This is a genomic window from Propionigenium maris DSM 9537 (assembly GCF_027925155.1).
Classification (GTDB): domain Bacteria; phylum Fusobacteriota; class Fusobacteriia; order Fusobacteriales; family Fusobacteriaceae; genus Propionigenium; species Propionigenium maris.
The window spans coordinates 57,672-173,014 of sequence record NZ_BSDY01000008.1 but is presented as its reverse complement, the minus strand read 5'-3'; the positions used below and the strand labels follow the sequence as shown (position 1 = coordinate 173,014).

The 115,343-nt window shown below is 41.8% G+C and carries 109 protein-coding genes, 4 tRNA genes and 1 pseudogene (2 of these 114 cut by a window edge); 12 read left to right on the top strand and 102 right to left on the bottom strand.

Annotated features, from left to right (window positions below; all coding sequences use genetic code 11):
* From QMG11_RS10305 to QMG11_RS10220, 18 genes are all read right to left on the bottom strand, one after another.
* On the bottom strand, window positions 1–48 hold the 5' end (the start) of the coding sequence (locus QMG11_RS10305) for an L-threonylcarbamoyladenylate synthase (RefSeq protein WP_281835739.1). 585 nt of this gene lie to the left of the window's left edge; 48 of the gene's 633 nt are visible here — the first part of the coding sequence; it begins with the start codon at window positions 46–48; the stop codon falls past the left edge of the window.
* A 98-nt stretch (window positions 49–146) separates the two neighbouring features.
* Window positions 147–1,106 (bottom strand): ribose-phosphate diphosphokinase, encoded by a 960-nt coding sequence (locus tag QMG11_RS10300; protein WP_373877224.1) that lies wholly within the window; start codon window positions 1,104–1,106, stop codon window positions 147–149.
* On the bottom strand, window positions 1,106–2,455 hold the full coding sequence (gene glmU / locus QMG11_RS10295; RefSeq protein WP_281835738.1) for a bifunctional UDP-N-acetylglucosamine diphosphorylase/glucosamine-1-phosphate N-acetyltransferase GlmU: 1,350 nt from the start codon (window positions 2,453–2,455) through the stop codon (window positions 1,106–1,108). The genes QMG11_RS10300 and glmU overlap by 1 nt, the downstream gene beginning before the upstream one ends.
* A 682-nt stretch (window positions 2,456–3,137) precedes the next feature.
* Complete coding sequence (locus QMG11_RS10290; protein ID WP_281835737.1) at window positions 3,138–3,548, bottom strand: DUF2721 domain-containing protein; 411 nt, start codon at window positions 3,546–3,548, stop codon at window positions 3,138–3,140.
* A 123-nt stretch (window positions 3,549–3,671) separates the two neighbouring features.
* Window positions 3,672–4,217, bottom strand: coding sequence for a J domain-containing protein (locus QMG11_RS10285; RefSeq protein ID WP_281835735.1), 546 nt, complete (start codon window positions 4,215–4,217; stop codon window positions 3,672–3,674).
* A 196-nt stretch (window positions 4,218–4,413) separates the two neighbouring features.
* Window positions 4,414–4,968: a tetratricopeptide repeat protein gene (locus QMG11_RS10280; protein WP_281835733.1), complete on the bottom strand. Its 555-nt coding sequence runs from the start codon at window positions 4,966–4,968 to the stop codon at window positions 4,414–4,416.
* A gap of 539 nt (window positions 4,969–5,507) precedes the next feature.
* On the bottom strand, window positions 5,508–5,861 hold the full coding sequence (rplT, locus tag QMG11_RS10275; RefSeq protein ID WP_281835732.1) for a 50S ribosomal protein L20: 354 nt from the start codon (window positions 5,859–5,861) through the stop codon (window positions 5,508–5,510).
* Between the two features lie 60 nt (window positions 5,862–5,921).
* Window positions 5,922–6,128, bottom strand: a complete 207-nt coding sequence (gene rpmI / locus QMG11_RS10270; RefSeq protein WP_281835731.1) for a 50S ribosomal protein L35 — start codon at window positions 6,126–6,128, stop codon at window positions 5,922–5,924.
* Between the two features lie 22 nt (window positions 6,129–6,150).
* Window positions 6,151–6,669 (bottom strand): translation initiation factor IF-3, encoded by a 519-nt coding sequence (infC, locus tag QMG11_RS10265; protein ID WP_281835729.1) that lies wholly within the window; start codon window positions 6,667–6,669, stop codon window positions 6,151–6,153.
* A 254-nt stretch (window positions 6,670–6,923) separates the two neighbouring features.
* Window positions 6,924–7,013, bottom strand: a tRNA-Ser gene (locus QMG11_RS10260).
* Window positions 7,014–7,056: 43 nt separating this feature from the next.
* Window positions 7,057–7,133 (bottom strand) — tRNA-Arg (locus tag QMG11_RS10255).
* Between the two features lie 35 nt (window positions 7,134–7,168).
* Window positions 7,169–7,258, bottom strand: a tRNA-Ser gene (locus QMG11_RS10250).
* Window positions 7,259–7,264: 6 nt separating this feature from the next.
* Window positions 7,265–7,352: transfer RNA gene (locus QMG11_RS10245), tRNA-Ser, on the bottom strand.
* Window positions 7,353–7,608: 256 nt separating this feature from the next.
* Window positions 7,609–7,809, bottom strand: coding sequence for a DUF1858 domain-containing protein (locus tag QMG11_RS10240; protein WP_281835727.1), 201 nt, complete (start codon window positions 7,807–7,809; stop codon window positions 7,609–7,611).
* Window positions 7,810–7,912: 103 nt separating this feature from the next.
* Complete coding sequence (locus tag QMG11_RS10235) at window positions 7,913–8,770, bottom strand: KpsF/GutQ family sugar-phosphate isomerase (RefSeq protein ID WP_373877227.1); 858 nt, start codon at window positions 8,768–8,770, stop codon at window positions 7,913–7,915.
* A 315-nt stretch (window positions 8,771–9,085) separates the two neighbouring features.
* Window positions 9,086–10,210 carry a pyridoxal-phosphate-dependent aminotransferase family protein gene (locus QMG11_RS10230; RefSeq protein WP_281835719.1) on the bottom strand — a complete coding sequence of 375 codons (1,125 nt, stop codon included), beginning with the start codon at window positions 10,208–10,210 and terminating at the stop codon, window positions 9,086–9,088.
* 25 nt (window positions 10,211–10,235) lie between these two features.
* Window positions 10,236–11,078 (bottom strand): 3-deoxy-8-phosphooctulonate synthase, encoded by an 843-nt coding sequence (gene kdsA, locus QMG11_RS10225; protein ID WP_281835718.1) that lies wholly within the window; start codon window positions 11,076–11,078, stop codon window positions 10,236–10,238.
* A 250-nt stretch (window positions 11,079–11,328) separates the two neighbouring features.
* Entirely contained in the window at window positions 11,329–12,792 is a 1,464-nt protein-coding gene (locus tag QMG11_RS10220; protein WP_281835717.1) for a UDP-N-acetylmuramoyl-L-alanyl-D-glutamate--2,6-diaminopimelate ligase, read from the bottom strand.
* A gap of 248 nt (window positions 12,793–13,040) precedes the next feature.
* On the opposite strand from QMG11_RS10220, the gene QMG11_RS10215 reads away from it, so the two are divergent.
* On the top strand, window positions 13,041–14,060 hold the full coding sequence (locus tag QMG11_RS10215) for a TonB-dependent receptor (RefSeq protein ID WP_281835716.1): 1,020 nt from the start codon (window positions 13,041–13,043) through the stop codon (window positions 14,058–14,060).
* A 120-nt stretch (window positions 14,061–14,180) separates the two neighbouring features.
* Here QMG11_RS10215 and QMG11_RS10210 read toward each other — a convergent pair whose 3' ends face one another.
* The 3 genes from QMG11_RS10210 to QMG11_RS10200 all read right to left on the bottom strand — a co-directional run bounded on the left by QMG11_RS10210 (window position 14,181) and on the right by QMG11_RS10200 (window position 16,940).
* Window positions 14,181–14,348, bottom strand: a complete 168-nt coding sequence (locus QMG11_RS10210) for a hypothetical protein (RefSeq protein ID WP_281835715.1) — start codon at window positions 14,346–14,348, stop codon at window positions 14,181–14,183.
* A 142-nt stretch (window positions 14,349–14,490) separates the two neighbouring features.
* Window positions 14,491–15,429 (bottom strand): ROK family protein, encoded by a 939-nt coding sequence (locus QMG11_RS10205; RefSeq protein WP_281835713.1) that lies wholly within the window; start codon window positions 15,427–15,429, stop codon window positions 14,491–14,493.
* A 20-nt stretch (window positions 15,430–15,449) separates the two neighbouring features.
* Window positions 15,450–16,940, bottom strand: coding sequence for a carboxypeptidase M32 (locus QMG11_RS10200; protein ID WP_281835757.1), 1,491 nt, complete (start codon window positions 16,938–16,940; stop codon window positions 15,450–15,452).
* 397 nt (window positions 16,941–17,337) lie between these two features.
* Between QMG11_RS10200 and trpS the strand changes: the two genes are divergently transcribed.
* Window positions 17,338–18,315, top strand: coding sequence for a tryptophan--tRNA ligase (gene trpS / locus QMG11_RS10195; RefSeq protein WP_281835708.1), 978 nt, complete (start codon window positions 17,338–17,340; stop codon window positions 18,313–18,315).
* 24 nt (window positions 18,316–18,339) lie between these two features.
* On the opposite strand, the gene QMG11_RS10190 is transcribed toward trpS, so the two are convergent.
* The 14 genes from QMG11_RS10190 to QMG11_RS10125 form a co-directional block, all read right to left on the bottom strand.
* Window positions 18,340–19,224, bottom strand: a complete 885-nt coding sequence (locus QMG11_RS10190; protein WP_281835706.1) for a substrate-binding domain-containing protein — start codon at window positions 19,222–19,224, stop codon at window positions 18,340–18,342.
* Window positions 19,221–19,652: a hypothetical protein gene (locus QMG11_RS10185; RefSeq protein ID WP_281835703.1), complete on the bottom strand. Its 432-nt coding sequence runs from the start codon at window positions 19,650–19,652 to the stop codon at window positions 19,221–19,223. The genes QMG11_RS10190 and QMG11_RS10185 overlap by 4 nt, the downstream gene beginning before the upstream one ends.
* A gap of 9 nt (window positions 19,653–19,661) precedes the next feature.
* Window positions 19,662–20,231: a C40 family peptidase gene (locus tag QMG11_RS10180; RefSeq protein ID WP_281835701.1), complete on the bottom strand. Its 570-nt coding sequence runs from the start codon at window positions 20,229–20,231 to the stop codon at window positions 19,662–19,664.
* The gene (pgeF, locus tag QMG11_RS10175; protein ID WP_281835699.1) at window positions 20,203–20,946 is read right to left on the bottom strand and encodes a peptidoglycan editing factor PgeF; all 744 of its coding nucleotides are present in this window, start codon (window positions 20,944–20,946) and stop codon (window positions 20,203–20,205) included. Before pgeF ends, QMG11_RS10180 begins: the two co-directional genes overlap by 29 nt.
* A 124-nt stretch (window positions 20,947–21,070) precedes the next feature.
* Window positions 21,071–22,072, bottom strand: coding sequence for a 3-deoxy-7-phosphoheptulonate synthase (gene aroF, locus QMG11_RS10170; RefSeq protein ID WP_281835698.1), 1,002 nt, complete (start codon window positions 22,070–22,072; stop codon window positions 21,071–21,073).
* Between the two features lie 323 nt (window positions 22,073–22,395).
* A complete protein-coding gene (locus QMG11_RS10165) occupies window positions 22,396–24,165 on the bottom strand; it encodes a TIGR03960 family B12-binding radical SAM protein (RefSeq protein ID WP_281835697.1) in 1,770 nt (589 codons plus the stop codon).
* Window positions 24,166–24,183: 18 nt separating this feature from the next.
* Window positions 24,184–24,606, bottom strand: a complete 423-nt coding sequence (locus QMG11_RS10160; protein ID WP_281835695.1) for an HD domain-containing protein — start codon at window positions 24,604–24,606, stop codon at window positions 24,184–24,186.
* Complete coding sequence (locus tag QMG11_RS10155; protein ID WP_281835694.1) at window positions 24,603–25,460, bottom strand: pseudouridylate synthase; 858 nt, start codon at window positions 25,458–25,460, stop codon at window positions 24,603–24,605. The genes QMG11_RS10160 and QMG11_RS10155 overlap by 4 nt, the downstream gene beginning before the upstream one ends.
* A gap of 4 nt (window positions 25,461–25,464) precedes the next feature.
* Window positions 25,465–26,697 (bottom strand): thymidine kinase, encoded by a 1,233-nt coding sequence (locus tag QMG11_RS10150; RefSeq protein ID WP_281835692.1) that lies wholly within the window; start codon window positions 26,695–26,697, stop codon window positions 25,465–25,467.
* Window positions 26,698–26,989: 292 nt separating this feature from the next.
* Entirely contained in the window at window positions 26,990–27,223 is a 234-nt protein-coding gene (locus tag QMG11_RS10145; RefSeq protein WP_281835691.1) for a hypothetical protein, read from the bottom strand.
* Window positions 27,224–27,519: 296 nt separating this feature from the next.
* Window positions 27,520–28,266 carry a class I SAM-dependent methyltransferase gene (locus QMG11_RS10140; protein ID WP_281835690.1) on the bottom strand — a complete coding sequence of 249 codons (747 nt, stop codon included), beginning with the start codon at window positions 28,264–28,266 and terminating at the stop codon, window positions 27,520–27,522.
* 61 nt (window positions 28,267–28,327) lie between these two features.
* The gene (locus QMG11_RS10135) at window positions 28,328–28,846 is read right to left on the bottom strand and encodes a GNAT family N-acetyltransferase (RefSeq protein ID WP_281835689.1); all 519 of its coding nucleotides are present in this window, start codon (window positions 28,844–28,846) and stop codon (window positions 28,328–28,330) included.
* A 15-nt stretch (window positions 28,847–28,861) separates the two neighbouring features.
* On the bottom strand, window positions 28,862–29,824 hold the full coding sequence (rsgA, locus tag QMG11_RS10130) for a ribosome small subunit-dependent GTPase A (RefSeq protein WP_281835688.1): 963 nt from the start codon (window positions 29,822–29,824) through the stop codon (window positions 28,862–28,864).
* Window positions 29,825–29,974: 150 nt separating this feature from the next.
* The gene (locus tag QMG11_RS10125; RefSeq protein ID WP_281835687.1) at window positions 29,975–30,793 is read right to left on the bottom strand and encodes a helix-turn-helix transcriptional regulator; all 819 of its coding nucleotides are present in this window, start codon (window positions 30,791–30,793) and stop codon (window positions 29,975–29,977) included.
* 596 nt (window positions 30,794–31,389) lie between these two features.
* Between QMG11_RS10125 and QMG11_RS10120 the strand changes: the two genes are divergently transcribed.
* On the top strand, window positions 31,390–32,247 hold the full coding sequence (locus QMG11_RS10120) for a patatin-like phospholipase family protein (RefSeq protein ID WP_281835686.1): 858 nt from the start codon (window positions 31,390–31,392) through the stop codon (window positions 32,245–32,247).
* A gap of 113 nt (window positions 32,248–32,360) precedes the next feature.
* Here the strand turns inward: QMG11_RS10120 and QMG11_RS10115 are convergent, their stop codons facing one another.
* The 10 genes from QMG11_RS10115 to QMG11_RS10070 all read right to left on the bottom strand — a co-directional run bounded on the left by QMG11_RS10115 (window position 32,361) and on the right by QMG11_RS10070 (window position 41,656).
* Window positions 32,361–32,900 (bottom strand): helix-hairpin-helix domain-containing protein, encoded by a 540-nt coding sequence (locus tag QMG11_RS10115; protein WP_281835685.1) that lies wholly within the window; start codon window positions 32,898–32,900, stop codon window positions 32,361–32,363.
* A gap of 18 nt (window positions 32,901–32,918) precedes the next feature.
* A complete protein-coding gene (locus tag QMG11_RS10110; RefSeq protein ID WP_281835684.1) occupies window positions 32,919–34,313 on the bottom strand; it encodes a coproporphyrinogen III oxidase in 1,395 nt (464 codons plus the stop codon).
* Between the two features lie 22 nt (window positions 34,314–34,335).
* Window positions 34,336–35,544, bottom strand: a complete 1,209-nt coding sequence (locus QMG11_RS10105; RefSeq protein WP_281835683.1) for a type II secretion system F family protein — start codon at window positions 35,542–35,544, stop codon at window positions 34,336–34,338.
* Window positions 35,545–35,558: 14 nt separating this feature from the next.
* On the bottom strand, window positions 35,559–36,596 hold the full coding sequence (locus QMG11_RS10100; RefSeq protein WP_281835682.1) for a type IV pilus twitching motility protein PilT: 1,038 nt from the start codon (window positions 36,594–36,596) through the stop codon (window positions 35,559–35,561).
* A gap of 79 nt (window positions 36,597–36,675) precedes the next feature.
* Window positions 36,676–37,482 (bottom strand): undecaprenyl-diphosphate phosphatase, encoded by an 807-nt coding sequence (locus tag QMG11_RS10095; protein ID WP_281835681.1) that lies wholly within the window; start codon window positions 37,480–37,482, stop codon window positions 36,676–36,678.
* 11 nt (window positions 37,483–37,493) lie between these two features.
* Window positions 37,494–38,492, bottom strand: a complete 999-nt coding sequence (gene rfaD, locus QMG11_RS10090; RefSeq protein ID WP_281835680.1) for an ADP-glyceromanno-heptose 6-epimerase — start codon at window positions 38,490–38,492, stop codon at window positions 37,494–37,496.
* Between the two features lie 76 nt (window positions 38,493–38,568).
* The gene (locus QMG11_RS10085) at window positions 38,569–39,402 is read right to left on the bottom strand and encodes a PHP domain-containing protein (protein WP_281835679.1); all 834 of its coding nucleotides are present in this window, start codon (window positions 39,400–39,402) and stop codon (window positions 38,569–38,571) included.
* Window positions 39,399–39,602 carry a cysteine-rich CWC family protein gene (locus QMG11_RS10080; RefSeq protein ID WP_281835678.1) on the bottom strand — a complete coding sequence of 68 codons (204 nt, stop codon included), beginning with the start codon at window positions 39,600–39,602 and terminating at the stop codon, window positions 39,399–39,401. The genes QMG11_RS10085 and QMG11_RS10080 overlap by 4 nt, the downstream gene beginning before the upstream one ends.
* A 64-nt stretch (window positions 39,603–39,666) precedes the next feature.
* Window positions 39,667–41,007 (bottom strand): sensor histidine kinase, encoded by a 1,341-nt coding sequence (locus QMG11_RS10075; protein WP_281835677.1) that lies wholly within the window; start codon window positions 41,005–41,007, stop codon window positions 39,667–39,669.
* The gene (locus QMG11_RS10070; RefSeq protein WP_281835676.1) at window positions 40,976–41,656 is read right to left on the bottom strand and encodes a response regulator transcription factor; all 681 of its coding nucleotides are present in this window, start codon (window positions 41,654–41,656) and stop codon (window positions 40,976–40,978) included. The genes QMG11_RS10075 and QMG11_RS10070 overlap by 32 nt, the downstream gene beginning before the upstream one ends.
* A 113-nt stretch (window positions 41,657–41,769) precedes the next feature.
* On the opposite strand from QMG11_RS10070, the gene QMG11_RS10065 reads away from it, so the two are divergent.
* Complete coding sequence (locus QMG11_RS10065) at window positions 41,770–42,735, top strand: glycosyltransferase family 9 protein (RefSeq protein WP_281835675.1); 966 nt, start codon at window positions 41,770–41,772, stop codon at window positions 42,733–42,735.
* Window positions 42,736–42,784: 49 nt separating this feature from the next.
* Here QMG11_RS10065 and QMG11_RS10060 read toward each other — a convergent pair whose 3' ends face one another.
* The 3 genes and pseudogenes from QMG11_RS10060 to ligA all read right to left on the bottom strand — a co-directional run.
* On the bottom strand, window positions 42,785–43,519 hold the full coding sequence (locus tag QMG11_RS10060; RefSeq protein ID WP_281835674.1) for a hypothetical protein: 735 nt from the start codon (window positions 43,517–43,519) through the stop codon (window positions 42,785–42,787).
* Window positions 43,520–43,546: 27 nt separating this feature from the next.
* Window positions 43,547–46,240, bottom strand: coding sequence for a preprotein translocase subunit SecA (secA, locus tag QMG11_RS10055; RefSeq protein ID WP_281835673.1), 2,694 nt, complete (start codon window positions 46,238–46,240; stop codon window positions 43,547–43,549).
* Window positions 46,241–46,517: 277 nt separating this feature from the next.
* Window positions 46,518–48,839 (bottom strand): annotated as a pseudogene (gene ligA, locus QMG11_RS10050) (NAD-dependent DNA ligase LigA); the annotation flags it as partial.
* Window positions 48,840–49,150: 311 nt separating this feature from the next.
* Here ligA and QMG11_RS10045 point away from each other — a divergent pair.
* Both QMG11_RS10045 and brnQ read left to right on the top strand, forming a co-directional pair.
* Window positions 49,151–50,761, top strand: a complete 1,611-nt coding sequence (locus QMG11_RS10045) for a putative manganese-dependent inorganic diphosphatase (protein ID WP_281835671.1) — start codon at window positions 49,151–49,153, stop codon at window positions 50,759–50,761.
* A gap of 301 nt (window positions 50,762–51,062) precedes the next feature.
* Window positions 51,063–52,340 carry a branched-chain amino acid transport system II carrier protein gene (gene brnQ / locus QMG11_RS10040; RefSeq protein ID WP_281835670.1) on the top strand — a complete coding sequence of 426 codons (1,278 nt, stop codon included), beginning with the start codon at window positions 51,063–51,065 and terminating at the stop codon, window positions 52,338–52,340.
* 77 nt (window positions 52,341–52,417) lie between these two features.
* Here brnQ and QMG11_RS10035 read toward each other — a convergent pair whose 3' ends face one another.
* From QMG11_RS10035 to lipB, 27 genes are all read right to left on the bottom strand, one after another.
* Window positions 52,418–53,224: a M55 family metallopeptidase gene (locus QMG11_RS10035; protein WP_281835669.1), complete on the bottom strand. Its 807-nt coding sequence runs from the start codon at window positions 53,222–53,224 to the stop codon at window positions 52,418–52,420.
* Between the two features lie 110 nt (window positions 53,225–53,334).
* Complete coding sequence (tyrS, locus tag QMG11_RS10030) at window positions 53,335–54,573, bottom strand: tyrosine--tRNA ligase (protein ID WP_281835668.1); 1,239 nt, start codon at window positions 54,571–54,573, stop codon at window positions 53,335–53,337.
* Window positions 54,574–54,946: 373 nt separating this feature from the next.
* Window positions 54,947–55,423: a GNAT family N-acetyltransferase gene (locus QMG11_RS10025; RefSeq protein ID WP_281835667.1), complete on the bottom strand. Its 477-nt coding sequence runs from the start codon at window positions 55,421–55,423 to the stop codon at window positions 54,947–54,949.
* Between the two features lie 106 nt (window positions 55,424–55,529).
* Window positions 55,530–56,369: a WYL domain-containing protein gene (locus tag QMG11_RS10020; protein ID WP_281835666.1), complete on the bottom strand. Its 840-nt coding sequence runs from the start codon at window positions 56,367–56,369 to the stop codon at window positions 55,530–55,532.
* A 306-nt stretch (window positions 56,370–56,675) separates the two neighbouring features.
* Window positions 56,676–56,822 carry a hypothetical protein gene (locus QMG11_RS10015; RefSeq protein WP_281835665.1) on the bottom strand — a complete coding sequence of 49 codons (147 nt, stop codon included), beginning with the start codon at window positions 56,820–56,822 and terminating at the stop codon, window positions 56,676–56,678.
* A 172-nt stretch (window positions 56,823–56,994) separates the two neighbouring features.
* Complete coding sequence (locus QMG11_RS10010) at window positions 56,995–60,177, bottom strand: efflux RND transporter permease subunit (protein ID WP_281835664.1); 3,183 nt, start codon at window positions 60,175–60,177, stop codon at window positions 56,995–56,997.
* 2 nt (window positions 60,178–60,179) lie between these two features.
* On the bottom strand, window positions 60,180–61,274 hold the full coding sequence (locus QMG11_RS10005) for an efflux RND transporter periplasmic adaptor subunit (RefSeq protein WP_281835663.1): 1,095 nt from the start codon (window positions 61,272–61,274) through the stop codon (window positions 60,180–60,182).
* 4 nt (window positions 61,275–61,278) lie between these two features.
* Window positions 61,279–63,570 (bottom strand): TolC family protein, encoded by a 2,292-nt coding sequence (locus tag QMG11_RS10000; RefSeq protein WP_281835662.1) that lies wholly within the window; start codon window positions 63,568–63,570, stop codon window positions 61,279–61,281.
* A 446-nt stretch (window positions 63,571–64,016) separates the two neighbouring features.
* Window positions 64,017–64,562 (bottom strand): ferritin family protein, encoded by a 546-nt coding sequence (locus QMG11_RS09995; protein WP_281835661.1) that lies wholly within the window; start codon window positions 64,560–64,562, stop codon window positions 64,017–64,019.
* A gap of 159 nt (window positions 64,563–64,721) precedes the next feature.
* The gene (locus QMG11_RS09990; RefSeq protein WP_281835660.1) at window positions 64,722–65,159 is read right to left on the bottom strand and encodes a hypothetical protein; all 438 of its coding nucleotides are present in this window, start codon (window positions 65,157–65,159) and stop codon (window positions 64,722–64,724) included.
* Window positions 65,159–65,299: a hypothetical protein gene (locus QMG11_RS09985; protein ID WP_281835659.1), complete on the bottom strand. Its 141-nt coding sequence runs from the start codon at window positions 65,297–65,299 to the stop codon at window positions 65,159–65,161. The genes QMG11_RS09990 and QMG11_RS09985 overlap by 1 nt, the downstream gene beginning before the upstream one ends.
* A 179-nt stretch (window positions 65,300–65,478) precedes the next feature.
* Entirely contained in the window at window positions 65,479–66,786 is a 1,308-nt protein-coding gene (gene eno / locus QMG11_RS09980; RefSeq protein WP_281835658.1) for a phosphopyruvate hydratase, read from the bottom strand.
* Window positions 66,787–66,903: 117 nt separating this feature from the next.
* A complete protein-coding gene (gene pykF / locus QMG11_RS09975; protein ID WP_281835657.1) occupies window positions 66,904–68,316 on the bottom strand; it encodes a pyruvate kinase PykF in 1,413 nt (470 codons plus the stop codon).
* A gap of 387 nt (window positions 68,317–68,703) precedes the next feature.
* The gene (locus QMG11_RS09970; protein WP_281835656.1) at window positions 68,704–69,855 is read right to left on the bottom strand and encodes a glycerate kinase family protein; all 1,152 of its coding nucleotides are present in this window, start codon (window positions 69,853–69,855) and stop codon (window positions 68,704–68,706) included.
* 172 nt (window positions 69,856–70,027) lie between these two features.
* Entirely contained in the window at window positions 70,028–70,702 is a 675-nt protein-coding gene (locus QMG11_RS09965; RefSeq protein WP_281835655.1) for a FadR/GntR family transcriptional regulator, read from the bottom strand.
* A gap of 86 nt (window positions 70,703–70,788) precedes the next feature.
* Window positions 70,789–71,571 (bottom strand): TIGR00266 family protein, encoded by a 783-nt coding sequence (locus QMG11_RS09960; RefSeq protein ID WP_281835654.1) that lies wholly within the window; start codon window positions 71,569–71,571, stop codon window positions 70,789–70,791.
* A 114-nt stretch (window positions 71,572–71,685) separates the two neighbouring features.
* Complete coding sequence (locus QMG11_RS09955) at window positions 71,686–73,407, bottom strand: peptidylprolyl isomerase (RefSeq protein WP_281835653.1); 1,722 nt, start codon at window positions 73,405–73,407, stop codon at window positions 71,686–71,688.
* Between the two features lie 112 nt (window positions 73,408–73,519).
* Complete coding sequence (locus QMG11_RS09950) at window positions 73,520–74,908, bottom strand: sigma-54 dependent transcriptional regulator (protein ID WP_281835652.1); 1,389 nt, start codon at window positions 74,906–74,908, stop codon at window positions 73,520–73,522.
* Window positions 74,909–75,103: 195 nt separating this feature from the next.
* On the bottom strand, window positions 75,104–75,409 hold the full coding sequence (locus QMG11_RS09945) for a PG0541 family transporter-associated protein (RefSeq protein WP_281835651.1): 306 nt from the start codon (window positions 75,407–75,409) through the stop codon (window positions 75,104–75,106).
* A 127-nt stretch (window positions 75,410–75,536) separates the two neighbouring features.
* Window positions 75,537–78,620, bottom strand: a complete 3,084-nt coding sequence (locus QMG11_RS09940; protein ID WP_281835649.1) for an efflux RND transporter permease subunit — start codon at window positions 78,618–78,620, stop codon at window positions 75,537–75,539.
* A gap of 10 nt (window positions 78,621–78,630) precedes the next feature.
* Complete coding sequence (locus QMG11_RS09935) at window positions 78,631–79,710, bottom strand: efflux RND transporter periplasmic adaptor subunit (RefSeq protein WP_281835647.1); 1,080 nt, start codon at window positions 79,708–79,710, stop codon at window positions 78,631–78,633.
* Between the two features lie 12 nt (window positions 79,711–79,722).
* Window positions 79,723–80,988, bottom strand: coding sequence for a TolC family protein (locus QMG11_RS09930; RefSeq protein ID WP_281835646.1), 1,266 nt, complete (start codon window positions 80,986–80,988; stop codon window positions 79,723–79,725).
* Complete coding sequence (locus QMG11_RS09925) at window positions 80,989–81,621, bottom strand: TetR/AcrR family transcriptional regulator (protein ID WP_281835643.1); 633 nt, start codon at window positions 81,619–81,621, stop codon at window positions 80,989–80,991.
* 511 nt (window positions 81,622–82,132) lie between these two features.
* Window positions 82,133–83,407: an adenosylmethionine--8-amino-7-oxononanoate transaminase gene (bioA, locus tag QMG11_RS09920; RefSeq protein WP_281835640.1), complete on the bottom strand. Its 1,275-nt coding sequence runs from the start codon at window positions 83,405–83,407 to the stop codon at window positions 82,133–82,135.
* A 46-nt stretch (window positions 83,408–83,453) separates the two neighbouring features.
* On the bottom strand, window positions 83,454–84,485 hold the full coding sequence (locus QMG11_RS09915; RefSeq protein ID WP_281835638.1) for a M50 family metallopeptidase: 1,032 nt from the start codon (window positions 84,483–84,485) through the stop codon (window positions 83,454–83,456).
* 69 nt (window positions 84,486–84,554) lie between these two features.
* Complete coding sequence (locus QMG11_RS09910; RefSeq protein ID WP_281835637.1) at window positions 84,555–85,226, bottom strand: dTMP kinase; 672 nt, start codon at window positions 85,224–85,226, stop codon at window positions 84,555–84,557.
* Between the two features lie 62 nt (window positions 85,227–85,288).
* Window positions 85,289–85,954, bottom strand: a complete 666-nt coding sequence (lipB, locus tag QMG11_RS09905; RefSeq protein WP_281835636.1) for a lipoyl(octanoyl) transferase LipB — start codon at window positions 85,952–85,954, stop codon at window positions 85,289–85,291.
* Between the two features lie 411 nt (window positions 85,955–86,365).
* Between lipB and QMG11_RS09900 the strand changes: the two genes are divergently transcribed.
* Complete coding sequence (locus tag QMG11_RS09900; RefSeq protein WP_281835633.1) at window positions 86,366–87,835, top strand: Na+/H+ antiporter NhaC family protein; 1,470 nt, start codon at window positions 86,366–86,368, stop codon at window positions 87,833–87,835.
* 419 nt (window positions 87,836–88,254) lie between these two features.
* On the opposite strand, the gene dxr is transcribed toward QMG11_RS09900, so the two are convergent.
* From dxr to rpsB, 11 genes are all read right to left on the bottom strand, one after another.
* Entirely contained in the window at window positions 88,255–89,397 is a 1,143-nt protein-coding gene (dxr, locus tag QMG11_RS09895) for a 1-deoxy-D-xylulose-5-phosphate reductoisomerase (RefSeq protein ID WP_281835632.1), read from the bottom strand.
* A 91-nt stretch (window positions 89,398–89,488) separates the two neighbouring features.
* On the bottom strand, window positions 89,489–90,310 hold the full coding sequence (locus QMG11_RS09890; RefSeq protein WP_281835631.1) for a phosphatidate cytidylyltransferase: 822 nt from the start codon (window positions 90,308–90,310) through the stop codon (window positions 89,489–89,491).
* Window positions 90,300–91,067 carry an undecaprenyl pyrophosphate synthase gene (gene uppS / locus QMG11_RS09885; protein WP_281835629.1) on the bottom strand — a complete coding sequence of 256 codons (768 nt, stop codon included), beginning with the start codon at window positions 91,065–91,067 and terminating at the stop codon, window positions 90,300–90,302. The genes QMG11_RS09890 and uppS overlap by 11 nt, the downstream gene beginning before the upstream one ends.
* Before the next feature lie 21 nt (window positions 91,068–91,088).
* Complete coding sequence (locus tag QMG11_RS09880; RefSeq protein WP_281835627.1) at window positions 91,089–91,880, bottom strand: HoxN/HupN/NixA family nickel/cobalt transporter; 792 nt, start codon at window positions 91,878–91,880, stop codon at window positions 91,089–91,091.
* The gene (locus tag QMG11_RS09875; protein WP_281835626.1) at window positions 91,880–92,437 is read right to left on the bottom strand and encodes a DUF1007 family protein; all 558 of its coding nucleotides are present in this window, start codon (window positions 92,435–92,437) and stop codon (window positions 91,880–91,882) included. Before QMG11_RS09875 ends, QMG11_RS09880 begins: the two co-directional genes overlap by 1 nt.
* Before the next feature lie 86 nt (window positions 92,438–92,523).
* Window positions 92,524–93,222: a lipopolysaccharide core heptose(II) kinase RfaY gene (locus QMG11_RS09870; protein ID WP_281835625.1), complete on the bottom strand. Its 699-nt coding sequence runs from the start codon at window positions 93,220–93,222 to the stop codon at window positions 92,524–92,526.
* 264 nt (window positions 93,223–93,486) lie between these two features.
* Window positions 93,487–93,849, bottom strand: coding sequence for a hypothetical protein (locus tag QMG11_RS09865; protein WP_281835624.1), 363 nt, complete (start codon window positions 93,847–93,849; stop codon window positions 93,487–93,489).
* A gap of 106 nt (window positions 93,850–93,955) precedes the next feature.
* Window positions 93,956–94,516: a ribosome recycling factor gene (gene frr / locus QMG11_RS09860; protein WP_281835623.1), complete on the bottom strand. Its 561-nt coding sequence runs from the start codon at window positions 94,514–94,516 to the stop codon at window positions 93,956–93,958.
* A 105-nt stretch (window positions 94,517–94,621) separates the two neighbouring features.
* A complete protein-coding gene (gene pyrH, locus QMG11_RS09855) occupies window positions 94,622–95,338 on the bottom strand; it encodes a UMP kinase (RefSeq protein ID WP_281835621.1) in 717 nt (238 codons plus the stop codon).
* A gap of 56 nt (window positions 95,339–95,394) precedes the next feature.
* The gene (gene tsf / locus QMG11_RS09850) at window positions 95,395–96,285 is read right to left on the bottom strand and encodes a translation elongation factor Ts (protein WP_281835619.1); all 891 of its coding nucleotides are present in this window, start codon (window positions 96,283–96,285) and stop codon (window positions 95,395–95,397) included.
* A 171-nt stretch (window positions 96,286–96,456) separates the two neighbouring features.
* Window positions 96,457–97,200 carry a 30S ribosomal protein S2 gene (rpsB, locus tag QMG11_RS09845; protein ID WP_281835617.1) on the bottom strand — a complete coding sequence of 248 codons (744 nt, stop codon included), beginning with the start codon at window positions 97,198–97,200 and terminating at the stop codon, window positions 96,457–96,459.
* A 278-nt stretch (window positions 97,201–97,478) separates the two neighbouring features.
* Here rpsB and QMG11_RS09840 point away from each other — a divergent pair, with 278 nt between their 5' ends.
* A complete protein-coding gene (locus QMG11_RS09840) occupies window positions 97,479–98,294 on the top strand; it encodes a histidinol-phosphatase HisJ family protein (protein WP_281835615.1) in 816 nt (271 codons plus the stop codon).
* A gap of 487 nt (window positions 98,295–98,781) precedes the next feature.
* Here the strand turns inward: QMG11_RS09840 and QMG11_RS09835 are convergent, their stop codons facing one another.
* From QMG11_RS09835 to QMG11_RS09825, 3 genes are all read right to left on the bottom strand, one after another.
* Window positions 98,782–99,171: a tetratricopeptide repeat protein gene (locus QMG11_RS09835; protein ID WP_281835613.1), complete on the bottom strand. Its 390-nt coding sequence runs from the start codon at window positions 99,169–99,171 to the stop codon at window positions 98,782–98,784.
* 10 nt (window positions 99,172–99,181) lie between these two features.
* Window positions 99,182–99,745, bottom strand: a complete 564-nt coding sequence (locus QMG11_RS09830; protein ID WP_281835611.1) for a pentapeptide repeat-containing protein — start codon at window positions 99,743–99,745, stop codon at window positions 99,182–99,184.
* Window positions 99,746–99,879: 134 nt separating this feature from the next.
* Window positions 99,880–100,503, bottom strand: coding sequence for a porin family protein (locus tag QMG11_RS09825; protein WP_281835610.1), 624 nt, complete (start codon window positions 100,501–100,503; stop codon window positions 99,880–99,882).
* Between the two features lie 219 nt (window positions 100,504–100,722).
* Between QMG11_RS09825 and QMG11_RS09820 the strand changes: the two genes are divergently transcribed.
* Window positions 100,723–101,175, top strand: coding sequence for a MarR family transcriptional regulator (locus QMG11_RS09820; protein WP_281835609.1), 453 nt, complete (start codon window positions 100,723–100,725; stop codon window positions 101,173–101,175).
* A complete protein-coding gene (locus tag QMG11_RS09815) occupies window positions 101,159–101,572 on the top strand; it encodes a MarR family winged helix-turn-helix transcriptional regulator (protein WP_281835608.1) in 414 nt (137 codons plus the stop codon). The genes QMG11_RS09820 and QMG11_RS09815 overlap by 17 nt, the downstream gene beginning before the upstream one ends.
* A 124-nt stretch (window positions 101,573–101,696) precedes the next feature.
* Here QMG11_RS09815 and QMG11_RS09810 read toward each other — a convergent pair whose 3' ends face one another.
* Window positions 101,697–102,158 (bottom strand): hypothetical protein, encoded by a 462-nt coding sequence (locus QMG11_RS09810; protein WP_281835606.1) that lies wholly within the window; start codon window positions 102,156–102,158, stop codon window positions 101,697–101,699.
* Window positions 102,159–102,584: 426 nt separating this feature from the next.
* Here QMG11_RS09810 and QMG11_RS09805 point away from each other — a divergent pair, with 426 nt between their 5' ends.
* The gene (locus QMG11_RS09805) at window positions 102,585–103,223 is read left to right on the top strand and encodes a YitT family protein (RefSeq protein ID WP_281835605.1); all 639 of its coding nucleotides are present in this window, start codon (window positions 102,585–102,587) and stop codon (window positions 103,221–103,223) included.
* Window positions 103,224–103,388: 165 nt separating this feature from the next.
* Entirely contained in the window at window positions 103,389–103,535 is a 147-nt protein-coding gene (locus QMG11_RS09800) for a hypothetical protein (RefSeq protein ID WP_281835604.1), read from the top strand.
* 31 nt (window positions 103,536–103,566) lie between these two features.
* Here QMG11_RS09800 and hflX read toward each other — a convergent pair whose 3' ends face one another.
* The 12 genes from hflX to QMG11_RS09740 form a co-directional block, all read right to left on the bottom strand.
* Window positions 103,567–104,880, bottom strand: a complete 1,314-nt coding sequence (gene hflX, locus QMG11_RS09795; protein ID WP_281835603.1) for a GTPase HflX — start codon at window positions 104,878–104,880, stop codon at window positions 103,567–103,569.
* Window positions 104,881–105,009: 129 nt separating this feature from the next.
* Window positions 105,010–105,141 carry a hypothetical protein gene (locus QMG11_RS09790; protein WP_281835602.1) on the bottom strand — a complete coding sequence of 44 codons (132 nt, stop codon included), beginning with the start codon at window positions 105,139–105,141 and terminating at the stop codon, window positions 105,010–105,012.
* Window positions 105,142–105,395: 254 nt separating this feature from the next.
* Window positions 105,396–105,923 (bottom strand): cob(I)yrinic acid a,c-diamide adenosyltransferase, encoded by a 528-nt coding sequence (locus QMG11_RS09785; protein ID WP_281835600.1) that lies wholly within the window; start codon window positions 105,921–105,923, stop codon window positions 105,396–105,398.
* 140 nt (window positions 105,924–106,063) lie between these two features.
* Window positions 106,064–106,231, bottom strand: a complete 168-nt coding sequence (locus QMG11_RS09780; RefSeq protein WP_281835598.1) for a hypothetical protein — start codon at window positions 106,229–106,231, stop codon at window positions 106,064–106,066.
* A gap of 445 nt (window positions 106,232–106,676) precedes the next feature.
* Window positions 106,677–107,198 carry a hypothetical protein gene (locus tag QMG11_RS09775; RefSeq protein WP_281835596.1) on the bottom strand — a complete coding sequence of 174 codons (522 nt, stop codon included), beginning with the start codon at window positions 107,196–107,198 and terminating at the stop codon, window positions 106,677–106,679.
* Between the two features lie 109 nt (window positions 107,199–107,307).
* The gene (gene sstT, locus QMG11_RS09770; RefSeq protein WP_281835594.1) at window positions 107,308–108,546 is read right to left on the bottom strand and encodes a serine/threonine transporter SstT; all 1,239 of its coding nucleotides are present in this window, start codon (window positions 108,544–108,546) and stop codon (window positions 107,308–107,310) included.
* Between the two features lie 943 nt (window positions 108,547–109,489).
* On the bottom strand, window positions 109,490–111,043 hold the full coding sequence (locus QMG11_RS09765) for an ABC-F family ATP-binding cassette domain-containing protein (RefSeq protein ID WP_281835592.1): 1,554 nt from the start codon (window positions 111,041–111,043) through the stop codon (window positions 109,490–109,492).
* Window positions 111,044–111,214: 171 nt separating this feature from the next.
* Window positions 111,215–111,778, bottom strand: a complete 564-nt coding sequence (locus tag QMG11_RS09760) for an NUDIX hydrolase (protein ID WP_281835591.1) — start codon at window positions 111,776–111,778, stop codon at window positions 111,215–111,217.
* A gap of 548 nt (window positions 111,779–112,326) precedes the next feature.
* Window positions 112,327–112,548 (bottom strand): zinc ribbon domain-containing protein, encoded by a 222-nt coding sequence (locus QMG11_RS09755; RefSeq protein WP_281835590.1) that lies wholly within the window; start codon window positions 112,546–112,548, stop codon window positions 112,327–112,329.
* Window positions 112,549–112,671: 123 nt separating this feature from the next.
* Window positions 112,672–113,361 carry a DUF554 domain-containing protein gene (locus QMG11_RS09750; protein ID WP_281835589.1) on the bottom strand — a complete coding sequence of 230 codons (690 nt, stop codon included), beginning with the start codon at window positions 113,359–113,361 and terminating at the stop codon, window positions 112,672–112,674.
* Window positions 113,362–113,898: 537 nt separating this feature from the next.
* Complete coding sequence (locus QMG11_RS09745) at window positions 113,899–114,504, bottom strand: hypothetical protein (protein WP_281835588.1); 606 nt, start codon at window positions 114,502–114,504, stop codon at window positions 113,899–113,901.
* Between the two features lie 242 nt (window positions 114,505–114,746).
* Window positions 114,747–115,343 carry the 3' portion of an SEC-C domain-containing protein gene (locus tag QMG11_RS09740; protein ID WP_281835586.1) on the bottom strand. 1,602 nt of this gene lie beyond the right edge of the window, so only the last 597 of its 2,199 coding nucleotides appear in the window; its start codon lies beyond the right edge, outside the window; its stop codon occupies window positions 114,747–114,749.

The following is a 115,343-nucleotide window of genomic DNA, read 5'->3' as shown; positions in this document are numbered from 1 at the left end:
AATTTTATCCAGGTCTATATCAATCAGATTAAATACACTTTGTCTCATTTTTCATACCTCGGCCTTCATTCTATGTCATAAACATTATCTATTTTATCATATTAAAATAAAAAAAGCTAGTAGAGGCTACTAGCTTTTAATAGGATCTATCTCTTCTCAAATAGTCCTGAGATAGACTCATTCTTAACTATTCTCTTGATTGTCTCAGCAAATAGTGTATCTACAGAAAGGATCTCTACCTTGTCGATAGCCTTGTCATCTGCAAGATTTATTGAATCTGTAATGAATATTTTCTTAAATGGAGATGCTTCCAGTCTTTCCATAGCTGGTCCGCTGAATACTGCGTGAGTACAGCAAGCATAAGTTTCCTTAGCTCCAAGCTTCATGATAGCGTCTGCTCCAACTGTGATAGTTCCTGCCGTATCGATCATATCGTCGATGAAGATAGCAGTTTTACCCTCTACCTCACCGATAAGGTTCATTACCTCAGCCATGTTGTGCTTAGGTCTTCTCTTGTCGATGATAGCGATCTTACAGTCAAGCCATTCAGCTAGCTTTCTAGCTCTCTTTACTCCACCTACGTCTGGAGATACAACAACTACGCCGTCTCCCTGTAGTCCCATGTTAAGGAAGTTCTTAGCCAGGATAGGTAATCCCTCTAGGTGATCTACTGGGATATCAAAGAATCCCTGGATCTGGTTTGCGTGAAGATCCATAGTAAGTACTCTTGTTGCCCCTGCTGTTGTAAGTAAGTTTGCCACTAACTTAGATGTGATCGGCTCTCTCGGGCTCGCCTTTCTGTCCTGTCTAGCGTAACCGTAGTAAGGGATTACTACGTTGATTGTCTTAGCTGATGCTCTCTTAAGGGCATCGATGAAGATTAGTAGTTCCATGATGTTTTCATTTACCGGCTCAGAAGTTGACTGAATTACAAATACCTCTGATCCTCTTACTGTTTCATCAACCTTAGCGTATACCTCTCCGTCCTTGAATCTTACGATCTGTGACTTACCAAGAGGTAGTCCTAATTTGTCAGCTATCTTGGTAGCTAGCTTGTAGTTCGACGTTCCTGCAAAAACCTTTACATCCTTCGCATCTCTAATCATTACTTCTTTTTCCACTCCTTTTTAATTATCTGCTTTCCACGGGCTACAGCCAGAGCTCTAGCTGGTACATCCTTAGTGATAACAGACCCTGCCCCAATAAGAGCATGGTCACCTATTTCTACCGGTGCCACAAGCATAGTGTCACTTCCGATGAAGGCTTCCTCTCCTATTGTAGTATTAAATTTATTTTTACCATCGTAGTTACAGGTGATAGTACCTGCACCTATGTTGGTCTTTTTACCAATGTGAGCATTCCCCAGATAAGCCAGGTGGCCAGCCTTTACTCCAGGCTCCAGGGTCGATTTCTTGGTTTCCACAAAGTTTCCAATGTGTACTCCCTCTTTAAGGTGTGATTGCGGTCTGATGTGGGCATATGGTCCCATAGTTACCTTGGCATCTATGATACTCTCCTCCACAACAGATCTTTCTATAATGACATCGTCTCCGATCTTACTATCTACTATTCTTGTGTCTCCAAGGATCTCACAGTTGCTTCCGATAACTGTCTCCCCCTGAAGGTGTACTCCAGGATAAAGGGTAGTGTCCTGACCTACCACTACACTCTCCTCTACATAGGTGTTTGCAGGGTCTATAAGGATTACTCCCTCCTCCATTAGCTTCAGATTCTTTCTCTCTCTCAGTACTCTTGCTGCTGTGGCAAGCTCTACCTTGGAGTTTACTCCCAGAATCTCCACATTATCTTCAAGGATATAGCTCTCTACCTTCTCTCCCTCTCTTACGTGGATTCCGATTACATCGGTAAGGTAGTATTCACCATTCTTGTTCTTGTTGTCTATCTTTCCTAGGGCATCAAATAGCTTCTTTGAATCGAAGCAGTATACCCCTGCATTTACTTCCTTTATAGCTGCCTGCTCAGGTGTTGCATCTTTTTGCTCCACGATGGCCTTTACCAGACCGTTCTCCTTAACTATCCTTCCATATCCAAATGGATCTTCATAGATAGATGTAAGAACTGTAGTGGCTGCTCCGCTCTCCCTGTGCTTCTCCCACAGCTTGTCCAGAGTCTCCTCTCTCAGCAGTGGAGTATCTCCGCAGACTACCATTACGTCTCCGTCGTAGTCCTTTAGTACATCCTCAGCCATCATAATAGCATGACCTGTCCCCAGCTGCTCCTCCTGTACAACGTATTTTACGTCTCCAAGAGTCTCAGTGACAAGTTCCTTCTTGTGTCCTAAGATTAATATATTTTCCTCTGATTTCAGGCTCTCCAGGATATTCATTATCTTCTTTACCATAGGTATCCCATTTACCTTATGAAGCACCTTTGGTAGCTCGGACTTCATCCTTGTACCCTTTCCCGCTGCTAATATCAGTGTCTTTAGTTTCATAATCGATTTCCCCCAAACGTTAAAATCCTAATTCCAAACTCTAGGAATTATACCACAGAATAATATCTATTTCAATATATGGTCACAAGATAGGGGAAAAAATTCACTCTAATTTAACAAAGGTAGATTTTCTTTATCTTTAACCTATTGCTATCCCTTTCTTTTGGCATTCATTATATTCTTTCAGGCTTCACATTGCTAGTTTTCTTTATTTTTTTGTTCCCATAAGTAGCTACTTTTCTCTTTCTAAAAAGTTCATTTCTTGTTTTGATATCATCCGTAGAGAGTCTCCCCAGATTTATAAAGTTTATTTCATAAACTGAGAGGAGAGGACCCATACTAATTAATTAAACTTCTAAATTAAAATAAGTGTCTGGAGGCAGTCGTCATACCTCACATCAATATCCTGCTTCATTGCGTTTAACTCCTTTAGGCTCTGTAGAGAGCCCAGGAGAGCAATGAAAACTTTGTTTAGCTCATAAAGACAATTGCCGGAAGACTTGATTTTTGGGCTACCTTTGTATCAAGGCAAAGGTAGCGAATTTTCTTTAGGTACTTTCTTTCGCAGAGTTCTTGATTTATGAAATAAATCTTAGAAGTCTGGTGATACTCCTTGCGGGTAACATCCTGGCAAGGAAGTAACATACCCACACTAAAAAAAGCTCCCTGGGGGGAGCTTCTTCTATACCTTACACTTGCAGCCTCTACACTCATCCAGCTGTACTTCCAGAGCCTTTACTGAATCATAGATCTCTATTACCGAGAGGATCAGGGATCCCAGCAGCAGCAATAGGCTTATCATAAATGCCACCTCTCCCAGGATAAGCTTCTCAAAGAAGAGAAAAGCTATGGATGTTATGGAGAGTATGAGAGCCATAACCCCCAGGATCTGCATATTCTTTATGAGCTGCACCCTTCGTCTCAGGAGCTCCAGCTGAAGCTGGAGGTTTTTGTCTCCAGGCTCGGATTCCTTCTTCCTCTCATGGAGAACCCTTATAAGGCCTGCCAGCCCCATAAACCTTGTGGTATAGGCCACCATAAGAAGGGATACCGTGGAAAAGAGCAGGGCCGGTGTAGTCAGTGTCAACTTCATCTAAACTTCCTCCTTCAGACAGAACTGAATCATAGTTATTACAAGTGTTATCTTTCACAGAAAGACCCTCCCTGATAAGGGAGGGTTCCTTTATTCCATTATCAAAGGTTAATAAAGTAGAGACTACTTCTTGGACAGCTTGTCGTAGGCTTCATTTATCTCCTTGAACTTCTTCTCGTGGTAGGCCTTTACATCATCATCAGCTGTTGCATACCTGTCTGGATGGTGTTTTCTCGCCAAGTTCCTGTAGGCCTTCTTAATCTCATCCTGGTCTGCCTCGGTTTGAACCCCAAGGGTTGTATAGTACTTGGTCTTATCCTCAAAGGCACCGTAGGGACTCCCCTGGCCTCCTCCAAAGTTTCCGTAGTTCTGGTTCCCTCCAGCCTGTCTGAAAAACTCCTCAAAATCCTTGGCATTGCTGGAGCTGTAGTAGTAGGTTCTGGTCCTTGCTCCTCCGCTGCTCCTCTTGGGATTATTCTTATTCTTCAGATAGTTATAGATAATAAATATCACTATAAGAGGAAAGAACGCCCCTATAAACCATATGGAGATGGAAAAGATAAAGCTCAGCATCACCAGAAACGGTATGGATTTAAGGGCTCCATTGGGACCAAAAAATAATATAGCCACTATAAATAAAAATATAAATATAGGAAAAAATATCGTCATCAATACACCTCTGTTTTTTATTTAGTTATATATAAAAAATATCTATGTGAGGAGCTCTGCCCCACATTCAAGCCAAGATTCTACCCTATAATACTAGTTATCATTATAACCTCACTGCCCTAAAAAGTCAAATAACCTAATTATTGGACGATAACTTTCCCATAAAAGTTAAAAACCTCTCACATGAGAGGTTTTTTTATGCAGTTTCCTGCTTGAGTTTATTTATCTTCAATTCAATATCCTTGTCTCTTGGATCGATCTCGTAGGCAGTTATATACTCCTGAAGTGCCCTCTTCTTTCTTCCCATATCCTCATACTTCTTGGCAAAGTCAAGGTGTGCTGTGTATATATCCAGGTCCAGGAAGATAGCAAAATCATAACTTCTTATGGCCTCCATGATATTTCCAGATCTAGAGTGTGCATTTCCTAGCAGAAAGTAGATAAACGGCGAATCAGGTGCTACATCAAGTGCCCTATTAAAGTAGTTGACTGCCACTGAGTGCTCCTCCAGCTCATAGTGAAGGTATCCCAGGAATGCCATGAAGTTATGGTTCTCCGAATCAAGCTTTAAAAGCTTTTCATAGATGGTTATAGCTTCCTCATCCCTCTTACTGTAGTAAAGAATTGCCCCCAATTCCCTTAACAGTTCTACATTTTGAGAGTCCTCTAAGAGCTCCATTCTTACTTCCTCTTCCCTGTCTCTTAGATCCTTGTCCTTGCAGTAATCATTAAAAATCCTTGTTCTTAACATAGTGATCGCTATTAAGTAGCTTCCCCCCCTCTCATTCTTACCACTGTTAATATATAAGGTGATTATAGCATAAAACCCTATAAATTTAAATTTTTTATTCTTAAAAAAACACCCCTTCCTCTTAAATTTATCTCCCAGGGAAGGATATACGGTTATTTTTTAATTAAGAAATTTATAATTTTTTTTAATATAAATCATTGATCTCTTGCATTTTAATTGTTATAATCATATATTTGGTATATTTTTTCACGCGGATTGTCCATATTACAATATAATAGAATTTTTTATTCTGCTTTCCTTTAATCTTTCTATAATAAAAAATTTATTTTTTATTAACCTCTAATTTCCGGTGAAGGTGGGACAGAAATCAAAGGCTAAATAAAAACAGAACTTTCACCCTTCAATACCTTCCCTCTATCATTCTCCCCAGCTTTACTTCTATAAAGTTTATAAAGAAAGATCCTCCTTAAGAGCTATATTATATAGATGAGTAGATAACAAAAAAACTCTGCTTAAAAAGCAGAGTTTTAATTCATTAATTATAGTGCAGCCTTTGCAGCAGCTGTTAGAGTTGTGAACTCAGCAGCGTTGTTTACTGCGATGTCAGCAAGTACTTTTCTGTCAAGCTCGATTCCAGCCTTCTTAAGACCGCTCATAAGCTGAGAGTAAGTCATTCCGTTCATTCTTGCAGCAGCGTTGATTCTGATGATCCAAAGCTGTCTCATCTTTCTCTTTCTTACTTTTCTATCTCTTGTAGAGAATGCAGCTGCTCTCATTACAGCCTGGTTAGCTTGCTTGAATACGTCACCAGACGCTCCTCTAAATCCTTTAGCAGCTTTTAATATTTTCTTGTGTCTTTTTCTTCTAATAACACCTGTTTTTACTCTTGCCATTATCAGTTCCTCCTGTTAACAAAAATTAGATTTTAACTTATTTAATATACTATATTGAGATTATCTTCCAGAACCTGTAGGAAGTAGTACTCTGAATCTTCTTGCAGTTCCTTCAGAAATTACGAAGTCCTTCTTAAGCTTGTTCTTTCTCTTTCTCTTCTTCTTAGTTAAGATGTGGCTTGTTCCTGAGTGCTTTACTACGAACTTCCCTTTAGCAGTTACCTTAACTCTCTTCTGTGTTCCTTTATGCGTTTTCATCTTTGGCATAATGTAATCCTCCTCTCAAATACTAAACGTTTTTCTTCGGTGTAAGCATTATATGTTTTTGCTTTTCACCATATTTTTTATCGACATCTGCTGTTTCAGAAAATCTCTCTGCTACCTGCTCAAGGATTTTCACTCCTAAATCAGCATGCATTCTTTCTCTTCCAAATAGCATCAGACTTACTTTTACTTTGTTCTCCTTAGCTAAGAACTTTTCAATCTTTCCAATCTTAGTTTCAAAATCATGCTTATCGATTCTAGCCTTGAACTTTACTTCCTTTACAACTACAAGCTTCTGCTTCTTCTTAGCTTCCTTAGCCTTTCTTGCAAGCTCATACTTGTACTTTCCGTAGTCCATTATCTTACATACAGGCGGCTTCGCGTTAGGCGACACCTCTACAAGATCAAGCTCAGCTTCTCTTGCCTTGCTAAGTGCTTCTCTTGAGGACATTACTCCTAGCTGCTCTCCGTCAGCTGAGATTACTCTTACTTCTCTAGCTCTAATTCTTTCGTTGATTCTAGTCTTGTCCGAAATATTAGACACCTCCTAAAATATGTTTTACAATAAAAAACGGGATGTAAACATCCCGTATATAACATATATCACAAAGTTTCAATCTGAGATCTCAGATTAAACACAAATAGACAAATACCTTTACCCTATGAAAGCGTCGTGGCCCACAAGGTGAGAAACGGGAATGTTTCTTCTTGGAAGAATCTCTAATGATTCCTCGGTTTAATTATTTAATTTACACATCAGTATAACTTTTTGTATGTAAATTGTCAACAAGTTTTTTATGGCGGAGACAGAGGGATTTGAACCCTCGATACCATCACTGGTATACACCCTTAGCAGGGGTGCGCATTCAGCCGCTCTGCCATGTCTCCATATTAACTTTAAAAACTTGTTTCGGGTTACTCTCTTTGTAGATGGCGCACCTAAGAGGAGTCGAACCCCTAACCCCCTGGTCCGTAGCCAAGTGCTCTATCCAATTGAGCTATAGGTGCACAATTGTAGATTTCCATATCTGCCAATCTTTAAATGGCGGAGACAGAGGGATTTGAACCCTCGATACCATCACTGGTATACACCCTTAGCAGGGGTGCGCATTCAGCCACTCTGCCATGTCTCCATATTCTGGCGATGGGACTGGGACTCGAACCCAGACAGCTTGCGCCTTAACCGGTTTTCAAGACCGGCTCCTTAGCCAATTCGGACATCCCACCTGACAAGGTTAAATATACCATAGATACTGAGGGGGTGTCAACTGTTTTTTAAGTTTTGGGGCTATTTTTCTGGGTTTTCAAAAGCTTCCCACCATATACCCGCTAAATTTTTATTTTTTTCCTCTAAACCACTCCCAGGACCCTGGGCTGTAACCGATATTTATCAGAGTAGGGAGCATATCTAGATAACCCCTACTTGAATTCTTTCTTCCCCCTAGAATTATAAAAACCCCATCCATGGATGGGGTTGAGTTGATTACTTGTTCTCTTCGATCAGCTTGTTCATCTCAGCTATAAGTGCATCTGCATCAAGTCCGTGTGACGCGATCCCTTCTCCAAGAGTCTCTCCAGCTGCTACCATACATCCTACACATCCAAGTCCGTACTTCTGGAAAACCTGAACGATTACAGGGAATTGCTGAACTGCTTCTAAGATATTCATGTCTTTAGTTACCATTGATTGATCCCTCCTAAAAATGTCATATTTGAGCTAATTATAGTACATAGTTAGCCCTTTGTCAATTCTTTATTTCATAGATAAGGAATTCTGCCTCCTATCCCTAACCTACCACATGTAGAAGATCGTGGATTCTAACCAGTCCCTTGAGTCTTCCCTCTCCAACCACTGGAAGGACTGAGATCTGATTCTCCCTGTTTTCCATAAGCTCCAGGGCATCTATAGCCATCTTCTCCTCATCTATAGAGGTAAAGGCAGATGTCATTATATCCACAGCCTTATACCCGAAGAAAGCCTCTCTCTTCTGAAGGGCTCTCCTTATATCCCCCTCGGTAATAAGCCCCACTATCCTTTCACCATCTACAACACACACAGCACCCAGCCTCTTGGCTGTCATATTCATAAGTACCTCATCCACACTATCCGATTCTCTGCAGATAGCCAGGGCTTCTCCCGAGTGCATTACATCCTTTACCCTCATAAGGAGTCTTCTTCCCAGACTTCCTCCTGGGTGGTATACAGCAAAGTTTTCCGGCTTAAACTGTCTCAGCTCTATGAGCACTGTGGAGAGAGCATCTCCCATTACCAGGGTAGATGTAGTTGACGAGGTGGGAGCCAGATTCAGCGGACAGGCTTCCCTCTCTACCCCTATATCCAGCACACAGTCTGCTGCTCTTCCCAGAACAGAGTTGGCGTTTCCAGTCATTGCTATAAGTCTGGCCCCTATCTTCTTTATAGATGGAAGGATGGAAGCCACCTCATCACTGTTTCCGCTATTGGAGATAGCTATCACCACATCATCTGGGTGGATCATCCCCAGGTCCCCGTGGAGACCCTCAGCCGAGTTCATAAATACAGCATAGGTTCCCGTAGAAGCCATTGTAGCAGCTATCTTCTTTCCGATAAGTCCCGATTTACCTATCCCTGTGATTACTACCTTTCCCTTGGATCTGAGTATCATATGAGCTGCCTCTATTATCTCCTCAGATATCCTGTCCCTAACCTTCTTCAGTTCCTCTATCTCCGTATCAAATATACCCTTTGCATACTTTATAATGTCCATCTTCTTCTCCTAAGATCATTAAATTTTATCGATTATCTCCCCAATTATAACATACTTTTTTCCCATCTTCACTCCCTAAATTAAAGAAGAAGATAGTAAGGTGTTCCCTCCTTAAGATAGCCTCTATAGCTATCTAGAAACCTCTGCTCCTCTAAGGTCATGAAAGAAAGGTTATCTATACAAAAAAGCCCTGTATCTACAGGGCTTTAGTTGCTACTTATTCATCTCAGCTTTCATCTCATCTATTACTATCTTCATCTTAGAGATAAGGAAGTCGATATCGCTCTTCTCATACTTTCCGATATTTCCTACTCTCAGCATATGTGGCTGAAGGTGTCCATATCCCCCTGCAATTGTGATGTTGTGCTCCTCTGAAAGCTTCTTTCTCAGGTCGTTACAAGGGATTCCCTCGATTCCCCATACTGGTACTACTGTGTTGGATCTCTTATCCTCATCCTCAACAAATAGTCTGAATCCTAGCTTCATTAGCTCAGACTCTATATACTCTCTCAGCATCTTGTGGTGAGCTGTCATTCCTTCTATAGTCTTTCCTAGTAGGTAGTCACATGCATAGTCTGTAGCTACTACAAGGTTAACTGCTGGTGTCTGTGGATGTCTTCCCTGCTCTAGGAAATCAAAGTATCTCTGGAAGTCAAAGTAGAACTTAGGAAGATCAGATGTCTCCATAGCCTTCTTAGCCTTCTCAGACAGGGCAAAGTAGATAAGTCCAGGAGGAAGTAGGAATCCCTTCTGGCTGGCAGCTACTGCACAGTCGATTCCCCACTCATCAAACTTAAACTCATTTACAATAAGGCCACTTATTGCATCTACAATAAGAAGCATATCTGTATTCTTTGTTAACTCTCCCAGAGGTCTTACATCGTTAAGTACCCCGGTAGATGTTTCCGAGTGGTTTACGATAATTCCCTTTACATCAGGATTTTCAGCCAGAGCCTTCTTTACATCCTCTAAGTTGTAGGCCTGTCCCCACTCATACTTTAAGTCTATTGCCTTTAATCCATATGCATTACAAATCTCTAAATATCTATTTCCAAAGTTTCCAGTATTAAGTACTATTACCTTATCTCCCTTGGAGAAAAAGTTTACTACAGATGCTTCCATCCCTGCGCTTCCCGTTGCAGTAGTTGAAAGTACATACTTTTCTGTCTTGAATATCTTCTTTAACTTATCAGTTACTCTCCACAGGAGCTCAGCGTACTCAGGAGTTACGTGGTGGATAAGATCTCTCGCTACCTCTCTTCTGATATCCTCAGGTACATTTGTTGGTCCTGGGGCAAAAAGGTGTTTTTCACTTTTAGGTATTGTTAATTCAGACATATTTGGAATCCTCCGTTTTTTAGTTTTAAGATTTTTTTACAATGTCATCTATCTCAATTGCTTTTAATAATATCTCTTCAAGATCCTCAAGCTTCAGCATATTAGGTCCGTCGCAAGGAGCGTTGTCTGGATCCTCGTGCACCTCTGCAAATATTGCGTCCACTCCCACAGCTAGTGCTGCTCTCATTAGAGGGAATACATACTCTCTGTTTCCTCCAGTGGATGTCCCCTGTCCCCCTGGAATCTGCACCGAGTGAGTTGCATCAAATACTATTGGGTATCCAAACTCTCTCATCTCTAGGAAGGATCTCATATCTACAACAAAGTTGTTGTAACCAAATGTTGTTCCTCTTTCACAAAGAAGAAGGTTGTCATTCCCCATCTCCTTAAACTTGGTAACTATATTCTTAGCATCCCAAGGAGCCAGGAACTGTCCCTTCTTTACATTTACAGGAAGTCCTGTCTTAGCTGCTGCTACAATAAGGTCGGTCTGTCTGCACAGGAATGCTGGAATTTGAAGCATGTCTACAAATTTAGCTGCTTCCTCTGCCTGCCATGGTTCGTGAATATCTGTGATTACAGGTACTCCTACCTCTTCCCTTACCTTCTTCAGAATTTTCAGACCCTTCTCCATTCCTACTCCCCTTGCAGAGAATACCGATGATCTGTTGGCTTTATCGTAGGACGACTTAAAGATATAGTTGATTCCCAGTCTTTCACACATCTCCTTTATCTTTTTCGCTACCCTTAAACTCATCTCCTCGCTCTCTATGGCACAAGGACCGGCAATCAGGGTAAATCTGTCCCTTCCTCCAATGGTAAACCTATCTGAAACCTTTACTTTTCTTACCTCTTTTACAAGACTCATCTTATCTACCTCACTTTAGTTACTTTTAATTAACTGTATTATAACATAAGAGGATGGTCCTATAAACAAACTGCAATCCAGATTGAAAATACCACACCAAAGTGTTTCATAAGTGTCTAATTAATCTTTTTTGCAGACACATTATAGCACATTATCCTGTTTTTTCAATAATCAATTCATTCTTTGAAGATTATAGAAATTCAGTATATCTCCCATGAATATCACTTTTTTATATTCCTTTTCCCCTCTACTAGCTATCTGTTCCCATTAGCTCCTTGAGGTATCTACGAGCTTCCTCTCTGTCATCAAACTTAAAGGTATCCTTCCCCACAGTCTGGGTTGTCTCGTGGCCCTTTCCTGCAATTAGGATAATATCTCCCTTTTCAGCCATGGAGATGGCCCTCTTTATAGCCTCTCCCCTGTCTGCTATCTTCTCATACTTCTCCGTTTCCAGCCTTCCCTCACCGTCTCTAAAGGCTGTCTCTATATCTCCCATTATGCTTTCCAGAGGTTCAGTCCTCGGGTTGTCTGAGGATAGAATGGTGTAGTCGCTGAGAGCTTTAGAGGCTGCTCCCATGCCAAACCTTTTATCCCTTCCCTTGTTTCCACCGCAGCCGAATATAGTTATTATCCTTCCCTGCTTAAGTTCGTTTAAGGCTCCAAGGATATTCTTCAGCCCGTCTCCAGTATGGGCATAGTCCACTATGACACTGAAGTCCTGACCGCAGTCTATGGCCTCAAACCTTCCTGGTACTCCCTCTATCTCCTCTATCCTTTCCACTGCCTCTCCAAGATCCAGCCCCAGCTGGATACAGATCCCTAAAGCTCCCAGGATATTCATCATATTGAACCTTCCCAGAAGTTTGCTCTCCACATCATATCTCCTATTTTCATAGGTAATGAAGATCTCCTGGCTGGAGCTTGTGAAGTTAAGGGTTTCTCCCCTGAGGTCTCCCTCCTTCTCACCAAATCCCACTCCGCCAAATTCTTCATAGAGCTTTCTTCCATACTCATCCTCTACATTGTAGACTCCCTTACTTCTGTCCTTGAGCTTTAGGAACAACTTTCTCTTGGCCTCAAAGTAACCCTCCACCGTTTTGTGGAAATCCAGGTGATCCAGGGTGAGGTTGGTGAAGGCAGCCACATCAAACTCTACCATCTCCACCCTTCCCATCTCAAGGGCGTGGGAACTTACCTCCATTATGAGGTACTCTATCCCCTTCTCCACAGCTTCCCTGCATATCTTTATTAGGTCCAGGGATTCTGGAGTTGTGTTGGGAGCAGGTATAACCCTTTTCCCCACCTTATACTCCACAGTACCTATTCTGGCTATCCTGTCCTCTCCTATGAGTTTCTCCAGGATATAGGTTGTAGTTGTCTTTCCATTTGTTCCCGTTATCCCCACTATCTTCAGCTGCTTTTGAGGCCACTTGTAGAAGTTGGAAGCTATAACCCCCAGATGCTGTCTGAGATCCTCTACTATTACAAGGCCCACTTCCTCTGGCACCTCTACCTCCCTGGAGGCTATTATAAGCTTAGCCCCCTTCTGGATAGCCTTTTCTATATAGTCGTGGCCGTCCACTGTGGCACCTGTTAGGGCTGCAAAGATGTAGCCCTCCTCCACCTTTCTGGAGTCATACTCCATCCCTCTGTACTCAGTGGTTTTTCCCGCCTGAACTACTCTATACTCTAAACCTTTAAATATTCTTTCCATAATCTATCACTCCAAAATCTCTTCTTTCATTTCTTGATACTACTGCTCCATACTATGTTACCACAAGGCATTTCCTTTTTCATACCAATTTTTAAACCTTGTTGTTTGTTCTGTTTTTTTTACCCTTCATTAAAGGAAATATCCCTCTATTATTGTAGTAAACTTAAAATGTTTTTTGTTAATTTTTAGAAAAAAGTATGATAAAACGGGGACTGAAAATGATTCTGAGATAAAAGGGGAGATCAACTATGAAAAAGAGTATTATTCTAGCAGCTCTGCTCATTGCAGGAGCCACCTCCTATACAACCCTGGGGGCCGAGGAGAAGAAGTGGAACCTTGATGCGGGGATCAACCACACTGAAAGACAGCAGGGAAGGATAACTAGCAGAGTTTATGATGAGGGCTACCCTGGGGCAGACGACCTCATAGAGGATGGAGATGTAACCTCGGTCTTCACCACCATCGGATACAAGTTTAACGACAGGTGGGCTGTGGACTACAAGTATGCCTATGATTACATAGACAACAACGACCAGTTTGGTAGGGGCAACGACAAGGACAGCGGTCAGTATATCACCCACACTGCCAGACTTATAAGAACCTTTGAACCCTTTATGCTCTGGAATAAAGACTGGGATTCAAGCCTTTGGATAGCAGGAAGAAACTACAGGGAGTCAAGTATACAAGGGAACGGGGAGTATCAATACCGAGGATATACCTCTAACAGATTCCTTGCCAACGCCAATATGAACACCGAGCTGGCTGAGCAGACCCACCTGGATCTAAACTACCAGTACCAGTTCAGAGACTACGACTATGACGACGGAGTTCAGAGCAGCAACCAGCACAGACACTACATAACCGCCACTGTAAACCATGCCTTTACCGAATCATGGTATATCTCCATAGGAAATACCCTCTATCTGAGACAGGAGGTCAGTGAGTCCAAGAACTACGGAGAGTGGGACTACGAGTATACTCTGGGACACAACTATCCCCTTTCTGGAGGTTATACCCTCAATACCGAGTTAACAGCCTGGGGAGAACTGGGACTCTGGGAGAAGGGATACAGACAGGTTCAGGATCACGACCAAGCGGAGCTGGTATTTATGCCAAAGATCAAGAAGACCTATGATCTTGCAGATGACATGACCCTCTCAGCCTATGCAGGGGCGGGGTATGTATATGGTTACGATACCAGAACAAACAGGAAGATGTATTCTGGATTTGAGGGAAGATTCGGAGCTGTTTACAGCTATAACTTCTAAAATAAAAGCAACGTAACGTTGCATCCTAATAATCAATTAAAACACCGATTGTATCAAATAGCTTTTTTATAAACTATATACTTTCTTAATAAAAAAAGATCGACATATGTCGGTCTTTTTTTAATCCCTCTCACTGTAGTCCCTCTCAAAGTTATCAAATGGGCTCTCTGTACGATAAAAGTTTACATTTCCTCTGGACATCCTTTCGCTTGTGTCTTCAGTAGTTCCAGTGCTTGTACAGGCTCCTAGGAACAATACTGCTATAATTAATAGGATAATTTTTTTCATCCTCTTCACCTCCAGCTACACAAACCTCCATAAGATCTTATTTTATCTATATATACAATACTATTATTAAAATTTATGAAAAGAAAATTAACAAAAGCTTCATTGAAAAAGCCCTGCTTAGCAGGGCTTAAAACCTTTAAAATTAAAGTACCAGGGCAGAAGCTCCCACTACTCCCCCCTCATTCCCCAGTTCGGCCTGGAGGATCTCCAGACCATCAAGGGTGGCTCCCATGGCATACTTCTTCAGCTTTTCCCTCAGAGGTTTCAGCAAAATATCTCCCGCAAGGGCTACTCCCCCTCCCAGGATAATAGCCTTAGGATTTATGATGTTCAGTATATTCCCTATCCCCATTGCCAGATATTCAGCTTCATACTCCACTATATCCAGGGAAAACTCATCCCCCTCCCTGGCTGCATCAAAGATATCCTTTGCTTCCAGCACCGAGAGATCTCCCCCTATCCTCTCATAGAGGGCATTTGTCTTATTCACCAGAAGCCTCGAGGTTGCTTCCCTTATAATCCCCGTAGCAGATGTATAAGCTTCAAAGCACCCCCTTTGGCCGCAGCCACAAAGCTTTCCGTCCTTTACAAGCTTCATATGTCCTATCTCTCCCCCGGCACCGGTCATTCCAGAGATGAGTTTTCCATCTACATATATTCCTCCTCCCACTCCTGTTCCCAGGGCTATGGTGACACTGCTTCTATACCCTCTTCCTGCTCCAAACCTGGCTTCTCCCAGGGCAATTACATTTACATCATTGTCCAGCTTAGTGGGAATCCCGGATATCCTCTCCATGAGCTGGCTACAGTCTGTTCCGGCCTCCCAAGGAAAGTTGGCAAAGAAGGTAACCACAGACTGGTCCACAACGGGACCGGGAATCCCCATTCCTATTCCCTCTACCCTCACACTATTTTTTTTTGCCAGATCCTCTATACTCCTCCATATCCTTGTAAAGGTATCCTCTATCCCCCTCATAGAATCTGTCTTAATAGAGGTACTCTCCACTATATGCCCCTCGGTGTCCACTATCCCTATCTTGGTGTTAGTTCCCCCTAGGTCTACTCCTGCTACATACTTCACTCCGATTCCTCCTCTGCTCTCTACAGGTAAATCCTGCTGTACTTCTCCTTTAGGTACTCTATAAAATACCTTGCACTCAGCTCCTCACCGCTTATATCTTCAATGATCTCCGCCGGCTTCTTTCCCTTACCCCACCTATGGATATTCTCTCCCAGCCACTCCTTTATAACTGACAGGTTTCTCTCCTCCAGGCTTTTCTCTATATCTATCTCCTTCACCATTGTGTTGTAGATCTGGGCTGCATAGGCATTTCCCAGAGCATAGGATGGGAAGTAACCAAATAGTCCGCAGGACCAGTGAACATCCTGAAGCACTCCCTCACCGTCGGTCTCAGGTCTTATTCCCAGGTACTCCTCCATCTTATCATTCCAGATCCTTGGGAGATCCTCTACCTCTATACTTCCCTCTATGAGCATCTTCTCTATCTCATACCTCACCATTATGTGAAGGGAGTAGGTGAGCTCATCTGCCTCCACCCTTATAAGGCTGGCCTCGCTTTTATTTATCCCCCTGTAGAACTCATCCAGCTCTACATCTTTTAAGGCGTCAAATCTACTTTTTACCCCTTCATAGAGTGGTTTCCAGAAGGACTTGCTCCTTCCAAGCATATTCTCATAGAACCTCGACTGGGATTCATGGATACCCATGGATGTCCCCGTCCCAAGAACTGTAGAGGCTATCTCCTCTCCTATCCCCTGCTCATAGAGGCCATGCCCCCCCTCGTGGATGGTTCCAAATACCGAGGAGGAGAAGCACCTCTCCTCATATCTGGTAGTGAGTCTCACATCGTTCCTGTCATAGTTCAGAGTAAAGGGGTGAGCACTCTCAGAGATTATTCCCCTGTCAAAATCAAAGCCTATGTACTCAGCCAGCTCCCTGGAGAGCTCCCTCTGCTCGGTAACTGGGTAGCTTCTCTCGAGGAAGTCTCCCCTGAGCTCTCTTCCCTCTGTAGCTATCCTCTTAAGAAAGGGAACCAGTTCACCTCTAAGGTATCCAAAAAACTCATCCAGCTTCTCCACAGTCATTCCAGGTTCATAGTCATCTAAGAGGGTATTGTAGGGGTGTCCCTCCCATCCTCTGTATCCCACAAACTTCCTCTGAAACTCCACTATCTCCCTGAGGGCTTCCTCAAAGATCTTAAAATCCGATTTTTCCCTGGCTTCAGCCCATATGCTCTGAGCTCTGGCTGTAAGCTCATTGTATCTACTGTACTCCACAGCGGGAATCTTCTTTATCTTATCTATCTCCCTCTCCACTTCCTCCAGCATCTTTACCCTTACTGGTTCAAGGTCATTCTTACAATCATTTAAGGTATCCACTGCCTCTATAAGGGCAGTTCCCGTTGCCAGCTCATAACTCTTTGAACTTAGGTATCCCACAACTCCAGACAGAAGTTCCATTCCCTTCTTAGGTGCCTGGGTTTCCAGATCCCAGTGTAGCGAGGTGATTGCTGTATCTACCATCCTCTTCTCCTCTATTATCTTCTCAAACTTTTCCATAGCCAGTTTCATCTCCATCCTTAGTCCCTCCTCTGTTCATTCTTCCTTAAATATTAGCACCTAAATCCCTCTCTTTCAACATTCTCCTCCCATTTAATCCTAACTTTTTCCAAATGCCCAGTTGAAAATTATCCCTCTATATGCTAACATTTAAATAATTATAATTTTAGGTGGATTACTATGTTAATGACTATTAAAAACAACTGGATACACTGGTGGTGCTAGAGAGGGACTCTATTGTTTAGATACAGTCCTTGTTTTAACGTGCAACTTCAGGGTGTATCTATGGATAATTTGAAACTTTACCGTAGATATAAGTATCTACGGTTTTTTTTATACAGAGGTAACAGGAATTCTAAGATCTATCAAATATAATTTTAATGAGAAATATCTAGCGGAGGAGAGAAATATGAAAAGAAGTTTATCTGGAATACAGCCCAGCGGTATTCTGCATATTGGAAATTACTTTGGAGCTATTAAGCAGTTTGTTGAAAATCAGGATAAGTATGAGGGATTCTACTTTGTTGTAGATTACCATGCCCTTACAAGTTTAAAGGATCCAAAAGCATTGAGAGAAAACACCTACAATGCTATCCTTGACTTCCTGGCACTTGGTTTGGACCCTGAAAAGTCCACAATCTTTGTTCAGTCAGATGTTCCTGAGCACACAGAGCTTATGTGGCTTCTTCTAAACGTTACTCCAGTAGGGCTTTTAGAGAGAGGAGTTAGTTATAAGGATAAGGTTGCTAAGGGAATTAGTGCCAATGCCGGACTGCTTACCTATCCTGTTCTTCAGGCTGCTGACATCCTGCTATATGATACAAATATCGTCCCTGTTGGAAAGGACCAGAAGCAGCATATTGAATTTGCCAGAGATATCGCTGTTAAATTCAATGAAACTTACGGAGAGGTATTCACCCTTCCTGAGCCTCAAATCTTAGAAAGTGTTGCTGTTATCCCAGGTACAGATGGACAGAAGATGAGTAAGTCATACAACAATACTATTCAGATGTTTGCCAGCAAGGGACAGCTGAAGAAGCAGATCATGTCTATAGTTACAGATTCCACTCCTCTAGAGGAGCCTAAGAATCCGGAAAACAACGTTACTAAGATCTACGAGCTCTTCGCATCTGAGGAGGAGTTAGCTGCTATGAAGGAAAAGTTCGCTGCAGGGGGATACGGATATGGGCACGCCAAAAAGGAGCTTCTAAACAAGGTCCTTGAATACTTCGGTGAAGCAAGAACCAGAAGAGAGGAACTTGCTAAAAATCCTGAGTATGTAGAAGAAGTTCTGAGAAAGGGTGCTGAAAAGGCAAGAACCCTTGCCATAGCAAAGATCAAAGAGGTTAAGAAGGCTGCAGGTCTTCTAGGAGATGTATATAAGTAGAGTTAAACATAAAAAACCCTCACCTTACTTGGTGAGGGTTTTCTTGTCTATTAAGTATACACCTACATCTATCTTCCTGTTTACCCACTGTTTTTTGGTAAGCTTTATAGCTGACTCCACTCCCATATACCCCATCTCATAGGGATTCTGCTTTACTGTGGCATCTAGCCTTCCCTGGATTATAGCTTCCTCAGCTTCATCAGTTCCGTCGAAACCAACTACCACTACATCTCTTCCGCTCTCCTCTACAGCCCTTAAAGCGCCTAGAGCAGACTCATCGTTGTGAGCAAAGACTCCGTCCACATCGATCTCCTCTCTGAGGACCCTCTTCATTATCTCATAGCTGTGCTCCCTCTTGAAGTCAGCATTCTCCCGGAGGATAATTCTCAGCTCCCCCAGAGACCCCTGCTCAAATCCCCTGCTTCTGTTTAAAGAAGCTGTGGTTTCAGTATTCCCCTGGAGCTCCACTATCTTAGCCCCCCTATCAAGGTTCTCCTTGAGGTATCCAGCAGCCAGGTTGCCTCCCAGAAGGTTGTTTGATCCTATATGGCTGGCCACATCCCCCCTCACCGCTTCCCGGTCAAGGGTTATCACCGGTATCCCTGCTTCATTTGCAAGGATTACCCCCCTGGACACTGCATGGGAGTTGGTGGGGTTTACTATGAGGACATCTACCTTTTCATCTATAAACCTTCTTATCTCCTGAAGCTCCCTCACTGGAGAATCTTCAGCAGAGACAACTTCCACAGACACATTGTCCCTTCTTGCCCTCTCCAGGGCTCCATCCTCCATCTCCTTAAAGAAGGGATTTTCCAGGTTGGAAAGAACCATCCCTATCCTTACCTTGGGGGTTTCCCTCCCAAAGGCCATCACATTAACTATCATTAATAATAAGATTATCTTCTTCAACTTTTCTCCCTCACTCTTTTAGATACCACTCTGCTGATCTCTATCTCCATCCTTTTTGCCTCATCATACTTAACTCCAAGGGTATAGTAGCGACCCTTTCCGGGAAAAAACTTCTCCCTTCCGCTATTTATCTTCTCAGAGGAACCCTTCATAAGGGAGATCTCCTCCACCCAGACTCCGTCCTTCTTCCAAACCCATATCTTTATTACAGCCTCATCTATGGCTGAACTGCTTAAATTATGTACTCTGATATTTACATCTATCATATCCCTCGGAGACCTCTTAAGATCATAGACCTCCACCACTACACCACTCTTTATCTGTGAGGGAAGTCCCCTCTCCCTCCACTCCTGAAGCTCGGTATAGGTTCTGCTATAGCTTGAAACAGAACTCAAAAGAAGAATTAAAAATAAAAGATATCTTTTCATTGCCTCCTCCTATCTGGGTCCAAAGGGAACCTGTATGAGATCATCACTTCTCAAGAAGTCATAGGGAAATACCAGAGGTCCTCCGTCGGTATCCAGATCCAGTTCATATCCCAGGTCCTGAGCCGTTTTCCAGTAGAGGTACCACACAAACTGAGAGCAGTAGAACCTCTTTGAATTCTTTTTATCAAAGCCTATCCAGTACCCCCTGTCCTTATAGATCTCTATATTTTCCAGAAGCTTCCTCTTAAACCTCTCATCAAAATTTTTATACCTGAGAACTACCACCTTTCGCTTCTCATAGAGCCAAGAGTAGGCGTCTACCTCATAGTAACCTATCCCCACCTTAGGGTAGTCCCCTATATTCACATCATCCACCATTATTGCAGCATGTCCATACCAGGAGATGGGGTTGGGTTTCTTATTCTTTACCAGTATATCCCCCACCTGAAGCTCAAAGGTATCCAGCCTAACCTCCTCAGCTGTATTCCACTGCCTGTTCTCCGGGAGGCTGCTGCAGCTGGTAAAGGTGAATATAAATATTATCAGGATACTAATCTTTAAAATAGATAAATGCCCCATTCCTTCCTGAGACCTTGCCTTCTCTTCTATATGAATGAAATCTTTCATCACAATAAGTACACCTCGAATCCCTATAGATTTTTTTTACCCCTGCTCTTAGGAGAAGCTTGTAGTTAAACTCTGTATTGTCAAAATACCACCTGTCATCCCTTCTCTGGAAGACCCCCTCTAAAAGCTCCTCACCATACTTTAACCTGAACTTCTCGTAGAAGTCATCCCCCACCTCATAACAGCATATTCCTATACCTATTCCCAAGGCCACTATAACTTCCTCTACGTCACACCCGTAGTTTTCTGTCATCTTCTTCAGAGCCTCTACTCCAATTTCCAGGTAGCTTCCCTGCCACCCGCTGTGACAGAGGCCTATTACCTCCTTCTCCTTACTGTAGAAGTAGATAGGCAGACAGTCGGCGTACTGGGTAAATATCACCACATCCCTTCTGGCTGTTATAAAACCGTCGGTCTCTGGGTATGGGAGGTTTTCAATAGTTTCCCCTATATCTGCTACATTGGCTGAGTGAACCTGGCTTCCATAGATTAACTTTCTTCCCTCCAGTCCAAACCTCTTCAGAAACTTCTCCTGATTTTCAAGCCTGTCCGAGGAGAGGAAGAGCTCCTCCTTTACCTCCCCGTAGTTTTTATCTGTAAATATAGTTCCCACTCCAAGTTCTTCAAACTCCTCTATAACAAGGTATTCTCCTCTATCCTTAAACATCCTGCCCTCTCCTCACCTTCAAATCTATCACTCTATTGAAATCCAGCCTTAGGGCCGACACTTCCACTCTAATTTTTATATAGAAAAAGACTGTATTAAACTACAGTCCTCTCTATAATAAATTTTATAATATTTCTCTTATCTTTTCCACCTTTTTCATCAGGGTATCGAACTCATCAAACCTCAGCGACTGAGGTCCGTCGGAAAAAGCTTCCTCTGGTCTGGGATGGATCTCCACCATAGCACCATCTGCTCCTGCCACTACCCCTGCAAGGGTTACCGGCTCCACAAGGGTCCTCATCCCAGTTCCGTGGCTGGCATCTATTATAATCGGCAGGTGGGACAGCTCCTTCACCATAGGTATGGCATTTATATCCAGGGTATTCCTGGTCATAGTTTCAAAGGTTCTTATTCCCCTCTCACAGAATACCACCCTCATATTTCCAAAGGCCACTATATACTCAGCTGCCATTAGAAGATCCTTTATAGTTGCCGACATTCCCCTTTTAAGAAGGATGGGCTTATCTACCCTTCCCAGCTCCTTTAAAAGGCTGAAGTTCTGCATATTTCTTGCTCCTACCTGAAGCATATCAGCGTACTTGGCCACAAGCTCGATATCACTTGCATCCATTACCTCAGTTACCACTAGAAGACCATACTTGTCTGCAGCTTCCCTCATATACTGAAGGCCCTGCTCTCCCAGTCCCTGGAAGTCATAGGGAGATGTTCTGGGTTTAAAAGCTCCCCCTCTCAGGAAGTGCCCACCGCTCCTCTTAACGGCTTCAGCTATCTCCATTATCATCTCTCTGTTTTCAATGGAGCAAGGCCCTGCCATCACAGCAAAGTTCCCTCCTCCGATCTTCACATCTCCGAAATCTATCACTGTATCGTCGTGTTTAAACTCACGGCTTACAAACTTATATGGAACCTCTATCTCATAGATCCCCTCTATACACTCAAGTTCCTCTAAGGTCTGGGTATCTACCCTGCTTTTATCTCCTATTATTCCCAGCTTATAGTTGGTACAATCCATTACCTCTACTACACCTAAGCCAAGAGCTTCTATTATGTCTCTAACTTTCCTAACTTCACTAGGTGCAGCTGTTTCCTTAAATTTTATATGCACCTCTACACCTCCCGACTTTTTTTATCCTAAAGCTTCTACCTTAAATATACCTTGCTCATATTTATTTCCCTTCTATAGTTTATCTCTTAATAAATAGCTAAATGAATAAACTTGTCGTGATATGAATTATGGACAAGAAAAATTCTAATAATTCATTCAATGACTATAAAAGGAGAAAACCCCTGAAGCATATGCTAAAGGGGAGCATAGTTTCAAGGGTTTTCAGCGAGAGTTTATGTTTCGTCAATTAGTTACATTGTTATTATAGAGAATTTAAATTCTATTTTAAACGTCAACTGTCGTAAACCAAACTCTTTTCAAATTTATTTTAAATTATCTGCTATCAGTGTCCCGCACTCTGCTATTCTTGTCTTCATACCACAGGCTGCACAGTTCTCTCTGCAGTCTGGAGTAAGAGCCAGCTCCTCTGCCTTCTTTAACTCTCTCAGAAGGAATTCCTTACTAAATCCTGTGTCCACTACATCCCAAGGAAGCTCATCATCAAAACTTCTCTCTCCCAGATACTTCTTCTCATCCAGTCCAAGCTCCTCTATAGCTGACAGCCACATCTCAGAAGTGTTTCTGTGGTCATCTAGCTTTGCTCCGTTTCTGAAAGCCTTCTCCACAAGGTCCCCGGTTCTCTCATCTCCACGGGAAAGGAATCCTTCCAGGTAGGATGTATTCATCCTGTGGATCTTAAGTCCCAGGTGCCTCTTTCTGTCGAAGAGCTCTCTCAGAAGCTTGTGCTTTCTCTCCATCTCAGAAAAGTCCATCTGCTCAGCCCACTGGAATGGTGTATGAGGCTTAGGTACAAAGTTGGATACACTTACAGTTATCTGAAGTCTCTTGGAGATAGGTCTGCACAGATCCACCACCTTTTGAGCCAGTTCATAGATCCCCGCCACATCCTCATCTGTTTCATATGGAAGTCCTATCATAAAGTAGAACTTAAGGGTATGCCATCCAGCCTTTACTGCTGCTTCTGCTGTATCCAGGATCTCCTTTTCATCTACACCCTTGTTTATTACATCCCTCATCCTCTGAGATCCAGCTTCTGGAGCAAAGGTAAATCCAGTCTTCTTTCCGCTGGTTATCTTCTCTGCTACCTCTACCGAGCTGGGGTTCATTCTAAGGGATGGAAGGGCAATTCCTAAGTTATCCTTTCCATACTTAGTCTGAAGGGTTTCCAGAAGTGGTCCTATCTTAGTATAGTCGCTGCTGCTCAGAGATGAAAGGGATACCTCTGAGTATCCAGTTGCATCCAGGGTCTTCCCTATAAGATCCAGGTTATTTTCAAGGGTTCTCTCCCTTACAGGTCTGTAAACCATCCCTGCCTGGCAGAATCTGCATCCCCTTGTACATCCTCTCTGGATCTCCACAGCTGCTCTGTCATGAACTATATTTATATATGGCACTATCTGCTTGTCGTAGTACTCTGCTTTATTCAGATCCATTACAATGGCTCTCTTTATCCTCTTCTTCCCTCTGTGGATCTTAGGAATATATACTCCGTCCAGTCCGTCCAGGGCCATTAACTTTTCCTCTCTGCTCCTCCCTGCATTGGCTACCATACGTCTTGCGATCTCAGGCATTACATCCTCACCATCACCTATTACGATGAAGTCCATAAACTTCTCCACTGGTGCAGGGTTCATCATACATGTTCCACCTGCCATTACAAGGGGATCATCCTCTGTTCTCTCTGCACTGTGAAGGGGAATCCCAGCAAGATCTAAGGCATTCAGGGCATTGGTATAGCTCATCTCATAGGAGAAGGAGAACCCAAGGACATCAAACTCCTTTAATGGTGTCTTGCTCTCAATGGAAAATGCTGGAAGGTTATTGGCTCTCATTACCTCTTCCATATCTGCCATGGGAGAGAATCCTCTTTCCAGAGAGAACCCCTCTACATTATTCATTATAGAGTAGAGGATCCTTATCCCTACATTGGACATCCCCACCTCATATATATCTGGGAAGTAAAGACACATATTTGCCTTAAACTCCTTCTTATGTACACTGTTTACCTCATTACCCAGATACTGAGCAGGCTTTTCCACAGATAACAAATACTTCTTTATATCTACTGACATCTTATCTACCTCACTTAATTAACAATGGTCGTCTATATCCTGAAACCTCTTTAAATCCTTGGGAACATCCTTCCTGTGGTGAGCTCTTGAGAGCTTAGCCACCTTTGGATTTATCTCCTTGAGAAGCTCATAGGATCTCTCAGGGTGATCTTCCAGCCTTCTGTCTCCCACGATCACCTTCTTCATCCTCTTAAGAAGTCCAGCTCCCTCCTTTCCACAATCGTGAAGGAGGGCAAGTTTTATATATTCCTTCTTGTAGCACAGCTTATCATCCTCTAGAAGCATCTTTAATACCTCTATGGAATGCACCTTATCATAGTTACTCATACCTATGAATATCTCATACTCCTTGGCACTTAGATACTTCCTTGCTAGTTCATCATCTCTCTCATTGTAGACTCCATACATATAGTTGAGTCCCTGCCTAATTCTATCTATCATAGTTCTATCTCTCTTACTACAATACTCCCATATTTTTTTCTCAGCTTCTTTATATTCCTACCCCTGCTTCCGATGAACTCTCCCTTTTTCTTCCTGTCCACATAGAAGATATAGATATCCCCCATCCTTTCAGCTCTCACAAGGTTTTCCTCTACCACCTCTGGAGCTTCCTCTATGATAAGGTTATTCATCTCCTCTGTGAGAACTATCTCCTCCAATGTAAGGAACTTTCCAGGAAGGGGTTCCATGGAATCTGTAAGTATATAAGCAGACATTATCCTTACCTGCTTAGGCATAAAGGAGCTTCCTCTGAAGTAGAGCTTCCCATCCCTATAGGAAACCTCCACCCTTCTCACCTTCTCCTTTAACCTCTTTCCCTTATAGTCTGTAAACCTGCTTACATCATAGGTTCCGCTGAGCTCCTCACAGAGTTTTTCTATCTCCTCTGGAGTTCTGGTTATCTTGCTTGCTTTATACTTGTAGCAGTAAGCCCTCTCCTCTACCATCTCTGGGAAAACGAGGTTGGGAAGGGTTTTTTTATAGGCTTTTATCCTTATCTTTACAGTTTTTCCGGCTTTTGAATTAAACTTCTCTATGAGCTTATCCACATCTCCGCTGTAGTTGCTGCTCATATAGAGGATGTTTTCCGAGGCACTTACCTTGGCATCTGTTCTTCCAGCCTGCTGTATTCCCTTGGCCCAGGTAAAGCCAAGTTCATTCATAAGCTTCCCGAACTCCTCCTTAACACTTCTCTTCCCCTTGAGTTCATCAAAGGTATCGAAGGCTTTTCCGTCGTAGGAGATATAATACATATATCCAAACTTACTCCCCTTCTCCAGACTTCTAAGATCCATAATTTTATTCTCCATATCCATAGTCAGCTATAACGTCTACCTTTCCTATCTTTGAGATCGTCTCAATATTATTTCTTAAAAGCTTCTCATCCTGTACATTATCCTTGTTGTTAAATACAAGGCCCTTTATCATTATATCATTTCTCTTAAGTACATCTATCGTCAGAAGAGTGTGGTTAATTGTTCCCAGGGTATTTGCCGATACCAGGATTACCTCTGATTTCTTTCTGTAGTCCACCAGAAGATCCAGGAAGGTATAGTTGTCCTTTAACGGCACCAGAAGTCCCCCTGCGCCCTCTACAAAGAGAACGTCGTTTTCCTGAAGACCTGCATCTATCCTGTCCTTTATGGTCTTCAGACACACCTTCTCCCCATCCAGCTCAGAGGCTACATGAGGTGACATTGGTTTAGTGTAGAAGAAGATATTTACATCCTCTATCTCCTTGTTTAGCAGCTTTGCATAGGCATAGGAATCGGACCCCTCTAGGTTTTCCGGGAAGGTCTCCCTTCCAGTTTCCACAGGTTTTAGTGCTCCTACCTTCTTGCCAGACTTCATCTCCTCCCTCATAAGATTAAGGGTAGCATAGGTCTTTCCTATCTCGGTATTTGTCCCAACTATAAAGTAGAGCTTCCCCTCATTGGCGCTTCTGTCCCTTACAATATGACACTTACGGCATCTTGGCTCATAGGCCTCGCTTGCACCCACAAGAACGATGGGATCATCGTAATATGCAGGCTCTCCGTTAACAAGTCTCTGGGATCTCGATGCAGGGTTCCCACACACTGCACACACTGCATTGAACTTATCCACATACTCTGCCTTGGCCATAAGGGCATCCATAGGTTTAAATGGCTCCCCTCTAAAGTCCTGGTCAAGTCCTGCTACAATAACCCTCTTTCCCATATTGGCAAGCTTCTCACAAAACTCTACCACAGGCTCTCCAAAGAACTGAACCTCATCTATTCCTATTATCTCTGCATCGCTGTATCTTTCAAAGAAGAGCCTCTCCATCTCCTCCACTGAAACGGCAGGAACCCCCTCTATAGTCAGCTGGCTGTGAGATGCCACCTTGGTGTCATCATACCTCTTGTCACTGGAGTGCTTAAAAGCTACTACCTTCTGATTTCCATATCTGGCTCTTCTCAGCCTTCTGATGAGCTCCTCGCTCTTACCAGAAAACATACTTCCAGTTACTACTTCTATCCAACCCATTCCTTCTGTCAATAAAAAGTGCACCAAACCACCTCTAATCTATATTTTGTTACTTTCTCTGCATCTTTAATTATATTTTCGTACCTAAAATTATATCATATAAGACAGGTTATTACAAAAGTTTCTGCTGTCCACTTCCTCCCAGGAGGAAAGCCATTAAATACAGGACTTTATAGATTGCACCGGCTCCATCCACTGCAATAAAAAAAGCCCCTGAAAGGGGCTTCTATAAATATACTTTTATAAAAAGAGCTTTTAGTTGTAGATATAGAGAAGCCTTATCCACAAAATTCAAAATTAAATAATTCCTTCCCCACTAAGAGGTGGAATATATATCTTTAATCATAAACTTCTCCTCCCCCTCTACAACAAGGTCAAAAAAGTACTCCCCCTCCTCTACAGTTAAAAGGTACCCCCTTCTTGTTTTAAGACCGCTCAGCTTCATCCCCCCATGCCCCCTAACCTTTAATATCCTTTTTAACTCTGAGATAGAAAGAGCAACTCCCCTATTCATAACCTCCTGCAGATCTCCCCTCATTTTAGAACCCATACTTCCTCTCCTTATAGATGTAATTTGGTTACCTCTTCTTTACTTAAAGTATATGGTTCAAAAGTAAAAGTTTAGTAAGAATTTTTATTTTTCTCTATATTAAATAAAATTTTATCAGAAGCTCTGTACTTTTTTGCCTCTAGCCCTAAGGCATCTCTCTGCTTCACCGGGAAACTTTTCCTATTGGACGGTCTGGAAAAATATCAAAGTACAAAGTGCCATCCACTTGAAAGAGGGATTCTCTAGAGAAAAAAAGAGCCTTCAATTAAGGCTCCCTTTAATATGATAGATCATATCTAGTTGGACTTTTTCATCACATAGAAAACATAGTTATAGGAGGAGCTGTACTTTTTAAATAACTCCATCTCCAACTCCGTTTCCTTAATAAACTCCATTAAATCTGAGTTGGTGGGTTCCTCCCTCTTAAAAAACTCACACCTCTCCTTCAAAGGATTATAGTAGTTCTCCCACCAGGAGTTCTCAGGCAATATGAAGGTATCTATAACTTCATACCCGTTTTCAATAGCTATATCCTCATTTGATTTAACCGTTCCCATCTGTGGGTAGTTAGTATCCCAAAACTCCCTTATCTCCTTGGGGGGATTGTCCTCCAACCAGGTAATCTCGGTAACAGCAAGGTAGCCACCGGACTTCAAAAAGGGTTTAACATCCTTCAATCCCCTTTCAAACCCCATTATATAAATAGCCCCCTCACTCCAGATAAGGTCAAACTCTTCTCTCTTGAAGTATTTCTCCAGCTCAAACATGGAACCTTCCAGAGTTTCTATCCTTTCTCCAATTCCCTCCCTTTCAGCTGATCCAGATAGCTCCTCCAGGTATTTCTTGTGAAAATCCAAAGCTGTAATCCTTCCCTCTATACTTTTTGCCAGCTCCACCGTCTGCATTCCAGGTCCGCACCCTATATCCAGAACTTTTAATGATTTCCCGGATAATCCTGTTAAGTCCAAAGCTCTTCTGGTAGACTCATTGTCCCCCGGACCCTGTCTCGGCATATCCCTGTGTACCTTAAAAATATTCTCCATCCTCTCTCCTTAATATCATCAGTGGTTTAAGAAATCATAGTTCGCCTGTTCTTCTTCCCCCTTAGATTCCAAATTCCTCAGGGAACTCCAACATCCCCTCTACACCTTTTAATGAACCCTCCTCTAACTCTACAGCCATAAAGAACTCCTCTGGTACCTCAAAGGGACTTTTTATCCCATAGGTCACCGAAGGTAGATAGCCAAACTTAGAGTAATATGCCGGATACCCCAGGAGTACAATACCTCTATAACCAAGTTCTCTGGCTATCCTGTGCCCCTCCTCTATAAGCCTTCCTCCGACTCCCTTCCCCTGATACTCAGGAAGTACCGATACCGGAGCCAGTACCAAAAGGGTATCCTTTCCTATCCTTGCCTCGGTAAACAATATGTGCCCGGCAACCTCCTTCTCCACCTCTGCCACAAGGGAAAGCTCCGGTACAAATGCCCTCCCCCTTCTAAGAGCTTCCACAAGATTTTGCTCATTTCCATCTGTGTGTTCAGCCTCCTTAAAGGCTTTTTCTACAAGGTTATAGACTACTTTATGGTCTTCTATCCCTTCCTGTCTTATTACTATATTCATATTTTCCCCTTTAAACTACCTCTTATTTATCTTCCTTCTCATATCCAGAGAGCCCATCATATTTTTTATCTTTTCCCTTTCAGCAAACTTGTGGCCCAGATTCTGCTTGTTTTCCATATTAGCCACCTCTCTCTTTAACTTAAAGTAGTTGTTCAGCCTCTCCTCGGTGAGTTCCTTTCTCTCAATGGCTCTTCTCACTGCACACCCCGGTTCACTTCTATGGGTGCAGTCTGAAAACTTACATGTCAGGGCCATCTCCTCGATATCGTAAAATGTTTCAGCAGTATCTCCACTCCATATCTGAAGCTCCCTCATCCCAGGGGTATCTATTATATATCCTCCCCCTACACGAAACATCTCTCTTCTTGTGGTAGTATGCTTTCCCTTATCGTCCCCTGCTCGAACCTCCCTGGTTTTTATTATCTCTTCTCCCATAAGCTTATTGATCAGAGTTGATTTCCCTACCCCAGAGGATCCTATAAGACCTATTGTTGCCTCATCCTTTAAGTAGCCCCTGACCTCATCTACTCCTATATCCTCATATGAAGATACTACGTGGATAGGCACTCCGAAAGCTATCTCCTCTAACCTAGCTGCCTTTTCATCTGCTTCATCGTCAAGATCTGCCTTAGTCAGAATAAAGCAGGGGTTAGCTCCTGATTCATATACCATGGTCAGATATCTTTCCAGCCTTGCAATATTAAAATCCTTATTCAGGGAGGTAACTATAAAGATAAAATCCACATTGCTTACTATGGGCTGCTCCTTTATCTTTTTTCCTGCCACCTTCCTGGATAGTAGAGTTTTTCTGGGATATATTTCAGTTATCTGCCCCTCATCACTTACCTCTACATAGTCTCCAACCACTGGAAATTCATTGTTTTTTATCATCTTCCCTGTTATGGGAGCATTGACCTCACTACTTCCAACTGACACTCTATATAAATCTTTAAATACCGATATAACTCTGCCTCTCATTATTTCCTCCTCTTTTTTTACTTTTTACGGAGGACCTTTTCTACTTTAGGTTTCCTCCAAAATCTGCTGCTATCATAACTCATCTCCTTTCTCAATTTTTTAATAGATATATACTATCAGAATTTATATCTGTCTTCTTGTAAAAATACGTCACTCCACCTCAAATATATCTCCCAGCAGATCCCTTACCTCCAGATACTCTCCAGGGGCCATTCCCAGGTACTCCTTCAGCATCTTTATCATATGAGCCTGATCAAAGAACCCATGCTTTACAGCCAGCTCCCCCCAGTTTATCTCTTCCGTCATATAGATATCCTCTAAAAGGGCATTTAACCTCAAAATAGTCTGATATTTCTTCAGAGTAAGTCCCGTATTCCTCTTAAATTTTCTCTCTAAGGTCCTTACGCTAAATCCAAGCCTTTCAGTCACTTCCCTTATGAGGATCTGCTCTCTGTCTACATACCCTGTCACCTCATCTATGATACGAGCATCCCCATCTTCAAAATATTTTTGAAACTCCTTTCTGAGATACCCCTTAAGTCCCTCTAATCTATGTTTTCTAAGGTTTTCTCTCTCCCTCTGGATAAACCTCCAGAGCCCCGGTAAAGCCTCCCTTAGGGGCTCTATCTTATCTACCTTTTTTGAAACATCCTCTCCAGAAAGATAGTAGTAGCCCTGGGGAGAGAGCTCTATCCCTATTATATGAGTATTTCTTCCATAGTATATACTCCACATGTGGGTGGTGGGATGAAATACCATATCTCCATCAATTTGCCTTCTTTCCCCCTTACTTTCAAAGGAGCAGTCATCCTCTAAACTTATAATTATATGGGCACTGGGTATTGGAAAGAGTTTGGGGATCTTTTCATCCTCCCCTGATTTTTTAAGTATCCAGTAGCTTTTTATAAATTTTTTTATATCCTTATCCTCAACCATGTATTGCTTTAAAAGATAATCTTTTTTTTCCATCCCTTATCTTCCTTTCATCTATCTGAAGGTTTTCCAGTACCTTCCATCCCTTGAAGTATATATACTTTTTTTGCCTAAATCAATTTTTCTTTACTTGATATTTTGTGAAAAATAAATGATTTTTTAATCATTATATTTTTCCACAACGTTAATTGTTTTTAACGTTGCTTCCTTTAGTAATTATGTACTTTCTTTGCTTGTACCCCAAGGGCATTTCCTCGCTATGCTCACAGCATCCAAAGAAAGTACCCAAGTAACGCTAAGCCTTATAACTAAAATATAGTCGTTATCAAGATAACTTCTTATTTTAGAAAAAAAGACACCTCTTCCAAAGTGTCTCCTGAGCATGTTATTACTCTACGCCCTTGGTAAGCTACAGTCCTCGCTTTGCTGCGGAACTTATCCTGCTGGACGGCCTGGAAAGATATAAAAGTACAAAGTGCCGTCGACTTAGGAGAGGATAAACTAATAAATCTTAAAAAGATATTCTGTTGAACCAAATCATTTAAGCAACTATAAGATTTCTCAATAAGATCCTTCTTACTCGTGGGAATATGTTAGAATAAAGAAAAAAACTTAATTATAGAGGTGATTATATGAAGAACTTAGGTTTAGTTTGCGAGGGGGGAGGCCTTAGAGGAATGTATACCACTGGGATTCTGGATTACTTTCTGGATATGGGTCTTGAGCTTCCCTATCTCGTAGGGGTTTCTGCAGGAGCAATATACCCTGCCTCCTTTATCTCCAAGCAGAGGGAGAGAAGCCTGAATATCCAGAGAAGGTATATCACCGATCCCAGGTATATGAGTTTTCGAAACCTCATTAAAACCGGATATATATTTGACCCTGATTTTGCTTACTTCAGGATGACCAAGGAGCTCATTCCATTGGATTATGAAACCTTTAGATCCTCTAAAACAGATTTCAAGATAGGGACCTTCAACTGCCTCACTGGAATAACAGACTATCACTCCAAGGATGATTTTTCCTCTGTGGATGAGGCTGTCACAGCTATCATGGCTTCTGGGAGCCTTCCCTTCCTTTCTAAGCCCGTTGTCATAGGGGGGACTCCCTACCTGGACGGAGGAATTGTCTCCCCCATTCCCATAGATAAATCCATAGAGGACGGGAATAAAAAGCATATAGTCATTCTCACCCAGGGAAGGGAATATAGGAAGGAACCCTTTAAATATAAGAAGGCAGCCAAGGCCTTCTATAGAAGATACCCCCATGTGGCAGATGCCCTCATCAACAGACATACCGTCTACAACTCTACCCTGGAAAAGCTTAATGACTTGGAGAAAAGAGGAGATATTTTCATCCTTCGTCCCAGTAAGTCCTTAGAGGTAAAGAGGTTGGAGAAGGACGTCTCAAAGATCGAGGCCCTCTACAGATTAGGGTATGAAGACGCCAAGAGAGAGTACTCCCGTCTTCTTCAGTGGCTCAGCCTCTGATTCATATTAGTTTTAATTGATCCTTTTTAACAAATTTTAAAAAAAGGTCTGAGAAAAAAATCTCAGACCTTTTTTGCTATTAAAATAAAAATAGAGGCCTTCAGGCCTCTATTTTAGTATTCTATCTTTCTTCCCAACTTCTCGTAGCGCTCTCCTCCCAGAATATCCATAAGGACCACATTGTCAAATATCTTCCCCTCTGCCTTCTGGTGCTCCCTTACCTTCCCTATCTCCTTCTTGGTAAAACCAGTATAGAGGAGCTCAATATCCTCTGCTTCATTTATATTTATCTTCCTCTCAGCTGGGGGAGTTTTCACTACAAACTTACCCTTGAGCTTATCATAGGTTTTCTTCCCTATCCCAGAGATCCTTGTCAGCTCCTGAAGCTCCTCAAATCCTCCGGTAATCTCCCTGTACTCCACTATCTTCCTTCCATAGCTCATACTTACCTTATGAGCAAGCATCTCCTCCAGGGTGGCTCTGTTGATGTCCAGAAGAGCTTTCCTATCCTCATAGGTGTGCCTCTCCATAACAACCACATAATTTTTTTCAGGGATTTCAGTTCTTCTCCTGAAGCTCCTCCACACCCTTTCACCGCCAAAGATTACAAGTATAATAGTTAAAACCAGAACAAACTTCTTATTTTCGCTCAAGGGAATCACCTGCTTTTTCTAGTTTTTGAAAAGCTCAAACTTCTTCTCCAGCCTCTCCTTCATCTCTCTTATATAAAGAGCTGGATCCTTGGGATTTATTACCTTGTCTATCCTATCTATTACTTCGTTTTCCGCCACTATCCTCTTGGTTATAGCTCCTCCACCCATTCCCAGGGTAGATTGATTTTCCTCTATCATCTCTATATTAAAGATAGATTCCGTACCGGGAACAGCATATCCAAGGTTCTCTCCCCACTCGATACTGTTTTTCTGACGATACATGTAGTACGGCTCCAGATTCTTCTTCTCAAGGAGTTCCTTAAGCTTCAGCTCAAACTCCTCCTTGTTAAGCTCCTCCTTCTCATACCCCTCCTGGTAGAGCTTGGAAGCTCTCTTCAGGGCAAGTACATGGATTGTAAGGTTTTCCATATCATACTTCTCTATCTCATTTAAGGTATGGTAGATCTCCTTTGCTCCCTCTCCAGGCAGTCCAAGGATAAGGTCCATATTTATTATGAATCCCAGCTCACGGGCTATTCCATACATCTCATCAAACTTAGCCCTGTCAAAAGATCTGTTCAGTTCCTTCAGGATATGCTCATTGAAGGTCTGAGGATTCAGACTGATCCTGTCCACTCCATACTTTTTCATTATCTCCAGCTTTCTTCTGTTTAATGTATCCACCCTTCCAGCTTCAAAGGTAAACTCCTTGATGTGGGTAAAATCTATATGCTTTCTCACAGCTTCAAGGACCTTCACAAGATCCTCTTCAGTGAGGACGCTAGGTGTCCCCCCTCCAAAGTAAAGAGATTCTATAGTGTGAGTGGTCCCCCTTAAAAAATCCCCTGTGAGCTCTATCTCATCTAGCAGGGTATCCACTACTCCCCTGTAAAACTTACCTACAGGTCCTCCTATCTCATAGGAAGCAAAGGAACAGTATCTGCACTTAGTAGGGCAGAATGGTATCCCTATATACATATTTATATGATCCCTGTTAAGATACTTCATCTCCTTTTTCACTACATCTGAAAGAAGCCTCGCCTTTACTGGAGTAACCATATAGAGTCCCATAAGGATCTCCTCTATCTCCTCATAGGTATACTTCAGAGCCAGCATCCTTCTCACAAGCTTTGTAGGTCTTACCCCGATAAGTCCTCCCCATGGGTAGCTCTTGCCATATATATTCAGAAGAGCCATCTTTATCATAATTATCTTCTGGTCATCTATCCTCTCCATGTGGTTTGGGTAGGTAAAGATTTCCTTCCTCCCGTCACACACTACCTCTATGGAGATCTCCTCCCCCTCGCTGAGGGTTCTTACCTCCATCTCCTTCTCCCTTGCCTCTGGTATCAGTACTCTTACAAACTCTATAATACTACCAGGACTCATCTCAAAATCTGCTTTAATTGTCAAAACTTCCTCCTACTACTTTCTACTACTTTACCAGCTTTATCATATCAAACATCGGAAGCATTACAGCCAGTACTATTGCTCCTATTACTATTCCCATTCCCACGGTAATTATCGGTTCTATTACCGAGGTCAAACCCTTTATCTCTGCTTCCAGCTCCTTGTCGTAGTAATCTGCTACCTTTAGAAGCATGGTATCCAGAGCTCCTGTATCCTCTCCAACTGCTACCATACGGGCCACCATTACAGGGATATACTCACTTTTTTCAAGCTCGGTGGAGATCCTCTCCCCCTCGCTTACATCCAGCTTTATCCTGTCCACTAGGTGTTCCATCCTGGCGTTCCCAGCTCCCTCCTTGAGTATCTCCAGTGCCTGAAGCATGGGAACGGAACTCTTTACCAGGGCACCAAAGGTTCTGGTAAACCTGGAAACTATGGACTTGGTCAAAAGGGGACCTATTACAGGAAACTTAAACTTCATACCGTCAAAGGTATACCTTCCCTCCCTTGTGGATGTCCACAGCTTAAACATTCCAAAAGCCAGGATCAAAGATCCCAGAGCTATATACCACCTGTGCTTTAAAAACTCTGAAACCCCCATAAGGATCCTTGTGGGTAATGGCAGCTCTACTCCCGAGCTCTGAAATATACTTGCAAAGCTTGGAAGAACTGCTATCAGAAGGAAGACACACACCGCTGTGGCTACAACTATAAGTACTGCAGGATAGGTCAGGGCTGACTTTACCTTGGACCTGTTCTCATCACTTACCTCCATGAACTTAGCAAGGTCCAGAAGGATGGTGTCCAGCTGTCCAGAGGCCTCTCCTGCCTTTATAAGCCCCACATATATCTTGTCAAATATCTTGGGGTGTTTTGCCAGGGCTTCTGAAAAACTCTTTCCGTGCCTTATATCTGCCACTACCTCAGCAAGGGTGCTTTTAAGCATCCCCTCCTTCATCTGGTTTTCCTCTATCTCAAGAGCTGCCACCAGGGAGATACCTGCATCCAGAAGGGTAGATAACTCCACTGTAAACTGAGTTATCTCCTTTACCTTGGGCTTCTTAAAGGGAGCCAGTATATCTCCGCTCATTGCTCCGCCCTTTATCTCCGCCGTTATAAGGAAGTAGCCCTTCATCCCCAGTTCCTTTACCAGCTCCTGTTCATCTGCTGCATCCATCTCACTGGAGATAAGGTTTCCCCTGGCATCTCTAGCTTTATAAGTATACTTAGCCATTACTCATCTCCCAACTAACCATTTATCTTATTCTTGGCCCTCTTCTCAAACTCCTCCATGCTTATGATACCCTCCTTAAGGAGCTTCTTCAGGGACGCATCCATACTGATCATTCCATGTCTTGCTCCCGTCTCTATCATAGATGGTATCTGGTGGGTCTTTCCCTCCCTTATGAGGTTTCCTATTGCAGGAGTTCCCACAAGAACCTCACAGGCTGCCCTTCTCTTTCCATCTACAGTAGGAACCAACTGTTGAGCCAGTACTCCACGAAGGGAGGTGGAGAGCATTACCTTTACCTGAGCCTGCTGGTCTGTAGGGAATACATCTATTATCCTGTCCACAGTCTTAGAGGCATCATTGGTGTGAAGGGTTCCAAATACAAGGTGTCCCGTCTCTGCTGCTGTAAGGGCTGCCGTTATCGTCTCCAGATCTCTCATCTCTCCGATAAGTATTACATCTGGGTCCTGTCTCAGAGCATACTTCAGGGCTGTGGAGAATGACTCTGTATCTGCTCCTATCTCCCTCTGCTCCACAAGACTGCTCTTATGCATATGCAGGTACTCTATAGGATCCTCTATGGTTATTATGTGTTCATGCCTCTCCCTGTTTATCTTATCCAGAAGGGACGCCAGGGTAGTCGACTTACCGCTTCCAGTAGGCCCCGTCACAAGGATCAGTCCGTTTTTATTATCTATAAAGTTTTTAACGCTGTCGTGGATCTTCAGGTCATCAAATTCAGGAATCTCAGTACTCAGGGATCTTATTGTCATCCCCACAGTTCCCCTCTGCATATGAAGGTTTACCCTGTATCTTCCCACTCCAGCTATTCCAAAGGAGAAGTCCAGCTCTTTATTCATATCAAAGGCCTTTTCCTGGGCTTCATTTAATATCGAAGAGGATAGCTCCTTTATTGAATTGGGCATCAGCCTGTCTGCTCCTGGAAGCTCTCTAAGCTTCCCGTGAATCCTCACCATTGGCGGCTTTCCCACTACAAAGTGAATATCCGATGCCCCCATCTCTTCCGCTTTAACCAGTATCTCCGTCATATCCATATCTCTGTCCCTCCCCTGTATTTATTAATCAAATCTCTTCCTCACAATAAAAAAATTAAACAAGGAAATATTTCCTTGTTTAATAATAGATACTCAAGAATACCAAAATTCCTACTAATATTCTGTATATACCGAATAATTTAAAGTCTCTCTTCTTCAGGTAAGCCATAAACCACTTGATTACCACATAGGAAACCACAAAGGATACCACACACCCTACCAGAGTCAGCTTCCACTCCTCTGGGGTAAATGTAAGACCGTGCTTTAAAAGTCTAAGCAGGGTTGCTCCAAACATTGTAGGAATAGCCAGGAAGAAGGAAAACTCCGCTGCCACTGCTCTGGATAGCCCAAGAAGCAGTCCTCCCACTATTGTAGCTCCAGATCTCGATGTTCCCGGAACCATAGCCAGACACTGGAAGAATCCAACTGCCACTGCCAGCTTATAGCTTACTCCGCTCATCTTCTCTACCTTTTTACCCTTGCCTATAAGCTTTTCCATAACAACAAATACTGCACCATATAGGATAAGCATAGCTGCTATTATCTGAACCCCTGAAAGATAGCCAGAGATTATGTCATCTAAAAGAAGTCCAAACACCGCCGCTGGGAGCACCCCTACAACGATCTTACTCCAAAGTATCATCTTCTCCTTAAATACTTCTTTCTCCTTTACAAAGGGGTTTATATCGTTCCAGAAATATACTATCACTGCAAGAATAGAAGGAAGCTGTACAACTACCAGGAAGGTGTCGAAGAACCCCTTATTAAAGGTCTGACTTCCCAAAAACTCCTCAACTAATATCATGTGCCCCGTACTACTTACAGGGACAAACTCCGTCAGCCCCTGTACTATTCCCAGTATTGTTACTATAAGTAAATCACTCAACTGCCTGCCTCCTATAGGTAACTATCTTCCTTAGATAGATAGTTTTGTACATAGTCCTTAACTCCCTCTTCTAGAGTATGGAACTTCTCTGTGTAACCAGCCTTTACCAGCTTGTTCATTGCTGCCTCAGTAAAGTACTGGTATCTTCCTCTAAGATCCTCAGGCATTGGAGTAAACTCGATTACATCCTTCCCCTCTATCTCATAGTTGTCTGCTGATGCTCTCACTGCATTCAGTGCCAGCTCATAGAAACCTCTGCACTTTCCAGTTCCAAGGTTGTATACTCCAGATTCTACTTCGTTATCCAGGAAGAACTTCAGTACATTTACCACGTCCTTGATATATACAAAGTCTCTCAGCTGCCATCCATCCTCATAACCTTCCTTATGAGATGTAAATAGTTTTACAAGGCCATTTTCCTTATACTGGTTGTAAGCATGGAAAACCATTGAAGCCATTCTTCCCTTGTGGTACTCCTGAGGTCCATATACGTTAAAGAACTTTACCCCAGTCCACTGCTTTGGAGCCTTCTCCTGCTTAAATGCCCAGTCATCAAAAAACTTTTTAGAGTAACCATACTTGTTTAGAGGCATTAACTTCTTAAGCTCCTCTACACTCACCTCATCGTCATATCCAAGCTCTCCCATTCCATAGGTAGCTGCCGACGATGCATATACATACTTTATATCCCTATCTGCACAGAAATCCCAAAGCTTCTTAGAAAACTCATAGTTGTTTTTCATCAGGAAGTCTCCGTCCTTTTCCGTTGTAGCTGAACATGCTCCCATGTGTACCACTGCTGTTATTTTTTCTGCATTGGCAGGAACTGCAAGCCAGTCAAATAGCTCATCTCTGTCTACCCAGTCAGCATAATCCCTCTTTCTTAGGTTTAACCACTTCTCTGCACTTCTTAATTTATCTGATACTATTATATCGTTAATTCCCTCTTCATTGAGTCTCCATACAAGAGCACTCCCAATAAATCCTGCTGCACCTGTTATTAATATCATAACGTTCCTCCTTTATTGTCATACCATTCTCTTTATTCTATCACCTTTTATGATGAATTTCAATTTTACCTGGGGGTTAGCTTCTCCCCTTCAATAGCTCCCTTAAATGGGTATATACCTCCATGGGCACTCCTCCGTCCCCTATCTCGATATTCCCCTTACTTCCTCCATGGTAGTCGGAACCTCCTGTTAGGAGAAGCTCCATCTTTTTGGCAAGCTTCTTATACTTCAAGACCTCCCTCAGGGAGAAGCTGGAGTAGTATACCTCCATAGCTTCCAAGCCGGATTTTTTCAGGTCGTTTATGAGCTCGGTGAGCCTCACCTCATCCTCTGAGATATACTTAGGGTGAGCCAGGGAAGCTATCCCCCCATTTTCTCTTATAATCTCCACAGCTCTTTCTGGACTGAGGTCTCCCTTGGGAACATAGGCAACTCCCCCTATTCCAAGGTACCTTTTAAAGATCTCCCCCTTGCTGTACACATATCCCTTCTTCATCATAAGGCTGGCTATGTGGGCTCTTCCCATTATCTCTCCACCGGCCTCCTCACGAAGTTCCTCCAGACCTATATCTATCTTATACTCCCTGAGCTTTTCCAGGATCTTTATATTTCTCCTGTCCCTGGCCTCCTTTATCTTAGCCAGTTCACCTTGTAACTTAGGATCTTCAAGGTCTATAAAGTATCCCAGAATATGCACCTCTCTCCCCATCCATTCAGAGGAAAGCTCTATTCCGTTAATAAACTCTATCCCCAGCTCCTGGGCTCTTTTTCGTCCCTCAGCCAGGCCTCCCACGGTATCATGATCCGTTATAGAGATGGCCTCCATCCCCCTCTCAACTGCTGCTTCCACAAGCCTGGTGGGAGTCAGCTCCCCATCTGAAGCTGTAGTATGGAGGTGTAGATCTATCATTTTTTATCACCTAGATATTCCTCTACGCACTTCCTGCAGATACATGCCTGTCCCTTCCTCTCCTCTGGAACCTTTGCAATAAGCTCTTTAGGTACGCTGGTAGTCATACACCAGCACTTGTGGGGGTCCGTTCCCAATACACTGGCACATCTATTTTCTCTTCCACATAGGGGACAGATCCCCTTATTTTCATCCTTCATATCTTCCTCCAGGCAAACCTTTAATTATTATATACAGACATTATAGGTCAGTTTCTCCTTTATTTCAATTGTCTTTTAAGAGTATTTCAACCCTGGTTCCCCTTCCCTTGATACTGTCTACCTTTAACTCCGCTTTCAGTATCTCCTGAATATTTTTTACAATGGAAAGTCCCAGTCCGTGTCCCTCTATCTCTCTGTTTCTCGATTCATCCCCCCTGTAGAATTCAGTAAAGATCTCACCGACCTCCTCGGGGGTCATTCCCTCTCCCCGGTCCTCGATCTCTATGAAGGGACTATTACCTCTTAGGCCTATCTCCACCCTTACATCTCTTCCTCCTCCGTATTTAAGGGCATTCTCCATGAGGTTTTTCACCAGGATCCTGAGGAGCTCCCTGTCTGTGTAGGCTTTAAGGGCTTCTCCCCTTACCTCTACTCCAACCTGCCTGTAGATGAAGGAGAGCTCCCTCTTTACCTCCTCCACAACCTCATCTAGCCTCACCTCTTCATATACAGGCTGGATATTTTTCCCCTTGGCTAAGAAGAGGAGTTTCTCGGTGAGGCTCTGCATACTCCTGACCTCGGTTCCTATGGCCTCCACAGCTTCCTGGGACACCTCTTTATTCTCCGTTCCCCACTTCTTGAGGATATCCGAGTATCCCTTTATTACAAAGATAGGGGTCTTCAGCTCGTGAGAAGCATTGTGAACAAAGGCTATGTGGGCGGATTTTTGATCCTCCAGCCTCTTAAGCATCCTTTCATAGGAGGTAAGCATATTATCGAACTCCTCATAGTACCCCTCTCTTATGAGTTTGATGTCCAGGCTGTCTAAGTTTATGCTGTCCGTTATTCCCTCTATCTCCCTTAGCTGGGGAATTATCTTCCTGTAGAAGTGCCTGTAGATCATATAGAGGCACAGGATAATTATAGGAAAGGCTATTAAAAATATCACAACCTGCTGGTTTATAAATCTCTTCTCCCTCTTAAGCTCCCTCACTATGGTCACCTGAACATCCTCACCCTTGTAAACCGGGAGGTGGTAGTTGTAGATATAGTAGTCGTAGTTGGAGTAGTCCCTTATACCACTGGTATATTTTAGCTTTAGATCGGGGACCTTCCCCGTGGAATACTCCTCCCCACCACGCCTTATTCTGAAATCCAGGCCGGAGATATCTGGAAGCTCCTTTTCTGCATCTTCAAAGAGCTCCCTGGTACTCTGAATCTCTTCCTCCATAAACTCCCCTGCAAGGAAGTCCTTTGCCAGCTCTACATCCCTCTTGGCATTATCCTTAAGGTGTTTCCAGTTTGTCAGGGATACAGCCACAGCGACAATAAAAAAAACAACTAAAACAAAGATATAGCTCTTGGCTATATCCCTAGAGAGTCTCTGTTTTCTTTCTGATGACATAACCCCTCCCTCTCACTGCCTGAATAAGCTCCCGATTACTGTCCACCTTTTCCCTCAGTGATTTTATATATACATCTACCACCTTTTCAACGCCGTCGTAATCATACCCCCATACCTCATTGAGGATCTGTTCCCTGCTAAGGACCACCTCACGGTTTACAACAAGATATTCCAGGAGATCAAACTCCCTCTTTGTAAGCTCCACCTCTCTATCTCCCTTAAAAACCTGGTTGGTCAGGGTATTTATCCTTATATCCCCGCAAACTCTGTACTCCTTATTTTTATAGTCCTTTTTATTTCTAAGAGCCACCCTCATCCTTGCATAGAGCTCCTCCATCTCAAAGGGTTTTGTCAGGTAGTCATCTGCCCCCAGGTCCAGAAGATTCACCTTGGACAGTATCTTATCCTTAGCTGTGGTCACAATAATGGGAACCTCCGATTCCTCTCTTATAGATTTGCATACATCCTCCCCATTCATCCCTGGGAGCATGAGATCCAGTAGTATCAGGTTATAGAAGTTTTCCCTGCTCTTGGCCAGCCCCTCACTTCCCGTATAAGCCAGATCCACCCTGTACCCGTGGTGCTGTAGTTCCAGCTGAAGTATCCTACATATCCTTTTGTCATCCTCAATCAAAAGTATTCTTTCCATCCTGTCCTCCATCTCTCTCCACCTCTACTCAATTATCTTTATTTTACCAATTTTTACCATACTTTTACCAATAGGATAGATAATTATTCTATCAACTAATGGAGGTAAGAGTAATGGTCAAAAAAATCAGAAAAAATATAGGTAAAACTATCTCAAATAAACTAATCCGTCTATGGATTCTTCTTTTAGACAGAAGAAATAAAATAAATGTTAAAAAACTTTCAGAAAAAAAAGTTTTAATCGCCGACTGCGAGAAGATCGGAAACTATATCTTCAAAACTCCCTTAATCAGAGGCCTAAAAAAAAGCGGATTTCACGTAACAGTCATGGGAAGCCATATTACAAAAGAACTCCTGGAGGCAGACCCCTATATCGATGATGCCATCATCACCAGGTGCTACAGGAAAAAATCCTCGGATATCTTCAGAAAGGCTGCCGTTGCTCTCAAATACAGAGGATACTTCTCCCACTACATCGAGACCACTGGCTCAGTCTACCTGAGGGAACTCCTCTTTATGAGGCTTCTATCCCCTATGACTATTATAGGCACTGAAAGAAAGAGGGACTATCAGCTTAAAGCGATGAATATCTCAGTTCCCCGGGAAGACCATAATATAGATACCTCTATTTCCATTCTGAACTCCATGGGAATAAGGGAACAACGGGAGTATCATATTGGAAGAATGCCCTCTGCAAAATATAGCTCTTTTAAGACCGAAAAACCCCTGATTCTTTACAATGGAAGAGCTTCCGTTGAATCCAGAAGTATAGATCCTGCTGTTGAAAGGGAGCTGACCTCCACTTTAGAGGAGATCCCTTACATCAACTTTAGGAGGATAGAGAAAGAGGATTCCCTTCATGACCTGGTTGACCTTATAGATAGATCGGCTCTAGTTATTACAGTGGATACCGGTATATCTCATATAGCTTCTGCTCTAAAGAAAGGTGTCCTCATAAACAACTATAATAGATCGGTTGCCCCTGTTACACCTAATCTCTTGGAGTGTAGCTTCACCCCTGAAGCCGTATCCACTATATTGAAGTCCATCTTCTCCCCGGCCCAGCCTGCTGCCGCCTAGGAGCTATTAAAAAAAGCCGAAGATTCCTCTTCGGCTTTTACTGTTCTACCTATCTCCACTTCTCCAGTTCAGATAGATACTCCTCATAAGCTATATACATAGCCTTTGCATTTACATTATTTCTCTGATCCTTGGTTGTCTTTCCTCTCTCAGAGATCTCTATGATCTCCTCAAGTCTTCCAGACATCTCTCTGTTCTGCCAGCTCTTTACATCGAAGAACTCCTCTCTCTTTATGAACTTATTCAGAAGCTTTCTCAGCCTCTTTACGTCCTTATCTGAAAGAGTCGTCTGCTTAGACCATGCTACAATTCTTTCCTTCTCCTTCTCAGAAGCTACCACCTCAAGGATGTGTCTAGACGGGTTGTCTATTCTTGTTCCCATAGACTCAGCAACCATCTTGTCCACCAGTGCCTTAGGGTTCTTCAGGTTCTCATTTTTAAGCCTGAAGGTTCTGTCTACCTTTTTAACATACTTTCTTACAAGCTTGTTAAATTCCTTTCTGTCATCCTCTGTAATAGTCTTCTTCTTTTCCAGAGACTGAAGGAAGTTAAACTCCTTCTCCTTCATCTTACCAGTCTTTCTCAGGTAGTAGATTGGGTTGTCTCCCCCGTACCAGTCCTCTATAAGAGATTCTCTTTCAATTATATAACTAATAGTCTCATCCCAGTTTCTTATATCCTGCTCTTCGATTGGATACTTCTCCTCTAGGTTTACCTTTGGAGCAAACATCGAACTACAAGATACCATGAATAAAAGGAATGGTAGTATTATAAGTTTTTTCACTTTAACGCCTCCCACTTGCCTCTAAATTTATACTGTTCTTCCGCAACACTTCTTATACTTCTTACCACTTCCGCAAGGGCAAAGATCATTTCTTCCCACCTTGTCCGAAGCTCTCTGACCGTTCTTCTCCTCTTCTGCTCCCTCTTCTGTATTGTAGGATACATTTCTAGGAGCTTCCGTCCTCTTCATCTCAAGGTCTTCCCTCTCATCCCTTATTCTTATCTTGAATAGGTAGGATGTAGTCTCCTCCTTGATCGTCTTCAGCATCTTAGCATATAGCTCTCCAGATAGAAGCTTGTACTCTACAATTGGATCTTTTTGACCATAGGATCTCAGGTAGATACCCTCTCTCAGGGAATCCAGAGTCTTCAGGTTCTCTCTCCATCTTGCATCTACTACCTCAAATAGGATATACTTCTCAAGCTTTCTCATCATGTCAGCACCAAAGTGAGCTTCCCTCTCTGTATAGTGTGCCTCTATTCTCTCACAAAGCTTTCCTGCATACTCCTCTACACTCATAGACTTATACTCATCTAGGTCTGTTATCTCATAGTCGTAGAGTTCCCCTATCTTCTCTGCAAGACCAGCCATATCCCAGTCCTCTTTGAACTCCCCTACAAGTCTTTCTGCTGCCAAGCTGTGGATATTATCTCTCAGCATATTCATGATAGTGTCCTTCAGGTCATCCTTAGCAAGAGCCTCATTTCTGCTTGAGTAGATAGCTGTTCTCTGCTTGTTCATTACATCGTCAAACTCAAGAAGGTTCTTTCTGATCCCGAAGTTTCTTGCCTCTACCTTCTTCTGAGCGTTGGCAATTGCCTTACTTATCATATTGTGGGTAATAGGCTCTCCCTCTGGAAGTCCCAGCTTCTCCATTACATTACTTACTCTCTCAGATCCGAAGAGTCTCATAAGGTCATCTTCTAGGGATAGGTAGAACTCCGATGCTCCCGGATCTCCCTGTCTTCCCGATCTTCCTCTAAGCTGGTTATCTATTCTTCTGGATTCATGTCTTTCAGTTCCCAGGATAAACAGTCCTCCTGCAGCCAGTACCTGCTGTTTCTCCTCTTGACACTGTACCTTGTACTTAGCAAGAGCCTCATTAAATGTTTCTCCGAAGGTTTCTCCTGTTTCCTTCACTGCCATGGCTTCAGGGTTACCACCAAGCATGATATCCGTTCCTCTACCTGCCATGTTTGTTGCGATAGTTACTGCCTTATATCTTCCTGCCTGAGCTACGATCTCAGCTTCCTTTGCGTGGAACTTGGCGTTTAGTACCTCGTGAGGTACCCCTCTCTTACCTAGGTGAGAGGATAGAAGCTCGGAACTTGCGATGGAAATTGTTCCCACAAGAACAGGTTGTCCGTTCTTATAAAGCTCCTCTATCTTGTCCAGGATAGCTGTTGTCTTCTCCGCCTCTGTCTTATATACTAGGTCTGGCATATCCGCTCTCTGAATTGGCTTGTGTGTAGGTACAACCACTACCTCCAAAGCATATGTGTGCATAAACTCCTCAGCCTCAGTTTCTGCTGTACCAGTCATTCCAGATAATTTTTCATACATTCTAAAGTAGTTCTGAAGTGTTATCGATGCAAGGGTCTGGTTCTCCCCGGCGATATTAAGTCCTTCCTTGGCCTCTATTGCCTGGTGCAGTCCGTCGGAGTATCTTCTTCCCTCCATGGCTCTTCCAGTAAACTCATCTATGATTATTACCTGACCGTCTCTTACCAGGTAATCTCTGTCCCTCTTAAATAACTCCTTGGCTTTCAGAGCCTGGTTCATGTAGTGAGTAAGCTCTACATTTTCAGGTGAGTAAAGGTTATCTATCTTCATGATCTCCTCTACCCTCTTTACCCCCTTCTCAGTAAGGGAAAGGTTGTTGGACTTCTCGTCTACCTCGTAGTCTCCCCAGTCCTCATCTGGGATATTCATCTCCTTCTTCTTCTTGATATCCCTGATTCCCTCTGTCTTCACACTTCTTACAAGCATCTGAGATACCTGGAAGAATATCTTGTACCACTTTGCTGTGTCCTCTGCAGCACCAGAGATAATAAGTGGTGTTCTGGCCTCGTCCACTAGGATCGAGTCCACCTCATCCACGATACAGAAGTGGTGTGATCTCTGTACCTTGTCCTCTAGCTTGCTTACCATGTTATCTCTCAGGTAGTCGAATCCGAACTCCGAGTTTGTACCATAGGTTATATCGCACTCATAGGCTGCCTTTCTCTTTTCATTTGGCATCCCGTTTAACAGTACTCCAGATGTAAGTCCTAGGAAGTCATATACCCTTCCCATAAGATCCCTGTCTCTTTTTGCCAGGTAGTCATTTACTGTGATCAGGTGTGCTCCCTCTCCAGTAAGGGCATTCAGATACATTGGAAGAGTTGCCACAAGGGTCTTACCCTCTCCAGTCTTCATCTCTGTGATCTTCCCCTCGTGAAGTACCACTCCACCAATCATCTGTACATCGTAGTGTCTCATTCCAAGAGTTCTCTTAGATGCTTCTCTCACTGTTGCAAAAGCTTCCACTAGGATATCGTCTAGAGTTTCTCCCTTAGCAAGTCTCTCTCTAAACTCAACTGTCTTTCCCTTCAGCTGCTCATCGGACAGCGCTTCATAGTCAAGCTCTAGCTTGTTAATTTCAGCTACTATCTTTTCAATTCTCTTAATTTCTCTGTCATTTTTGGTACCAAAAACCTTCTTTAATAACGACCCTATCATAAGTGTTTTACCTCTTTCTAAAAATAGTCTATTCTAACATTTTCTATGTTACCACAAAGACCCCTCAACGTCAATGTAAGCTCAGTGTTTTAGGTTATTTTTAGAAGCTCTTCCACTTTCTTTGCACACAGTTTTTTAGACTGGGGAGAGGGGTAAAAAGTTACCCCTAAAATAACTTTTTATTCTCCAGCTTCTCTGGCTTTCTCTCTGCCACCGGCTTCTCCTCTGCCTTCTCCTCCTGCTTCTCTTGGCTGGCCTCTGTATCTCCACCCTTGATGAGATTCAGGAACTCCTCCTCGGTGAGGATCTCTACTGTTCCCAGCTCCTGGGCTTTCTTCAGCTTGCTTCCGGCTTTCTCCCCCACTATCAGGTAGTCCAGCTTCTTGCTTACCCCTGAGAGGTTAGTTCCCCCTAGGTCCTCTATGACCTCCTTTATCTCACTTCTTCCAAAGTGCTGCAGCTTACCTGTAAATAGGAAGTTCTTTCCTGCAAATTTGCTCCTTTCTGAACCTTCCTCTCCCGATGCTTCCATCTCATAGTTGATTCCGTAGCCTTCCAGCCTGTCCAGCATCTCAAGGTGGGCTTCATTTCTCAGGTAGCTATACACACTTTCAGCTACCTTGGCTCCCACTCCGTCCACCTTCAGGAGCTCATCCTTAGTCATGTTTTTCAGGTTCTCCAGACTCTTACTTTCCGTTGCCAGAAGCTTGGCAAGGAACTTCCCTACATGGGGAATCCCAAGGGCATAGAGGGTCTTTGTATAATCCCTCTTCTTGCTCTCCTCTATGGAGTTCAGAAGGTTTTCGATGGACTTCTCCCCCATCTTATCTATCTGCTCCAGCTCGCCTCTATACTCATGAAGTCTATAGATATCCGATACATCCTTAATCTTCCCCAGCTCTATGAACTTCTCCACTATCTTGGTTCCCAGCCCATCTATATTCATAGCGTCCCTGGATACAAAGTACTCTATCTTTGTCTGAAGCTTTGACGGGCAGTCATCGTTGATACATCTTATATCCACCACATCGTCCTTGGATACAAAGGCAAGAAGCTTAGGGTCTGCTGCAAACTCCCTCTTATCTATCTTCCTTACTCCATCGGTATCAAAACTAAAGCTTACCCCCCTCTCCTTCAGGGTCTTTATAAGCTCTATATTCTCTTCATCTCTGAAGTACTCATAGATGGCCTTGGCTAGCCTCTTTCCTATGGTCTTTATGGATTCCAGCTCCTCCAGCTCCAGCTCCATAAGTTTCTCTATACTTCCGCTGGCTTCAGCCAGGAGCTTGGCCTTCTTCTCTCCCACCTTCTCTATTCCAAGGAAGGTTATTGCATCTACATAGTCTACGCTCTTCTCTACGTTATCTAGAAGGGCATTACACACTGGACAGTTTGTAGGGAGCTCTATCTCTATCTCGCTGCCGTCCCTTACCTCTTTAACTACCTTTACAACCTGAGGAATTATCTCTGCAGCCTTCTCTATAAATACCCTGTCTCCTACCCTGATATCCTTTCTCAGGATCTCATCGTAGTTGTGCAGGCTGGCTCTCTTTACCTTACTTCCAGAAACCTCTACCTCCTCTAGTTCTGCCACAGGAGTTACCTTCCCGGTTCTCCCCACCTGCCAGGTCACCCCGGTAAGCTTTGTTGTCACCTGCTTTGCAGGAAACTTATAGGCTATAGCCCATCTTGGACTCTTAGTTGTGGCTCCCAGCTCCTCCCAAAGTCCTGTATCATTTATCTTAATAACCATTCCGTCTGTTTCATAGCCCAGATCTTCCTTTCTCTCCTGCCAGTGAGCTATCCTCTCCTCCAGCTCATCGATGCTGCTGCACACCTCACATACCCCTGTAGTCTTTATCCCCAGACTTTCCAGGTACTCCAGGCTCTCATTGTGCTTTTCTAACCCGTAGCTTCCCCCGTCTACCAGGAAGAAGAAGTAGCAGTCCAGGTTTCTCTCCTTAACTACTGTGGCATCCAGTTGCTTAAGGGTTCCGCTTGCTGCGTTTCTTGGATTTGCAAAGACCTCCTCACCGGCCTGGGCCCTTACATCGTTGAGTCTTTTAAACTCATCTAGGGGAAGGACTATCTCTCCCCTTACCTCCATACTTATCTCTTCCTTCAGATAGTGGGGAATAGAGGCTATCTGAAGAATATTTTCCGTTACATCCTCTCCCACAGCTCCGTCTCCCCTGGTAACTGCCCTTGTAAGTTTTCCCCTTTCATAGTGGACACTTATGGATACCCCGTCCAGCTTCAGCTCCAGAGCATAATCCACTTTCCTGTCCCTTCCAAGGATCCTTTTTACCCTTCCGTCAAAGTCCTCTAAGTCCTTTGTACTATAGGTATTTGAAAGGCTCAGCATGGGATTTTTATGCTTTACCTTGGTAAACTTACTGTCCTTAAGACTCGAACCTACCTGGGATGTAAGGCTTCCCTCCCTCTTTAAGTGGGGATTCTCCTCCTCCAGTCTCTCCAGTTCAGCCAGAAGTTTGTCAAACTCCACATCCGATATAAGGCTTTCATTTCTCGTGTAGTAGTAATAACTGTACTTCTCTATCCTTTCATATAGCTCATTCATCTTCTTTTCTATATCCATCTATCTTCCTCCGCTCATCTGCTATCCTACTGTAGCTTCCTTTATCTCTATTTTTAATTTTTTTCCAAGTGTTCGCCTTCAGGTTGCCCTTCCCTAACTATTATATTTTTTTATGAAAAAACACACAAGAAAGTTTTTTATTTTACCATTTTTTCCCTCATACAACTTGTGTACATCTTCGCAAATAGAACATACGAAAACTTTTTATTCTGCAAAATATTTTTTTAGTACATTATAGCTGTTTTCCCTTGTCCTTACTAGGAAATAATGTTAAAATACTAAGTGATTTATAATTAAAGGAGGTACAATTTATGGATTCGGTTCTAATTTTTGGACATAAAAATCCAGATACAGATTCCATATGTTCATCTATCTCATACTCTTATCTTAAAAATAAGCAGGGAGTAAAAGCTACTCCAGTGAGATTAGGTGATCTAAGCAAGGAAACGGAATTCGTTTTAAAATATTTCGGAGTAAAAAAACCTGAGTTTATCGATACAGTTAGACCTCAGATCGGAGACCTTACCCAGGTAGAAACTGAGGCTATCAATGTTACTGATTCACTGAAAACAGCCCTTGAAACAATGACCAGAGAGAACTTCTCCAGTCTTCCAGTTATAAATGAGGAAAAGAAGCTTATGGGAATGCTTCATGTTTCACACATTGCCAATGCTTATCTTGAGCTGGACTACAAGGATCTTTTCACTAAGTATTCATCTACATATGAGAATATCTTGGAGCTTCTAAAGGGAGAGATTATCAGTGGAGAGTACCCTAGCGGAGTTATCCAGGGAAGACTTAAAGCTGCATCGGAGATGGATTCAGTTAAAGAGGGAGATATCGTTGTTACAACTACTCTCTTCGACGGAATCGACAAGGCTATCCACGCAGGGGCAAAACTTATTATTGTCTGCGCCAAGGATGAAGACTACATCAGCCCGAGACAGGGAAGGGACTGTGCTATCATCAAGGTTAAGAGCAACCTATTTAAAACTCTTAAGCTTATCACTCAGTCTATCTCAGTTTCATCTATCATCCCTAAGAAGAAGTTCTACCACTTCAAGGAGGATGACTTCATAGGTGAGGTAAAGGACCTGATGAAGGAAGCTAACCAGAGTAACTTCCCAGTTGTAGGTAAGGACGGTAAGCTCTTTGGAACTATAAGATCTAAAAACCTTATCAACTTCACTAGAAAAGAAGTTATCCTTATGGACCATAATGAGCACCACCAGTCGGTGGACGGTATCAAGGATGCCAAGGTTCTAGAGGTTGTGGACCACCACAAGTTCGGTAACTTCGAGACCAATGAACCCCTTATCATAAGAGCTGAAACTGTAGGATGCTGCTGTACCATCGTATACAAGCTCTTCAGGGAAGCGGGAATTGTACCGCCAAAGCAGATAGCTGGACTTATGGCAAGTGCCATCCTTTCAGATACTCTTATCTTTAAGTCACCTACTTGTACAGAGCAGGATATCAAAGCAGCCACAGAGCTTTGCGAGATTGCAGGGGTAGATCCTAAGAAGTACGGAATGGAGATGCTTATAGCTGGAACTTCCCTTGGAGACAAGACTTCTATGGAGATCATCGACATGGACAGCAAGACATTTAATATGGCTGATTTAAATGTTACCATCTCTCAGGTTAATACTGTTGATGTTGCCGGAATGTTAAGTAAGCAGGCTGAACTTGAAAAGGTTATGGATCAGAAGCTTATGGAAAATGCACTGGATGTATTCATCCTTGTTATCACAGACATCATCAACTCAGGTTCTCAGGTTCTTGTTCTTGGTGATTCTTCAAAGCTTGTGGAACAGGCCTTTGGAGTAAAGTTAGAAAACAACTCAGCTTGGCTTGACGGAGTTCTTTCCAGAAAGAAGCAGATCGTACCATCTCTTCTGTCTGCAAGTCAGTCTATGTAATAAAAGATTAGCTGCCTGAGGGCAGCTTTTTTTATTCCTTGGATCCTTTACTCTACCCTTCTCTCAAAAACTCAAACTCACTTAACCACTCATTATTTAAAACCTTTAATTCCTTTCTCCTTTCATAAAAAACATTAAGAGTTCATTATATTGGTAACAATCGTCACTTCATACTAACTTTCCGCACCAGAAGGATCTAAATACTGAAAAAGCACACAATTTTATGGACTCCCTCCCTTTTGTGTGATAAAATTATACAATCGTCACAAAAATTAAGCACCACGACACAGAGGAGTTTACTATGAAAAATAAGAATGATGTATTTATATTTGGCCTGGCAATATTTGCTATGTTTTTTGGAGCTGGAAACCTTATATTTCCAGCAGGAATAGGTCTTGTCACTGGTAGAGAGTGGCTCATGTCTTCAGCTGGATTTTTTCTTACGGGAATATGTCTTCCTGTAGGGGGGCTTATGGCCTTCAGTAGAGCGGGAAGTATCCACAACTTTGCAGATAAAGTCTCTGAAAGATTTAACACCCTCTACTTTTCCCTTATGATCCTTGCACTGGGACCCATGCTGGCTATACCGAGAACAGCAGCTACCGCCTATGAGATGGGAATTGCTCCAAACTTTGGAGATATTAACCCCTTACTTGCATCGGGCTGCTACTTTATAGTTGTTTATATACTGGTAATAAAGCCCTCTCAGCTTCTAAATAATATCGGAAAGTATATGACCCCTATCATCCTTACCATACTTGCACTGATTATAGGAAAGGGAATCCTTTCAGGCTTTGGAGTTCCTGGAAAGAGTATCACACCTCAGAACTCCTTCTCCTACGGTTTCTTCGGGGGATACCAGACTATGGATGCCATAGCTTCCGTTATCTTTGGTACAGTTATAGCTGAGAGCCTCAGGGGAAATGGTTATACCGATGAGAGGGAGCAGAGCTCTATGATCGTCAAAGCCGGTATCATAGCAGGAATAGGTATGGCAGTCGTTTATGGCGGTCTCCTTTATTTGGGAGCCATGGCCAACGGCAACGGCTTAAACCTTGGAAAGGCTGAGCTTGTTATGTATTTTGCAGAGACCTCCCTTGGATCGGTTGGGGTAATGGCTCTAGGGATGTGTGTAACAGTAGCCTGCCTTACAACCTCCATAGCCTTAGTTGCTACTGTATCCAACTTCTTTGCAGAAAAAACAAGGTTTTCCTATAGAACTATTACAATAGCAACCTGTGCTATCTCAAGTGTTTTAGGAGCTACAGGAATTGGATTTATGGTAGATATAGCAGTTCCGGTACTTACAATCCTCTACCCGGTAACTATTATCCTCATAGTTCTCAATATACTTAAAGTTGAAAATACTAAAATCTATAGAACAGGGGTCGCCACAGGGCTCCTCTTCAGTGTCCTGGAAGTTATTGCCGACTTCAATATCTCATCTTCATTGACAGCTCACTTCGATCTTCTGCCCCTGGCTTCAGAGGGATTTGCATGGCTTATCCCAACACTGCTAGCATCCCTTGCAGCAGGCTTAGTTAAGAGTAGAAGGATAGCAGTAGCAGAGGTTGGTTAATTAATTTAAAAAAGGATCCCTGAATAGGGGTCCTTTTCTAATTTCTAAAGGTAGTTTAGTCTTTATGAAGAACTTCTCTATCCCCTTATTAAAAACATCAGTGCCCTCAGAAGGTCAAAGTAATCAGTAAAGACTCCCTCTACTTCATAGGCCCCGCTCCTCCTCATTCCCGGATAAAAACCTCCCCTCACTGCCTGAGCCTCACTCTTAAATATCAGCTCCAGCTTAAACTCCTTAGGAAACTCCATCTTTCTTATATTTTCAATCTCCCTTACAGCTTGAGCCACTCCCTCTTCTATTAATCCTATACCTTTTTTAAGGCTCACCCCTCTTACTGAACCTCCACTTCCCTCCTTTACAGCCAGAGTCTTTACTCCAAGTTTATGCCCCTCTACCTCCTCTATGAGCTTCTTATCCCCGCATACATAGATAACAGGCACTCCTACATAGCTGGCTGTATAGCTGTTTATAAGATACTCCGATGCCTTTTCTCCGTTTATCCTTATCTCCTGGACAACTCCCCCACTAATTGTGTGAGCTAGGGGATTTCCTCCTATCCCTGCTCCGCTGTGGTACCCGGTAAATATTACCCCGTCAAAGGTAGCATCCAGATCCTGGAGCATGGTGAAGGGATGCCCGCTCCATCCCCTTATAACCTCTACCTCTTCTGGTAGATCATCTATTATTATATTCCTTCCCGTTCCATGGGCATCCTTTATAACTACCTCATTGGCTCCTGCCCCATAAGCTCCCCTGCTTGCTGCAGCCACCTCCTCAGTCATATACCTCCTTGCTCTCTCATACTCCTCATTTCCATGTCTGCACTCACAACCGTCAAGAACCCCTATGCTCCCCTCTATATCTGCACTTATAAATATTTTCATACTCCCCTCCCAGATAATTTATTACCAAGTATACCCTTGAACCCACCTATTTAAAATTAATTTTCTGGAATAAATCTAAAATAAAAAAGCCCCCTTCTGGGGGCTCATTCCTACTTTACTATCTTAACTATCTTCTTCTTTCCTGCTCTTACGATCATTCCGTCCTCTATCTTAACCATAGCCTTTACATCCTTGATAGGCTCATCGTTCACCTTGAAACCACCCTGCTGGATAAGTCTTCTTGCATCAGATGTTCCCTTAAAGAATCCAAGCTCCTTTACAAGAAGATCGATTACTCCAATCTCCTCAGCCTCTATCTTTGCCTCTGGAAGATCTACATCCATATTTCTCTTGGAGAAGACATTTTCAAACCACTCTCTGGCCTTTGCTCCCTCCTCTGCGTTGTGGTAGATAGTTACAATCTCAGATCCAAGTCTCTTCTTACAGTCCATTGGGTGAACACTTCCGTTTTCTACCCCCTCCTTCAGAGCCTTTATCTCATCCATAGGTACATCTGTAGCTACCTCATAGTAGTTCCACATAAGCTCATCCGAGATAGACATTACCTTTCCAAACATATCATTTGGAGCCTCTGTAATACCTATGTAGTTGTTCAGAGACTTTGACATCTTCTCCACACCGTCTAGTCCAACTAGGATAGGCATCATAAGACATATCTGCTGCTCCTGTCCTGCGTTCTTCTGAAGGTCTCTTCCTCTAAGTAGGTTGAACTTTTGCTCAGTAGCTCCAAGCTCTACATCTGCCTCGATTGCCACAGAGTCATACCCCTGAAGGATAGGGTACATAAACTCAATTAAAGATACCGGCTTATCTGCCTTTATTCTGTCTGAGAAGTCCTTTCTCTGGATCATCTGCTGAACTGTAAACTGAGAAAGAAGCTTAAGTACATCCTCAAGCCCTAGACTCTCTAACCACTCGTGGTTGTATACAACATCTGTCTTCTCCATATCTAGGATTAGCTTAACCTGGTCTAGGTAAGTTTCGATATTCTTAGCGATATCCTCTGCTGACAGCATCTTTCTTGTTTCAGTCTTTCCAGTAGGATCTCCGATTCTAGCTGTAAAAGTTCCAATAAGGAATTTTACCTGGTGCCCCATCTCCTGGAACTGCTTTAACTTTCTTAGAGGTACTGCGTGCCCAATGTGAAGGTCCGATCCAGTAGGATCGATTCCTAACTTTACAGTTAGAGGCTTTCCAGTCTCTAAAGATTTCCTTATCTTCTTCTCCAGCTCCTTTTCAGATACTAGATCCTCTACTCCCCTTGTAAATGCTTCCAATTGTCTCTTTACTTCTGCTTCAACCTGTGGATTTCTTTCAGTGTTCTCCATCTTTTCCCTCCAAATAAATTGACTTTCCTTAAAGTCGTTATTTTAAATTACAATATTTAATTAATCAAAATCAGAATCCTCTTCAGTCCTCTGACGTACTCACAAAACACAACCATAGATATCGTTGCTTTTCAATAAAAAAAGGTCTCATAGGAACACCCTATGAGACCTTTATCTTAAAACTTCACTCTCATAGTACAGATCCTTATCTACTAAATACAAAATAGGTCTGTACTTCTACAAACCTTCTATAGATAATAGTAATAATATCTGTTCCCTAATGTGAAGTTCTTTTTCATTTTCTTACCTCTTCTATCTTCAATAATCTTCTAGAATAATACTTCCAAAAGTATAGCACACTTTGATTTCTTTCTCAACCTCTCAGCCTCTTTATATAGAGGTGGTGATCCAGACCTCCATACTCTTCCTCTCTCTCATAGGTAAACCCACAGGATTTAAAGAGATTAAGGGAAGCATCATTTTCCTCCAGTATATATGCAAGGACTACATCCACCTCATCACTCTCATGAAGAAGCTCCTCTATCCCCATATCTACTATTATCTTTCCAAGCCCCTTGCCCCTTATCTCCTTCAGGAGATAGATACTCACTATAGAGGTCTCTCCCTCCAGCTCAAACTTCAGCTGTCCCAGGAACCTTCCATTCTCATCCTCTATAATATAGAGAAGGTAGCTGTCGGAGTTTATGAGAAACTTATACCATCTTCTGTGGCTCTCCCACTCGGCTTTCTCTCCATTCTGTGAATATTTTTTTATAAAGTCCCTGTGCAGGTACTTATATATATCAGCTATGTCAGACTCAGTGGCCTTTCTCAAGATAATCAGACTCAAAATATCACCCATTTTTACCTTTTTTCAATCTGGTAGTAGTCATTTCCTACTATCCCTTCAAATTGTACCATAGATCAAAAAATTAAAAAAGAATTATCCAAAAACTTTAGTAGCTCCTGTAGGCCTCCAGGAAATCAGCCTTTATCTCCTCACGAAGACCTTCAGGCTCAACTATCACTGCATCCTTTAAGAATTGCCTGAAGTAGAGTTTTGCATTCTCATTTGAGGTCTCAAAGGTAAACAGATCTCCCTCCTTCTTAATGAGCTTAGGTCTGTAGTTGGTAAGACTCTTATAGAGAACCTCCCCATTTGGAGTAAACCTTACCTTTACGAAGTTACCATTTCCCAGGAAGGGATCAAAGTTCTTCCTCACATGCTCCACATACTTCTTGTCCTTTCCCCTTATCTTCTCATCTAGAGAGGAAACTACAATTAGCTCCTTCAGCTTGTAGTTGTGATACTCCCCCGTCTTTTCATCGTAGCAGAAGAGGTAGTTCTCATCCCCCTGCTCCTCTCTCTTTATAAAGTAGGGATCCACAGTGGATACCTTTCCCAGGTACTTCAGCTTGACCTTCCTCTTATTCTTTATGGCCTCCATTATAGCCCTTACCTTGTCCTCAAAGACAAAGAGTTCCCTCAGGTATTTAAACTTGGAGCAGTATATCTCAAAGAGCTCCCTAAAATACTCCGCCTCTACCTCTACCTTATTTTCCCTCAGGATATCATAGTAGATCTCCTTATTTGCCACATTGAGATCAAACTGAACGATCTTCTTCAGAGGTCTCCCCTGGATCTCCAGATCCTTCTCTACATTTATCTCCTTGTTGTACTTCAGTTTATCCAATATATAGTTGCACAGCTTATTGTTGTTTATCCCAAACTCATCTATATCATTTTTCATAAGCCGCCATATATCTTCAGGTACCGTTACTCTTATCTTTTTCATATTTCCTCCGGCAGTCTAAGATTTTGTGTATTATAGCACATCCTGTAAAAAGCAACAAAAAAGAACCCTCTCAAAAGAAGGTTCCTTTCTCTTCTATACTACCCCGCCTCTAAACTTCCCTCTGAAATTCACTGCCATACTTCTACTCTACACCCTTGTTTCAACAACCTATTACAGGAAAATTATAACCCCTCTAGAGTAAAAAATATATACAACAATTTTTATTTTATTTTGTTCGGTTTTTTTGATCAAAATCCTTTAATTCAAAGAGTTTTAGAGATTTTATCTTTAAAAACTTGTAGGCATCTATCTACCATGCCTTCTCTTTCTTCTGTTCTCCCCTACTCCCTTTGTCGGAGCTTCCCTCTTATACCTGTCTGCTATCTTCACTGCCACAACCATCAGGGCTACTACTACTCCCATTCCTAATAGAGATGCTAAATATACATTCATCCGCCTCACTCCCTTCATCTTTCTCTATTTTATTAACATATTAAAGGTGGTTTTTCAAGAGACTATGACAACTATAAATTTAATTTTACCCGGCCTTCATCCGATCTTTAAACTTCCCTTAAAGATAAAGGGAGACACCTCAAGGGGTGCCTCCCATACTGCTTTATTTATTCTATCTGTTATCAGTTTCCGTTGCCGGAACATACTCATATTCCTTGAAGTTAACTCTGAACAGAACTGCGTAGAACAGCGGCACTACTCCAAGAGTTAGTGTTGTTCCGAAGATCAGTCCGAAGATCAGTGCTACAGCAAGAGGTGCAAATAGAGTTCCTCCGAAGAACCATAGAGGTAACAGACCGCAAAGTGTTGTTATTGTTGTCAGAAGTATTGGTCTCATTCTTCTCTGGCAGGCCTCTATTACAGCTGCCTGTGGAGTTCTTCCAAAGTCGCTCAGCTGAACGTCTATACTGTCCAGAAGTACGATGGCGTTGTTTATTACCACACCGGCCAGAGATACTAGCGCTACCAGTGGCATAAATCCAAACTTCTCTCCAGAGATCAGAAGTCCCACAGATACTCCGATTATTCCTAGAGGAATACTCGATAGTATTACTATTGGCTTCCTAATTGAGTTAAACTGCGCTACCAGAAGAAGTACTATGATAAGTCCTGCAATTGGAAGCTTAGACCCTAGAGCTTCCGAGTTGTCGTTGGAGCTCTCATTCTCTCCACCTAGCTCCCACTTGAACTCAGGTCCCCACTCAGCTATCTTCTCATCTAGCCAAGGTATCATTGCTGCATCTATCTCAGCTGATGTAGCGTCATCTGCAAGGGTTGCACTTACATTCATAGTAAATACTCTGTCCCTTGTATAGATATATCCTGGAGCCCAATCAATCTTAATGTCTGCTATCTGCTTAAGAGGTACAGTTTCCCCAGTACGAGCAGAGAATATCCTTGTAGTTTCAAGAGCTGTTACATCATCTCTGAACTCAGAAGTTGTTCTCAGTGTTACTGGCACAAGACTGTTAATAGGCGGCGCCATTGGGTTTCTAAAGGTAGTTGCCTCTACACCTGTAAGGATAGACTGTAGGGACATAGCTACCTCTTCACTTGTTAGCCCTGCCTGTCTTACCTTGTCCTGGTCTACGTCTACTACTACCTTTCTTACTTCCTGGTTCCAGTTATCACTTATATTGATTGCTCCTGGCACTGTTGCCAGCTTAGCCTTTATCTCTTCCACATTAACTCTTAACTCTTCCAGGTTAGTTCCAGTAACCCTGTACTCTATATTCTTCTCCGCTGAGTTACCAGTACTCAGGATATTTGAGAATGCTTCAAGATCTGGATATCTTTCAGCAAGATAGTTATCTATATCCTCAGATATCTCAGGTATCAGCTTGTAGTTAGTTGTATTGTAGAGTACATATGCATACTCTGGTGCTGGAGCTTCAGGACTGTAGATCAGCGTATACTTTGGTGCTCCTCCTCCTATGAAAGCTCCCCAGGAGATGATTCCCTCATCCTCATACTTCTTGGTGGTTCCTCCAGTTAGTAGAAGATCTACTATACCTGTAGGCAGGAGTTCATCCGATACCTTATACTTCTCCTCTATATAGGCATTCAGGTCGTCCACTACAGCTTCAGTTCTCTCAATTGAAGTCCCAATTGGCAGTCTCATTATCGTATACATCATCGGTTTATCTGAATCCGGCATGAACTGCTTCTTAGTCAGGGTGAATAGTCCTATACCAACTATAAGCATACCTGCTACACCGATTAATCCCAGCTTAGGGAATTTTAGGAGCTTAGTTAGCATTCCTCTGTACATCTTATAACCCTTTGTTTCAAAGTTCTCCTCCTGCTGCTCTACCTTTAGATATCTGTGGCATAGCATAGGTACTAGGGTCATGGCAACAAGCCATGATGCAAATAGTGTTATTATTACTACTATAGATAGTGGTCCTACATATTCTCCCATAGTCTCCTCAACCATCATAATTGGAGAGAAGGCTGCCATGGTAGTCAATGAGGATATAAGTAGTGGTATCTTTAGGGAAGCTGCTGAATCCAGACAAGCCTCCATCCTACTCTTACCAGATTCCATAGCTACCATTATACTCTCAGACATTACAATGGCGTTGTCCACCAGCATCCCCAGAGCTATAATAAGTCCCGCCAGGGTCATCTGGTTTAATCCATACCCCATCTTAGGAAGCATTATAAGGGCAATGGCAATTGCTGTAGGTACTAGAGATGCTACGATAAGTCCTGTTCTGAGCCCTAGGAATATAAACATTACAGCTAGTACTGTAAAAATTGCCTGAGCCAGGTTACTTACAAAGGACAGTACCTTGTTCTCTACAATATCCGGCTGGAATGCCACTATATTATAGTCCAGTCCGTGGGGAGCCTTATCCTGATAAGTTGCCAGCAGCTCCTTTACATTTCTTCCAAGTTTAATGTTATCCTCTCCAGCTTTCAGAGAGATCGCAAGCATTATAGCAGGCTTTCCGTTAAACTGAGCCTTATAGGTAGCTGGATCGATATATCCCTTCTTAACTGTAGCTATATCCTTTAGATATACCACATCATCTTGACCTGGAATATTTATTACAGTTTGACCTATCTCATCCACAGAAGTAAAGTTTCCTGTAGGAAGCACTGTCATCCTGTCCGTTCTGTCTAGGATATTTCCTCCTGGAATTATAATATTCCTTGAAGATAGAGCATCTGCGATATCCTTAACGCTTATCTTCATCTCAGCTAACCTTGCATTATTATACTCGATGAATATTCTTTCATCCTGTACTCCATATACCTGTATCTTACCTATCTGTGAAACTCTCATAAGAAGTACTTCTCTTAACCTGTTGGCTTCATTGTATAGTTCCGTATATGAGTAGTCATCTCCGGTAACTGCTACCACAGTACCATATACATCTCCAAATTCATCGTTAACAAATGGTCCGATTACATCCGCTGGTAGCTTTGGAGCTGCCTCTATATATACCTTTTTTCTCAGCTTTTCCCAGATTGGACGAAGCTCATCTCCCCAGTATATGGCCTCAGCATTGAAGTATACTGTAGAGATCCCGTCTCTGTTCTTAGCTTCTATAAAGTCTATCTCCTCCATCTCCTGAAGGGTCTCTGCTATCTTATCACTTACCAGTCTCTCCATCTGCTCTGCTGTAGCTCCCGGCCAGTAAGTTGTAATTGTTGCTGTCTTGATGGTAAATCCTGGGTCCTCTGCCTTCTCCATTCCTGTATAGGCTAGGTATCCACCTACTACCACTAGTACATAAAGGATTATGGTAGTCATGTGGTTTCTTATGGATATCTCTGTCAGTTTCATAACTATCTAACCCCCTTAGGCGGAACCTCTACCTTTTGACCCTCAGTGATCTTGCTCATCCCTGCTGTAACTACTAGTTCTCCACTTTCAAGTCCTTCAGTAACTTCGATTCCTCTGTTTGTCACCTTCCCTGTTTTAACGTCTACTCTCTTTACCGTTCCCTGATTTTCGCTTACATCTTCCAGCTTATAAACATAGGTATTACCTACACTGTCCGTTACCACACTCTGTAGTGGTAGGATTATTACATCCTCATCTGCAAACTTAAAGTTCAGCTTTACCTGAGCTGTCATACCTGATTTTATAGCCTCAGATGGATCGATAAGTTTAGCTTTTACTGGGAAGGTTCTACCAAATCCAGTTGATACTGTACCTACCTTAGTTATCTCTCCTCTGATCTCCTCTCTCTGAGCGGCATCAGCTGCAACTACTATCTCCTCACCTGCTCTTATCTGACCGATAAGTGACTCTGGTACAAAGAACTCCACCTCAAGGTCTCCCTCAAGACTTAACATAAATACTGGAGTTCCAGCTGAAATTGTCTCATTTTCCTCGCTTAGCTCCTCAGCTATTGTTCCGTTAGCCGGTGAAACAAGCTTAGTATAGCTCAGCTGAAGTCTGTCATACTCCACCTGCTTCTCTGCTGCTTCCACCTGTGCCTTACTTGATTTAAACTGTGCTAACGCACTGTCATACTCAGCCTTGGATACATTGTCATTGAAGTAAAGCTTCTGATATCTTTCAAAGTCTGCCTGGGCTCTTACAAGGTTAGCCTTTGTCTTCTCCAGGTCCGCTATGGAAGCCTGATACTTTACCTCGTAGTCTATTCTGTCTACCTCAGCCAGTACCTCTCCTCTTCTGACTTCTTCTCCAAGACTTACAAACTTTCTTTCAATAGTTCCAGGAACCCTGAAACTCAATCTGGATTCTGTTTCTGCCTTTATAGTACCAGAAAACTCTCTGGCTATATCCGATTCCGTCTTCTCTATTACCACATACTTTACAGGTCTAAGAGTTGGCTCCTCTACAACCTCTTCCTTTCTTCCACATCCCAGGAGAGCTGCAGCCATCATTAGTACCACTATATTCTTTTTCATGTTGTTACCTCCCACTCTCTGATTTTAAATAGCTCTTTAATCTTTCCAGCTTCGCTCCCTTAGTGAGATCATCCATCATCACAAGGTACTCCCCTGTACTTCTCTCTAGGTTGATTAGAGATTGCAGGTAGCTGTATCTGGCAGCTATTTCTACCTGGTCAGCTGAAATTGAGTTTGTTCTAGCGTCCAAAAGATCTGAGATGGAAATAGTTCCCTTGGCATAGAAATCTCCCACTAGCTCAAGGTTCTTACTTGCTGCATCTGCTGCATCCTTTGTTGTAGCTGTTTTAATATAGTCCTTTACTACCTGGGCAAAGGATGAAGAAACTTGCTTTCCTACCTCAGTCTCAAGGCTTGTCTTCTCGTATTCTAGAGATCTTAGTTCACTTCTTACCCTCTGCTTAGTATACTCGATATCTCCACCCTTATATAGAGGTAGTTCTACCCTTGCTCCGACATTCCATCTGTCCTCATCTCTGGTAATGTCAGATCCCTCTCCCCAGTCATCCTTCAGGTCATCCGACCACTCACCAAAGGCACTTAACTTAGGCATATAACGCTCTCTCTCAGCTGCCTTTAGCTCTCTTTCCTTTGCTGACACCTGAGCTTCCAGCTGCTTTAGTTCTGGAGCATTTGCTATTCCTTCCTCTATAAAGAACTGTCTTAGTCCGTCTACCCTCTGTCCGCTTTCCTTTAGGATCTCTGTTATCTCTCTAAAGGCATTACTCTGGGTATTTACCTCTTCTAAGGTATATCTTAGAGCCATAGGCTGATTCAGTACCCTGTTCAGGTCTGCCTCGGCTATTCTTATCTGTCCCTCTACCTCAGCTATATTCGTAAGGGCGTCTGCGATCTCACTCTGGAATCTGTATATATCCTCAGGTCCTGCAGCTCCAACCTCAAACTTTGTTCTAGCTATCTGTAGGTATTCCTTCATAAGCTCATAGTTGTATCTCTCTACCTCTAGTCTGGCATTTAGTTCCAGTATAGTCAGGTAAGCCTGTGAGAAGCTCTGAACAGTGTCTAGCCCCTCCTGTCTGTATCTCTCCTCAGTAGCAATTCTCTGATAATCTCTGATAGTTACATTGGCATTGACATTGTCATCAAAGATTAGGTAGTTAAGGGATACTCCTCCCCTTACCGAGCTTTCAGCCGGTGTTGTAAGAGACCTTGCTGAGTCCTTATCCAGTCTCTGATACTCTGCAAAGGCATCTATATTAGGTCTTCTGTCTGCCTTAGCTGACTTTACATTGTACTCATCAGTTGTAATATTTTCTCTTCTGGATTTTAGATCCGTATTTTCATTGAGGGCCATATTTATTCCCTCTTTAAATCCAAGGGCTTTTCCTCCCCTTTCTCTCAGGTTAATAAAGTTAACCTTCTGAGCAAATACAAGACTTGGGAAGACTCCTATCTCTCTGGCTAAGGCCATATTAAAGTCGATGGACTTATCCGATTTCCCCAGATCCGTTACTATCTCACTCGGGTCATCTCCCTCCATCCTTCTTCTCATGCTCACCACTCCGGCTCTTACCCTTCTCTGAACCTCTGGAGTATTGTCATAACCCATAAGCACCTTTTCGGAACCGTCTCTCCCTGAAACCCTTGAGAAGCTCATTATCTTCTTCTCTCTAGCTAGAGTCAGAATCTCATCTACATTCTTATATGTCATCTCAAATACATAGATAGCATCTGTATTGTCCAGCTGCTCACTAATCTTTTCGATATCATCTCCTACCAAGATGATATCTACCTGGTACCCCGCATCTTCCACATTACTCAGTATCTTATCCGTCTGAGTCTTAAGGTATCCCTCATCGTAGAATTCAGGCACTACAAAGCTTACCCTCTTTATCTCCTTGAGTTCCTCCATAAACTTGATATCTCCCGGGATATCTGTAACTTCTGTAATATAGCTGAGATTTTTTCTCTCACGCTCTGGTTGCCCAACCCCAAATGGAGCAACTACCAGCTTATCGTATCCGCTGTCATCTAAAAGGGTCAGTTCGGAAACCATCACCCCCATAGTTACTATAGCGTCTATATCCTTATCCGCTTCCATTGAAGCTAATTCAGAGTCAAACTCACTCTTTGTTCCAACAAGAGTTGCCTTCTGAACCTCTACCTCATAGTCACTGCCCTCAAAATTTCTTTTGAGTTCATCCTTTAACACTTCACCCATGTAGTCTACATAACTTTCATTTTCGTAGATCACTCCTACCTTCAGCTGCTCCTTAGGAAAGAGCAGGGTAAAGGTGAGTAAAAACATCAGTGATATTGTTCCCACTCTCTTCATAGATACTTACCCCTTTCATTCATTTATTTATTTCATTCAAATACCTATATACCAATTTTAAGCTTTTTTCCTGTATTCTTTAAAATTAATCCAGTTAGCCTAAAGTGAATATAGGATTACAAATGTTCCTTTTAGCACCTATATAAAATAACACATTTCAATGCTATGATTTACGTCAATTGGCGCAAATTACCCATAATTTCAAATATTTTTTAAGTATCTGTGTTCATCTTTTAAATTACAAATCTCAACTCTAATTTTTTTAGAGCTTTGAAGCTCTGAGTACCATAATTCAATACATTAATCACCATATATCGAAACTTGGTTCAACTTACAATATATCAAAAGTAAACTTAAATATCAACAAATAAACTCTTTTCTTCCATCAATAAAAAAGGGGAGTCTAACGACTCCCCTCTCTAATAACTATTTACTTACCTATTTAATTACTTCTGGAAGTATCTCTCTAGAAGTCCTAGGAATGCTCTTCCGTGTCTTGCCTCGTCCTTTGCCATCTCGTGAACTGTATCGTGGATAGCATCAAATCCTAGTGCCTTTGCTCTCTTAGCGATCTCAAACTTTCCTGAAGTTGCTCCGTACTCTGCCTCTACTCTCTTGCTTAGGTTCTCCTCAGTTGATGCTGATACACACTCTCCTAGAAGCTCTGCGAACTTTGCTGCGTGCTCTGCTTCCTCAAATGCGATTCTCTTGTATGCCTCTGCTACCTCTGGGTATCCCTCTCTGTCTGCTACTCTTGACATTGCCAGGTACATTCCTACCTCTGTACACTCTCCCTCGAAGTTTGCTCTTAGACCTGCGATGATCTCCTCGTCTCCACATGCAAGTCCCTCTCCGATGATGTGCTCAGTTGCCCAAACTCTTCCTTCTCCCTCTTTGATCTCTACAAATTTATCTGATCCTGCCTTACATACTGGACATACCTCTACTCCTGCTTCTAGAACTTCTCCACATACTGTACATCTAAATTTCATTTCCTAACCTCCGAATTTTTGTATTTTCAAATTTGTATTTGTTACAACTTTGTATTTATTATGGTAAGATTATATCCTGGATCTTACATTTTGTCAACAACTTTTATCCTTTAAGAAATCAATAGTTTGATACCCTTATTATCTCTTCTCCTATCCCCTTTAGATCCTGCTCTTGTTTATCTGAATCTGTTTAGACATAGCCACCTTAAAGGTAATTGGATCTGTTATCCAGTGGGTTTTTATAATTTCAGAACCCTTTCCCACTATCTTCAGGTTCCCCTGTAGGCCATTGTTTCCAATAATACTCATAGCCTCTATCTCCTCTATATAGATCCCTCTAACTACTCCACCTCCCGTGCTGTGCAGTACCCTTCTATTGGTAAGAACCAGCTCCTGGTTGTCCACATTCCTTTTTATCAGATAGATCAGCAAAAAGGATACCAATATTAACTTCAGACCAAGGTCAGCCGATATATTGAAGCTGAAGATTACAATGGCTAGCAAAAAGATACTCCACAGTGTGTATGACAAGCCCGCTGTTTCCGTTTCCACTACTATCTCTTCCCCCTCCACTAAACACCTTCTTATCCTGCTCATCATCTTCTTCTGAACTCATCGATCATCTCAGTTAATATTCTGTCTTCCCTTTGGTGGTCCTCACCCTCACCTAGAAATTGATCCAGATCCAGCATTAGATACTCCCTGAACTTACTTACTATACTCTCTCTTCTCTTCACTCTTTTCTCTCCCTTACTTCTGTAATAATATGCCGTGGTTTTAAATACAGGTCACATTCTACCAAATTCTTTTTAAAATAACAACCTTTTTGTAATCATTACATTTTATTTGGGGAGATATTTTATATATTTTAAAAATAAAAAAAGAGCCGCCCTCAGGCGACTCTAAAATACTTTAATTACTTGTTAAGGTTGTAGAATACTTCCATTCCACCGTATACTGCTGTCTCTCCAAGCTCCTCTTCGATTCTAAGAAGTTGGTTGTACTTAGCCATTCTGTCTGATCTTGAAGCAGATCCAGTTTTGATCTGACCAGCGTTAGTAGCTACAGATACGTCTGCGATAGTATCGTCTGCAGTCTCTCCAGATCTGTGTGATACTACTGCTGTGTATCCAGCTTTCTTAGCCATCTCGATAGCCTCTAGAGTTTCAGTTAGAGTTCCGATCTGGTTAAGCTTGATTAGGATTGAGTTAGCTGACTTCTTCTGGATTCCCATTGCAAGGTACTCAGTGTTAGTTACGAATAGGTCGTCTCCTACGATCTGAGTTGTAGCTCCTACTTTAGCAGTAAGCTTTCTGAATCCTTCCCAGTCGTTCTCGTCAAGACCATCTTCGATTGAAGTGATAGGGTACTTCTCGATAAGTCCAGCATACCACTCGATCATCTCGTCAGTAGTTCTCTTAACTCCACCCTCTCTCTTGAAGTTGTATACTTTGTTTCCATCTTCTCCACCGTCACAGAACTCAGATGCTGCTGCGTCTAGTGCAAGAGTGATGTCCTTTCCAGGCTCATATCCAGCTGCTTTGATAGCTTCCATGATGATGTCAAGAGCACCTTCAGTACCTTCGATCTTCGCTGGAGCGTATCCTCCTTCGTTTCCTACGTTTGTAGAGTCTCCGTTTGCCTTAAGAAGCTTTCCAAGGTGGTGGAATACTTCAGTTCCCATTCTTAGTCCCTCAGCAAAAGTAGCTGCTCCTACTGGCTGAACCATGAACTCCTGTACGTCAACTGCAGAGTCTGCGTGAGATCCACCGTTTAGGATGTTCATCATTGGTAAAGGAAGTTCTTTAGCGTTAGTCCCTCCTAGGTATTTGAATAGAGATAGTCCCATTGCGTTAGCTGCTGCTTTAGCAGTTGCAAGAGATACTCCAAGAATTGCGTTAGCTCCTAATCTTGACTTAGTCTTAGTTCCATCAAGAGTGATCATTGTTCTGTCGATTGCAACCTGCTCAGTAGCGTCCATCCCTAGGATAGCCTCTCTGATCTCAGTGTTTACGTTGTTTACTGCTGTAAGACAACCCTTTCCAAGGTATCTTGATTTATCTCCATCTCTAAGCTCAACTGCTTCTCTCTCTCCTGTAGATGCTCCAGATGGAACTGCTGCTCTTCCCATAGCTCCACACTCTAGTCTTACATCTACCTCTACAGTTGGGTTTCCTCTTGAGTCAAGGATCTCTCTAGCTTTTACATCAATAATTCTAGTCATTACTACGTAACCTCCTGATTTCTTTAAAATTTAAAATATAGGTTTTACATCTATGATAAACCTCTCAGCTTCCATCATAGAAGCTGAGGTTTAATATCTATGATTATAACTTATTTCTTACTTAACTACTACCACTTTAAATGAATTTGTAGTTCCAGTTTTGAATACCTCGTCTCCACAAGTTGCAACGATGATATCTCCAGCTTCCACAAGACCCATCTCCTTAGCTCTTGCCTCTGCTACACTGTAGAACTCCTCTAGGTTTTTGATTCCAGGCTCCACTATTGCTACAGTTCCTCTTGTTAGAGCAAGCTGTCTAGAAGTCTGCTCATTGTTTGTTACAGCTAGGATCTGTGATGTAGGGAAGTACTTTCTTAGAGCTTTTGCTGCTCTTCCAGTTCCAGTTCCTACAACGATTAGTTTAGCGTCTAGCTTTTCAGCTGCTTCCACAGTTCCGTTAGCTACTGCTTCAGTTACAGTTATATCTCCCTCAAAGTCCATCTCGTAAGCTGGTACTATTGAGTCCGTTCTTCCTGCGATCTGTGCCATGATAGTCACAGCCTCTACAGGGTATTTACCCTTTGCAGTTTCTCCAGATAGCATTACTGCATCTGTTCCGTCGATGATAGCGTTTGCTACGTCTCCAGCCTCTGCTCTTGTTGGTCTTGGGTTCTTTATCATTGAATCCAGCATCTGAGTTGCTGTAATTACTGCCTTACCTGCTTCGTTACACTTTTCGATCATCATCTTCTGTGCAAATGGAACTTCCTCTACAGGAATCTCTACTCCTAGGTCTCCTCTTGCTACCATGATTCCGTCGGATAGCTCTAGGATCTCGTCGAAGTTGTCTACTCCCTCTTGGTTCTCTATCTTAGAGATGATCTGGATGTTCTTTCCACCATTGGCATCCAGTACTCTTCTTACTTCTCTTACGTCGTCACCCTTTCTGATGAATGAAGCCGCTACGAAGTCCACTCCCTGCTCACAACCAAACTTAAGGTCGTTGATATCCTTTTCAGAAAGTGCTGGTAGGTTTACAGATACATTTGGAAGGTTTACTCCCTTGTTCTCTCCAAGCTCTCCAGTGTTGTTTACAGTACAGTGAACATTATTACCCTCTACAGCAGTAACAGTCAGTCCAACAAGTCCGTCATCTAGAAGGATTGTATCCCCTTCTTTAAGGTCCTCAGTAAGTCCCTCATAAGTTACAGCTACGATGTTCTTATTTCCTACTACAGTCTTATCAGTAGTCATTGTGAACTCCTGACCAGCCTCTAGAAGTACGTCATTTCCACCCTCTAGCTTTATAGTTCTGATCTCTGGTCCCTTAGTGTCCAGTAGGATAGCTACCTTCTTACCAGTTTCCTTCATCACTGTTCTCATATTGTTGATTCTTCCACCGTGCTCCTCATAGTCACCATGTGAAAAGTTCAGTCTCATTACATTCATTCCCGCTGCTGCCAGCTTACTTAGTGTCTCCACACTCTCAGTTTTAGGTCCTATTGTACATACTATCTTTGTTTTCTTCACTAAATTTCCTCCTCAAATCTCTGAAATTTTGCCCGAAATTAACTTATGTTAAACCTGAACTTTCATATGCTCCAAATGAGTATTACTTTGTATAAAAGTTGCACTTAGGTTTCTCTTCTTGTGTATGATAAAATGTCATAATACTACTAAAGTTTATCCTAAAGAACACAGATATGTCAAGAATGTTAGGGGGGAATATTTATCCTCATAAAGATCAATTTTTAACCCATATTTATCTTATATAAAAATATTATTTTATTTTCATACACTTTATTTTAAGATCTATTCCTTCCCAATATTCCATTAAAAACTCAGATTTCACATCTTTCAGTTATCTCCGGCATTTTTCTATAATTTATTTTAAAACTCTTTTTAATTCTACCGCTTTTAACTGTACTTCCTTTCACACACCCTTATAAGTCTGAATATCTCCTCTACATTCTTCTCCACAAATAACCTTGCCCTGTCGTGCTCCATGGCATCCTCTAGGGATACCGGATAGTTTATGGTAGAGAAGAGTGCCTCTATCCCATAGTCGTGGGTTGCATCTGCATCATCTGCCACACACCCTGCTATGGCTATTACTGGAATTCCGTGCTCCTTACACAGCTTGGATACCCCTGTTGGTGCCTTTCCCATCACAGACTGGAAGTCTATCCTTCCCTCTCCGGTGATAACAAAATCTGCTCCCTCTATCTCCTTGGCCATATCCACTTCCTTTAATACTATATCTATTCCAGGCTCCAACCTTCCATCTAGGAAGGCAACAAACCCTCCACCTAGACCTCCAGCTGCTCCCGCTCCCGGAAGCTCGGCCACATCCTTACCTAGCTCCCTTTTAAGGGTCTCAGCCAGTACCACCAGTCCCCTGTCCAGGGTTTCTACCATGGCATCGCTGGCCCCCTTCTGTCTTCCATATACGTGAGCTGCACCCCTGGGACCGTGGAAGGGATTGTCCACATCACAGGCTATGAGAAACTCACACTCTGCAAGTTCAGGCAGGGCTCCGCTACTATCTATGTGAGCTACCCTCTCCATTATCTCTCCGCCGTATCCAAGTTCATTCCCGTCCTTGTCAAAGAACTTATGACCCAGCGCCTGCATCATCCCTAGTCCTGCATCATTGGTTGCACTTCCTCCTATACCCACAAGGAACTCCCTGCATCCTCTTCCTACAGCATCCCTTATCATCTCTCCGGTACCGTAGGTAGTTGTCTTGGACGGGTCTCTCTCCTCTGGGGCCACAAGGGGCAGTCCCGAAGCTGCAGCCATCTCCATAACAGCAGTTTTCCCGTTACCCATAATCCCGTATCTGGCTGTTAAGGGTCTCATTAGAGGTCCCATCACCTCTATGTCGATGAACTCTCCTCCAGTTCCCTCTACCAGAGCTTCCACCGTTCCCTCTCCTCCGTCGGCTATTGGAACCTTGGTAACTTCTGCATCATCGTATCCCCTTTTTATTCCCCTTTCAATTGTCTCACCTAACTCATATGAACTGAGACTTCCCTTAAAGGAGTCTATTGCCACTACAACTTTCATCCCTACGACCTCCAAATTTGTCTGACTTATTTTGATTTATTCAATTAAAAAACGTATAAAAAGTTTATTTACCAACCAGTTGTCATACAAATATTACATTTTTTGATTTATTTTGTCAAACATATTTTAAAAAAAGAGGGAACCTTTAAGGCTCCCTCTCTTGACACTACCACTATTTAAGCTTTTCTAAATCCTTTATACTTCTTTCCAGGTGTCTCTTCATATATAGCTGGGCAAGCTCTATATCTCTGTCCTCCACCGCTGAAAGGATCTTTCCGTGCTCCTCTATCCTCTCATCTGGTGTAAGCTTATGATACTCATCCCTGCTCTGCCCCTTCATTATGCTGAAGATCATCCCTATGACCTTATGAAGAAGGGGGTTCTCCGCTCCCTTGCAGATGATCTTATGGAAGCTCATATCCAGTTCAAAGAACTTCTCCTCCTCATCCCTACTGGCCACCATCTCCTCATAACACTCCCTGAGATCCTTAAATAGCTCAGCCTCTGCTCTCTCTATAAAGAGTTTTACAGCCAGTACATCTATGGCACTTCTGAACTCCAGCACCTGCTTATAGTCCACCCCTCCAAGCATAAGCATTGGAATAAGTTCATCCATATAATCCGTAGGGCTCATCTCATTTACAAAGGTTCCTCCCCCTCTTTTCTTCACCAGTACATTCAGGGCAACCAGCTTCTCGATGGCCTCCCTTACAGACATCCTGCTTACTCCCAGCTCCTCCACCAGATGAAGCTCTGGAGTTATCTTGTCCCCCGGCTGCCATGTTTTATCTATTATTCTTTCCTTTATGTGGTTAAATACCTTATCACTGGTTCTTTCCCTCTTCATATCCTTCTCCTTAGATAATCATTTTACTCATTATAACACAGGAAGCCTTGAAAAAGAAAAGGAGAGTGCTGCCACTCTCCCTCCAACTAATCCTCTCTTCCCAGAAGCCCTCCAAGGATTCCGCCGGCAACCACTGCTCCCATGCCGCTGCTCCCCTTTGCACTGCTTCCCTGCTCTCCCCTTGTACCGAGGTTTGCATAGAGCCTTTCCGCCAGCTTGGATACAGGTAGCGACTGAATATATACATCCCCAGGACCTGTAAGGGTAGCCAGGAACATCCCCTCCTTGCCAAAGAGGGCGTTCTTAAATCCTCCTACAAATCTGATATCATATTCCACACTGCTTTCAAAACCTACGATACAACCAGTATCTATCCTCAGGCTCTCTCCAGCTCCCAGGGTCTTTTTAATTACACTTCCCCCGGCATTAACAAAGGCCATTCCGTTCCCATGAAGTCTCTGAAGCATAAATCCCTCTCCTCCAAAGAAACCGGCTCCCAGCCTCTTGGTGAACACAACATCTATATCTATTCCATTGGCAGCACACAGGAAGGAATCCTTCTGGCAGATGAACTCATCCCCATACTTGGATAGGTCTAAAGGTATAATCTGTCCCGGGTAGGGAGCACTGAATCCAACTTTTCTCTTTCTTCCACCGTTATTCTTAAAGGTGGTTATAAAGAACCCCTCCCCTGTAAGCATCCTTTTAAACCCACTGAACATCCCTCCGCCGGTATTTGTCTGCAGCTCTATATCATCTTCCATATAGGTCATAGCTCCCGCTTCAGCTCTCACTCCCTCATTGGGGTCTAGCTCTATCTCTACAAGCTGCATATCATTCCCGTGAATCTCATAATCTATTACATCCACCGCTCTCCACTCTCCTTTTTAGACTTATTCCGTTAACTTAATTTTACCTCTATCTATTCCAACTTTCTACTGCTTTTTCATAAAAAATCCGGGGAAGCCTCCCCGGATTAAAGTTTAGTTTAATATCTCAGTTATCTTTTCCTGAATCTTTTCATTTAGGAAGTCGTACTCTACCTTACCTCTCATCTCTTCAAGGTTAGCTTCCTTATACTCTACAGACTTTATCTTCTCATATACATAGATCTCTCCCTGAGTTTCTGCTGCATATACCTTATTCATATCTCCTGCAAAGATCTTTTTCGCAAGGTCATCCTTGTATCCCAGTCCTGGAATGTATCCTCCCTCTGAGATTCCCTCATATTCCTTGGAAACCTTTACGTTTTCTCCCTTGGCAAGGTCTTCAAACTTAAGCTCTCCAGAGTCTACTCTAGCTGCTGCATCTCTTGCTTCGGTTAGAACTGCTTCCCTTGTAGCATCTGAAGCCTTAGAAGTTAATAGAATGTGTCTTGCTTTTACCTTATCCTCATTCTTCTCCTCTACATAGATCAGGTGGTATCCAAACTGAGTCTCCACTACAGCGTTGTGAACACTTCCAGCTTCTGTGTTAAAAGCTGCTTCCTCAAATGGAGCTACCATCTGTCCCTTACCAAACCAACCTAGGTCTCCTCCGTTAGGTCCGCTAGGCCCCTCAGACTTCTCCCTTGCCATATCAGCAAAGTTCTCAGGAGTTACCTGAGTAAGAAGCTCCTCAGCTCTCTTCTTGGCATCTGCCTTGTCTGCCTCTGTTGCTTCCACAGTAAATAGAGCTATCTTAGCATCTACAGTAGGAAGGATATCATAAGCTAATCTCTTCTCCTCAAAGTAGTTTTCAAGCTCAGCTTCATCTATTCTATACTCTGCTCTCAGCTTATCTGTAAGCTTCTCTCTCAGGTCGTATAGCTGGTTAGATGCTGGAAGTTCAGGATCAGCCTCTATTCCCATATCAATAGCAGCCTTTGCTATCTTCACTTCCTGCTCTACAGACTGCTTAGCCATAGCTTCAGCAGCTTCCTTATTTCCTTGAGCTGCAAAAAGGCTTCTAAGTACTCTTCCAGCCATATCAAGGTTAGTGAATTCAAAACCGTCTAGCTCAAGCTCTGTCTTCTCCTCATAAGCTGCATACCTAGGATCTAGGTCTGTAAGTTTCATATTCTTCTTCTCGTTTTCTAGAAGCTTCACATACTCCACCATTCCGTTTTCCTCTTGAATAGCAGCCTCTATCTCATCCCTTACCTCGTCATACTCCTTACCGTAGTATGCACCATACATATTCTCATCGTAGTATGCTCTTACCTCTTCCTCAGTAGGTTTAGCATCTGCCTTTATCTGCTCCATCGTCTTCTGGATAGTAAGCCCCTCTTTTATATCTTCCTTAAGAGTTGATACATTGTACCCCTGTGCCTGAAGCATTCTGCTGAACTGCTGCTTATCCTGTGTAGAAGCCTCTATCTTCTTGAATTCAGCGTTTACATCGCTCTTAGATACCTTTACCTTCATCTTCTTGGCGATATCCATAGTCAGCTTCTTCTCAACTACGCTTCCAAAAGCCAGTGTGCTGATAAGCTCTCTGTCCACTCCGTTACCAAGGTACTGAGAGTACCCGTTTACCATATTATTTATAGTTCTCTCTACCTGAATTGAAGAAACCTTTTTTCCGTTTAACTTAAATGCCGGTACTTCCCTGGACATAGATGATTTCAAGCTAGATATTCCCACCAAGATCATCGACAGAAACATTGCGATAGTTATCACCCAGATAACTGGTTTCATCTTACTTCTTAACTTTCTTACAGCCATTTTTCCCCCTACTTTCAACAATTTTTTCTAATTATATCAAATTGCACTGCTCTTTTTCAAGCAATTAAACCTAAACAGAAAGGCTCCTTAAAAAGGAGCCTCTATATCTTATTTAGCCTTTTTGATCCAGCTTATACTTTCTTATCTTTTCATATAGAGTAGTTCTTCCGATTCCAAGAAGTTTTGCAGTCTCCTGCTTGTTCCATCTTGTCTTCTGAAGAGCTGTAGCGATTACTACCTTCTCTACATCTGCAAGGTCGTAGATCTCCTGCTCTAGGATCTCCTTAAGTGGTCCAAGACCGATGATAGTCTTGTTTTCAAGGGTATCGGACTTCATCTTTATCTCAAGTGGAAGATCCTCTACACCGATAACCTTTTCATTTGAAAGGATTACCATTCTCTCTATGATATTCTTAAGCTCTCTGATGTTTCCAGGGTATGAGTACTCCATTAGGTACTTCATAGCCTCTCCGCTGATTACAGGCATCTCTCTGTGAAGCTCAAGGATGATCTTGTTCAGGAAGTAGTTAGCCAGTAGTGGGATATCTTCCTTTCTCTCTCTTAGAGGTGGTACCTCGATAGGGAATGCAGACAGTCTGTGGTAAAGGTCGCTTCTGAACTTACCCTTCTCAGTCTCATCCTTCAGGTTTTTATTTGTAGATACGATAAATCTTACATCTACTCTTCTAGGTTTGTTTCCACCTACTCTTCTGAACTCACCATACTCTATAACTCTAAGAAGCTTAGCCTGAGATTTAAGGTCCATAGCTGCAATCTCATCTAGGAATATTGTTCCTCCGTCTGCTTCCTCTAAGATACCCTGCTTGTTAGAAGTAGCTCCTGGGAATGCCCCTCTCTCATATCCAAATAACTCAGTCTCAATAGACTCAGATGGAAGAGATGCACAGTTTATAACAACAAAGTCATTCTTTCTTCTGTCACTCTTTTTAAAGATCTCATTTGCAATAAGTTCCTTACCTACACCATTTTCTCCGCTGATCAGAACTGTAAGGTCGCTTTCAGCTACCTTGTCCACAAGGATCTTTACTTCCTTGATCTTGTTTGTCTGTCCTACGATCTCCTGAGCTTCCTCAGTTACAGACAGCTTCTCTTCCAGCTTTCTCTTCTCCTTAAGGATCTCAAGGTTCTTAAGAGCTGGAACGATGATTCTTGTCATCTCTCTTGCGTCGATAGGCTTAACAAGGTAGTTGTAGATATCAGCCTTTCTTAGAGTTTCAATGGATTCTTCTCCCTCTTCATCTAAAAGACCTACTACTACAAAGTCCTTTCCAATACCATTTAACTTTCTCTTAGCTTCACCAAAGCTAAACCAAGTCATATATTCATCCAGAAGGATGATATCAAAATCACTTTCTCTTAGCATATCAAGTCCGTCTAAGAAGTTGTTAAAAGTGATTACTTCGTAATCTCCAGAAAGTTCCTTTCTGATTTGCTTCAGAGTTTCCTTTCTTTCGGAAATTGCCAAAACAGATTTCTTCATTTTTTCTTTACCTCCTAGTACTAAAACCAAACGTAAGGTTTTAGTCACAATATTCTTCACACTGTATTATAGTTGATTTTCTGTAATTATTCAATACTCTTAAAAAAAATATTGTTAAAAATGATAACACATTAAGTATTAAAATTTCTTTTTGATACACTTTTTACTTTTTTTTCACATGTGTTCTTTACGTTCCTATGGCACATATACGTCCACAGGCTGAACTATTATCTTAAAAGTAATGTAATAATCCATTTCATTCTTTAGCCTTTTGTACTTTTCCAGCAATCTTTCAGCTATGTTCTTCTCCACTATAAGTACCAGTACACTGTCTGTTCCAGGCCAGACATGGGTATTTAAGTGTTTTTTTTCCTTCTCCCAGGAACCCTTCAGTCCGGGGAATATCTGATACTGCTCTATCTTCTCCTCCTCTAGTATCTTTAGCAGATCCCTCTCGAGAGCAGTGTCAAATACAATCTTAAACTGCTTATACTCCACCATAACTATCCCCCCATAAAATTCAATAGTTAGTATCTAATATACTCTAAACTTCTCTCTTAACAAAGTCTATTTATGAAAAAGGGAAGAGGTCCTCCCCTTCCCTTCTTCTTTTTAGGTGATTCACACCCTAGTCCCTCTCTCCCTCAAGCTCTATCTTCAGCTCTGATTTTGCTTGGGCTTTTCTTTTTCTAAAGACCTCTACCCTCTCCAGGGCACCGTTGTAAATAGAGTATAGAACTGGTATGAATACCAGTGTCAGAAGTGTTGAGAAGGTCAGCCCGAATATTACCGCTATGGCCATCCCCTTATACATCTCACTTCCCTGACCTATTCCAAAGGCAAGTGGCATCATTCCAAATACCGTTGTCATAGTTGTCATTATAATAGGTCTAAGTCTCGTTCTTCCTGCTTCCATAATAGCTTCATTTCCAGTTATCCCACGAGCTTTAAGAAGGTTCATATAGTCGATAAGTACAATGGCATTGTTTACCACGATACCTGCCAGCATTATTATACCTACAAATACCATTACGTTGGTATCCTCTCCAGTAAGCATAAGCCCTGCATACACTCCTATTACAGACAGTGGAACAGATCCCATTACTATAAATGGAAGAATATATGACTCAAACTGCGCTGCCAGAATAAAGTAGATAAGGAAGATAGCTACCATAAATGCAAATATCAGCTGTCCCATTACATCCTGAAGGTCCTTTCCGTCTCCACCGAAGGAGTAGGTAACACTTCTAGGAAGGTTTAGATCATCTATTATCTTTTCCACAGCTCTCTGGGCATTTACAAGGTCCATCTCTCCCACTGTATTTGCCTGAAGCTCTATCATTCTGATTCTGTCTTCCTTCTCTATACCTGCTGCTCCCTCTACTATCTCAAGGGTAGCTATATCCCTAAGCTTTACAGATCCTCCATCTCCAGTTGCTATCCTTGCATCCATAAGGAGGTCTGTGGATTCCCTGTACTTCTTCTTCAGCTGTACAGTTACATCCAGCTCATCGTTACCAGTCTTTATGGTTACAGGTGTTCCTCCCCTTATCTGATAACTTACAGCAAAGGTCAGGTCCGTCACCTTTATTCCATAGTATTCCAGTTTCTTTCTGTCCAGAATAAGTCTGGCTTCCGGGTTTCCTCCCAGCATGGAGTTGGTTACATCGGTAAGTCCCGGAGTTGTTTCCATCCTTCTCTGAATCTCCCTTGCGTAGCTTTCCATTTGAAGTACATCATCGGATTTCAGTATCAGGCTCATGTCGCTGCTTCCTGCTCCCCTTACAAACTTAGGAAGCACTATCAGGTTTACATCGGGAACCTTTCCAGTAAGTTCCCTTCTGATATCTCTAACTACATCAAATATACTTACATCTAGCTCCCTTTCACTTGGGGTTCCTATATTCACTACCACCGTTGTTACATCCTTGGATACAGATGTAGTATAGATCTTAGTTGCCGGGTGGTTAGCGGCTGCCTCTTCAAATACCTGGGCTATCCTGTTTACCTTAGCTACATCCATTCCACTCGGCATATCTCCAACTATTGTATAGACTCCGTCATCTGTAGTAGGGAAGAATCCTCCTCCTACTGTCTTTACTCCAGTTCCTACGATTCCTACAAAGAGAAGAATAGTTATAACTATAGTTACTACTCTAAATCTCAGGGCTTTTCTCAGAAGCTTTGTATATACCTCCTTTACCCCCTTTATTACCTTCCCCTCTGCATCCAGCTTCCTATCCGATCTAAGTATTCTGCTGCAGACCATAGGTACAAAGGTTACGGCAACTATTAGGGATGCCAGCAGTGAGAAGGCTATTGAATAGGACATATCGTGGAATATCTCCTTTGCCAGCCCCTCCCTTATTACAATGGGAAGGAATACTGCTACCGTTGTAGCTGTGGAAGCTATAATAGGTACCACCATCTCCGATGCTCCGTCAGAGGCTGCTTCCATCCTAGGCTTCTTCAGTTCCGTCAAGTGTCTGAAGATGTTGTCCAGCACTACAATGGAGTTGTCCACCAGCATTCCCACTCCCAGGGAAAGTCCCATAAGGGAGATCAGGTTAAGGGACATCCCCTTGGCACCAAACATACTAAATGTTGCTATTACCGATACTGGTATAGATATGGCAATAACTATAGTAGCTCTCAGGTCCTTCAGGAAGACAAAAAGAATTATCGATGCCAGAACAAGACCGGTCATGGCATTGTTTTTCACTGAGTTTATAGAGTTTACTACATCTGTGGAGGAATCTACGTTTATCTCAAAACCTGCTCCCTCTGGCAGAAGGGGCTCCAGCTCAACTAACTCCTCCTTTACTGTATCCGCTATATCCAGGATATTTCCTGTATCCGACTTCTGTACCCAGATAATAACGTTGTCCCTACCATTGGTTCTTCCGTAGTCCTCCCTGTCCTTTACATCGATCCTTACATCTGCCACATCTGTCAGGAAAAGGGTCTGAGCACCATCATTTTTTACTACGATGCTTCTCATCTCCTCCAGGGTTTCAGCTTCACCAAAGACCCTCACAAGGAACTCCTTGTCCCCCTCCCTTATATATCCTGCAGGGAAATTTACACTGGCATTTCTTACAAGGTTATAGATATCCGTTATATTCAGTCCATACCCTTCCAGTTTATCGGGATCTATCTCTATAAGGATCTCCTTTTCAAATCCTCCCCTTATGGAGATCTCACCAGCTCCGTCTATCCTTTCAAACCTTGGTTTTACAACATTTTCTGCAAAACTCTTCAGCTGAATCTGATCCTCTCCTGTGATACTGAGCATCATTACCATATCTCCAGAGGATCCGCTCTTTCTTATCCTCGGCTCGTCTATATCATCTGGCAGGTCAGCTCTGATTCTACTTACCTCAGTTACCAGATCATTTACCTTACTATCTATATCCTCACCATATCTGAACTCAACTATAATCTGGGATCTTCCCATAGTTGATTCAGTGGTTACCCTTGTGATACCCTCTACAGATGAAAGGGCATCCTCTATCTCATATGTCACCAGCTTTTCCATATCCTCTGGGGATGCTCCCGTCCAGGTTGTGGTTATGGATGCCACTGGTATATTAAACTTAGGCAGTCTCTCTGCCTTTAGGTTTGTTAATGTCATTACCCCCAGTACTACCATGGAGATGATTATCATCATGGTAGTTACAGGACGTTTTATTGAAAATTCTGATATTGTCATCTATCTCTCCTTAATCCAGCACCTTCAGATTATCCTTATCTTCCAGTAAAAATTGTCCCTCTACTACCACATTAAAGTTATCCGGCAGCTCATTGCTTATAACCTCTACACTTCTAGGCTGAGAGTATCCCCTCTGAATCCTTACCTGCTTGGCCTTACCATCCTCTTCTATAAAGATATATGAGTAGAGATCCTTTACCACTACAGATTCAAGGGGAACAACAAATCCCTCTCTCTCACCTGTCTGGATAGTTACCCTTGAGTACATACCCTTCTTCAGCTCACCACTCTTATTGGGAAGCTCTATCTTAACAGCAAACTTCTTACTTACAGGATCTGCCACTGGGTTTATCTCATAAACCGTCCCTTCATAATCCTCATACATTCCCTCTGGAGCGATTATAGCCTTTCCACCAACTTTAAGGCTATTAACCTCTCCCCCGGAAACTGCTGTATTTATCCTCATGATGGTGTCATCTACAACTGTAAATATCTTTTTATCCTTGGCTATCTTCTCATAGAGCTTTACATCCATGTCTGTCACTACTCCAGATATCTTGGCTCTCATTGTAAGGTTATCATAGTCCTCCTTAACCTTCATATAGTTAGCTTCAGTCATCTTCAGAGTACTTCTACTCTGGTTATAGGCATTTCTCACGCTTAAGAACTCATCCTCAGATATAAGGTTCTCTGCATAGAGTTTTTCAAACTTTTTAAAGTTTATCTCCTTTGTCTCGTAGTCGGACTTGGCTGAGATAAGGTCTGCCTCTGCACTTAAGTATGTTGAGGATACATTCTGATCCCTGAGCCTTATGATTATATCTCCAGCCTTCACCCTGTCACCGTTTCTATAGTTTATCTCTACTATATCTCCCCCTGTTTCGGTTACCTGAGCCACTTCATTTATTGGATCTATAATACCACTAGATATATCATTTCTTACTATATCCCTCTTCTTTATCTCCTCTACCCTTACGGACTTATATGCCTCTTCCTTTTCCGTTGCAGGGGCTGTCCCCTTTCCCTTCTCTGCCTTTCCACAAGCACCCAGGGATAATATCACCATTATCAGTAGTAACGCTTTTTTCATCTCTTCCTCCCGCTATCTCAATGAATCTTTATATCTCTCATATGCTAAGTAGTAATCAAGCTGTGCCTGAATAAGCGCCAGCTCCGCTTCCCTCAGAACATTTTCTATCTGTAGGAAATCTATTACATCTGTAAGTCCGCTCTCATACCTTCTTCTCTCCAGGTTCAGGTTCTCCTGAGCAGACTCCACTGCTGCTACCTGTTCATCTACAGTCCCCTCCAGTCTTATAAGGTCCAGATAGAAGCTTCTTACCTCTACCTCTATATCATCCCTTGCTCTGGCCTCTAGATTCTCAGATTTAGTAGTATTGTTCTTGGCTCTCTCATAGGCATCCATATCCTGACCAAAGGAGAAGAGGTTCATGCTTACCGTTACCCCTGTATTCCACTGCCAGTCATCCCCAGAGTCATCAAACCTTGAATCCTCTGAGCCATAACCAAACCTGTAATCCACCTCTGGGAGAAACTTGGCTCTGGCTGCTGCTTCCTCAGCCTTTGCTATCTCTACATTCAGCTGGGCTATCTTGGAGTCCTTGTTGTTCACCCTTGCAAACTTAACATCTGCGTCCAGGTCTACAAGGTCAAGATCATACCTCTTGTTATCTATAGGAATCAGCTTTATCTCCACATCTCTGGATATTCCCAGCTCATTTTTCAGCTCTACCTCTACTATCTTAATCCTGTTTTCCGTCTCTATTATGCTGGTTCTGTTGTTTATCACCCTTGTTCTGAATGGAAGTACCTCGGATTTCGCAATAAGCTTGAGCTCATACTTTCTGTTGGCTCTGTTATACTGCTCCTCTACTTCCTTCAGAGACTTTTCAAACACTTCTTTACTCTCATTTAGCTGAAGTATGGTAATGTACTTCTCTATAATAAGTAGCCTGAGATCGTTCTTGGTATTGTCATACTCATAGATAGACCTCTCATTTATGCTCTTAGCTGCATCTATTCCAGCTCCGATAGTTCCACCACGATATAGGGGCTGTACCAGCTCTACATTGTGGGAGTATCTGGTTTTTCTCTTGTCCCCAGTGTCACCATAGATCTCCTCTGCGTTCCTGTCAAACCTTCCGCTGTAATCTAGCTTAGGCAGAGCTTCCTTGTAGGCTTCCCTTACCTGAAGGTTGGAGTTAGTCAGATCAATATCTGCATTTCTCAGGGTGTAGCTGTTTTTATATGCCATCTCTATGGCCTCTTCCAGGGTAAGCTTAATTGGTGCTCCCAGAGAGACTAAGTTTATGGATAAAATCAGCATTGTTAAAACTAACTTCTTCATCTAATCCTCCTTAACCATTGCCTTTATGTTTAAATTATAAAACTGATCTATATACTTCTCTATATCCACTCTCTTTAGGATCTTACTTATCCTTTCATAGTCCTCCTCATCCTTGACCTCTATCCTTACTCTTTCAGCCATTATATCTTGATAGGAAAATAGTGCCGCCATAATAGAGGGAAGTATTATATCTAGCTCCCCTCTATACTCCTCCTTTATCTCCTCTATATTTTCATTAAAAAACTCCTTTATGAGCTTGTCTCCCCTTCTCCCCAGCTTCTCCCTGAGAAATTTAAGGAGCATTATCTCCCCGGTTCTTCTCAGACTTAGGATCATGTAGAAGAGTTTTGGATCCTCCACAAACCTGTTAAACCTCTCCCTCAGATACATCTTTACCTTTCCTTCAAAGTCCAGTCCTGAAGTCCTCAGATCATTAAAGAGCCCCACATACTTCTCCATCTTCTGAACCATTATATCCTCCAGAAGATCCTCCTTGCTTGAAAAGTAGGTATAAAAAGTCCCCTTGGCAACTCCCGCCTTCTTAGTTATATCTTCAACTCTTGTAGCCGCTATTCCATTTATGGAAAAATAAAACATTCCGGCCTTTATAAGCCTCTCCTTCTTACTGTTCACAATTAAAACCTCCCATATTGACCGACGAGTCAAAACTATACTAACAAAAAATGACCGGCAAGTCAATCAAATGAATTCTTTCCTTTTAATTTTAATTTTCATTTAAGGTCTTGGCTACCACTCTCTCTTCTAATCCTTTAAAGATAAAGGGTTTTGGCATAAAATTTACTCCAAAAAAAAGGAGAGTCCGCTTCACTATGAAGCGGACTTATGAAAAAGAAATTACAAATAACTATTCAAGTCTTACTATTCTTTTCAATATTAATTTGGGAGATGCCTGCCCTAGGGGCAGGCAATTATGAAAAAGAAATATCTTAAATCTTACGTCTTTTAGTCGTAAGTTCAGAGGTAATAGTTTAAACTTTTTTACTTAAAATATTTTTAATTTAAATCATCTAAACTACTACCCTTCCTTCTATAAACTATTAGTCGAAACCTCCCCTGAAAAAGTTATATTTTTTCTAAAAAAAATTCAGCATCCCAGATAACTCTGAAATACTGAACCTTTACACTAGTTTTTCCTTTGATCAAACCATTCCTTCATTACATCCACTATCCTACCCATCTCATCTTCCTCTACTATATAAGGTGGCATAGTATACATGTAATTCCCAAAGGGTCTCAGCCATACTCCCCTGTCATAGGCAAACTTCTGGAACCCCTTAAGATCCTTGGAGTCCTTTACCTCGACTACACCAGTAACTCCAAATACCCTCTTGGAATCTATAAGATCAGACTCTATCTCCTCAAACCTCTCCACTAGGTACCTTTCAATCTTGGCTATCCTCTCCAGGTAGTTGTCCCTCTTAAATATCTCAAAACTCTTCAGTGCCACAGCACATGTTATGGGGTTCCCCATATATGTAGGCCCGTGCATGAAGGCGTGCTCTGGATCATCTGAATAGAAAGCTTCAAATACTTTTGTAGAAGCCACAGTAGCTGCATGTCCCAGATACCCTCCAGTAAGAGCCTTCCCCAGGATCATTATGTCGGGAACGATATTTGTATGGTTTACAGCGAAGAGCTTACCGGTTCTTCCAAACCCCGTTGCTACCTCATCAAAGATTAGGAGTACATCATACTTGTCGCAGACCTCCCTGGCTCTCTCCAGATACCTTGGGCTGTAGAAGTTAAATCCTCCCGCTGCCTGAATTAGCGGCTCCACTATAAAAGCTGCTATCTCATCATGCTTCTCTGCAAGAACCTCCTCCAGCTTGGCTATATCCTCCTCTACCTCGGTTTCAGTTACATCATATCCCCTTCTTGGAGGATCTATATGGTAGGCATCCTTAAACACCTTGGAAAATGCCCCGTGGAAGTCTGGGTCATCCCCCACCTCCATGGCCTTAAATGTATCTCCGTGGTAGGCATTCTTCAGCCCCACAAACTTAGACTTCTTTTCATACCCCTTGTTGTGGAAGTACTGGATGGCCATCTTCAGGGATACCTCTACCCCCACCGATCCGCTGTCCGAGAAGAATACGTGGTTTAATCCCTCTGGAGTTATATCTACCAGAAGTTCCGCCAGATCCTTGGCCGGATCATGAGTAAGCCCCCCCAGCATTACATGGGAAAACTTCTCCATCTGCTCCATAGCGGCCATATTCAGTTCATGGTTGCTGTATCCGTGACAGGCACACCACCAGGAAGCTACACCATCTATCAGTTCATTTCCACCCTTTATCTTTATCTTAGTTCCCTTGGCACTCTCCACGTGGAAGTTCTCTTCCTTGGTCTTCATCTGTGCATAGGGATACCACAGCTTCATATTCTTTATATTTTGCATCTTATCCACCCTTTTATCTAAAAATCTCTTCTAAACTTCATTACACTTACTTTCTTATAAACATATTACTCACATCATTCATGGTAATAAGCAGGATAAGTCCCAGAAGGATTATCATACCTGCCATATGCAGCCTCTCCTCCAGCTTCTTGTTAACATTTACTCCCAGAAGCTCCAGTACCACAAACACTATCCTTCCCCCGTCAAGAGCCGGGAAGGGCAGCAGATTAAATATTCCTATATTTACAGATAAAACTGCCGTTAACCACACAAGAAGAAGAGCTCCCCCCTTACTTGCCTGCTCCACGACCTTTATCATTCCCACAGGTCCGGTCACCTCATCTGCCTTGACCTTACCAGTTACCAGCATCTTCAGACCGTTCAGAGTCTGGGCAAAGATATCCACAAAGGTAGTTCCCGTTACCTTGAACCCCTCTGCCAATCCATACTTTTCCACTGAATAGTCGGGAAGTATTCCTATTATAGGCTGCTTCCTTTCCTCGTCATAGTAGGGTTCTATCTCAAGAGCTACATTTTCATCTCCCCTTAAAACCACCATCTTGAGGGTGTCCCCCTCCTTCCTTATCTCCTCCCTGACTACTCCAAGGATCTCATCCCACTTATCTATACTCCTGTTATTTATCTCCAGGATCTCGTCTCCCTTTTGAAGGACATTATAGGCTTTGGACTGCTCCATGACATTTCCAACAACTGCCTCTTCATTCTGTATTACCTTTCCGCTGGCAACTACCATCCCATAGATAATCACAAGGGCCAGGATAAAGTTCATAAACACCCCTGCAAAAAGAACTATAAACCTTGCTATAGGAGGCTTGCTGTTAAATCCGTCCTTTACCTTGCTCTCCACTTCCATTCCCTCTATATTTACAAAACCTCCAATGGGAATAGCCCTTATGGAGTAGGTTGTTTCAAGGGTTTCATGGGAATAGATCTTAGGCCCCATCCCTATGGCAAACTCCGCAACAGGCATCTTAAAGTATTTAGCCGTCAAGAAGTGCCCCAACTCATGTATAAATATTATTATTCCTAAAATAAATATCGTTATCAGTAAATTCATCCTTCCTCCAAATAGAACTTTTATATGGAAGGTTTACCTAGCAGCAGGTTCCAGCCTTAAACCCCAAGGCTAGATAATTCCCTCTGCCAGGTCATACACTTCCTGAGCTATCTCATCGATGGTCTTAAGACCATTTTCTCCCACACACTTAACTTCCTTCCATCCATACTTCTCAGCTATCTCACAGGCATTTTCATAGGCCTCTCTCAGGTGATCGCTATCTCCCTCGTGGATGTCCTTTTTATCTTCGCCAGTTATCTTATTTTTCCTTGTTTCCATGAGTTTTCTGGCCATCTCTGTGGGCATATTCAGGAATATAACAAGGTCGGGCTCAGGTATCCCCATCTTTCTGTACTCCAGGTCCTCCAGCCAATCCAGGTAGCTTTTCTTCTCTGAAGGGTCCTCTAGCTTAGATGCCTGGTGCACCATATTTGATGTGGTATATCTATCGGTTACCACTATAGATCCCCCATCATACTCTCCCTTCCAGTCGGTCATATATGATGCATATCTGTCGATGGCATACATAGTGGATACTGGGTAGGGATTTATCTTCTTGGCATCCCTTCCAAACTCTCCGGCCAGATACATCTTTACTGGCTCTGAAGCCGGACTCTCGTAGTTGGGAAAGGATATCTTTCTGCTCCTTCTTCCCTCACTTGTAAGCCTCTCATACAGCTTTTTTGTCTGAGTTTCCTTGCCGCTGGAATCGGTTCCCTCTATAACTATTAATCTTCCCACTTTTTCACCTCTTAATTTAAATACTTTACTTATAGTATAACAAAATTATAGTAGAGCAACAACTAAAGAAGGTCTTTTGCCTGACCTATTATGAGCTCACACTGAAACCTTCTCTGAAAACTTCTCCAGAGGGCATCAACTATTACCTGTCTCTCTATCTGCTCCCTGTAATCCTCTATTCTGGCTACCCCATACTCCATTAGTCCGCAGGGATTTATCCCCTTAAAGAGATCCAGATCTATCGTGTGGTTCAGGGCAAAGCCGTGGGTTGTAACCCACCTCTTTACCTTCACCCCTATTGCACATATCTTCCCACTGTCGGTCCACACCCCTGTTTTTCCCTGAGATCTGTGGTTTTCCACCCCTATCTCCTCCAGAGCATCTCCCACTACCTCCTCCAGAGCGCTCAGATACCAGTGGAGATCCTTTTTATAGTTTTCAAGGTTAATTATGGGATACCCCACAATCTGCCCAGGACCGTGAAGGGTCACCCTTCCCCCTCTTTCCACTGAATATCTTTTTATCCCCATAGCTTTCAGAGTTTCCTCGGAGTAGATTACCTCATCCTCCTCTGAAGCTCTTCCCACTGTTATTACAGGATCGCTTTCACTTATGAGAAGGTAACCTACATCCCCCTCTAGAGCCACCTTACTTTCCAGTTTTTTTTGTATCTCAAGAACCTCCAGATAATCCATCCTTCCAAGGTCCACTGCATATACTCTGTTCATCCTCTACACCTCTTTTCTAGATTTCTCAGATAGTTCTAGTATACCTCAAAACCCAGAGCAGTTAATTTTTTTGAATAAATTTTACAAAGATTAAAATACTCTCCCCGAAGATTAATAAAATTATAAAATTAAAAGTTAATAAAGTGTTTTTTAAAAATATTGTAGATCCAGCTCAGAAGATTAACCTTGTTTTTATTAACTTCAACAATCATCGCCCCCTTTAAAAACTCCACATATCAAAATTAAAACCAGTTAATAAATTAACTAAATTTTAATCTTATCTTTAAAAAAAATTTGAAATTGAGAAAAATCAGTATATATATATTTAATGTTGAATAGTTTTTCTATGAAATTTATTCATCCACATTAAAATTTAAATTTTAATAAAAACAATTAAAAGAGGGGGATATTATGGGGTTGTTAAAATTAACACCTGTTTTTTTGATGGCAGGACTTATGATGGGAGGGTTTGATGCACTTGTGGCGGCACCGCTTGCCACTATCTACGCAGCTTTTATTGCGTATATTACAGAAAGGGTTAAGATGCAGGACCTTTTTGATTCTGCAGTGGACAACGTTAAGGAGATGATACTGGTATTTTTTATACTTATGTTTGCCTATGCAATGGCAGAGGTATTTATGGTGAGTGGTGTGGGGGCTTCTATCATAAAGCTCTCCCTCAACTTAGGACTTACTGCTAAAACTGTAGCTGTTACAGGTCTTCTTGTAACAAGTATTCTCTCTGTAGCCACAGGAACTAGCTGGGGAACCTTTGCTGCCTGTGCTCCTGTTTTCTTGTGGCTGAATCATATAGTAGGAGGAAATATCCTTCTTACTACCTCAGCCATTGCCGGGGGGGCGTGTTTTGGAGACAGTATCGGTCTTATTTCAGATACCACAGTGGTTACATCAGGTATACAGAAGGTAGAGGTTATCCACCGTATAAAACATCAGGGAGTCTGGTCCCTTCTCTGTCTGGTAGTGGCAGTGGGAGTATACTATGGTGTCTCTGTTATCATGGGACTTCCCTCAGAGATCGGAAATGTTACAGATGCCATAAACCAGATACCTTCAGACGTTTGGACAGCTCTGGGAAGCGAGAGGCCCTCTGCAATAGTTCTTCTGAATCAGGTTAAGGGGAGTGTTCCAGTGTATATGTGTATTCCCCTAGTACTTGTTTTAGTTGCAGCTATCAAGGGACTTCCCACTGTAATCTGTCTCCTTACTGGAATTGTCTCCTCCTATATCCTGGGAAATATCGCAGGTACCATAGGTTCCACAGGGGAGTTTTTAGGTCTCCTCCAGAGCGGATTTGAGGATGCAGGTTCATGGGTTATCGTTATGATGATGTGGGTCTCTGCCTTTGGGGGTATCATGTCCAGGATAAAGGCCTTCGATCCATTGTCAAGGTTGATCCTGAAGGCCTCCAACTCCGTAAAACAGCTTATGTTTTACAATGGACTTCTGTCTATAGTTGGAAATGCAGCACTGGCCGATGAGATGGCTCAGGTGGTGACCATTGGTCCCATCATAAAAAATCTGGTAGATGACAATGTAGAGGGGAAGGAGGAGGATATCTACAGACTTAGACTTAGAAATGCCGCCTTTGGATCTGCCCTGGGAGTATTTGGTTCCCAGCTTATTCCATGGCATGTATATATAGGTTTCTACCTGGGGATTGCCTCCACTGTATATCCCCTCCACACCTTTATAGCTACAGATCTGATAAGATATAACTTCCTGGCTGTAATAGCGGTAGCCTCACTTCTAATCCTAACTGCCACTGGTTTGGACAGGTTCATACCACACTTCTCCATGCCATCGGAGCCTCAGATCAACCTAAAGAAGAGAGGGGAGGCCAAGGAAAAGGTCCTTGTATAGGAGTAGATAAAAGATTAAATATAAAAAGAGAGACCCTTGGGTGGTCTCTCTTTTTTGAGGGATTATTATATTTAAAAAATGAGAATTATTATCCGATTAAAGTATCTATAAAAACCTTATTCTTGCTCTTCTTCTCTTCTTTGGAATCTTCCTTTAAAAGAGCAGTTTCAAGATAAGATTTTCTTTCCTGTATCAATATACTATATTTTTTGTAAATTATACCAATATATAATATTGATGTTTTTTTGATAATCTATCCACTATATCCCACCATAGACAACTATTTTTCTGACTAATAAAAAGCAACCTGACTTTATATCCTAATAATCACTTGAAACAATTACTATTTCATTTAGTTTTTTATAAAATCCATATTTTCCTTAATAATAGAAATTTCTGGGAAGTTCTCCCCGGAGATTCTAATACTTTCTATAAATCTCATCTCTGAGACTTCTGTCTATCTCCTTTATCTGCTCTATATTCTTTAGTTCCACTGGAGTGTGCTTCCCCATAGCTTCCTCTATTATCCTATAGATATCCAGGTACTGGATCTTACCCTGAAGGAATAGATCCACTGCTACCTCATTGGCAGTATTGTAGATAAGAGGCATACTCATTCCAATCTTTCCAGCTTCAAAGGCAAACTTCAATCCCTTAAACACCTCCATGTCTGGAGCTTCAAAGTCCAATCTCGACAGCTTTACCAGATCCAGCCTTTCAGTGAGGTTATTTTCCCCTCTCTCTGGATAGGTAAATGCATACTGGATAGGTACCTTCATATCTGTTATTCCCAGCTGGGCTATTACAGACCTGTCCCTAAACTCCACCAGGGAATGAACTATACTCTGGGGATGAACTACTACCTCTATATCCTCATAGTCTATCCCAAAGAGGTAGTGGGCTTCTATTACCTCTAGCCCCTTATTTACAAGAGTTGAGGAATCGATGGTTATCTTCCTTCCCATTGCCCAGTTTGGGTGCTTCAGAGCGTCCTCAAGCTTTACCTTCTCCAGGTCCTTTGTAGTTCTACCTCTGAATGGTCCTCCAGAAGCTGTAATTATAAGCTTGCTTACCTCTTCTCTTCTTCCGCTTTCCAGGCTCTGGAAGAGGGCACTGTGCTCACTGTCCACAGGTATTATCTCCGCTCCATACTCCTCTACCATCTTATTTATCAGCTCCCCTGCACATACCAGGGTCTCCTTGTTGGCAAGGGCTATCCTCTTCCCCTTCTTCACCGCTTCCACTGTTGCTTCTATTCCCACATTTCCGCTAACTGCAGTAAGAACGATGTCTGCTTCATCCAGGGCTCCCAGCTTTTTCAGCCCCTCCTCTCCCATGTATACGGTGAGTTCAGGATACCTCTCCTCTATGGCTCTCCTCCCCTCCTCAGTTCCTATGGATACATAGATAGGATTAAACTCCTCTATCTGCTCCATGAGAAGTTTATGGTTTCCATGGGCACTCATAGCCACGATCTGAAACTCATCCCTGTGGGCCCTTATGACATCTATGGCACTTGTACCTATACTTCCAGTGGATCCCAATATAGTTATCTTTTTCATACTTTTCTCCCCTCTATAACTTTAAATACTATAATTTATTTAAATTTGATCTCTAATTTTTTCCAAAAGAAAAAAGCAGTTCACACTGCTTTTATAGTATAACATATTTTAGAATATAATATAGCGTCGGTATTACAAAGATCATGCTGTCAAATCTGTCCAGCATACCTCCGTGCTCTCCCAGAATATTGCTGGAATCCTTCACTTCAAACTCCCTCTTAAATAGAGATTCCACAAGGTCTCCTATTTGAGCTACTATTGCCACACCTACAGCCACCACTATAAGCTTTCCAAGGGATACATCCACACTGGCAAGAAGTGTAAACTTCATAATAATTAGAGCCACTATTGTGAATACCACTCCCCCGAGGCTTCCCTCCTTGGATTTCTTAGGACTTATAGGACATAGCCCCTCCTTGAAGAACTTTCTTCCAGTGGCAAGGCCTACAAAGTATGCCATGGAATCACATACCCACACCATTATCTGAGCTGCCAGTATCCAGAGGTTTCCATTTGGAAGACCGCTTATAAGGATAATATGGCTGAAGAGAAGAGAGATATAGATAACTCCTAAAATAGTTCCTCCAATATCGAGGCTGCTATCCCTTACTCTGTTTTTAAATATTCTCTCCACAGTGGTTCCCATAAATAGTGCTGCAAGGATTAAAAATACAGCGTCCCTTTCCAAGATACCCATATGGTTTAAATAGAGGGCGTTGGGAATAGCCAGTCCTGCAAGAATCCCCAGTTTTCTATATGGAGCCCTACCGCCATTTTCCATCATATTGTAATACTCATGCAGGGATACTCCGATTATTACATTGGCAAAGAGTAGCAGTAGAAGTCCCCCGCTATAAAGAATATAGAACAACAGAGGTATTCCAAATATTGCTACCAAGATTCTACTTTTCATCTATTAAGCCTCCAAATTTTCTTTCTCTTTTATTGTATGAAGCTATGGCTTTATCCATCTCTGCTTCGGTAAATTGTGGCCAGTAAAGGTCTGTTATATAGATCTCCGAGTAAGCTATCTGCCACAAAAGGAAGTTGGAGATTCTGATCTCGCCGCTTGTTCTTATTAGAAGTTCCGGGTCTGGGATGTCATTGTAGAGATATCTGGAGAATTCCTCCTCCGCTATCTTTTCCCTGCCCTCGGCTATGATCTTGTTCACTGCGTCTATTATCTCAGCTCTTCCCCCATAGTTAAAAGCTATATTCAAAGTAATCCCCTGATTTCCTTTGGTAAACTCTTCAAGTTCCTCTATCTCCTCTATAAGCTTGGGATCCACTCCCTCTCTTCTTCCCGACACCATAAATCTGATATCGTTCTTCATCATCTTGTCTCTTTCCTTCTTCATATACTCACTGAAAAGCTTCATAAGAGTATTGACCTCTTTTTCAGGTCTCTTCCAGTTTTCTGTGGAGAAGGCATACACTGTAAGGTACTTTACCCCTATCCTTCCACAGTAGTTCAGTATCTTGTCCAGGGTCTTTGCCCCTTCTCTGTGCCCCATAGTTCTTGGAAGCATCTTAGATCTTGCCCATCTCCCATTTCCATCCATTATTATGGCTATATGGTTTGGTACATTCATATTCAAAGCTGTCACCTGCCAGTCTCTTTCGTCTATCTCAGAATTTGTATTTAAAAAATATCTATAGTATTCTATCATATTTAATGTTATTTTCCTAATCTATAGTAGATTGCTCACCTTCCCTCCCAGGAAGTTTAAGCTGTACAATACCATTACTCCAGGCCCTGCATACTCGAGGATCTCATAGCATCCCTCTCCTATCCTCCGGCTTCCCCACTTAAAGGTTTTAGCAAGTATTCCTGTTCCTCCCACTGTAATAAACATTCCCGTACCTATGGCCAGGGTTCCCATGAGCTGATACTCCTCCATCCCCATGAGCCCCAGAAAGAGAAGCACATTCACCGTCCCGTAGCATGGAGTCACTCCCAGAAGAAGGGCCATCCATAAACTGGACCTCTCCTCCTTAGCGCACTCACATCCCCTTTTGACCGCCTTCCTATAGAGAAGGTATAGACCTATCCCCAGTATAAAGATGGCTGTAAGGTATCTAACGTTGTCCTCTGTCTGCTGGGCTGCCACAGGAAGGAGGTTTCTCCCCAGGAAGTTAAATGCCCTTACAGTTAGATAGGCAGTAAACCCCTGGAGATAGGATATCAGCCCTCCCAGAAGTAGCACTTTTTTCACTCCCCCCTCCCCTGCTAAAAATACCGAGGAGATGATAGATTTACCATGTCCCGGCCCCAGAGAGTGAACTACTCCGTAGACCAGAAGTAGGGCCATAGCCTTTTTCTCAGCTCCCTTCTCTCCACTTCTCAGGCTTCTGCTTATATCTGCCACCTGGGTCCTCTGAATCCCTATTACCCTTCTCATGTTATTCTTATAGTAGTTCCTTCCAAACCACAGGCCTGCAAGGGTCAGCACTATAAATATAACTGTATTTATCCTCTTCACTAAAACTTCACCTCATATTCCATGGGATGCATAGTCCCCATATAGTATTTTACCTTCCTGTTCTCCTCCAACCTATAGTCGTAGGAGAGATTCCCGGCCTTCCCCTCTATGGTATACTCATCGTAGTAGTAATCATAGAAGTAATCGGGATCATAGAGGGCTATATCCAAAATATCTCCCCTGGTATACCTCTCCTCAAGGGGAACATAGAATATAAAGGTAAGGTAGAAATCCTCCACATAGATATCCCTGAGTACAGGCTTCGTATCTATATCTTTCCCCTTATATCTCACCTTAAAGTGATTCTTCGCCCCCTTATACCCGTAGAAGGTCTCCTCTATAAACCTCTTTCCCTCCTCCAGATTCAAGGTACCGTCCCCATCTTTATCATACTGATTAATAAAAACAAGGCTGTTCATCTCATCCATATTTATCTCATACTCTATTCCCCTTAGCTCCTCTCCCTCTGTATCGATTCTTATAACTGCCTCCATAAATACATGGGGGTGGGTCAGGGTCAGGGTAGATAAAAGTAAAAAAATTATTACCGTCCTCATCTCTTCTCCTCTACTTCATTTTAGATATCCTATTATTATCTCTCCCTCCAGTCAAGCTTTCTTCCTTAATTCATCAAAAAAGAGGCCTATAAGACCTCTTTTAAAAATTCTGCCCCGTTTATGATCTCCTTTTTATATATTAGAAGGATCGCCAGGTAGTAGGCTGGAGAAAATCTGTACCCCTTAAAGTACTTCTTTATGGGAAGATTCTCCTTGGTCCTCCTCTGAAGCCTCAGCACATCCTTGCACTTTCCAAGACTCAGGGACCACCCCCTCTTAAACTTACTGTCTATGAGATATACCTCTCCCTCTCTTATAATAAAGTTTTTAGGCTTGCAGTCTCCGTGGTAGCACCCCAGGGAGTGAAGCTCCCTTATAGCCTCCATCACCCTCTCATACTCCTCCACCGTTGTGGGAGGATGCCCCTCTATATACTCCATGAGGATATAGGTTTCCTCTATGGATACTCCCCTTTTCTTCTCCACTACAAAGTGGATGTCAAACACCCTCTTAAATCCCCTGCCTCTTAACTTCAGTAGGTTTCTATAGGTCATAAGAGCCTTGCTTCCAAGGAGGCTGTCTAAAGCTCCCCTTGCCCTCTCCCTCTTTAGTATATACCTCTTCCCCTCTATCTCAACAAGCTTTACCTCCCTGCCCTCCTTGGACTGGAGTACCCTCTCACACTTAAATCTTCCCTCTGAAAAAAACTTTAGCAGCCTCTCCTCAGAGCTTCTTCCCATTGAATAACCTATCAAGTCATTAGCGATCCTGATCTTTTTTAACACTTTTCATTACCTCTCTGATTATAATATACCTTTATTTTATCTCACCTTAAGTGAACCTTCTGCGCCACCTTGCATACTTTTGAAGACATTCACGTATTATATAATAAAAATCAGCAATTGTCGACTAACTTACTATGAAATCTCTTAATAAAAATCAACGTGACGTTGCACCCTAATAATCATTTGGGAAGCTCATCACTTCATTTAGTTTTTTATAAATCCTATACTTCTTCAATAATAAAAAAACCGGTAAAACCGGCTTCTTTACTTATCTTTAAGAAGTGTACCGTCATAGGATACAATTCTTGTAGTTCCGTCAGGATACTTATATTCAATGGCTTCTATGAGTTCATAATCCTTCCTTGGTCCATATCCAACAGCTGGGTCTAGATACATTATGAGCCTTGCATCTTCTGGTTCCTCCTCTGTAAGCCACTGAGTCTCCCTGGGACTTCTCTCTAGATACATCTCTTCCTCTATCTCAGCTATCCTTGTCATCTCTGCTCTTTTTCTTGCATCCCCCTGAATCTCATCTAATGAAAGGTTTCCAAGGGGGTTTACATATCCAAATATCAAGAGATTAGTCATTAAAAATATAGATAAGGTTGCTAATTTGTAGATTTTCATATATCTCACCTCCCTCTTTGCTATACTAAGGGATACTGGAGAAACATTAACAGAAATTGATTTTTAAATAAAAAAAGCAGAGTCCTAAGACTCTGCCATACTTAAACTATACAGTTGTGATCTCTTTTTCCTTTGCCTTGTAAAGTTCGTCGATCTTCTTGATGTGGTCATCAGTAAGCTTCTGTACCTTAGTTTCAAACTCTTTTAGCTCATCCTGAGTGATATCTCCATCCTTCTCAAGCTTTCTAAGGTGGTTGTTAGCATCCTTTCTGATGTTTCTTACAGCTACCTTACCGTTTTCAGCCTCTCCCTTAGCCATCTTTACATACTCTTTTCTTCTCTCTGCAGTAAGCTCAGGAATCTGAAGTCTGATTACCTTACCGTCGTTGTTTGGAGTTAGTCCGATGTTTGAAGCCTGGATAGCCTTCTCGATAGCAGGGATTACCGACTTATCCCAAGGATCGATTACTAGAAGTCTAGCTTCTGGTGCTGATACACTTCCGATCTGGTTTAGTGGCATCTCAGAACCGTACTGCTCAACCTTTACTCCGTCTAGCATAGATACGTTTGCTCTACCTGCTCTGATCGAAGCAAAGTGGTGCTTTGTAGATTCTATTGCCTTATCCATTTTTGTTTGACAATCTGTCATCATTTTATTTGCTGGCATTTTTTTCCTCCTAAAATATTCTTACTCAAAGTTTCATACTTTCTCTTATCTTAATCCTACTTTATTTACAGAATTTTGTCAAAGTTATCCTTGATCAAAATTTTACTATCCCTCTACTACAGTAGTACCTATGTTTTCACCCATAGCTACCTTTTTGATGTTTCCTTCAGTAAGTGAATCAAACACAATAATTGGAAGGTTATTTTCTCTACATAGAGATATAGCAGTTGCATCCATTACCTTCAGATCCTTGTTTAGAACCTCTGTATAAGTTACTCTCTCATACTTCTTAGCTTCTGGATACTTTACAGGATCCATATCATAGATTCCGTCTACCTTTGTAGCTTTTACCACTGCATCAGCATTCATCTCGATAGCTCTAAGTGCTGCTGCTGTATCTGTTGTGAAGTAAGGATTTCCTGTTCCTGCTCCAAAAATTACTACTCTTCCCTTTTCAAGGTGTCTCTGAGCCTTTCTCTTGATAAACGGCTCTGCAATCTTAGGCATCTCTATTGCAGTCTGTACTCTTGTCTGTACTCCGATCTGCTCTAAAGAGTTTTGTAGCGCCAGTGAGTTAATAACTGTTGCCAGCATTCCCATGTGGTCTCCAGTAACTCTGTCCACTCCCTGCTCTGCTCCAGAAAGCCCTCTAAAGATGTTTCCACCTCCGATAACTATAGCTACCTCTACTCCTAACTCTACTACTTCCTTTATCTGTCTTGCATATGAAGCGATCACTTCAGATGAGATACCGAAAGCCTGATCTCCCATTAGTGCTTCTCCACTTAGTTTTAATAGTACTTTTTTATATGCAGGTTTCATCTTTCCTCCTCGTTCAAAAAAAGAGGATGCTAAGCACCCCCTTTATAATTTTATAATTAACCGTTGATTTGAGCTGCTACTTCTGCTGCGAAATCTTCTTCTTTTTTCTCGATTCCCTCTCCAACTTTTACTCTAGTGTATGAAAGTACTGTATTGTCTCCAGCAAACTGCTCTACAGTTTCCTTGTCCTCAGCTCTTACATAAACCTGCTTAACAAGACACTGCTCCTCATAGAACTTTCTCTCTTTTCCTTTAAGGATGTTGTCGATGATCTTCTCTGGCTTACCTTCGTCTAGAAGCTGAACTCTTGCAATCTCCATCTCCTTCTTAAGGTCGTCAGCTGTTACGTCCTCTGGCTTAAGGTACCCAGGGTTCATAGCTGCTACGTGCATAGCGATTCCTCTTGCTTTTTCAACAGTCTCAGCGTTAGCCTCTCCTGCAAGCTCAGTTACTACACAAAGCTTTCCTCCCATGTGGCTGTAAGTAGCTACGAAACCAGCGTCTGTAGTTATCTTCTCAACCTTTCTAAGAGTCATGTTCTCTCCGATCTTAGCGATTAGCTCAGTTACTAGAGTCTCAACAGTCTTACCGTCAACCTCTACTGCCTTAAGCTCCTCTGCAGTTGCTACGTTGTTTGCAAGTGCAAGCTCAACAAGCTTCTTTCCAAAGCTTACGAACTCAGGGTTCTTTGCTACGAAATCAGTCTCAGAGTTGAACTCAACTAGGATAGCTGTTTTGTGGTCTGCAGAAACACCGTCGAAGATAAGTCCTTCAGCTGCTACTCTGTCAGCCTTCTTAGCTGCCTTAGCCATTCCCTTTTCTCTTAGTAGTGTGATCGCTGCTTCCATATCACCGTCTTTTTCAGTTAGTGCTTTTTTACAGTCCATCATTCCTGCTGCTGTTATTTCTCTTAACTCTTTTACCATCTTAGCCGTAATAGCTGCCATTTCTATTTCCTCCTGGTCTAATAGTATTATTTTATAGTATTTTTTAGCTGTTTAATGAGATATTTTACTATCTCTCCCTTACAACCTATACAATACAAGAATTGAGTACTAATTTCAAGTACTCAATCCAGGCTTATCTATAATTTAACTTTTTTATATTTAAAGTATCAATTACTCTGCTGAACCTTCTGCAACTACTTCGTTAGTAGCTTCAGTAGCTTCAACTTCTGCACCTTGATTTCCTTCGATTACAGCGTTAGCTACGATTGTAGACATAAGCTTTACCGATCTGATTGCATCGTCGTTTGCAGGAATTGGGTAAGTGATGTTGTCTGGATCTACGTTTGAGTCAACCATTGCGATTACAGGGATACCAAGGTTTACTGCCTCAGTTACTGCAAGTGCTTCCTTCTTAACGTCTACTACGAAGATAGCCGCTGGAAGTTTCTTCATGTTCTTGATTCCAGAAAGGTTCTTAGAAAGCTTAGCAAGCTCTTTTCTCATGTTAGCTGCTTCCTTCTTAGTGTATGAAGTATCTAGAGTTCCATCAGCATCAAGTGTCTCAAGCTCTTTAAGTCTAGCTACTCTAGTCTTGATAGTTTGGAAGTTAGTTAGCATTCCACCAAGCCATCTGTTGTTGATGTAGTACATTCCAGCTCTTTCAGCTTGCTCTTTTACTGCCTCTTGAGCTTGCTTCTTTGTTCCTACGAAAAGAACTTCTCCACCGTTCTCAGCGATCTCTCTTACTACGTTGTAAGCAACTTCGATCATCTTAAGTGACTTGTGAAGGTCGATTACGTGAATTCCATTTCTCTCTGTGAAGATGTACTTAGCCATCTTAGGGTTCCATCTCTTAGCCTGGTGACCGAAGTGCACACCAGCTTCTAGTAATTGTTTCATAGTTACTACTGCCATTTTTGTTTCCTCCTGATTTTTGGTTTTTTCTTCCATTGATCTCAAAACTAGGACATCTGAATATCAGACACCACCCCTAGAAATAATCAATGTGTGTATTTAAACAACGCTTAATTATAGCAAACCACCTACTTCTTGTCAAGGTTTTTTCCTTCCCTTAAAAGCCAAAACCTTCCTCTCTATAATAGATAAAACAACGCCTCTCTCACTTCATTTATGTGGACAAGGGAGTCTTATTTAGTTACAATTATTAAAAAAAAGACTTTAGGAGGATTTCAATGTATATAGCCGATAGCCATATCCACTCCCTCTTTTCCGGCGACTGCCAGGAGAAGCTGGAAAATATCTTTAACTATGCCATAGAAAATAAGATCCAGGAGGTCACCATTACAGACCATGTGGATCCAGACTTCCCCTCTGGAAGTGCGGAGTTTGAATTTGACATGGAGGAGTATATCTCCCTCCTCAAGAATTTCCGTGAGAGATTAAAGAAAAATTTAAAGATAAATATCGGTGTAGAGTTTGGACTCCAGCCCCACCTTGCAGATGAGTTTAATGCCCTTGCAGCCAACAGGAGCCTTGACTTTATAATAGGTTCCACCCACTGTGCTATAGGTAAAAACCCTGTGGAGGATGACTTCTTCCTATGTAAAACAAGGGATGAGGCCCATGCCATCTATTTCCAGGAGACCCTGAAAAATGCAACTATCTTCAAGGATATCTCAGTTTGCGGACACCTGGACTTTATAAAGAGGTATGGAAGAAATGTACATAGGGACTTCAACATCATAGACTATAAAAAGCACTGGGACCTAATAGAGGAGATCCTTAAAACCCTTGTTAAAAACAATTCAGGACTGGAGATAAACACCTCTGCTTATAGATATGGTACCTCTGAGCCCTATCCCAACGACCTGATCTTAAAAAAATACAGGGAGCTGGGGGGAGAGATCGTTACCATAGGCTCCGACTCCCACATAGCTTCCCATGTAGCCAAGGATTTCGACAAAGCCTTTGAGCTGCTAAAGGGTTGCGGATTTGACTACTATGCCGTTTTCAATGAAAGAAAACCAAAGTTTATAAAGTTAGACTAAAAAGCAACGTGACGTTGCATCCTAATAACCAGTTGGACCTCTCATTACTTCACGCAATTTCTTTATAAATTTTATACTTTCCTTAATAATAAAAAAAACAGCTGACCTAATTAAGTGAATTACCACTTATGGTCAGCTACTTTTTATAAAATAAATTTTCTATCGACTTAATACAAATTTCGCACCTTTCTCTTGAAAAAAAGGTGCCCAAAGTTCAAGACCTTCAATATGGTCTTTTTTAGTAACTCAAAGCACCTATTCCTTTTATGGACTCTAGATAGAACCTAATAAGTACAACGGAATTAGGATACATTCTTATTGTGGTGCCCGACGACTATCTCCGGTCCATTTAAAGCCTATTCGTGTCAATTGACGATTACTATTTAGAGCTTTTCTGTAGAAGACTCCAGCCTCTCTGCGGCTATATGTTAGTGCTCTAAAAATTTTAACCTTTAGAAGTACTCTTCACTTTGTAATTCAGACTCCTTTATTCCATTATTTCCTCTATATACTCTGTATCCAGCTCCTCACCCTTCTTCATCCCTTTAAGACTTCTCTCCATATCTTCTACTACTTCCTCTAACACTTCCTCAAGGATCTCCGACTCACAGTGATAAGATTTTGCTATCTCCAGCCCCTCCTCTAGATACCCCACAGCCTTCTTCCTCTCTCCACTTTTATAAAGAGCATAGCTGCACATCTCATAGGCGTTGTAGTGGTCTGGAATAGATACTATCACCCTCTGAAACTCCTCTACAGCCTTCAGATAGTTTCCAGCCTTATAGGCCTCTACTCCCGCATCCTCCCAGTCTCCGCTTTCCATACTGTACTCCTCTATACCTTCATATCTTTTTCTTAACTCCTCATATATCTTCATACTTCCTCCTCTATTTAAGCTTTATTCCAAAGTAACTGAGGATGTTCCCCGCCTCCAAGGCCGGAATTTCCATCCCCTCAGTTTTGTTATCCACTGGATTTATTCCTATATCTTCACTTTTTTTAAACTTAGTTTTCCTCAGGTCGCACCTGCTAAAGCTGCTTCCCCTAAAGCTGCTTTCCTCTATGATTGCTCCCCTCATATCACACCCCTCAAAGTTACACTCTTCAACCTGGCTTTCCCTGAACTCCACTCCCTTTAAATTGAGGTCTCCAAAGGTACAGTACCTCAGGGTGCATCCCTCGAAGGTGCAGTCGAAGAATAGGCTAGAATTCTTGGAGAAGTCCACCCCCTGTATCTTGCACCCTATAAACCTTACTCCCTTGAACCTGGCACCGTTAAAGCTAACAAGGGAGAGGTCGCAGTTATCAAAGGTACACTCCTCCAGGTCCCCGTCATCAAACCTGCTCTCTGTAAAATCACACCTTTCAAATACCACCTCAAAAAACTCATCCCCTGAAAAACTTTCCCCTACTAACTTCCTGTCCTTTATCGCTCTCTCCTCATAGTACATACATATCTCTCTCCCTGAAAAACTCTCTTTACATTAATAACTTATTATACTATAAAGAGGCAATTAAAAAAGCCGCCTTTTTTGGCGGCTTTTTACTTTACACAATATAATCTATATTATCTTAATTTTTTAGATTAGAATCTGTATCCAACAGCCAGGTAGATAGTCTTAATGTCTTCTTCCATCGACATAGATTCTTTCTGACCATTATGACTTCCTTCCATATCAAGATCTACCTTGATAACCTCATATCCTAACTCTACATTAACACTCTTATACTCAATTCCTGTTGAAATTCCGTAAACAGCTGTAGCATCCATATCTACCGATCCAGAGTAGTAACTATCCCTTGTCTGATATGACTTTGAGAATGATTCTCCACCTCTTGCTAATCCTGCTTTAGCTTGGATAAACGGAGTGAATTCCGAGCTGTTTCTGAAGTTGTATCTTCCCGTTAAAAATAGCTGACCAAATCTTGTATCCTCAGACTCTCCAATAAAATCTCCAAAGTCCTTGGCTATATAGTTCCTCTCAAGGCTCACTCCCACTCCTGCCTCAAAGTTATCTGTAAAACCATAAAGGATGTCCATCCCTAATCCAATCGTTGGCTCTGTATCTGTAGCAGAATATCCTCCATAATCTAGGTCGGCCTTACTCGCCCCTACCTTTACCTTAGGAATATATGAAAACTCACCCTTTTCTGCATAAACACTAGAAACTGCCACCAATAATACCAAAGCCGATAATAACTTTCTCATAACTAACCTCCAATAATTTTATTAACGGAGGAATTCTACAGCCTTACGCTGGGTATATTGAAATCCTCAAAAAAGTCAACGTTAACTAAAATAACTATTGATATATGAAAAATATTATGTTGTTTTGACCCTTCCATTACTCTAGGTAATATGTCTTAGGGATATTTCTGCCTCCTATGTTATAATATGAAGATATTGTTTTTTGACAGGAGGTAGTCTATGCAGTTTTTTGAAACTATCTGTGAGATCCACAGGGGAAAGTTTCTCTTTGAAAGATCTCTAAAAAAATATATGAAAAGGGTCTACAATGTTGCCCTCTCCCATACAGAGTTAATATGTCTTCAGTACCTGATCCACAACCCGGAATCCAGTCTCTACGACCTCTCTAAGATGTCCACTCTGAACCTTCCCCAGGTAAGTCAGGTTATCAAGAAGCTGGAGAAGAAGGAACTCATTACAAGGAGGGTTGTATCGGAGACCCCTCTGAAGTTTGCCCTTAACCTCTCTCCCATTGCCCAGGACATGATGGTTGCCTACAGGATCCACATGGCTGAAAAGATCTTCAGGGAGTTTCAGGAGGAGGACGCCATAGCAGAGATCAATGAAGCTATCGATAACTACTACTCAATTATAGAGAGGATTGCAGGAGGGGATGATGATGCCATTATTTAAACTTGGAACAATGAGAAAGGCAAAGATGATGCTGGAAAGGTCTGTAGAGGAGTTTCTTTCCAGAGAGTTTTCTATCTCTCTTAGTTATTCGGAATATCTTCTCCTCTTTCACATCGGTGGGGCAGAGGGAACTACCCAGTATGCCCTGGCCAAGAAGATGGCCATCTCCTCCCCTATGATAAGCAGGATGATAGGAAACCTCGACTACTTCAAACTTCTTCAGATAGAAGTATCTGAAAACAAGGGGATGAAGAAGACCGAGATCCATCTTTCAGAGGAGGGAAGAAAGGTTGTCTCATTATCTGAGAAGTGGGTGGAATCCTTCCTTACTGAGTCCGATTACAAATCCCTAGCAACACTGGAGAAAGCTATAGAAAGGCTCAACTTCCTTCTATAAAAAGCAACATGACGTTGCATCCTTATAATAATTTGGAACACTTATCATTTGATTCAGTGTTTTTACAAATTCTATACTTTCTTTAACAATAAAAAAGGTATCCAGAGAAAACTCTGGATACCTTTTACTTTCTTTTTGAAGACTTTTCACCTTTTTTAACTTCCTCAGCTATCTCAGCCTCTATCCTGTCTATCTCCTCAAACTTTTCATCGATAAACTCTCCAAATAGCTCCTCTATAGCTTCCTCAGCCTGATCCAGGTCTCCCCTCTCAGCCACAAGCTCATACACACACTTATATCCGTTCATAGTGCACAGCTCTACCATTACCTCTAGTTCATTGGACTCATCTGAGTGAGTAAATGTATACCCAACTCCAGTTCCTCCGTTCTCCTCTTCAAAGTCATAGAGCTCCCACTCCATATCCTCCTTCATCCTTGTTTCTGAAAGAGCCTTAGCTGTTTCCTCAGCTGAATACTGCCCGCTTCCCAGGCACACGTAGATATTACATGTAAGGTCTCCCCTTATTCCACAGCTTATCTTATATGTACTTCCAAGCATCTCCATATTTGAAAATTGTTCTCTCATCTATATCCTCCTAATACAACTTTAGTTCTCCTGGGGTAAACCCATCCTTCACCCAGGTCCCTTCACTTCCTATATTAATTTTTTTTACTCCTACACTTCTGCATCTTGCTAAATTAGATCTTTATTTTATCATACTTAGTTTAATGTGTCATATTAAATTAGAAAGGTGGAGCACCTCCCTCCCCTCTTTACCACTACACCTGAACACTCATTAGTTCTTGCTATATCATACCTTTCCTCCCCCTTAAATCAAAAGCTTCCAGGAGTACTCTGACTTTATAAAATCCTTAAAAAATTCTTTTTAAAAATTTAATATTTTTGTTGCTTTTCTTATATTTATTTAGTATAATTCCTCTTGTGTGATTTTTACTAATGAGAAGTATTTTGTATTTATTTATACTATTTTTTCAAACAAAGGAGATGAAGATGGATATTAAAAAGTATGCTCAGGAATTCCTGATTATCAATATTGGTTTATTTATTTGTTCACTGGGAATAATCAACTTCCTTATACCTTCTAAGCTTGCTGCTGGAGGAGTTACAGGAATGTCTACCCTTATATATTACCTACTGGAAATACCTGTGGGAATTACCATGCTGGCTCTTAATGTCCCTATCTTCCTTTTGGGACTCTATGTCTATGGTAAGGAGTATGCTGTTAAGTGTCTTTGCGGAATCTTTTTATTCCCTGCTTACACTGGATTGGCTGAAGCCTTCTTTGCCTTTGATACCCTTAAGAACTTCTCTGGAAACAACCCCCTTGCTGGAGCTGTCTTTGCAGGAATAATTGTGGGAAGCGGTATCGGACTGGCTGTAGCAGTGGGAAGTAACACAGGTGGTACTGTTATCTTGGCTCAGGTAGTGAGCAAATACCTTAAGATACCTGTAGGTTCATGTATGGCTATTGTAGACTCCATGGTGGTAATTTCATCCATGTTTGTCTTCGGAATAAAATCAGCTGTTATGGCTCTGGTTTGTATCTTTATCATGGGAAGGTTTGTAAACTTAGTTATGTCTAAGATTCAGGCTCTTCTTACTCCTTCAAACAAGGAAGCTTACGTTTAAAATCAACTATTTTTTGAAATATATAACCCTCTGAAAATATGCTTCCCCAAGGAGCATATTTTTATTTTATTTAAAGGAAATCCTCCCCTTCCAAGTAGAAGCTATACAGTTTTACACAAAATAAGTGTGAAAACTATTTAATATAAAATAGGAGGGGATGTTGTTATGTTCAAAAGAAATCTTTCCAAGAGAAGAAACAGGTTGAAGAGGTTAAAGTCTATCAGAAGCCTTATCTCAAGAAAGGCTTGTGACAATGAAAAGATCCAGAAATTAAAGGATGAAGCAAGTTCCCTGGTAGCTTCAATTAAATAAATTTATAAAAAAGAGTCCCCAGGGGGGACTCTTAATTTTTTATATACTTCCTGTACCTTTCAACATCGTGGACATTGAGGTTTGTCCTTACCCAGAGGCCGTCTCCCCTGTACTCATGCTCCACTACCTTGGTTTTGTCCATTATATAGCTTGCAAGTCTCCCCATATCATAGGGGATCAGCATCTCCACCTCGGTGAAGTTGGTTAGGAGTTTTTTTTCTATCTCCTCCGCTAAGCTGTCCACTCCCTCCCCTGTAAGAGCTGAGATTCTCACAGAGGCAGCAAAGACATCGCTGTGCTCCCTCTCTACTCCCTCCTCCAGTTTATCTGCTTTATTCTCTACTATTATATAGGGTTTATCGTCTGCCTCCAGCTCCTTGATTACCTCTTGGGTTACCTTAAGCTGGTGCTCATACTCATCGTTGGATATATCCAGGATATAAAGGAGCAGGTCTGCCTCCCTTACCTCCTCCAGGGTAGACATAAAGGCCTCTACCAGCGAGTGGGGAAGCTTACTTACAAATCCCACTGTATCTGCCAGGATAAACTCCAGATTATCTCTCAGGGCTATCTTTCTGTGAAAGGGATCCAGAGTTGCAAAGAGCATATCCTGAGCTGGTGACTCGTGCTTACTCCAGAGGGGGTTGTTCTGCCTTATAAAGTGGTTCATAAGGGTAGATTTTCCCGAGTTTGTATACCCCACAAGGGACACTGTAGGAAGATGGCTCTTCTGCCTCTTCTGCCTCTGGACGTTTCTTTGCTTCTTTACATCCTCTATGGCCTTCTCTACCTCGCTTATCCTTCTGGATATATTTCTCCTGTCTACCTCCAGCTTCTTTTCTCCCAGTCCCCTAGTTCCTATTCCTCCTCCCTGTCTTGAAAGAGCTATTCCCATACCGCCAATCTCTCTTGGTTTTGCATACTTAAGCCTTGCTAGCTCCACCTGGAGCTTTCCCTCCCTGGTCTTTGCCCTTGTGGCAAATATATCCAGTATAAGGCTCGTTCTGTCTATTATCTCCATATCCAGGTAGGCTTCCATATTTCTTATCTGAATACCTGAAAGCTCGTCATCCACAAGAAGGATATCTGCTCCGTGGATCTTACTCATCATCTTTATCTCATCCAGCTTTCCTCTCCCCAGGTAGGTTCCCACCTTTATCTTGTTTAGCCTCTGCTTTACCACCTTCACTACATCGATATTGGCAGCTCTGGCCAGCTCCTTCAGCTCTGAAAGGCTCTCCTCCATAGATCCTGCCTTATCCCTTCCATAGAGCTCCACTCCTACAACTATTGCTTTTCCTATAACACTGTCTATAAATCCCGTAACCTTATTTATCTTCGCCAACTTTCATCATCCCATCTCTTTTATTTTCTTAGATTATATTATTTTTTCACCTCATTCACAATAAAAAAAGCAACCTCAGTTGCTTTTTCATCTTGTTTTATCTAAGCTAGTACTCAAACCTCACCGTTCTTACTTTCCGCCCTCTTCATACTTCTTCCTGCACCTGCAATAATTACTAAACGAACCATAGACAACCCTGTATCCTGGATTTTGAATATAGTACTTGAAGAACCTTCTTCCATACCAAACTAAACTTCTCATGCCTCACCTCAAATATAATAATCTCCTGATTAAATTATATCTCATTAAAACAAAGACAAAAAGTGACTTTGTCACTCTTTTAAGAAATTTAATTATAAACGTTAATATCATTACCATATAAACGGATCTTTTGTTCTTTTTATCTGTATAGAGCATTCTTAATTTAAGGTTTTACAGGCTCAAATTCTCTCTAACAGAAGCTTAAATTTCGGTGTTCATTTAAAAAACCAGTCCAAAAAAACTTTTTGCCTCCTCTACTTCCACTCCACCAGCTTGATCTTCCCCTCTGCCTTCTCCTCTACTCTGGCTAAGAGGTAGATAAGGTCCGAGAGCCTGTTCACATATTTTTTTATCTCCTCGGCTACCTCCTCCTCAGCTGCCAGGGCCAGCACCCTTCTCTCTGCTCTTCTGGCTACACTTCTGGCTACATCCAGCTTGGCAGACTGCAGGGTCATCCCGGGCACCACAAACCCCTTAAACTGAAATTCATTTTCCAGCTCATAGACCAGGCTGGTTATATGCCCCACATGATACTTTTCAATAGGTTTCTTAAACTCCCCTATGGTAGCCAGACCTCCCCCTACCCTGAAGAGATCCTCCTGTATCCCGTCTATTATCTCCCTTACCCTCTCAACCTTCACATAGTGCTTTGCCTCTCCCAGGTGTGAGTTCAGTTCATCTATTGTTCCATAGGCCTCTACCCTTAGGCTCTCCTTTGCCACCCTCTCTCCGCTCCAGAGAGATGTTTTCCCCTTATCTCCCCCCATAGTGCTTATAGACATAATCTTTACCTCCTCAATCAGAATTTCATGCACTATACCTATACCACTCCTAGATAAAATTCCTGTTCCATAGAAACTTCTTCCAGAAAGAAATTAAGCAAATAAAAAAGCAGCCTTCCTGGCTGCTTCAGATTCTAAATCTAGTTTCTAGTTCCCTCTTCTAGAACTACTCTGTCCTTCTTATTTCTCTCTCTGTAGTTAACAACTGCATCATACGATGTAAAGCCTCTATGAGTTACCATTCCGTTTTCATGAATTACCATAGCCTGTAAAACTTCCTGTGATTTCTTCATCTTCTTTAGTGTCATATCAATCCCTCCCTTAAATAAGTAGTGTTAAAGTTAACCATATAGCCTCTATTTTTATGTTATTAGTCGCATTTTTAGTCTTTTCTTATCTTTAAGTAGTATTTTCTCAGCAACTATTCTTTCAATATATCCTTATAATAATTATACATATATTTCATAGATAAATCAAGAGTTTTATTTATAAAATATACTTAAAATTAATTTAAGATTTATCTCGTGAATGATAGTGTTAATTAAGCAATCATAGTGTTTTATTTTTTTCATTTTTTAATATTTTCAGGAGAGGTAATTTAAATCTTTTCAAAAAATATTTATCCAAATAAAAAGCAACGTGACGTTGCATCCTAATAATCAGTTGGAATATTCATTACTTTATGTATTTTTTATAAAACCTATACCTTCCTTAGCAATAAAAAAAGAGCCTTCTCGGGCTCCCTTTTTCATCCTATACTTCAAACCACCTTTTCAGTTCCTCATTCTCTATATCCTTCTCGGCCCTGTCTTCCACAACCTTCTCTTTAGCTGCCTCCTCCTTATGCTCTTCCCTCTCCTTCATCCATTCCAGATAGTTGTCTATGAGGGTTTCTGCCTCCTCTATCCCGATACCTGCTCCCAGAACCTTCTCCTCCCTTAGATCCATAAGGTCTGCTGCTTCTCTTCCAAAGATCTCATCCAGGTCAAATTGTATCTTCAGAAGATAGATCGACTGCTCCCTCCCCCTTTTAGAAAGACAGATGAAGTATCTGTTGAAACAGTCTATAGCTACTACAAATCCGTCCCTTACTCCCCTTTTAATCTCACCCTTACTCTCAAAGGACCGAATCTGCATCTCTTCTGAACCTAGATTTACTCTTTCCTCCCTCTGGAGTTCCTTTACCTTAAAGGTTTCCAGGTATTCATAGATCCTTCTTTCATTAACCGATCTCAGCTTTATCTCTGCAGCTCCCTTTAGTAGATTAAACTTCATCATACCTCCCCTTAAACTCACTATAGTTTGCCTTCTTCTATAGCTATACAAAAAGAACCGGGGATTCCTCCCCGGTTCCTACTCTATAAATATCTATCTTTCAATAGTACTATGCGTTGTTGATAACGATTGCTTTACCTTTCTTTCTCCACTCTGCCATCTCAGCTACAGCTGTGAACAGTGCGTCTGTTGATGAGTTAAGACCAGTTTCCACTGAATCCTGAATAACTCCGATAACGAATCCAACAGCTACTACCTGCATTGCCACTTCATTTGGAATTCCAAACAGGCTACAAGCTAGAGGGATAAGAAGTAACGATCCACCAGCTACACCAGATGCTCCACAAGCACTTACAGCTGATAGGATACTTAGAATTAGTGCAGTTCCCATGTCTACCTGAATTCCAAGTGTGTGTACAGCAGCAAGAGTTAATACTGAGATTGTAATTGCCGCTCCAGCCATGTTGATTGTTGCCCCTAGAGGGATCGATACAGAGTATACGTCCTTCTCTAGTCCTAGCTCCTCACATAGCTCCATATTTACAGGGATGTTTGCAGCAGAACTTCTTGTGAAGAATGCTGTTATTCCACTCTGCTTAAGACACTTAAACACTAGTGGGTAAGGATTCTGACGAATCATAACAAATGTGATAAGTGGGTTTACAACAAGTGCCATGAATGCCATACATCCAAGAAGTAGTCCTAGAAGACGTCCATAATCTACCATTGACCCAATACCATTTTCAGAGATAGTTGCAAATACTAGTCCCATGATTCCTAGTGGTGCTAAGCTGATAACCCATCTAACAACCTGAGATAGTGCATCTGAGAAGTTAGAAACCATTGTCTTAGTTGACTCAGGTGCATTCTTTAGAGCGATTCCAAGAAGCAGTGCCCAAGAAAGAATACCGATATAGTTTGCGCTAGCCAGTGCGTGGATAGGGTTGTCTACAACATTTAGAAGTAGTGCCTTTAATACCTCTACAACTCCACCTGGAGGTGTAACACTTCCACCTGCTCCTGCACCTAGTTTAATAGTTACTGGGAACATGAAACTTCCTAAAACTGCCACAAGTCCAGCTGCAAATGTTCCAATAAGATAAAGAGTAACAACAGACTTCATATTTGTCTTCTGTCCACTCTTATGCTGAGATACAGCTGACATTACTAGGAAGAATACTAGGATCGGTGCTACCGACTTTAGTGCTCCTACAAATAACGATCCAAAGATAGATACTGGCTTTGCCATATCTGGAACTGTTAGTGCTAGTATGATACCCATTGTTAAACCGATGATAATTCTTTTTACTAAACTTAGTTGATTCCACTTGCTCAATAAATCTCTCATAACTTTCTCACCTCATGATAATAGTTTTCTTGAAATCTTCAGAAGCTGAAGTTTCAGAATTCTTTAAAAACTGCTTTAAATATATAACCCTTCCTTTGAACAATTGCCTTATTCAAGTATATATTAGCACAACTTTTGTTTTATTTGAAGTTAAAATGTAAGATTTAAGTTTTTTTGGTTCAGATAGAATACAAATATATACATTTAGGGGTTAAGAGTACAAAAATTTATAACTTTTTTTTATAAAAAATTCTTTTTTTTTATAAAATATTGAAATTATACTCTCGTTTTAATCCATTATTGTGGTTTATTTTTATCTTTTTTGCAGTTCTCTCATTTAAAACAATCGTGATATTTTTTAGAACAATTCTAAAGTTTTTTGAATTTTTAAAAAAAGACTCCATCTCCTTCTTCCTTTTAACCTCTCTTGGAAGCAGTTTCATTTCTTGTCTTGATATAATAAACGAAGTAGAAATAGTGAGTAGTGTAATATGACTAGCTCCTCCCAGACTTTTAATCATTTTAAAGATCTTTTTACTAACTAAATATTCAGAAATTATTTATAGGGATATTCTTTTGATATAAAAGTGTCCGAAGTAGTCGATGCACCTTTGTACTTCTAGCTTTTCTAGACCGTACAACAGCTTGAGTTTATCATAACGTTTTACCATCTTTTCCCACAGAGTTATGATTGTAGCTATCAAAGGTCGAATATTAATAATTCACATTAGAGACATTACGCAGGACTAGATCTTCTTTGGGCACTTTCTTGCATCATGGTAAGAAAGTGCCTCGCTCTCCAAAGAGAGTGAAACAGTATTTATTTTAAACTTACCTCTATAGCTTTTATCATTCTATTCTAAAGAAAAAAGGAGCCAGACATATAATCTGACACCTTTAATTAATCTTATATTCAATGTTTATTTAGAAAATAAAACCCTACCTATATAACCTTTGTTGTCCAGTCCTCTACATCCCAGATCTCTGTAGCTACATCCATATAGAAGTCCGGTTCGTGGCTTACCATTACCACAGTTCCCTGAAACTCCCTTACAGCTCTCTTGAGTTCCTCCTTGGCATCTATATCCAGGTGGTTTGTAGGCTCGTCCAGCACAAGTACATTTATATCTCTGTTCATTATCTTCGCCAGCCTTACCTTGGCATTCTCCCCTCCAGATAGGACCTTCATCTTGCTTGTTATGTGGTCTGTAGTTAGGCCGCACCTTGCCAGAGCCGCTCTGGCCTCAGCATTGGTAAAGCTCGGAAATTCATCCCAGAACTCATCTAAAGCAGTCTTATTGCTGCTCTCCTCCTCCTGCTTAAAGTATCCTACCTCTACAAACTGTCCCTGCTCCACATCACCGGAGATAGGTTTTATCCTTCCAAGGATGGTATTCAGCAGGGTAGATTTCCCCAGTCCGTTGACTCCCCTTATGGCAATCTTCTGGTTACGCTCGATGGAGAAGTTCAGTGGCTTTGTGAGAGGTTCATCATAACCTATTACCAGGTCGCTTACTCCCACTATCTCCCTGGACGGAGTTCTTGCTGTGTTAAATCCAAAGATTGGCTTTGGCTTTTCCTTGGCTATCTCGATGACCTCCATACGGTCCAGCTTCCTCTGTCTGTCCTTGGCCATATTTGTTGTGGCCACACGGGCTTTATTCTTGGCGATAAACTTTTCCAGGTGAGCTATCTCCTTCTGCTGCTTCTTATAGGCCTGCTCTATCTGCCTCTTCTTCAGCTCATACATCTCCCTAAACTGATAGTAATCTCCTGTATATCTTGTAAGAACCGCTTTTTCGACGTGATATATTACATTGGTTACATCATTTAGGAATGGTATATCATGGGATACCAGGATAAAGGCATTCTCATAGTTCTTCAGGAAGTTTTTCAGCCAGTTAATGTGATCCTCATCTAGGAAGTTCGTTGGCTCATCCAGAATAAGTATCATTGGGTTTTCAAGAAGGACCTTGGCCAGTAGGATCTTAGCTCTCTGTCCCCCTGAAAGGTCTGCTACGTCCCTTTCAAGGCCTATATCCATAAGCCCCAGTCCAGCTGCATACTCCTCTATCTTGGAGTCCAGGTTGTAGAAGTCGGAACTCTCCAGGATACTCTGGATCTCCCCTACCTCCTCTAGGATGGTATCCATCTCCTCTGGAGTACACTCCCCCATCCTTTCATAGAGCTCCATGGTCTTCTGCTCCAGCTCAAACATGTGGGAGAAGGCTGATTTCAGTATATCCCTTATGGTCTTCCCCTTCTCCAGGGTGCTGTACTGGTCAAGGTATCCAGTTGTAATGTGGTTGCACCACTCCACCTTTCCCTCATCGGGCATCAGCTTTCCAGTTATGATATTCAGGAAGGTAGACTTCCCCTCACCATTGGCTCCCACAAGTCCCACGTGCTCCCCCTTGAGGAGACGGAAGGAAGCATCCTCCAGGATTACCCTGGAACCAAATCCATGACTTACATTACTTACATTTAAAATACTCATAAAATTTAACTCCTGTATATAATCTTTTCTTTATTTATTGTTAGAAATCCTAAGGTAAATTCTATCATGAAATGCAGGGAAAATACAGAAATTCTTCTCTGTACCTTCCTTAATAATAAAAAGAACCTAATTAAAATCTAGCTCTAACTTTTCTAATACTGCTCTGGTTAGTTAATTCCCCAGGGCTTTAGCCTTCTCCACTATCTTCCTATAGATGGGGATCATCTCAGGTTCATTGACCTCTGCCTCCATCTCCTCTATGGGAATCCACTTAACTCCGCTGTTCTCATCCTCCTTGATGGTCAGGATTTCATCCTCTTCAGCTATGAGAACATAGGTGGTATTGAGATGCAGGTGGACATTCACATATTCCCCCCTCTTTATGTGGGCTGGTACCGGAATGATATCCAATGTTATCATCTCCTGAGTCAGGGGTTCTATCTTGGAGATCCCCGTCTCCTCCAGCGCCTCCTTTATGGCTACATCCAGGAGGTCTCTGTCTCCGTCTGCATGCCCTCCCGTCCATCCCCAGGCATCGTAGATGTTGTGGTGAATCATGAGGGTTTTGGTCAGACTCCTATTCATTATAAAACCCGAAGAGGTAAGGTGGGCCAGCCTGCTGCTTCTATTTAATATATCATCTCCCATGAGGTCTATATACTCCAGGATGGCTTTTTTATCTGCCTTCTCCTGGATTGTGGTTGCTTTAAAGTTTTTTATCTGCTCTCTATACAAGGCAATCCTCCTTTATATACTTTATAGGAAGATTATATATTATATGGGGGGAATCCTCAATGGATATGTTACTTCTGTCTTGATACAGAAGTAACCAAGAGATCAAGACTTTCACAATGCCTCTTAGGTAACACTATTAATACTTCGGCCTTTGTGAGCTACAGTCCTCACTCCCATAGTTAGAATTTGTATCCATCGTTGCGGAACTTATTCTGTTTGACGGTCTAGGTAGGCTTTTTAAGTACAAAGTTAGATCGGCTGTTCAAGTCGGACTAAAAAAGAGTCGGATTTATTCCAACTCTTTAAATAGAAGTTTAAGTTTTATACCTTTCTCTTGAAAGAAAGGTACCCAAAGTTCAAGACCTTCAGCAATTGTCTTTTATAGTAAGTCGGTGTTTCCGAGACTTTTTACAGGCTCCGAACGGGCCCAAGGGAGTTCAACGTCCCGAAGTTTAAATCTTCTGTGAAGTTCGACGACTGCTTTCGGTCAATCTAAAAAAACTCATGAATCTAAATAGATTCATGAGTTTTCCAGTGATAGTTTATTTTTATGCCTCTTCCAATATTCTTTTTACCGTGCTCTTGGACTTTAATTCATTACATGTATGACACCAGAAACTTACCGATCCGCATGCAGCCAGCTTCTCAACTTTATCTCCACACTTATTGCACAGACCGGCTACCCTATAATCTACATTACACTCCTCGCACCTGTAGACACCAGTACTTTGATTCTTTTCCAATTCCTTGTTGCATTTAGGACAATTCATAGTCCACCTCCTATGTAAGTTATTATATAGGAACGGTTTTATATTCCTTAATATTTAGAAGGGTTACTTTTAATCAAAAAAAGCTAAGGATTTCTCCCTAGCTTATATCTATCTTTAAACAGCCTATATAAATAAGTATATAATTATAGGAATAAATGGTGCCAAACTAAGGTTTGCAGCCTTTATCTTGGTTATACCCAAAATATTAAGCCCTATTGCTATGATCACAAGGGAACCTACACAGGTTACCTCACCTATTACAACTTCCGATAGAAAGGGGGAGATAGTTCCTGCAAATAAAGTTATTGCTCCCTGGTAGAATAAAATTGAAAATGCCGAGAAAAACACACCTATCCCCATGGTTGCAGACATTGCCAGTACCACAAAGAGGTCGATAAATGCTTTGGCATAGAGTGTTTCATGGTTTCCTATAAGACCGCTTTGAAGGGAACCAACTATTGCCATTGCACCTACGCAAATTACCATGGTAGAGTTAAGAAAACCTTCTGCCAGGGACTCCTTTTTATCTGTATTTGATCTAAATCTATCTTCCATGGCAAAACCAAACTTCCTCAATCTTTCGTCTATATCTATAAGCTCCCCGATAACTCCTCCCAGAGCTATGGATCCGATTGTTACCAATATATTTTTCCCTGCCAGACTCCCCGATACTCCAACATATAGTACACATAGCCCCATACCGTTCATTACATTATCGATTACCTTTTTATTGAATTTATTTCTAAAGAAAACTCCAAATAAAGATCCCAGACCAACTGCAACAGAATTTGCTATTACACCACTTAATATCATTTCTATCCTCCAGAATTTGATTTGAAGTATTCTATCAGGTATTTGGGGATTGGTAAAGAGATACATTCATTCTTTGCTCGTCCAAAGAACGAATCAAGAAAGGACGCCTCTTTGAAAAAAAATTAGTGTTACCTTTGTCTTGATACAAAGGTAACCGAAAAATCAAGACTTTCACAATGTCTCCCTTGTGAGATTTTTAATACTCCGACCTTTATGAGCTACAGTCCTCACTCCCCAAGTTAAGATTTGCGTTCATCGTTGCGGAACTTATTCTGTTTGACGGTCTCGGTAAACCTTTGTAGGTACAAAGTTCTATCGGCTGTTTAAGTCGATAGAAAAACCATTTTACTTCTAATGCCTATTAAGACTATTGGCTAGCACTCCTCTTTTCCCCTTTGAATATTCTTAATTCTTCTAAATTCTCAGAACTTAAGCGCTTCACAACTTATCTGTTCATTTATTATTAGAAGCCTTAATACTTCATTGACATTAGTATCAAACCACTCATCACCACGAGCTTCTTTAATATTCTTTTCTTTAAAAAAAATGATAATGGATAAACTTCTCTAATTCTTTGTATTTCTCATGGAAAATCACAAATTCTAATATTGGATTTTCTGGAATCCCTGTTCCTACTTGCTTTATGACTCTGCTATAATCTTTTTCTTTTGAACTTCCAATCTTACAAGGCCAAGTTTCTTTCCCACTTTTTTTATATTCTGGATAATAGTAAAAATAAACAAACCCTTCTAATGTTATATCTCCTATAATACGTTTAGGCTCTATTAAGTTAAAAGCATCTATTTTTTGTTTTTTCTTCTCTAGAGACTCCTTTTTCTTAAGCACCTCTTGATGAAAATTATCATCTCTATCTCCTAAGTCAAACTTCCAATTCCCTTGAGTTATATTTACAGCTTTTCCATTTAACTTTAAAATAGATAAGGCCTTTTTTATAACATTTCTTTGTACATCCTTTCCTTCATGAGGCATACCGCCAGCTTCTAAATGAATCCCTACTATTATTTCTTTTATTTCTTTAGTTTTATAAGGTTTATTAGATTCTAAATTATTAATTATAAGGTATTTAGCAATACCAGATGTCAAAGGGACACCTTTATATTTATAATTTTTTACTACTGCCATTATCCCACCTCCTAATATATTAACTCTATTTTAATAACTTCTTTTATTTTTATATACTAAAAAAGAGGCATAAGCCTCTTCTTTTCTTTATCTAAAGACCGTTGTGGTCTTAAATTCATTTGGTGGAAGTGACCTGTTGCTCACCTAATCCTCTACTATAAATATACCCTATATTTTTCAAGAAGAGATAGAGGAGAAAATAAAGAAAACTAGCTACCATTAGGTAGCTAGTCTCAATTTTTCTAATTCAAACAACATTTTTTATATTTTTTTCCACTTCCACAAAAACACTTTTCATTTCTTCCTAACTTTTTCTTCTTTTTTATTTTCTCTGGTTCTTTCTTTATTTTTTTGGGGTCCTCTAATATTTTTTTTATGTATTCTTTATAAGGATCTTTTTTTAATATCAATTCATATATAGCTATATTGTCCTCTTTCCCCATTATCTGTATAGGACGAAGCTGCTCACTAAAAGCTTTTTTAAATGGTTCTATCGTTATAGGGTTTTCTAAAAATTCTAAGAATTCTTTTACTGTCGGTTTACTCTTTTTACATAGAGATAATCTTTTGTAAACTGAATCATCTGAAGCAAATACCTCTGTATTTTTCTTTACAAAGTAACATAATAAAGAGGTTGAATCTATAACCTTTATATTATCTTCCTCAAGAGTTGTAAATTCATAGATATTAGTACACACTATTTTTATAATTTTCTCCTCTTTGAAAGGTTTTTCTGGAAGATCTAGGGTAGAAAGTTCTTTTATTTTCTCCCAATCCTTTTCTACAGACTCACTTCTCCTTTTTATTTGCTCAAAAGCTTCTTTTAATGTTTCAAAAGA

Coding starts and splice junctions, on each gene's coding strand:
- QMG11_RS10300 (WP_373877224.1), bottom strand. CDS start 1,106: ATGATTAGAGATGCGAAGGATGTAAAGGTTTTTGCAGGAACGTCGAAC.
- glmU (WP_281835738.1), bottom strand. CDS start 2,455: ATGAAACTAAAGACACTGATATTAGCAGCGGGAAAGGGTACAAGGATG.
- QMG11_RS10290 (WP_281835737.1), bottom strand. CDS start 3,548: ATGAAGTTGACACTGACTACACCGGCCCTGCTCTTTTCCACGGTATCC.
- QMG11_RS10285 (WP_281835735.1), bottom strand. CDS start 4,217: ATGACGATATTTTTTCCTATATTTATATTTTTATTTATAGTGGCTATA.
- QMG11_RS10280 (WP_281835733.1), bottom strand. CDS start 4,968: ATGTTAAGAACAAGGATTTTTAATGATTACTGCAAGGACAAGGATCTA.
- rplT (WP_281835732.1), bottom strand. CDS start 5,861: ATGGCAAGAGTAAAAACAGGTGTTATTAGAAGAAAAAGACACAAGAAA.
- rpmI (WP_281835731.1), bottom strand. CDS start 6,128: ATGCCAAAGATGAAAACGCATAAAGGAACACAGAAGAGAGTTAAGGTA.
- QMG11_RS10240 (WP_281835727.1), bottom strand. CDS start 7,809: ATGGTAACTAAAGACATGAATATCTTAGAAGCAGTTCAGCAATTCCCT.
- QMG11_RS10235 (WP_373877227.1), bottom strand. CDS start 8,770: ATGATACTCAGATCCAAGGGAAAGGTAGTAATCACAGGGATAGGTAAA.
- QMG11_RS10230 (WP_281835719.1), bottom strand. CDS start 10,210: ATGTCTGAATTAACAATACCTAAAAGTGAAAAACACCTTTTTGCCCCA.
- kdsA (WP_281835718.1), bottom strand. CDS start 11,078: ATGAGTCTTGTAAAAGAGGTAAGAAAAGTAAAGGTTTCAGATAGGTTT.
- QMG11_RS10220 (WP_281835717.1), bottom strand. CDS start 12,792: ATGGAAAGAATATTTAAAGGTTTAGAGTATAGAGTAGTTCAGGCGGGA.
- QMG11_RS10215 (WP_281835716.1), top strand. CDS start 13,041: ATGAAAAAGAGTATTATTCTAGCAGCTCTGCTCATTGCAGGAGCCACC.
- QMG11_RS10210 (WP_281835715.1), bottom strand. CDS start 14,348: ATGAAAAAAATTATCCTATTAATTATAGCAGTATTGTTCCTAGGAGCC.
- QMG11_RS10200 (WP_281835757.1), bottom strand. CDS start 16,940: ATGAAACTGGCTATGGAAAAGTTTGAGAAGATAATAGAGGAGAAGAGG.
- trpS (WP_281835708.1), top strand. CDS start 17,338: ATGAAAAGAAGTTTATCTGGAATACAGCCCAGCGGTATTCTGCATATT.
- QMG11_RS10185 (WP_281835703.1), bottom strand. CDS start 19,652: ATGAAAAGATATCTTTTATTTTTAATTCTTCTTTTGAGTTCTGTTTCA.
- QMG11_RS10180 (WP_281835701.1), bottom strand. CDS start 20,231: ATGGGGCATTTATCTATTTTAAAGATTAGTATCCTGATAATATTTATA.
- pgeF (WP_281835699.1), bottom strand. CDS start 20,946: ATGTTTAAGGATAGAGGAGAATACCTTGTTATAGAGGAGTTTGAAGAA.
- QMG11_RS10165 (WP_281835697.1), bottom strand. CDS start 24,165: ATGTCAGTAGATATAAAGAAGTATTTGTTATCTGTGGAAAAGCCTGCT.
- QMG11_RS10160 (WP_281835695.1), bottom strand. CDS start 24,606: ATGATAGATAGAATTAGGCAGGGACTCAACTATATGTATGGAGTCTAC.
- QMG11_RS10155 (WP_281835694.1), bottom strand. CDS start 25,460: ATGGATCTTAGAAGTCTGGAGAAGGGGAGTAAGTTTGGATATATGTAT.
- QMG11_RS10145 (WP_281835691.1), bottom strand. CDS start 27,223: ATGGGTTCTAAAATGAGGGGAGATCTGCAGGAGGTTATGAATAGGGGA.
- QMG11_RS10140 (WP_281835690.1), bottom strand. CDS start 28,266: ATGGAGAATATTTTTAAGGTACACAGGGATATGCCGAGACAGGGTCCG.
- QMG11_RS10135 (WP_281835689.1), bottom strand. CDS start 28,846: ATGAATATAGTAATAAGACAGGAAGGGATAGAAGACCATAAAGTAGTC.
- rsgA (WP_281835688.1), bottom strand. CDS start 29,824: ATGAGAGGCAGAGTTATATCGGTATTTAAAGATTTATATAGAGTGTCA.
- QMG11_RS10125 (WP_281835687.1), bottom strand. CDS start 30,793: ATGGAAAAAAAAGATTATCTTTTAAAGCAATACATGGTTGAGGATAAG.
- QMG11_RS10120 (WP_281835686.1), top strand. CDS start 31,390: ATGAAGAACTTAGGTTTAGTTTGCGAGGGGGGAGGCCTTAGAGGAATG.
- QMG11_RS10105 (WP_281835683.1), bottom strand. CDS start 35,544: ATGGCTAAGTATACTTATAAAGCTAGAGATGCCAGGGGAAACCTTATC.
- QMG11_RS10100 (WP_281835682.1), bottom strand. CDS start 36,596: ATGGATATGACGGAGATACTGGTTAAAGCGGAAGAGATGGGGGCATCG.
- rfaD (WP_281835680.1), bottom strand. CDS start 38,492: ATGATATTAATAACAGGTGCAGCAGGATTTATTGGGAGTGCTCTTGTA.
- QMG11_RS10085 (WP_281835679.1), bottom strand. CDS start 39,402: ATGATAGATCTACACCTCCATACTACAGCTTCAGATGGGGAGCTGACT.
- QMG11_RS10080 (WP_281835678.1), bottom strand. CDS start 39,602: ATGAAGGATGAAAATAAGGGGATCTGTCCCCTATGTGGAAGAGAAAAT.
- QMG11_RS10075 (WP_281835677.1), bottom strand. CDS start 41,007: ATGTCATCAGAAAGAAAACAGAGACTCTCTAGGGATATAGCCAAGAGC.
- QMG11_RS10070 (WP_281835676.1), bottom strand. CDS start 41,656: ATGGAAAGAATACTTTTGATTGAGGATGACAAAAGGATATGTAGGATA.
- QMG11_RS10065 (WP_281835675.1), top strand. CDS start 41,770: ATGGTCAAAAAAATCAGAAAAAATATAGGTAAAACTATCTCAAATAAA.
- secA (WP_281835673.1), bottom strand. CDS start 46,240: ATGATAGGGTCGTTATTAAAGAAGGTTTTTGGTACCAAAAATGACAGA.
- QMG11_RS10045 (WP_281835671.1), top strand. CDS start 49,151: ATGGATTCGGTTCTAATTTTTGGACATAAAAATCCAGATACAGATTCC.
- brnQ (WP_281835670.1), top strand. CDS start 51,063: ATGAAAAATAAGAATGATGTATTTATATTTGGCCTGGCAATATTTGCT.
- QMG11_RS10035 (WP_281835669.1), bottom strand. CDS start 53,224: ATGAAAATATTTATAAGTGCAGATATAGAGGGGAGCATAGGGGTTCTT.
- tyrS (WP_281835668.1), bottom strand. CDS start 54,573: ATGGAGAACACTGAAAGAAATCCACAGGTTGAAGCAGAAGTAAAGAGA.
- QMG11_RS10020 (WP_281835666.1), bottom strand. CDS start 56,369: ATGAAAAAGATAAGAGTAACGGTACCTGAAGATATATGGCGGCTTATG.
- QMG11_RS10015 (WP_281835665.1), bottom strand. CDS start 56,822: ATGAATGTATATTTAGCATCTCTATTAGGAATGGGAGTAGTAGTAGCC.
- QMG11_RS10010 (WP_281835664.1), bottom strand. CDS start 60,177: ATGAAACTGACAGAGATATCCATAAGAAACCACATGACTACCATAATC.
- QMG11_RS10005 (WP_281835663.1), bottom strand. CDS start 61,274: ATGAAAAAGAATATAGTGGTACTAATGATGGCTGCAGCTCTCCTGGGA.
- QMG11_RS10000 (WP_281835662.1), bottom strand. CDS start 63,570: ATGAAGAGAGTGGGAACAATATCACTGATGTTTTTACTCACCTTTACC.
- QMG11_RS09995 (WP_281835661.1), bottom strand. CDS start 64,562: ATGAAATTTAGATGTACAGTATGTGGAGAAGTTCTAGAAGCAGGAGTA.
- QMG11_RS09990 (WP_281835660.1), bottom strand. CDS start 65,159: ATGAGCAGGATAAGAAGGTGTTTAGTGGAGGGGGAAGAGATAGTAGTG.
- eno (WP_281835658.1), bottom strand. CDS start 66,786: ATGACTAGAATTATTGATGTAAAAGCTAGAGAGATCCTTGACTCAAGA.
- QMG11_RS09970 (WP_281835656.1), bottom strand. CDS start 69,855: ATGAAAGTTGTAGTGGCAATAGACTCCTTTAAGGGAAGTCTCAGTTCA.
- QMG11_RS09965 (WP_281835655.1), bottom strand. CDS start 70,702: ATGAAGAGGGAAAGAACCAGTGATAAGGTATTTAACCACATAAAGGAA.
- QMG11_RS09955 (WP_281835653.1), bottom strand. CDS start 73,407: ATGGCTGTAAGAAAGTTAAGAAGTAAGATGAAACCAGTTATCTGGGTG.
- QMG11_RS09950 (WP_281835652.1), bottom strand. CDS start 74,908: ATGAAGAAATCTGTTTTGGCAATTTCCGAAAGAAAGGAAACTCTGAAG.
- QMG11_RS09945 (WP_281835651.1), bottom strand. CDS start 75,409: ATGGTGGAGTATAAGCAGTTTAAGATTGTATTTGACACTGCTCTCGAG.
- QMG11_RS09940 (WP_281835649.1), bottom strand. CDS start 78,620: ATGACAATATCAGAATTTTCAATAAAACGTCCTGTAACTACCATGATG.
- QMG11_RS09935 (WP_281835647.1), bottom strand. CDS start 79,710: ATGAAAAAAGCGTTACTACTGATAATGGTGATATTATCCCTGGGTGCT.
- QMG11_RS09930 (WP_281835646.1), bottom strand. CDS start 80,988: ATGAAGAAGTTAGTTTTAACAATGCTGATTTTATCCATAAACTTAGTC.
- bioA (WP_281835640.1), bottom strand. CDS start 83,407: ATGCAAAATATAAAGAATATGAAGCTGTGGTATCCCTATGCACAGATG.
- QMG11_RS09915 (WP_281835638.1), bottom strand. CDS start 84,485: ATGAATTTACTGATAACGATATTTATTTTAGGAATAATAATATTTATA.
- lipB (WP_281835636.1), bottom strand. CDS start 85,954: ATGAACAGAGTATATGCAGTGGACCTTGGAAGGATGGATTATCTGGAG.
- QMG11_RS09900 (WP_281835633.1), top strand. CDS start 86,366: ATGGGGTTGTTAAAATTAACACCTGTTTTTTTGATGGCAGGACTTATG.
- dxr (WP_281835632.1), bottom strand. CDS start 89,397: ATGAAAAAGATAACTATATTGGGATCCACTGGAAGTATAGGTACAAGT.
- QMG11_RS09890 (WP_281835631.1), bottom strand. CDS start 90,310: ATGAAAAGTAGAATCTTGGTAGCAATATTTGGAATACCTCTGTTGTTC.
- uppS (WP_281835629.1), bottom strand. CDS start 91,067: ATGATAGAATACTATAGATATTTTTTAAATACAAATTCTGAGATAGAC.
- QMG11_RS09875 (WP_281835626.1), bottom strand. CDS start 92,437: ATGAGGACGGTAATAATTTTTTTACTTTTATCTACCCTGACCCTGACC.
- QMG11_RS09865 (WP_281835624.1), bottom strand. CDS start 93,849: ATGAAAATCTACAAATTAGCAACCTTATCTATATTTTTAATGACTAAT.
- frr (WP_281835623.1), bottom strand. CDS start 94,516: ATGCCAGCAAATAAAATGATGACAGATTGTCAAACAAAAATGGATAAG.
- pyrH (WP_281835621.1), bottom strand. CDS start 95,338: ATGAAACCTGCATATAAAAAAGTACTATTAAAACTAAGTGGAGAAGCA.
- tsf (WP_281835619.1), bottom strand. CDS start 96,285: ATGGCAGCTATTACGGCTAAGATGGTAAAAGAGTTAAGAGAAATAACA.
- rpsB (WP_281835617.1), bottom strand. CDS start 97,200: ATGGCAGTAGTAACTATGAAACAATTACTAGAAGCTGGTGTGCACTTC.
- QMG11_RS09840 (WP_281835615.1), top strand. CDS start 97,479: ATGTATATAGCCGATAGCCATATCCACTCCCTCTTTTCCGGCGACTGC.
- QMG11_RS09835 (WP_281835613.1), bottom strand. CDS start 99,171: ATGAAGATATATGAGGAGTTAAGAAAAAGATATGAAGGTATAGAGGAG.
- QMG11_RS09830 (WP_281835611.1), bottom strand. CDS start 99,745: ATGTACTATGAGGAGAGAGCGATAAAGGACAGGAAGTTAGTAGGGGAA.
- QMG11_RS09825 (WP_281835610.1), bottom strand. CDS start 100,503: ATGAGAAAGTTATTATCGGCTTTGGTATTATTGGTGGCAGTTTCTAGT.
- QMG11_RS09820 (WP_281835609.1), top strand. CDS start 100,723: ATGCAGTTTTTTGAAACTATCTGTGAGATCCACAGGGGAAAGTTTCTC.
- QMG11_RS09815 (WP_281835608.1), top strand. CDS start 101,159: ATGATGCCATTATTTAAACTTGGAACAATGAGAAAGGCAAAGATGATG.
- QMG11_RS09810 (WP_281835606.1), bottom strand. CDS start 102,158: ATGAGAGAACAATTTTCAAATATGGAGATGCTTGGAAGTACATATAAG.
- QMG11_RS09805 (WP_281835605.1), top strand. CDS start 102,585: ATGGATATTAAAAAGTATGCTCAGGAATTCCTGATTATCAATATTGGT.
- QMG11_RS09800 (WP_281835604.1), top strand. CDS start 103,389: ATGTTCAAAAGAAATCTTTCCAAGAGAAGAAACAGGTTGAAGAGGTTA.
- QMG11_RS09790 (WP_281835602.1), bottom strand. CDS start 105,141: ATGAGAAGTTTAGTTTGGTATGGAAGAAGGTTCTTCAAGTACTATATT.
- QMG11_RS09785 (WP_281835600.1), bottom strand. CDS start 105,923: ATGTCTATAAGCACTATGGGGGGAGATAAGGGGAAAACATCTCTCTGG.
- QMG11_RS09780 (WP_281835598.1), bottom strand. CDS start 106,231: ATGACACTAAAGAAGATGAAGAAATCACAGGAAGTTTTACAGGCTATG.
- QMG11_RS09775 (WP_281835596.1), bottom strand. CDS start 107,198: ATGAAGTTTAATCTACTAAAGGGAGCTGCAGAGATAAAGCTGAGATCG.
- sstT (WP_281835594.1), bottom strand. CDS start 108,546: ATGAGAGATTTATTGAGCAAGTGGAATCAACTAAGTTTAGTAAAAAGA.
- QMG11_RS09765 (WP_281835592.1), bottom strand. CDS start 111,043: ATGAGTATTTTAAATGTAAGTAATGTAAGTCATGGATTTGGTTCCAGG.
- QMG11_RS09755 (WP_281835590.1), bottom strand. CDS start 112,548: ATGAATTGTCCTAAATGCAACAAGGAATTGGAAAAGAATCAAAGTACT.
- QMG11_RS09750 (WP_281835589.1), bottom strand. CDS start 113,361: ATGATATTAAGTGGTGTAATAGCAAATTCTGTTGCAGTTGGTCTGGGA.
- QMG11_RS09745 (WP_281835588.1), bottom strand. CDS start 114,504: ATGGCAGTAGTAAAAAATTATAAATATAAAGGTGTCCCTTTGACATCT.